This window comes from Pseudomonas zanjanensis, from assembly GCF_014268745.2.
GTDB lineage: Bacteria > Pseudomonadota > Gammaproteobacteria > Pseudomonadales > Pseudomonadaceae > Aquipseudomonas > Aquipseudomonas zanjanensis.
In genome coordinates this window covers 690,008-803,305 of sequence record NZ_JABWRB020000002.1, presented here as the reverse complement: position 1 = coordinate 803,305, position 113,298 = coordinate 690,008, and the positions used below count along the sequence as shown (strand labels likewise).

The following is a 113,298-nucleotide window of genomic DNA, read 5'->3' as shown; positions in this document are numbered from 1 at the left end:
GATCCAATAACACACGGCCATGAACACCACCCACACCGGAATCGCATAGACCGAGATCTGGATGCCGGGGATCAGCAACATCACGCCCAGGATGAACACCACGAACGCCAGGCAGATGTAGTTGCCGTACGGGTACCACAACGCCTTGAACAGCGGCGTCTGGCGGGTCTGGTTCATGTGCTGGCGGAACTTGAAGTGCGAGTAGCTGATCATCGCCCAGTTGATCACCAGGGTCGCGACCACCAACGACATCAACAACTCCAGCGCATGCTGCGGGACCAGGTAGTTCAACAGTACCGCCACCAGCGTGACCGCCGCCGACGCGAGGATCGAACGCACCGGCACGCCCCGCTTGTCGATCTTCGACAAGGCCTTGGGCGCATCGCCCTGCTCGGCCATGCCCAGCAACATGCGGCTGTTGCAGTAGGTGCCGCTGTTGTACACCGACAGCGCGGCGGTCAGCACCACGAAGTTGAGGATATGCGCAGCGGTGTTGCTGCCCAGCATCGAGAACACCTGCACGAACGGGCTGCCGCTGTAGGCATCGCCGGACGCGTTGAGGGTGCTCAGCAGGCTGTCCCAAGGGGTCAGGGACAACAGCACCACGAGCGCGCCGATGTAGAAAATCAGGATCCGGTAGATCACCTGGTTGATGGCCTTGGGGATCACGGTTTTCGGTTTGTCGGCCTCAGCGGCGGTGAAACCGAGCATTTCCAGGCCACCGAAGGAGAACATGATGATCGCCATGGCCATCACCAGCCCGCTCACGCCGTTGGGGAAGAACCCACCGTGGGACCACAGGTTGGTCACCGACGCCTGCGGGCCGCCATGGCCGCTGACCAGCAGATAGCTGCCCAGGGCAATCATGCCGACAATCGCCACGACCTTGATGATCGCAAACCAGAACTCGGCCTCGCCAAAGACTTTGACGTTGGCCAGGTTGATCGCATTGATCAGGACGAAAAACGCCGCCGCCGACACCCAGGTCGGAATCTCGGGCGCCCAGTAATGGATGTACTTGCCGACCGCGGTCAGCTCCGACATGCCCACCAGGATGTAGAGGATCCAGCAGTTCCAACCCGACAGGAACCCGGCGAAACCGCCCCAGTACTTGTGGGCGAAGTGGCTGAAGGAACCGGCCACCGGCTCTTCGACGATCATTTCGCCCAACTGGCGCATGATCATGAAGGCGATGAAGCCGCAGATGGCGTAGCCGAGGATCATCGACGGGCCGGCGGATTTCAGCACCCCCGCCGAGCCGAGGAACAGGCCGGTGCCGATCGCGCCACCGAGGGCGATCAGTTGAATATGGCGATTTTTCAGGCCGCGTTTCAGCTCGCCCGAATGCGTATTTTCTACAACGGTCATGCGTCACCTATTTGTTTTTATCTGTGACGAAATCGAACCCGACACGCTTATGGCGTGGCGGAGTGAACAAGGCGGATAACCTTGAAAGTGCGTGGGTACGCGAAGGGTCACAGTAAAACGCGGCGCATTGTACACTGCAGTCCCCCTGCTGCCAGACACCACCGGATCAGCGTCTACCCCCACACTTGAGGTCTGGCGCGCATCTGACCTTTCCCGCTGGCTTGAAACAAGCGCTGCGAAGTCTCAAAAAACCCGCCAAGCCGGCCCACTCGGCAGCTTTTTCTTACAGCCCTTCCGAACGCCGATACCGGTCAGTTCGAACGGCCAAAATCGTCAGCATTCCTTTACAGCGCGTAACGCAGGCTTTCCACGTAGGAATATTCTGTAGGCTGACTGCAAATTGACGGTAGGTAGCTACCTATTAAATAAATCACCCAGGCAGCTGTTTTTGAATGAGTAATTTCAACGCCAAAAATGGAACAAAAAGTTCAAAAGAAAAAAATAAAATTATTTTTTGCAATCCAAAAAACCCTCGACTAGGTTTTCAGCGACTTGCCAAGGCATCGTGCCGACAAGTTCTGCGGTGCCGGTTCTGTCGGGTATGACTCGCCGAATCGGCCCGCGTTTTCCGCAAAAGTCATCTAGGAGATTCACTATGCAAGCACTGGACAAAGACTTGGAAACCGAACTGCAACTGGACGAATGGTTTGAAGCGCCGACCCATGAGGCCGCCGTTGAAATGATGCAAGCCGACGCCGTGGTTCCGTTCGGCACGGCGATGTGGCCTCTGTAGGCACTGCCCGGCGGAGGCGATCCGGCCGGTCGACTCCGCCACTCTTGCCGGTTGTCAGGGACATTAAATGAACGTGTCAGGGAAGAATAAGCATGGACACACAACGAGCCATCTCACATTTCCTTTACTACCTCGAACACCATCCCGCCCTGGCTGGCATCCAGCCCGCCAAGGTGTTGCTCGGCCATACCGCTGACTACGAAGCACTGACCGGCGCCATTGCCGAACAGGTGGGCAGCGGCTCGCCGTTCCGGTTCAGCGCCATGCGCCTGGACCTCGAATCCACGGAGCGCCTGTCCAAGGCCATTGCCGACAGCGACCTGTATATTTTCTTCTACGACTCTTCCACCCTGCCCAATCCACGCCCCGACGGCCCGGACTTTGTTCGGGCATTGCAAGGCGTGATGGCCGACAACTGGAAGAAATCGCTGCTGTTCAAGGATTACGGCGATTATTTCTACGACACCTTCAGCGTGATTCCCCAACGTATCGCCGGGCTCAACAGTCACCTGATCCGGCGCATGTCCCAGGCGACAACCCTGAGCTTCCAGGATGACCACGGTTCGTATTTCGACACCGCCCTGGGCAGCGTGAAGAAGTGGACCGACATCAACGGCCTCGGCAACTACGACCTGGCCCCCGGCGAAATCGCCACCCACAGCGACACCATCAACGGCCAGGTGAAATTCGTCGGCACGTTCCTGAGCACCATCCCGTTCGCACGCAAGTACGGCGTGCTGCAATCGCCCCTGGAGTTGTGGATCGAAGACTCCACCATCCAGAAAATCGCCACCGACGTGCCGGGCCTGGAACACGACTTCAACAAATACCTGGACGCCAACCCGTCCAACCGCCGCATCGAAGAACTGGGGATCGGCACCAACGAAGGGGTCAAGAGCCTGTACGCCCGCAACGCCGGTTTCGAAGAGCGCCACTGCGGCCTGCATCTGGGACTGGGTGGCGGGGCCAAGGGCAGCCACCATTTGGATCTGATTTTCGAAAGCGGTGTGCTGGCGCTGGACAAAGAGCCGATGTTTGATGGGCGGTTTGTGCTTTAGGGGCAGCTTCAAGCTGCGAGCTTCAAGCGGCAAGAAAAGAGGGGGATAACCTTTCGACAGCGGTGGGATTGCAGGCCTCTTCGCGAGCAAGCCCGCTCCCACAGTTGATCTGCAGTGAATGAGAGAGGTGCGTTCGCCGCTATGCCACTGTGGGAGCGGGCTTGCTCGCGAAGACGGTTTCGAAGGCACTGCATCACTAAAGCCAGACAAAAAAAAACGCCAACCCAACGGTTGGCGTTTTTTCTTGCAGCTTGCAGCTAGAAACTCACCGCTGCCTCACTCCGGCTTACGACGCCCGAAACCCGGACGCTGTCCCGAACCTGCCGGGGCACCACGGCGCTTGCCCGATGGCGTGTCGCGGTCGGCCAGGATGATGCCCGGGCGCTTTTTCGGTGCCGGCTTGGCGGGACGCTTGGTGTCGGCCGGGCGATCGGCGACGGGCGTACCGCGACCCGCCGGTGCACCGCGACCTTCGCCGCGCTCAGTGCGACCATTGGCCGGACGCGGCGTGCGTGGGCCACGCTCGCCGTCCTGACGCGGTGCAGGCTTGCGGGCCGGGCGTTCGCCTTCGATCTGCGGCTCGCGCGAAGGACGCGGGCCGGTCGCCACGCCATCAGCAGCCGGGCGCAGCGTACGCACGCGCTCGGTCTTGCCCATCGGACGGGAGGATTTACGCTGCATCCGCTCCAGCTTGTCCTTGCTCTTGGCGGTCATCTGCGGCATTGCCACCGGCTTGAGGCCCACTTCGGCGGCCAGGATGTCGACTTCGTACTGGCTCATTTCGCGCCAGCGGCCCATCGGCAGGTCGGAATTGAGGAACACCGGACCGAAACGCACGCGCTTGAGGCGGCTGACCACCAACCCCTGGGATTCCCACAAACGCCGCACTTCACGGTTACGGCCTTCCATCACCACGCAGTGGTACCAATGGTTGAAGCCTTCACCGCCGGGCGCCTGCTTGATGTCGGTGAATCGCGCCGGGCCGTCTTCCAGCACAACGCCGGCCTTGAGGCGCTCGATCATCTCGTCGTCGACTTCACCCCGCACACGCACGGCGTATTCGCGGTCCATCTCGTAGGACGGGTGCATCAAGCGGTTGGCCAGTTCACCATCGGTGGTGAACATCAGCAAACCGGTGGTGTTGATGTCCAGGCGGCCGATGTTGATCCAGCGGCCTTCTTTCGGACGCGGCATCTTGTCGAACACGGTCGGGCGACCTTCCGGGTCGTCACGGGTGCAGATCTCGCCGTCGGGCTTGTTGTACATGATCACGCGGCGCACCGTTTCGGCGGCCTCTTCGCGCTTGATCACCTTGCCATCGATGGTGATGGCATCGTGCATATCAACCCGCAGGCCCAAGGTGGCATCTTTGCCGTTGACCTTGATCCGGCCTTGGGTGATCCAGGCTTCCACGTCACGGCGCGAACCGACGCCGATACGGGCGAGGACTTTTTGCAGCTTCTCGCCTGCTGGGCCGATTTCCTGGCTGTCGTTCTGGTCTTGGTCTTTCATTCTGGGCACCTCCCGGTGTGGTCGGGTCAGGCTTGGCCTGACGCTTTGAATACGGGTCTTTGGCGAAGGGATCGCCAAGGGGTCGCGAATCATACGCGCGTTGAAGCGATTGCGCATCAGAGACTAGCTGATCAACCAGCGCCCGGCGCTTTTTCCGCCGACCGGTGATGCCCGGCTTGGCGCTCATGATGCATTGCATCATCCATGTGGGAGCGGGCTTGCTCGCGAAGAGGGCGTGTCAGGTTAATCAGTGCCGACTGACCCGCCGCCTTCGCGAGCAAGCCCGCTCCCACAGGAGTTGTGGTGTGCCAGCAATGTCGGCGACACAAATCGGATCAATCGTCGAACTCGCGCCGTTCGTTCTCGATCGCTTCGGCCAACGCCCGGGCTTCGGCTTCTTCGTCGCTCAGTTCGGGTTCCGGCGGCTGGAGGGCGGCGACGGCGGCCAGGAGTTTTTCCCGGGCTTGGGCAACGCCGAGGGTATCTTCTTCCGCTTCCGCTTCTGCTTCTGGCTCCGGCGCCGCCGCGCTATCGGGCTCCGCCAGCTCATCCGAGTCGCCCTCAGGACCAGGACCTTCCCGCAGCAAGTCGTCGAAATCAGTCTTCAAGCCCTCCTCCATGGTGTCCAGCTCCAGCAACAACGAGTGGAAACTGGTCTCCTCCTTCGGCTCTTCGGGCTCGGCACTGGCGTCCGCCAGTTCCTGCAAGCCCTGGGGCACCGGGGCGTCGTCGAACTCCAGCATCGGTTCGGGTTCCAGTTCCCGCAATTCGGCCAGCGGCGGCAGGTCGTCCAGGTTCTTCAGGTTGAAGTGATCGAGGAAGGCCTTGGTGGTCGCAAACATCGCCGGTTTGCCAGGCACATCGCGATAACCGACGACGCGGATCCACTCGCGCTCCAGCAGCGTCTTGACGATGTTGCTATTGACTGCCACGCCCCGCACATCTTCGATCTCGCCCCGGGTGATCGGCTGGCGATAGGCGATGAGCGCCATGGTTTCGAGCAGCGCCCGGGAATAGCGCTGCGGCCGTTCCTCCCACAAGCGCCCCACCCACGGCGCGAACTTCTCGCGGATTTGCAGGCGGTACCCCGACGCCACTTCCTTGAGTTCGAAAGCCCGCCCCTCGCAGGACTTGCCCAACAGTGTCAGGGCTTTCTTGAACACGGCCGGCTCGGGCCGCTCGCCCTCTTCGAAGAGTTCGAACAGGCGTTCCATCGATTGCGGCTTTCCCGAGGCCAACAGGAAAGCTTCAAGCAAGGGGGCCAGCTCGCGGGGTTCAGTCAGATTCATTGATTTGCTCGTTATTCGGCTCGTGCCCGCACGTGGATCGCTGCGAACGGCTCATTCTGCACCAGCTCGACCAAGGATTCCTTGACCAATTCCAGGACCGCCATAAACGTCACCACCACCCCCAACCGCCCTTCCTCGGCGGTGAACAGCTCGACGAACGGCACGAAGCCGCCGCCCTTGAGTCGCTCCAGCACATCACTCATGCGCTCGCGGGTGGACAGCGCTTCGCGGCTGACCTGATGACTTTCAAACATATCGCCCCGGCGCAGGACCTCGGCCATGGACATCAGCAACTCTTCCAGGCTCACGTCCGGCAGCAACTTGCGCGCCCGCGCTTCGGGCGCATCGAGCTTGGGCACCACCACATCGCGCCCCACCCGGCTCAAACCGTCGATGCCTTCGGCGGCGGCCTTGAAGCGTTCGTATTCCTGCAAGCGGCGGATCAGCTCGGCTCGCGGGTCGTCTTCTTCCTCTTCTACCTCTGCCGAGCGCGGCAGCAGCATCCGCGACTTGATCTCGGCGAGCATGGCCGCCATCACCAGGTACTCGGCCGCCAGCTCCAGGCGCACCGACTGCATCAACTCGACGTAGCCCATGTACTGGCGGGTGATTTCCGCCACGGGGATGTCGAGGATGTTGATGTTCTGTTTGCGGATCAGGTACAGCAGCAGGTCGAGCGGGCCCTCGAAGGCTTCGAGGAACACCTCCAGCGCATCCGGCGGAATGTACAGGTCCAGGGGCATTTCCATGACCGCCTGGCCATAGACCATGGCGAACGGCAACTCCTGCTGCGCGCCGGCCTGGCTGTCGACATTGTCCACGGCGGTTTCCACGACGGACATTCAGGCCTCGACCATGAACGGCGTCGGATCGCCGCAACCGACGCGCACCACCTGGGGCTCGCCATCGGCCAGGTTGATCACCGTGGACGCCGACATGCCGCCGAAACCACCGTCGATGATCAGGTCCACCTGATGCTCGAGTATCTGGCGCATCTCATAGGGATCGTTCAACGGCTCGGTCTCGCCAGGCATGATCAGCGTTACGCTCATCAGCGGCTCACCCAGTTCCGCCAGCAGCGCCAGGGCGATGGGATGGCTCGGCACCCGCAGGCCGATGGTGCGCTTTTTCGGATGCAGCAACAGCCGCGGGACTTCCCGCGTGGCATTGAGGATGAAGGTGTACGGCCCCGGCAAATGCGCCTTGAGCAGGCGGAAGGTGCCGGTATCGATCTTGGCGAACAGGCCCAACTGCGACAGGTCGCTGCAGATGAGCGCGAAATTGTGCTTGTCGTCCAGTTGACGCAGGCGTCTGACACGCTCCACGGCATTCTTGTCGCCGATCTGGCAACCGATGGCGTAGGACGAGTCGGTGGGATAGACCACCACGCCACCGCCACGAATGATTTCCACGGCCTGTTTGATCAGGCGCGCTTGCGGGTTTTCCGGATGAATCTGGAAAAATTGACTCACGTGTTCTACCTGTTCAGACGGCGGCGATAACGGGATCATGTTTGAATCTACACCAGAGTGGTGGCAGATCTTCCGGCAACGGGCGGTATTCGCCGATCTCGGACCAGCCCCCAGGGCCATGGAAATCACTGCCGGCGGTGACCAGCAGGCCGAACTCACGGGCCAGGATCGCCAGGCTGCCGACCTGTTCGGCAGGCTGATGGCCGTTGACCACCTCGATGGCATGGCCCCCCGCTTGAATATAGTCGGCAACCAGGCGTCGGCGCTTGCTGCGGGTGAAATCATAGTGCCATGGATGCGCCAGGCTGACCCAGGCACCCGCTGCCCGCAGGGTCTGGACGGTGTCTTCCAGGGTCGGCCAATGCTGCTTGACGTCCCCCAGCTTGCCGGCCCCCAACCATTTGCGGAACGCTTCGGCGCGGTCCTTGACGAACCCTTCGCGCACCATCCAGTCGGCAAAGTGTGGCCGGGCCGGTGCGTTGCCGCTGTCGCCCAGTTCCTGCTGGATCTGCCGGGCGCCGTCTAGCGCCCCAGGCATGCCCTTGAGGGCCAGCTTGCGGCTGATCTCTTCGGACCGCAGCCAGCGCCCGTCGTGCAGTTGTGCGATGGCCTGGACCAGCGCCGGCGCATTCACATCGAAACCGTAGCCCAGTACATGGATGGTCGCCCCGCCCCAGGTACAGGACAACTCCACCCCGTTGACCAGCTGCATGCCCAGCGCCGTGGCGGCGCCACGGGCCTCGTCGAGGCCTTCGAGGGTGTCGTGATCGGTCAGGGCCAGGACTCGCACGCCGTGCTCGAACGCCCGCGCCACCAGAACCGCAGGCGCCAGGGCACCATCGGAGGCCGTGCTATGGCAGTGCAAATCAACATTCACGAGAGTTTGTTACCTCAAATCAGCTGGCCCTATCGCGGCCAAGGATGTTTGTTATTATGCCGCCACATCCTGCTTCTGGCTGCCACTGTGAAACAATTCATCGATTTCATCCCGCTCCTGCTGTTCTTCATCGTCTACAAACTCGATCCCCGCACCGTCGACTTCGCCGGTCACTCCTTGACTGTAGGTGGTATCTACAGCGCCACCGCAGTCCTGATCATCAGTTCCCTGGTGGTCTACGGCGCGCTGTTCGTGTCCCAGCGCAAGCTGGAGAAGAGCCAGTGGCTGACCCTGATCGCCTGCCTGGTATTCGGCAGCCTGACCCTGGCGTTTCACAGCGAAACCTTCCTCAAATGGAAGGCTCCGGTGGTCAACTGGCTGTTCGCCCTCGCGTTCATTGGCAGCCATTTCATCGGTGACCGCCTGCTGATCAAGCGCATCATGGGCCATGCCATCAACCTGCCGGACCTGATCTGGACCCGGTTGAACATCGCCTGGATCGCGTTTTTCCTGTTCTGCGGCGCCGCCAACCTGTTCGTTGCGTTCACGTTCCAGGAGTACTGGGTCGACTTCAAGGTCTTCGGCAGCCTGGGCATGACGCTGCTGTTCCTGATTGGCCAGGGCATCTACCTGTCCCGTCACCTGCACGAAGCCGACCCCACCACGCCCAAAACCGAGGACTGACATGCTCTACGCAATCATTGCCACCGACGTCGCCGACTCCCTGGAAAAACGCCTGGCCGTGCGCCCGGCCCACCTGGAGCGCCTGCAACAGCTCAAGGCCGAAGGTCGCATCGTGCTGGCCGGCCCGCACCCGGCGGTGGACAGCAATGACCCGGGCGCCGCGGGTTTCACCGGCAGCCTGATCGTGGCCGAATTCGACTCCCTGGCCGCCGCGCAAGCCTGGGCCAAGGCCGATCCGTTCGTGACGGCCGGCGTCTATGCCGAGGTCGTGGTCAAGCCGTTCAAGCAAGTCCTGCCGTAAATCCCCAGGGCGATGAGCCTGCGCGGCTCATTGCCCTGTTGCTCATCTTTCTCGTTCGCCTGCCGACAACCTGTCTAGGCTTTGTACGAAAAGTGCCTGCGCGACGATCATGCTGCGTTGAAAACAGACTCGGAATGCTCATTTACTAAAGTAAACTCCGCTTCCTCGCCTGTTTTCGCCTTGCCTGATCGCCGCTCGGCGACTTTTCGTACAAACCCTATCTCGATTGGAATTCAGGAGTTGCAATGCGCAAAGGTCCGTTGTGCCTGTTGTTGGTCTCGTTGGCGATCGGGGCGCCCGCCCATGGCGAGGAAAGCACCGAGGGCAGTCATTCGGCGCCCTTGTCCCTGAGCGCTGGCGGCCAGATCGCCGAATTGCAGCAACGCTTGAAAGACAGCGAGCGCATGCGTGAAGCACTCACCCAGCAACTCCAAAACACCAACGGCGAACGCGAAAGCGCGCTGGTGGGGCGGCTGCGCCAGGAGAACCAGCGCCTGAAACTGCAACTCAAGGAAGCCCAGGCCAGCCCCCTGCCGCGCCTGTTGACCGATCAACAGCAATGGTTCGTCATTGGTGCCGGGGTAGCGCTATTGGCCTTGCTCTGCGGTATCTTTGCCAGCGGTGGACGTAGACAACGTCGGCAATGGCTAAATTGAGTGAGTCATGAGCGAGCTGTTACTGATAGATGATGACCAGGAGCTGTGTGAGCTCCTCGTAAGCTGGCTGAGCCAGGAAGGGTTTCAGGTCCGCGCCTGTCACGATGGCCAGAGTGCCCGCAAGGCCTTGGCCGAAACCGCCCCGGCTGCCGTGGTCCTGGACGTGATGCTGCCCGATGGCAGTGGCCTGGAACTGCTCAAGCAATTGCGCAACGATCACGCGGAGCTGCCGGTGCTGATGCTGTCGGCCCGGGGTGAACCGCTGGACCGTATCCTGGGCCTGGAACTGGGGGCCGACGACTATCTGGCCAAGCCCTGCGACCCACGGGAACTGACCGCCCGCCTGCGCGCCGTGCTGCGCCGCAGCCATCCGACGGCCGTGTCCAGCCAGATCGAACTGGGTGACCTGACCTTCAGCCCGGTGCGTGGCGTGGTCAGCATCGACGAACAGGAACAGACCCTCACCGTGTCCGAAAGCCGCCTGCTCGAAGCGCTGCTCAAGCAGCCGGGCGAGCCGCTGGACAAGCAGGAACTGGCGCAGATCGCCCTGGGCCGCAAGCTGACCCTGTACGACCGCAGCCTCGACATGCACGTGAGCAACCTGCGCAAGAAAATCGGCCCCCACCCCGACGGCCGCCCGCGCATCGTGGCGCTGCGTAGCCGGGGTTACTACTACAGCCTCTAGATGTTGTCGCTGCGATTACAGCCAGAGGTTGTGGCGGCTATCACAGCCTCTGGAGACTTTTGTGGCGAGGGAGCTTGCTCCCGCTGGGCTACGAAGTAGCCCCAAGATTCTGCGGTTGCTGCGCAACCGAGCGGGAGCAAGCTCCCTCGCCACAAAAGCCCCCTCACCACAGCAAGTACCCCCCATCACAGGGCTTTGTGTTCGGGCCTGCAGATTTGTCAGGTTCGCACCAAACCGTCTTTACCCAAGCTTTACCCACCCCTGACCGCCGCTGACCTTGATCTCCGTAATCTGCACACATCCGGAACTGACCGGGAATGAGACAAGGAGACACACCATGCGCAAGACCCTTATCGCTCTGATGTTCGCCGCCGCCCTGCCGACCGTGGCCATGGCCATGCCCGAAGGCCCAGGCCCGACGGGGCCGATGGACGGCCCGCGTCACGGCGGCCAGATGCACGACAAAGGCCCGTACAGCCAACTGGACCTGAGCCGCGAGCAACGCCAGCAGATTCGCCAGATCATGGGCGAACAGCGCCACGAACAACGGGAACTGGTCGACAAGTACCTGGCCAAGCTGTCCCCAGCCGACCAGAAAGCCATGCAGGACGAAATGCAAGCCCGGCACCAGAAGGTCGACGCCCAGATTCGTGGATTGTTGAAGCCTGAGCAGCAAAAAGAATTCGACGCGATCCAGAAGAAACAGGCCGAGCGTCGCGCCGAGTGGGCCGAATTCAAGGCCTGGAAAGCGCAACAGCCGCAAAAAGCGCAATAATGCGCTGAAATTCCCCCAGCCCAACGGTCAACCGCCGTTGGGCTTTCTTTGTTTTCGAGGATTTATCGTGCGTTCATTGTTCTGGCGCATCCTGGCCAGTTTCTGGCTGGCCATCACTCTGGTTGCAGGACTTTCGATCCTGATGGGCCACATGCTGAACCAGGACGCCTGGATCCTCAGCCGCCACCCGGGGCTCAATACCCTGCCCGAAGAGTGGACGCAGACCTACGAAACCCAAGGCGAGGACGCCGCCCAGGAAATTCTGAAACAGCGCAAGCGCCAGTATCACATTGACGTCCAGGTGTTCAACGAAAGCGGCGACCCGGTGGTGCGTGGCACTTTTCCCCATCGCGCCGCCGCCTTCGAGGCTCGGCAGAACAACGACGACCGCCGCCTGCCCTGGCGCCGGCTCACCGACGAGTTCACCAGCGCCAAAAGCGGCGACACCTACCTATTCATCTACCGCATCCCCCATCCCGAACTGGACGCCTGGCACCGCGGCAGTCTGCTCTGGCCCCTCAGTGCCCTGGGGATCGCGTTGGTGGTGCTAACCTTGTTCAGCCTGTTGGTGACGCTCTCCATCACTCGTCCGCTGAGTCGACTGCGCGGTGCGGTGCATGACCTGGGCCAAGCCACCTACCAGCAGAACAGCCTCGCCAAACTGGCCAACCGGCGGGACGAGTTCGGCGTATTGGCCACCGACTTCAACCGCATGGGCGCGCGTTTGCAAAGCCTGATCGCCAGCCAGCGACAACTGCTAAGGGACGTGTCCCACGAACTGCGCTCGCCCCTGGCCCGGCTGCGCATTGCCCTGGCATTGGCGGAACGGGCCAGCCCCGAGGAGCGTGAAAAGCTCTGGCCGCGCCTGACCCGTGAATGCGATCGCCTGGAGGCGCTGATCAGCGAAATCCTGGTCCTGGCCCGGGTCGATGCCGACAACGCCAGCGCCGAAGAAGTCGACCTCAACGCACTGCTGGTCACCCTGCAAAAAGATGCGCAACTGGCTTCACCGGAGCAAACCGTACAGCTTGAAGCCGAGGCGGACCTGACCCTCAAGGGTTGGCCGACCATGATCGAGCGAGCAGTGGACAACCTGCTGCGCAACGCCCAGCGCTTCAATCCGGCCGGGCAATCGATCGAGATGCACGCGCGGCGCCAAGGCGAACGGATCCTGGTCAGCGTACGTGACCACGGGCCCGGGGTTGAGGCCGAACACCTCGGGCAATTGGCCGAGCCGTTCTACCGCGCCCCCGGCCAGACCGCCGCCGGCCATGGCCTGGGCCTGGCCATCGCACGCCGTGCAGCTGAACGCCATGGCGGTGCGCTGGTGCTGGGCAATCATCCCGAAGGTGGTTTCATTGCGACACTGGAACTGCCGTTGGTGCCGGGAGCTGTCGTCCAGCCGTAACACCGAAAATGCATCCAACACTAACCTGTGGCGAGGGGATTTATCCCCGCTGGGCTGCGCAGCAGCCCCAAATTGCCAACAGGCATCAGACAGAAAGCAGGGGGCCGCTTCGCGACCCAACGGGGATAAATCCCCTCGCCACAATGAATAGAACCAAACGATAATTCCTCTTATTCAAACTGCCCCGCCCTGTTAGACTTTGCGCCCTCGTTTTCACTCATCCCCCGGGACGCCCGATGCCGTCGTTGCCTCTTCGTTTATGTGCACTGTTCATGGCCCTGGGCCTGAGTGCCTGCGATGATGCCCCGCGTTTTACCCAGGCCGAACCGGGTGAAGCCCGTTCCGGTGGCACCGCGACAGTCCGCAAGAGTGACCAGAACGCCTTTTCCCTGCCCTCGGCCAACCTGCCACCCTCGCGGCGCGTGGATTTCAGTGTCGGCAACAGTTTCTTCCGCAGCCCCTGGGTGATCGCCCCCTCGACCACCACCGCCCGGGACGGCCTCGGGCCCTTGTTCAATACCAACGCCTGCCAGAACTGTCACGTCAAGGACGGTCGCGGCCATCCGCCGGCGCCGGATGCGACCAGCGCGGTGTCGATGCTGGTGCGCCTGTCGATTCCCGACGCACCGGCCTACGCCAAGGTCATCGAGCAACTGGGCGTAGTGCCCGAGCCGGTCTATGGTGGGCAGTTGCAGGACATGTCGGTGCCCGGCGTCGCCCCCGAAGGCAAGGTACGGGTCGATTACACCCCGGTCCCGGTGCGCTTCAAGGACGGCACCGTCGTCGAGTTACGCAAGCCAATCCTGCAGATCACCCAGTTGGGGTATGGCCCGATGCACCCCGACACGCGTTTTTCGGCCCGCGTGGCACCGCCGATGATCGGCCTGGGCCTGCTGGAAGCCATCCCCGACGAGGCGCTGCTGGCGAACGCCGAAGCCCAGGCGCGGGAGAACGACGGCATCGCCGGTCGGCCCAACCAGGTCTGGGACGATGAGCAGCAGAAAACCGTGCTGGGACGTTTCGGCTGGAAAGCCGGACAGCCCAACCTCAACCAACAGAACGTCCATGCGTTTTCCGGCGACATGGGCCTGACGACCAGCCTGCGGCCGCTCGACGACTGCACCGAGACCCAAGTCGACTGCAAGCGTGCGCCCAGCGGCAATGGCCCGGACGGCGAACCGGAAGTCAGCGACAACATCCTGCGCCTGGTGCTGTTCTACAGCCGCAACCTCGCGGTGCCGGCCCGTCGCGACGTGAATTCGTCCCAAGTGCTGGCAGGCAAGAATCTATTTTTCCAGGCCGGTTGCCAGTCCTGCCACACACCGAAATACACCACCGCCGCCAACGCCGCCGAGCCGGAACTGGCGAACCAGGTCATCCGCCCCTACACCGACTTGCTGCTGCACGACATGGGCGAAGGCCTGGCCGACAACCGCAGCGAATTCAAGGCCAGTGGCCGCGACTGGCGAACCCCGCCGCTGTGGGGCATCGGCCTGACCGAAACCGTCAACGGCCACACCCAGTTCCTGCACGACGGTCGTGCCCGCAACCTGCTCGAAGCCGTGCTTTGGCATGGCGGCGAAGCACAAGCGGCGCAACGCCAGGTTTTAGCGTTCAATGCCGAGCAGCGCGCTGCGTTGCTGGCCTTCCTGAATTCCCTTTAAATGCCTTTTCCAGAAATGGGAGCCTGACATGTTCCGTCCCAAATTGTTGTTCACCAGCCTCGCCGCCCTCGCCCTCGGCGCCTGCTCGCCCCAGGATCCGCAAGCCGTCACTTCGGCCGCCATCGCCAAGCAAGTGATCCTGCCGACCTACAGCCGCTGGGTCGAGGCCGACCGGCAACTGGCGACCAGCGCCCTGGCGTTCTGCCAAGGTAAAGAAAACCTGGAGACCGCCCGCGCCGACTTCCTCAAGGCGCAAAAAGCCTGGGCCGAGTTGCAACCGCTGCTGATCGGGCCGCTGGCCGAGGGCAACCGCGCCTGGCAGGTGCAGTTCTGGCCGGACAAGAAAAACCTGGTGGGTCGTCAGGTCGAGCAATTGGTCAACAGCCAGCCACAGATCGACGCCGCCGGCCTGGCCAAGTCCAGCGTGGTCGTGCAAGGGCTGTCGGCCTACGAATACCTGCTGTTCGACGCGAAAATCGACATGGCCGACAGCGCACAGAAAGCCAAGTACTGCCCGCTGCTCATCGCCATCGGCGAACGCCAGAAACAGCTGGCCGAAGAGATCCTGTCGGGCTGGAACAGCAACGACGGCATGCTCGCCCAGATGAGCAAGTTTCCCAACCAGCGCTACGCCGATTCCCACGAGGCCATCGCCGACCTGCTCCGTGTGCAGGTCACTGCCCTGGATACTTTGAAGAAAAAACTCGGCACGCCGATGGGCCGCCAGAGCAAAGGCGTACCTCAGCCATTCCAGGCCGATGCCTGGCGCAGCCAGTCGTCGTTGCAAGGGTTGGAAGCCAGCCTGAGCGCGGCCAGGACCGTCTGGGTCGGCGTGGACAACAAGGGCCTGCGCGGCCTGCTGCCGAGCGACCAGAAGCCATTGGCGGACAAGATCGACGCCGCCTACGATGCCTCGTTGAAACTGTTCGCCAGCAGCCAGCGCTCGCTGACCGAAATGCTCGGCGACGATGCCGGGCGCCAGCAACTCAACGATTTGTACGACAGCCTCAACGTTGTCCATCGCCTGCATGAAGGCGAACTGGCCAAGGCGCTGGGCATTCAACTGGGCTTCAATGCCAACGACGGTGACTGATCATGTTTCGACGTCAGGTCCTGGCACTGGGCAGCTTGCTACTCGGCGCCGTCACCCTGGGCGGCTGGACGCTGTTCAAGCAAAAGGACAAACCGCCACTCTTGCTTTCGGCACGGGACGATGGCGACGGCAAGCACTATGCCGTCGGCTATCGACTGGACGGCACGCGGGTGTTTGCCACCCAGGTCGGCCAGCGCTGCCATGACATCATCAACCATCCGACGCAGCCGATTGCGCTGTTCGTCGCCCGTCGCCCGGGCACCGAAAGCTACCTGATCGACCTGCGCGACGGGACGCTGCTGCAAACCATCGCCTCGTTGCCGAACCGGCACTTCTACGGCCACGCGGTCATCCATAAAAGCGGCGAATGGCTGTATGCCACCGAGAACGACACCACCGATCCGGGACGCGGCCTGTTGGGCGTGTACCGTTTCGAAGGCGAGCGGCTGGTGCACAGCGGCGAAATCTCTACCCATGGCATCGGTCCTCACCAGGTGTCGTGGATGCCCGATGGCGAGACGCTGGTGGTCGCCAACGGCGGCATTCGCACCGAGGCCGAAAGCCGGGTCGAAATGAACCTCGACGCCATGGAGCCGAGCCTGGTGCTGATGCAACGCGATGGCACCCTGCTGAGCAAGGAAACCCTCGCCCAATCGATGAACAGCGTGCGCCACCTGGGCATCGCCAGCGACGGCACCATCGTCTCCGGCCAGCAGTTCATGGGCGCAGCCCACGAACCGTCGGAACTGGTGGCGATCAAACGGCCAGGACAGCCGTTCCAGGCATTCCCGGTGCCCGCAGAGCAATTGCAGGCCATGGGGCACTACACCGCCAGCGTTGCCGTACACAGCGACTTGCGCCTGGTGGCCCTGACCGCCCCCCGCGGCAACCGCTTTTTCATCTGGGACCTGGACAGCGGCGAAGTGCGCCTGGACGCGCCCCTGCCGGACTGCGCTGGCGTGGGCGCGGTGGCCGACGGTTTTGTCGTGACGTCGGGCCAAGGCCGTTGTCGCTATTACGATTGTCGGCAGACACAACTGGTTGCAAAACCACTGGATCTGCCGGCAGGGCTCTGGGACAACCATTTGCATCTGGTCTGACGCCGGGGAGCGAAGCCGATCGGCGCCGGGCGCCCCTGTTTTTCGGAAAAGCCCCACGCACTACCGTCCCGCCAGCATCTGGAATAGCCCGCACACTCAGAGTAATGTGCCCGCCTATCCGTATTTTCTCTCGGCTCTTTCCAAGGAAGTGGAACATGCTGCGACGCCGCATGCTGATCATGTTGGGTGTTGTGCTGCTGGTGGTGCTGTTGCTCGCCGGCTACAAGGCCTTCTCCGTTTACCAGCAGATCCAGACGTTTTCTGCCCCCAAACCACCGGTCAGCGTCGCCGTGGCCACAGCGGCCCAGCAACCCTGGCAGGCCCGCCTACCCACCGTTGGCAGTCTCAAGGCGCTGCAAGGCGTGGACCTGAGCCTGGAAATCGCCGGGACCGTGCAGAAGGTGCAATTCCAGTCTGGACAGAAGATCAAGGCCGGCCAGCCGCTCCTGCAACTGGACAGCGAAGTCGAAAACGCCCTGCTGGAAACCGCCGAGGCCGATCTTGGCCTGTCGCAACTGGATTTTGGACGTGGCCGACAACTGGTGGGCAGCCAGGCGATCTCCAAGGGCGAATTCGACCGGCTCTCGGCGCAACTGAAGAAAAACCAGGCCACGGTCAACCAGCTCAAGGCTTCGCTGGCCAAGAAACACATCCTGGCGCCGTTCAGCGGCACCATCGGCATTCGCCAGGTGGACGTCGGCGACTACCTGGCCAGTGGCACGGTGATCGCCACCCTGCAGGACCTCAGCAGCCTGTACGTGGACTTCTACGTCCCTGAGCAAAGCGTGCCCCGGCTCGCCGTGGCACAGCCGGTCAATGTCAGCGTCTCGGCCTATCCCGGGCAGACCTTCGTCGGCACCATCAGCGCGATCAACCCCAAGGTCGAGGACAGCACCCGCAACGTCCTGGTGCGCGCCACCCTGGCCAACCCCGACGGCAAACTGCTGCCCGGCATGTTCACCAACCTGCAGGTGATCCTGCCGGACGTCGCCGCCGGGATCGTCGTCCCGGAAAGCGCCGTGACCTACACCCTCTACGGCAATTCCATGTACGTGGTGACGCAAAAGAAAGCCGCCGACGGCACTGTCGAGAAAGACGACAAGGGCCAGCCGGTCCTGATCGCCGAACGGCGTTTCGTTGCAACCGGTGAGCGACGCGACGGGCAGGTACTGGTGTCCAAAGGCGTGCAGAGCGGCGAACAAGTTGTGATCGCCGGCCAACTCAAGCTCGATAACGGTACGCCGATCGCCATCAGCGACGACAAGACCCTGACCGAACAGAACAGCCCGCCGCGCGCGGACTGATCAAGGAACCCCCATGGCTTTTACCGATCCGTTCATCCGCCGCCCGGTGCTTGCCACCGTGGTCAGCCTGTTGATCGTGCTGCTGGGCTTCCAGGCCTGGAGCAAGCTGCCCCTGCGTCAGTATCCACAAATGGAAAACGCCCTGATCACGGTAACCACCGCCTACCCCGGGGCCAACGCCGAGACCATCCAGGGCTACATCACCCAACCGATGCAACAGAGCCTGGCCAGTGCCGAGGGCATCGACTACATGACCTCGGTCAGTCGCCAGAATTTCTCGGTGATCTCGGTCTATGCCCGCATCGGCTCCAACAGCGACCGGCTCTTTACCGAACTGCTGGCCAAGGCCAACGAGGTCAAGAACCAACTGCCCCAGGACGCCGAGGACCCGGTCCTCAGCCGCGAGGCCGCCGATGCCTCGGCACTGATGTACATCAGCTTCTTCAGCAAGGAACTGAACAACCCGCAGATCACCGACTACCTGTCCCGGGTGATCCAGCCCAAGCTGGCGACACTGCCCGGCATGGCCGAGGCGGAGATCCTCGGCAACCAGGTCTTCGCCATGCGCCTGTGGCTGGACCCGATCAAGCTCGCAGGCTTCGGCCTGACCGCCGCCGACGTGACCAATGCCGTGCGCCAGCACAACTTCCTCTCCGCCGCCGGTGAAGTGAAAGGCGAATACGTCGTCACCAGCATCAACGCCAACACCGAGCTCAAGTCCGCCGAGGACTTCGCCGCGATCCCGCTCAAGACCGAGGGCGACAGCCGTGTATTGTTGCGGGACGTCGCCCGTGTGGAAATGGGCGCAGAGAACTACGACAGCATCAGTTCCTTTGGCGGTACGCCCTCGGTGTACATCGGGATCAAGGCCACGCCGGGTGCGAACCCGCTGGATGTGATCAAGGAAGTGCGCAAGATCATGCCGGAGATGGAGGCCCAGCTCCCGACCAACCTCAAGGCCGAGATCGCCTACGACGCCACCCTGTTCATCCAGGCGTCCATCGACGAGGTGGTGAAAACCCTGTTCGAGGCAGTGCTGATCGTCATCGTCGTGGTGTTCCTGTTCCTCGGCGCCTTGCGCTCGGTGGTCATCCCGGTGGTGACCATCCCCTTGTCGATGATCGGCGTGATGTTCTTCATGCAGTTGATGGGCTATTCGATGAACCTCCTGACGCTGCTGGCCATGGTGCTCGCCATCGGCCTGGTGGTGGACGATGCCATTGTGGTGGTGGAAAACATTCACCGGCACATCGAGGAGGGCAAGACGCCGTTCGACGCCTCGATCGAAGGTGCCCGGGAAATCGCCATGCCGGTGATCTCGATGACCATCACCCTGGCGGCGGTGTATGCACCGATCGGCCTGCTCGAGGGCCTGACGGGGGCCTTGTTCAAGGAGTTCGCCTTGACCCTGGCCGGGGCGGTGGTGATCTCCGGGATCGTCGCCCTGACCCTGTCGCCGATGATGTGCGCCCTGCTCCTGCGTCACGACGAGAATCCCTCGGGCCTGGCCCATCGGCTGGACATGATCTTCGAACGCTTGAAGAGCCGTTACCAGCGCATGCTCCATGGCACGCTCAACACCCGGCCGGTGGTGCTGGTGTTCGCGGCGATCGTGCTGCTGCTGATCCCGGTGCTGGTCATGTTCAGCAAGTCGGAACTGGCCCCCGACGAAGACCAGGGCATCATCTTCATGATGGCCAACGCCCCGCAGCCCACCAACCTCGACTACCTGAACACGTATACCGATCACTTCATCACCATTTTCAAGGAGTTCCCGGAGTACTACTCCTCGTTCCAGATCAATGGTTATGACGGTGTGCAGTCGGGCATCGGCGGCTTCCTGCTCAAGCCTTGGAACGAACGCAGCCGCACCCAGATGGAAATCCTGCCAGAGGTCCAGGCCAGGCTGGAAAGCGTGCCTGGCCTGCAGATCTTCGGTTTCAACCTGCCCTCGCTGCCGGGCACTGGCGAAGGCTTGCCGTTCGCGTTCGTCATTAACTCCCCGAAAGACTATGCAACGTTGCTGGAGGTTGCCGACCGGGTCAAAAAGCGTGCATTGGAATCCGGCAAGTTCGCTTTCATGGACATTGACCTGGCGTTCGACAAGCCAGAAGTCGTGGTGGATATCGATCGCGCCAAGGCCGCCCAGATGGGCGTATCCATGGAGGACTTGGGGGGCACCTTGGCGACACTGCTGGGCGAATCCGAGATCAACCGCTTCACCCTCGAGGGCCGCAGCTACAAAGTCATTGCCCAAGTCGAACGGCCGTTCCGGGACAACCCGGACTGGTTGAACAGCTATTACGTGAAAAATGCCCAGGGTGAATCGCTACCGCTGTCGACCCTGATCAAGGTCAGCGACCGGGCGCGACCGCGACAGCTAAACCAGTTCCAGCAGCTCAATGCGGTGACGATTTCAGGCTTCCCCATCGTGAGCATGGGCGAGGCCATCGAGACCATCCGCCAGATCGCCCGGGAAGAAGCGCCGGTGGGGTTCGCCTTCGATTACGCAGGGGCTTCGCGCCAATTCGTACAGGAAGGCAGCGCGTTGTGGGTAACCTTTGCCCTGGCCCTGGCGATTATTTTCCTGGTGCTGGCCGCGCAGTTCGAAAGCTTCCGCGACCCACTGGTGATCCTGGTGACTGTACCGTTGTCCATTTGCGGTGCCCTGATTCCGCTGTTCCTCGGTTGGTCGAGCATGAACATCTACACCCAGGTGGGCCTGGTGACGCTGATCGGGCTGATCAGCAAGCACGGGATCCTGATCGTCGAGTTCGCCAACCAACTGCGCAGGGAACAACATCTGACGCCGCGAGAAGCAATAGAACAAGCCGCGTCGATCCGCCTGCGGCCGGTGTTAATGACGACTGCGGCGATGGTGTTCGGCATGGTACCGCTCATTTTCGCCACAGGCGCCGGGGCAGTAAGCCGCTTCGACATCGGCATGGTGATCGCCACCGGCATGTCGATTGGGACCCTGTTCACGCTGTTCGTCTTGCCTTGCATCTACACGCTGCTGGCCAAGCCGGACAAAGCCTGAGGACTGTTCAAGCAAACTCACGCGGATACGGGATGTTTTTGTGGCGAGGGAGCTTGCTCCCGCTCGGCTGCGAAGCAGTCGTCATTGAATGACCGCTGCCAGACCCTGAACCGATGGGGACCGCTTCGCGGTCCAGCGGGAGCAAGCTCCCTCGCCACGGGTTGTGTGTTTGGCTGAAGGTTTGTGGTGGCATTGGAAAAACCAAAAAATAAGGCCTCACACAAGGGAGGCCTTTATCTTGGTTTCGGGGCTTTCAACTTTGCGGCCTCATCCCTTGGGACAGGCTGAACATGAACAGCAGCAGGTCATTGTCCGGTTGGATCGCCTCGCTAGCCTTTGCCACCCGTGGCAAAGGACAATGTGTACCAGCATTCGAAACGCTGAGGACCTGCGAGCGTGGCTGTTCCCATACCGCCACCGCCATCGATGCAACTCCCAAGGCTCCTACTAAAAACAAACCTCTAGCAATTTCGAGTTTCATTGCCATAAACCTTTGATAGCGCTGCCAAACGCCGCCTCATAAAAATAGACGACTTTTTTCCAGTCAGCCTCGCTGAACGACGAATGGCGCCGCAGTTGCCTCAGGTCATGGAAGGCCGCCTGCCGGGCAGTCAGGCGCTGGCGAGATTTTTCCAGATCCAGCAGGGCGACTTCAGCCTTGGCCGCTTCGCCCTCGCCTGTCACACGTACAAAGACATGCTTGATGTAGAGGCAGCCATGTTGCCAGCGGCCCTTGTGCATGCGGGCCAGGTTCTCAGCCAGGCCCTGGAGGATCTGGTCATGCACCGCTTCGCCATGGCGCTCACGTCCGCCTCCGGCGTACCAGTGCTTGATCTGCTCGAAACCTTCCAAGGCATGGGTCACCAGCAGCGCCCGCCACTTGCAGGCCGGGTCGCGCTGGGCGCCGCAAAAAATCAGCTCGGGCACACGGACATCCAGGCGGCTCAAGGCCAGCAACGCGTCCTGCTCTCGCAGCACGGTCGGACGACCGAGCGGGTACAACCAACTGCGATAAATATGTCCGGTTTGACGCTTGGCATACAACAACTCACCATTGTTGCTGCTGATCCGCTGCACGCCGCTTTCACCACCACGCCGCACATTGGGCTCTTCCACCCACTCGCCTTGCTGGTTCCAGAAGTGTTCGAAGCTGCTGCGGGAAATGCCAGGTGTCTCTACGGCCTGCACAACCATGCTGTTACCCCTTGCGTAATACATAGACTCGCCACATGGCATAAAGCGGTAGGAAATCCAGCCGTTCTTGAATGCGAAACCCAGCCTGCCGAAACTCCTTCTCTGCTGTATCCGTCGGTAACACAAATCGATTCTGGTAGTCTTTCTGCCCACGGGTGCGTTCCAGGCGCTTGCGTTTCCAGGCCTTGAAATTGCCATCGACCCACAATGAAACGATCACGCTGTCACGGCTGACACGCTCGAATTCCTTCAGGATTGCCACTCGATGCGCGGGTTCACCGATGTGGTGCAGCAGGCGCATGCAAAAAATGCTATCGACGGCGTTATCAGGCAAGGCAATGTCGAACGCAGAAGTGTGCAAAGGCCGTACCCGTTTTACGACGTCGCTCGGTTGAGCTTCCAATGCGGTATTGATCATGGCCTCGGAATTGTCCGCGCCGATGATCACCCGGTTCGGTTTTTCGGCCAATAGGGGCCAGAAACGCCCGGCACCGCACGGCAAGTCCAGGACCAGGCCGGGGTCACCGACGAGTGCCAATGCGCGCCGGGCCAATTGCTGGTCTCGCTGATTGGAAAGACGACGACTCAAACCAGTGCGATGTTTATGAAAATATTCCCTGGCGTGCTGCTCGTTGTACTTTTCGGAAAAAGCCAACTTGATGGGCTTGGACATTGGCGGGGCCTCGATGACTGATCGGCCCCACCTTATGAATCGGGATGTCATGTCCTTGTGAAAATAAAGTCAGGTAAACCTTCCAATGTTTACAAGACTTTTCAACACAGTCGCTCAGCCCTTTGGATTCAATTCCACTTCGAAATGGCAACCGTTGGGTTCCATCGTGCTGAGGCTGACTGTCCAGCCTCGGTTCTCGCAAATGCGCTGCACCAGGGATAACCCCAGCCCCAGGCCCTCGCCGCGCTTTTCGTTACCACGCACGAAGGGCTCGAACATCGCCTCGCGTTTTTCCTCGGGAATGCCCACACCGCTGTCCTCGACCATGAATCCGGTGCTGGTCAGCGAAAGACGGATGAACCCCTGGTCGGTGTAGTGCAGGGCATTGCGCAGCAGGTTGCCCATCACCGCCGTCAGGAACGTGGCGTTATACAGGGTGTCGACGGTTTGCCCAGGTTCGAAGATCAGCGTCAGGCCCTTGGATTCGATGGGCGCGCGCCATACGCCGAGGAGGTTCTCGGCCACCTGCCCCAGGGTCAGACGAGGCGACATGCCGTTGTCTTCGCGTTCGGACCTGGCGAGCATCAGGAAAGTTTGCACCAGTTCGCGCATCTCTTCGCTGGCCCGGCTGATGCGCTCGACCTGGGTACGACCGCGCGGATCCAGCGCCGGGTTTTCCAGCAGCAGTTCACAGGAGGTCGCCAGAACCATCAGCGGCGTACGCAATTCGTGGCTGACGTCGCTGGTAAACAAGCGCTCGCGGGTCAGGGCCTGGCGCAAGCGCCCCAGTGTGGCATCGAACGCCACGGCCAACTCACCCACCTCATCGGCGGCATAGTCCGGGGCCAGCGGCGGAGCGAGACCGAGGAGTTGGTCGCGATGGCGCACTTGCCGGGCCAGGCGAACCACAGGCGCCATCACCCGGCGTGCCAGGACCCAACCCAAAAATACCGCCAGCGCCAGGCTGAGCACGAAACCCACCAGGACCACGGCAAACAGCACCCGCTCGCGCTCCTCGAAATCGCTCTGGTCTTGCAGCAACACGTAGTGCCGACCATCCACGATCTCGACCATGGCGTGATAGGACAATTGCTCGCGAAACACTTCGTGGAAACCACGCTCCAGATGGCGCAGGTCCCTGGGTAATTCGAAGTCCCCCGGACCGCCGCTGAAATAGAACAGTTGGTCGGGTTCCGGCCGATGGTTCCAGTCCGAGACGCTGTCCATCAGCAACAGGCGTTGCAGGTCGCCACCCAGCCCGGCGGAAATCAGCTTTTCTTCGACCAAATGAACCGTCGCCACGATGCCCATGGCGAACGCGCCGGCCACCAATGCGCTCATCAGCGCAAACGCGATGATGATCCGTTGGGCAAGGCTCTGCTTAAACTCCATCGCGGCCCTCGGCCAGGCGATAGCCGACGCCGTGCACGGTATGCAGCAGCGGTTTTTCGAACGGTTTGTCGATCACTTGGCGCAGTTGATGGACGTGGCTGCGCAAGCTGTCGCTGTCTGGGCAATCGTCGCCCCACAACGCTTCTTCGAGGATTTCGCGGCGCAATACGTGGGGGCTTTTTTGCATCAGCACTGCCAGGAGTTTCAGGCCCACGGGGTTGAGCTTGAGTAGCTTGCCTTCGCGCGTCACTTCAAGGGTATCGAGGTCGTAGCTCAGGTCGCCGACCTGCAAGGCCCGCCGGCCACCACCCTGGGCGCGACGCATGACGGCTTCGATCCGCGCCGCCAGTTCCGACAAGGCGAACGGTTTGATCAGGTAGTCATCGGCGCCGGACTTGAAGCCCTGCAGGCGATCGTCCAACTGATCCCGGGCAGTGAGCATGATCACCGGCGTATCCCGCCGGGCGTCCTCGCGCAGGCGCTTGCACAAGGTGTAGCCATCGATGCCCGGCAGCATGATGTCGAGCACGATCAGGTCGTAGTGTTCGGTCGCCGCCAGGTGCAACCCCGACAAACCGTCCTGGGCACAATCGACGGTGTAGCCCTTGAGCCCCAGGTAATCGGCCAGGTTGGCCAGGATGTCGCGGTTGTCTTCGACCAATAGAATTCGCATGGGCACCTCTGCGTGCACGGTTAACGGCTGGCTTGGCCCGCGCAGCTTACGGCCAAGCGTGGCTCACGGCTAGGGTTGTGTCCGCCATAGCAGCGCATGCCCCCCCTGTGGGAGCGGGCTTGCTCCGGGCGGCGATCCGACGAATGCGATGGGTCAGCCTCCTTCAATGTTGGATGTGCCTACGCATTCACGATCAAGCCCGCTCCCACAGGGGCCGCGCCGACAGTCATTGACGAGTTTTTCACCCAACCTTCACACCGCCCGAACGCAACACGGACCAGACTGCGCGACACCGCCTTACGAAAACGCCCATCAAAGGTATCGCCAATGGTCTCCACCGCCATCCGCCCCGCGTCCAGGCCGCTGAATTTATGGGTCGCCCTGGGCCTGCCTGCCGTCGTCGCAGCCATCCTGGTGTTGCTGGAACTGACCACCCTGGACATGGACCTCGCCAAGTTGTTTTACGATCCGACAGCGGGTGGGTTTATCGGTCGGCACAGCTTTTTCCTCGAGGATATCCTGCACGATCGAGCCAAGGAGGTAGTGATCGCGTTTTCCCTGCTGGCGGTCCTGGGGTTTATCGGTACGTTTTTCATCACCCGGCTCAAACCCTTCAAGCGGGAACTGGGCTGTCTGGTGCTGTCCCTGGCACTGGCGACGTCCTTCGTCACGCCGATGAAAGCGGTGACGGCGGTGCAATGCCCCTGGAGCCTGAAAGAGTTCGGCGGCAAGGAGACCTACAGTGAGCTGCTCAGCCCACGCCCGGCCACGGACAAACCCGGTCGATGCTGGCCCGGCGGTCACGCCGCCACCGGGTTCACGTTGTTCGCGCTGTTCTTCGTCCTGCGCGATCGCCGCCCGCGCCTGGCCCGCCAGGCCTTGGTGCTCACCTTCACCCTGGGCACGGTGTTCTCCCTAGGGCGGATGATGCAAGGGGCGCATTTCTTTTCCCACAACGTGTGGACGGCGGTGTTCTGTTGGTTGATTTGCCTGGGGTGTTACTACTACATCCTGTACCGACCGGCCTCCATGGATGATCGCGTAGCGCTGAGCCAACCCGCCAACGCCTGAATACGCCCCGGACAAACCCTGTGGGAGCAAAGCTTGCTCGCGATCGCAATGGCAGTTTCAGCATCCTGGCAAGCTGACCCACCGCCATCGCGAGCAAGTTTTGCCCCCACAGAGACAGCTGGGCCCAGTCCAATGCGGGATTGAATCCAAGGACAATAAAAAACCCCGCCGGCTTTCGCAGGCGGGGTTTTTCGCTACAGGGGTAAGGCTGGCTTACATCATGCCGCCCATGCCACCCATGCCGCCCATGTCTGGCATACCGCCGCCAGCTGGAGCGTCTTCCTTGATTTCAGCGATCATCGCCTCGGTGGTGATCATCAGGCTGGCAATCGACGAAGCCGCTTGCAGAGCCGAACGAGTTACTTTGGCTGGGTCCAGGATACCCATTTCGATCATGTCGCCGTATTCGCCGGTGGCAGCGTTGTAACCGTAGTTACCCGAACCCTGCTTGACCTTGTCGACCACAACGCTTGGCTCGTCGCCGGAGTTGGCAACGATCTGGCGCAGCGGCGCTTCTACAGCGCGACGCAGCAACTGGATGCCCACGTTCTGGTCATCGTTGTCGCCTTTGAGCTCGGAGATAGCCTGCAGAGCGCGAACCAGTGCCACGCCACCGCCAGGTACCACGCCTTCTTCGACGGCTGCGCGGGTCGCGTGCAGGGCGTCTTCAACGCGGGCTTTCTTCTCTTTCATTTCAACTTCGGAACCAGCGCCAACCTTGATCACCGCAACGCCGCCGGACAGCTTGGCCAGACGCTCTTGCAGTTTTTCACGGTCGTAGTCGGACGAAGTCTCGGCCACTTGGGCGCGGATCTGGGTCACGCGAGCCTGGATGTCAGCCTCGACGCCGGCACCGTCGATCACGGTGGTGTTTTCCTTGGACAGGATCACGCGCTTGGCGTTACCCAGGTGCTCCAGGGTGGTGCTTTCCAGGCTCAGGCCGATCTCTTCGGAGATAACGGTACCGCCGGTCAGTACGGCGATGTCCTGCAGCATGGCCTTGCGACGATCGCCGAAGCCTGGCGCCTTGACGGCTGCGACTTTAACGATACCGCGCATGTTGTTCACGACCAGGGTCGCCAGGGCTTCGCCTTCGACGTCTTCAGCCACGATCAGCAGTGGGCGGCCGGCTTTGGCAACGGCTTCCAGCACTGGCAGCATTTCGCGGATGTTGGAGATCTTCTTGTCCACCAGCAGGATCAGCGGGCCGTCGAGCTCGGCGGTCATGGTGTCCGGCTTGTTGACGAAGTACGGGGACAGGTAGCCACGGTCGAACTGCATGCCTTCTACGACCGACAGTTCGTTTTCCAGGCCCGAGCCTTCTTCAACGGTGATCACGCCTTCCTTGCCGACTTTTTCCATGGCTTCGGCAATGATGTCGCCGATGGAGTTGTCGGAGTTGGCGGAGATGGTGCCGACCTGAGCGATCGCCTTGGTGTCAGCGCATGGCTTGGACAGGGCTTTGAGCTCTTTGACAATGGCGATGGTCGCCTTGTCGATGCCGCGCTTGAGGTCCATCGGGTTCATGCCGGCAGCGACGGCTTTCAGGCCTTCGTTGACAATCGACTGAGCCAGTACGGTCGCGGTGGTGGTGCCGTCACCGGCGTCGTCGTTGGCACGGGAGGCAACGTCTTTGACCAGTTGCGCGCCCATGTTTTCGAAACGGTCTTTCAGTTCGATTTCTTTGGCTACGGAAACGCCGTCCTTGGTGATGGTCGGAGCGCCGAAGCTCTTCTCGATGATCACGTTACGGCCTTTCGGGCCCAGGGTCGCTTTTACTGCGTCAGCCAGGACGTTGACACCGGCGAGCATTTTCTTGCGGGCGGAATCGCCGAATTTAACTTCTTTAGCAGCCATGATCGATATTCCTTAAATACTTTGTAGTAACGGGAAAATGGGCGGGGGAATCAGCCTTCGAGAACAGCGAGGATTTCGTTCTCGCTCATTACCAGCAGGTCTTCGCCGTCGACTTTCACTGTGTTGCTGCCGGAGTAAGGGCCGAACACAACCTTGTCACCCACTTTCACGGCCAGCGCACGTACTTCACCGTTTTCCAGTGCCTTGCCTGGACCTACAGCGAGAACTTCACCGTGGTTGGCTTTTTCAGCAGCCGAACCTGGCAGGACGATACCGCCAGCGGTTTTCTTCTCTTCTTCGCTGCGACGGATGACGACGCGGTCATGCAGAGGACGAAGCTTCATTGTCGATCTCTCCTAATTTTTGGTTTTCATCGGCCGGTGTAGTCCCGGCGGGTTTAACAAAGCCGGCAGAGCCGGTTGCGGTTCGTCAGTCGAACCGCGGAAGTCTGTCCGGTGTCGCCACCGGAAACCTTGCGGTGACCGTTACATAAGGGCGTACAAGTGGATTACAAGGGCGCAAGCAGAAAATTTTTTACTTCACGCAACCAAAACGAACACGGCGCCCGAAGGCGCCGTGGAGAAAGTTTTACTTGGAATCCCGGTGTTCGAATTCACCTTCGATCACGTTGGGCTCACGACCCACGGGCTCGCGCGGAGCCGGCCCGCCGCGGGGCTGGAGGTCATCGGCGAAGGCCCGTTGGCGCATCGCCTGCTCCTCGGCGCGCTGGCGCATTTTATTGGCCAGCAACCGACGGGTGAACGGCAAAAGCATGACCAGGCCCAGCACGTCGCTGATGAAGCCTGGCAGGATCAACAGGCCGCCACCCAAGGCCAGCATCAGGCCTTCGAGCATGGTCTGGGCGGGCAGCTCGCCACGGCTCAGGCTTTCACGGGCACGCAGCGCCGTGGCGAGACCGGCAATTCGCAGCACGAACACGCCGAGCATCGAGCCGAGAATGACCAGCAGCAGCGCCGGGAAAAAACCGATCGCACCGCTGACCTTGACGAATACGAACAGCTCCAACACCGGGAACAGCAGAAAGAGCAACAAAAAAGGGCGCATCAAAGGGTTCCTCTACGCAAGAATGCCTTGCTATGAAAACCTAAATGACGTCGACCTTTCGTGAATTCAAGCGTCGGCCTCGGCATTTTTTGGCCATTGCTCGGCGTGAGCCAGGTAAACCAAGGCTTCGCGTACTTGTGTCGGCGTGTTGCAAGGCGTTGGAAACGCCAGCCAGTGCAAGCCCTGCCCGATACGCAGGTGCATGCCTTCGCTGTCGATGCCCACCAGTTGCGCCGGTTCGCTTTTCGGCAGGCCGGCGAGCGTCACGTAATGGGCAATGGCCTTGGCGTGATCGGCGTTCATGTGCTCGATCATGCTGGCTTCGGCCTTGCCGGCGAAGGGATTGGCCAGGGTGAGCGAGTCGATCCAGTGAATGGCGCCGAAGCCGCCGATGTAGCGATGGCGCACCGGGTCGAGCACCCAGAAATCGAAATCGTGGGCCTTGTGGTAGTTCTGCGAGTCAGGGAAATAGCGGTAATAACGCTCGGCGGCCGCCTCGATGGCGGCGCTGTCTTCGAGTTTCCGGGCCTCGGCCAGGTAAGTCAGGCGCCCGACGGCCTGCACATCCTCGGCACCGCGCTCGCCCACCAGCATCGAACACTTGGGGTCTTTTTGCAGATTGTGCGTGTGCTGGGCAATGCGGCTGATCAGGATCAGCGGCCGGCCTTCTGCGTCCAGGCAATAGGGCACGACGGAACCGAACGGAAAACCGGGCATCGATTTGGAATGCGTGGAGAGCATTCCACGGTATTCCTTGAGCAGCAGTTCCCGGGCATGCTTGGCAGCTTCAACGCTCAATTTATGACTCCTTTTATAAAAACCGTCTAGAAAACGGTCAGGCGAGTGGAGTAATGTTCCGGTACACCTAGGGGACGATTCTCGTATGCAGTCGGGCTACACCGTCGCGAATCGAGAGGCCGCCCAAAGGGTCCCCTCCACCGCTGCGCCATCTGGACATGAGAATGCAACTCACTGACAAAGTAATCATTATCACCGGCGGTTGCCAGGGCTTGGGTCGCTCCATGGCCGAGTATTTCGCGGGTAAAGGCGCGAAGCTGGCCCTGGTGGACCTCAACCAGGAAAAACTCGACCAGGCGGTGGCCGCCTGCGCGGCCAAGGGCGTCGAGGCCCGTGCCTACCTGTGCAACGTCGCCAATGAAGATCAGGTGATCGACATGGTCGCCCGGGTGGCCGAGGACTTCGGCGCGATCCACGGCTTGATCAACAACGCCGGGATCCTGCGCGACGGCCTGCTGCTCAAGGTCAAGGATGGCGAAATGACCAAGATGAGCCTGGCCCAGTGGCAGGCGGTGATCGATGTCAACCTCACCGGTGTGTTCCTGTGCACCCGTGAAGTGGCGGCGAAAATGGTCGAGCTGAAGAACAGCGGCGCCATCATCAATATCTCGTCGATCTCCCGCGCCGGCAATGTCGGCCAGACCAACTACTCGGCTGCCAAGGCCGGCGTGGCCGCAGCGACCGTGACCTGGGCCAAGGAGCTGGCGCGCTACGGCATCCGTGTCGCCGGCATCGCACCGGGTTTCATCGAAACCGAGATGACCCTGGGCATGAAGCCCGAGGCCTTGGAAAGAATGACCTCCGCGATCCCGCTCAAGCGCATGGGGAAACCCGAGGAAATTGCCCATTCGGCGGCGTATATCTTCGAGAACGATTACTACACCGGTCGGATCCTGGAGATGGATGGCGGGATGCGGATCTAAACCCACTGCATAACCCAATGTGGGAGCGGGCTTGCTCGCGAATGCGCTGGATCAGTCAACTTATTCGTTGAATGACACACTGCATTCGCGAGCAAGCCCGCTCCCACAGGGGATTGTGTTTCAAAGCATCAATCGTCGCTGACAGTGATGTTCGGCATCGCCGGCATGGCCGCTTCCTGCAACACGATCCGCGCGCCCACGTGGCGGGCCAGTTCCTGATAGACCATGGCGATCTGGCTGTCCGGCTCGGCGATGACCGTCGGTTTGCCGCCGTCGGCCTGTTCGCGGATCACCATCGACAGCGGCAGCGAAGCCAGCAATTCGACGCCGTACTGGGTCGCCAGTTTTTCCCCGCCACCTTCGCCGAACAGGTGCTCGGCATGGCCGCAATTGGAGCAGATGTGCACGGCCATGTTCTCTACCACGCCCAGCACCGGGATGTTCACCTTGCGGAACATCTCCACGCCCTTGCGCGCGTCCAGCAGGGCCAGGTCCTGGGGGGTGGTGACGATCACCGCACCGGCCACCGGGACTTTCTGCGCCAGGGTCAGTTGGATATCGCCAGTGCCCGGCGGCATGTCGATCACCAGGTAATCCAGGTCGCCCCACGCGGTTTGCGTAACCAGTTGCAGCAAGGCACCGGACACCATCGGCCCGCGCCAGACCATCGGCGTGTTGTCGTCGGTCAGGAAGGCCATGGACATGACTTCCACGCCATGGGACTGCAGCGGCACGAACCACTTCTGATCCTTGACCTGGGGCCGGGTGCCCTCGGCGATCCCGAACATGATGCCCTGGCTCGGACCGTAGATGTCCGCATCGAGAATCCCGACCTTCGCCCCTTCACGGGCCAGGGCCAGGGCCAGGTTGGCGGCGGTGGTGGACTTGCCCACGCCGCCCTTGCCCGAGGCCACGGCGATCACGTTCTTGACGTTCGCCAGCCCCGGCACCTGGGCCTGGGCCTTGTGCGCGGCGATGACGCTGGTGACTTGGACGCTCGCGACAGTCACGCCGTCCAGGCCTTCGATCGCCATTTGCAGCATCTGCGCCCAGCCGCTCTTGAACAGGTCGGCGGCGTAGCCGATTTCCAGCTGGACGCTGACGCGATCGCCCTGGATGTCGATGGCGCGCACGCATCCGGCGCTGACCGGGTCCTGGTTCAGGTAGGGGTCGGTGTACTGGCGAAGGACGGTTTCCACCGCTGCGCGGTTGACGGCGCTCATGGGCAACTCCGATAGCAAGACTTGAAAAACAGGCCGCTATCCTACGCCGCGCGTGCTTTTGTGGCGACCCGATTAAGGGCGACGAACGCTCTTGTGGCGAGGGAGCTTGCTCCCGCTCGGCTGCGCAGCAGTCGCAACGAGGCTGACGCTGCCGATACGCCAGGGCGTAGAACCATTTTGGGGCGGCTTCGCCCCCCAGCGGGAGCAAGCTCCCTCGCCACAAACAGGCCAGTGGGGTGAAATATATTTCCCGGCGCTTTATAGTGGCCGACCTCCGTTTCATCAAGTAGCCGAGCCCCATGTCCGAGCCACGCAAGATCCTCGTCACCAGCGCCCTGCCCTATGCCAATGGTTCGATTCACCTCGGCCATATGCTGGAATACATCCAGACCGATATGTGGACGCGCTTCCAGAAACATCGCGGCAACCAGTGCATCTATGTCTGCGCCGACGACGCCCACGGTTCGGCCATCATGCTGCGTGCGGAAAAGGAAGGCATCACCCCGGAACAGCTGATCGCCAACGTCCAGGCTGAACACAGCGCCGACTTTGCCGAGTTCCTGGTGGACTTCGACAACTTCCACTCCACTCACGCCGAAGAAAACCGTGAGCTGTCGAGCCAGATCTATCTGAAGCTGCGTGACGCCGGGCATATCGCCACCCGTTCTGTCACCCAATATTTCGATCCGGAAAAGAACATGTTCCTGGCCGACCGCTTCATCAAGGGCACCTGCCCGAAATGCGGCACCGAAGACCAGTACGGCGACAATTGCGAGAAATGCGGCGCCACCTACGCACCGACCGACCTGAAAGACCCGAAGTCGGCGATTTCCGGCGCCACCCCGGTGCTCCGGGATTCCCAGCATTTCTTCTTCAAGCTGCCGGATTTCCAGGCGATGCTGCAAACCTGGACCCGCAGTGGCACCTTGCACGACGCGGTGGCCAACAAGCTCGCCGAATGGCTCGACTCCGGCCTGCAAGAGTGGGACATTTCCCGCGATGCACCGTACTTCGGCTTTGAAATCCCCGGCGAGCCTGGCAAGTATTTCTACGTGTGGCTGGATGCGCCCATCGGCTACATGGCGAGCTTCAAGAACCTGTGCGACCGCACGCCGGAGCTGGACTTCGACGCGTTCTGGGGCAAGGACTCCACCGCCGAGGTGTATCACTTCATCGGCAAGGACATCGTCAATTTCCATGCGCTGTTCTGGCCAGCGATGCTCGAAGGTGCCGGTTTCCGCAAGCCGACCGCCATCAACGTCCACGGTTACCTGACCGTCAACGGGCAGAAAATGTCCAAGTCCCGCGGTACCTTCATCAAGGCCCGGACCTACCTGGACCACCTGTCGCCGGAATACCTGCGCTACTACTACGCCGCCAAGCTCGGCCGTGGCGTCGATGACCTCGACCTGAACCTCGAAGACTTCGTGCAAAAGGTCAACTCCGACCTGGTGGGCAAGGTCGTCAACATTGCCAGCCGTTGCGCCGGCTTCATCCACAAGGGCAACGCCGGCGCCCTGGTCGCCGGTAACGCCGCGCCGGAACTGACCGACGCCTTCCTGGCGGCCGCGCCCAGCATCGCCGAAGCCTACGAGAGCCGCGATTTTGCCCGCGCCATGCGCGAAATCATGGCCCTGGCCGACCGCGCCAACGCCTGGATCGCCGACAAGGCCCCTTGGTCGCTGGCCAAGCAGGAAGGCAAGCAGGACGAAGTCCAGGCCATCTGCGCCCTGGGCATCAATCTGTTCCGCCAGTTGGTGATCTTCCTCAAGCCGGTGCTGCCGCTGCTGGCCGCCGATGCCGAAGCGTTCCTGAACGTTGCGCCGCTGACCTGGAACGACCACCAGACCCTGCTGAGCAACCATCAGTTGAACGAGTTCAAGCCGTTGATGACCCGTATCGATTCCGCCAAGGTCCAAGCCATGATCGACGCCTCCAAGGAAGACCTGGCCGCCAGCCAGACCGACACTGGCGCCCCTGCCGGCAACGGCGAACTGGCCAAGGACCCGCTGTCGCCGGAAATCGATTTCGATGCCTTCGCCGCCGTTGACCTGCGCGTGGCGCTGATCGTCAAGGCCGAAGCCGTCGAAGGGGCCGACAAGCTGTTGCGCCTGACCCTGGACATCGGCGACGAGCAACGCAACGTGTTCTCCGGCATCAAGAGCGCCTACCCGGACCCGGCCAAGCTTGAAGGTCGGTTGACGATGATGATCGCCAACCTCAAGCCGCGCAAAATGCGCTTCGGCATCTCCGAAGGCATGGTGATGGCGGCGGGCCCCGGCGGTGAGGAAATCTACCTGTTGAGCCCTGACAGCGGCGCCAAGCCGGGCCAGCGGATCAAGTAATACGACTCCCGCTGCACCGATCCCACAGTCGCCTCGCAGGTGGCTGTGGGATTTTCATATCTGGCCCACGCGCCCGGCGTGCCGGATAATGCCTAATCTTGTAACAGGCCCCTCGTCACCAACACGCCCATGACCGAAATCCTCCTCACGCTGTTTAGCGCTGCCCTGATCAACAACCTGGTGTTGCACTGGCCGCTGGGCGTCGATCCACTGCTGGCGGCCAGCGGCAGAAAGCAGGTGCACGCCTTGGGCCTGGCGACGACGTGCTTGATGCTGGTCGTCGGCACCCTGGGCTACCTGATCGAACATGGGCTGTTGACGCCGACAAACCTGGTGTCGCTGCGCCTGTTGGCGTGGCTGTCCTTGAGCATCTTGCTGATCGCCCCCTTGCTGCGCCTGCTGGCGCGCTGGCTGCCGACCCTGCCATTCGATGGGCTGTGGCCGCTGTTGCTGGGCAATGCCGGCGTACTGGGCGTGACGCTGCTCAACAGCCAGGATGATCGAGGCCTGGGCCACGCCATGGCCCTGAGCCTGGGTGCCGGGCTGGGTTTCTGGCTGGTGCTGAGCCTGTTCGACGATTTGCGCCAGCGCACCTCCAATAACGCTATTGCCCTGCCCTTTCGGGGCCTGCCGATTCAGTTGATCAGCGCCGGACTGATGGCGGTGGTCTTTCTCGGATTGCGCGGGCTGGTCAAGACATGAGCCTGATTCAACGTATCGATGCCCTGCTGCCGCAAACCCAATGCGGCAAATGCGGCCACCCAGGGTGCAAGCCCTACGCCGAAGGCATCGCCCAAGGCGAGCCGATCAACAAATGCCCGCCCGGTGGGCGCGAAACCATCGCGGCCCTGGCCGAGCTGATGAAAATACCCGTGCTGGAACTGGACACCAGCCGCGGCGCGGCCCCGGCGCAAATCGCCTTTATCCGCGAAGCCGAATGCATCGGCTGTACCAAGTGCATCCAGGCCTGTCCGGTGGACGCGATTGTTGGCGCGGCCAAGCTGATGCACACCGTTCTCATCGATGAATGCACAGGTTGCGACCTTTGCGTAGCGCCCTGCCCGGTCGATTGCATCGAGATGCACCCCCTGCCAATGGCGACCGTGCTGCCGATTGTCGGTGGCCTGGCCTTCAGTACCGATGAGCTACAGGCGCGAACCGCCAAGCGCAACCACGCCAGACGTCGCTTCGAACAACGCAATGCGCGCCTGCGCCGCGAAGAAGAACAGCGCCAGGCGGAGCGCTTGGCCCGTACCCACAGGGCGGCGCAGGCCAAGGAGCAGTCGCTCGACCCCGTACAAGCCGCATTGGAACGCGTACGCGCGCAAAAAGCCGCCACCGCCGATGCCGCCTTGAAAAAAGCCAAGATTGACCTGGCCATGAGCCGGGCGCAATTGAACAAATCCTTGAAAGCGTTCGGCCATCCGCCGACCTTCGAGCAGCAGTCGCAACTGATCGTGCTGCAACGCCAGTTCGAAGCCGCCGAGCAGGCCCTGAGCCAACTGGAAAACGCCGCACCTGCGGTCACCGCGCCCCCGGCACCGGCGCAAAACGCCGAGCTGAAGCGGGCCAAGATCCAACTGGCGATGCGCCGCGCCGAACTCAGCAAAGCCCGGACGGCCGCGGTGTCGGATGAACAGTTGCAGGCGCTGGAGCAAGCGGTGAAGGATGCCGAACGCCAGGTGGACGCCCATGCCGCTTCCTGAGCCGGTGGACGAACGGCTGCGACCAGCGATGATGCAAGTGTTGCTGGCGACGCTGCCCGGCGTGCTGGCGCTGCTGTGGTTCCAAGGCTGGGGCGTGGCGCTCAACCTGCTATTGTCCGGCCTCACCGCGCTGGCGGTCGAAGCGTTCGTGTTGCGTGTGCGGCAGCGACCACTCAAACCCGAACTGAACGATGGCAGCGCGCTGGTCAGTGCCACGCTGCTGGCCCTGGCCTTGCCGGCGTATTGCCCCTGGTGGCTGACCGTCACGGCGGCCGCCTGCGCCTTGCTGTTCGGCAAGCACCTGTGGGGCGGCGTCGGCAGCAACCCGTTCAACCCGGCGATGCTCGGATACGCCTTGGTGCTGGTGGCGTTTCCCGCCCAGATGAGTCAATGGCCCGCGCCCCACGGCATGGGCCTGCTGGAAGGTTTGCAACAAGTGTTCGGCACTCATCCGGCGCCCGATGCCTGGGCCGGGGCGACCGCCTTGGACAGCCTGCGGACCAACACGAACCTGACCATCGATGAACTGTTCGGCACCGATCCGGCGTTCGGGCGTTTCGGTGGTCGAGGCGCCGAATGGGTCAATCTGGCCTTCCTGGCAGGCGGCCTGTTCCTGTTGCAGCAACGGGTGTTCAGTTGGCATGCGCCGGTGGGCCTGCTGGCGAGCCTGTTCATCATCAGCCTGTTGTGCTGGAACGGGTCGGGTTCCGATTCCCATGGTTCACCGCTGTTTCATCTGTTCAGCGGCGCGACCATGCTCGGCGCCTTTTTTATCGCGACCGAACCTGTCTCGGGGCCCAAGACCCCGCTTGCCCGGCTGCTGTTTGGTGCGGGCATGGGACTGCTGATCTACCTGATCCGAACCTGGGGCGGCTACCCGGACGGCGTGGCGTTCGCCGTGTTGCTGATGAACCTCGGCGTGCCGGCACTGGACCGATTCGCCGAGGCGCGACAACGGCGGCCGCTAACATGAAGAATCCCGGCGGCGTGGCAATCCTGGTCCTGTTGATTGGCCTCGGTAGCGGTGCCACTTACCTCACGCAGCTCGGCACGACCGGGCGCATCGAGGCCCAGCGACAGATGCTGGCGAACAAGACCTTGCTCGAGGTACTGCCCACTGCCCGCTATGACAATCAGCCGTTGGCGCACCCCGTTTTCACAACCTCGGTAACCTTGGCCCATAGCACGCTGCTGGGCGGTTACCTGGCGACCCGCAACGGCCAGCCCAGCGCCGTGCTGCTGCGTAGCCAGGCGCTGGGTTATGAAGGCAGCATCGAATTGCTGGTCGCCATCGATCCACATGGCCGGTTGCTGGGGGTCAAGACCCTGCGCCAAGCCGAGACGCCCGGGTTGGGCGCGGCGATTGCCGGCTGGCCGAACGCCTGGTTGCAGACCTTCACCGGCAAATCACGCCAGGCGCCTGACGACAGCGGCTGGGCCTTGAAAAAGGACCAGGGTCAGTTCGATCAATTGACCGGCGCAACGGTGACGTCCCGGGCGGTGCTCCAGGCGGTTCATGACGCGTTGCGTTATTTCGACGAGCACAAGGCCCAGTTAACGGGAGTGTCTGCGGATGAATAAGCCATGGGGCCTGACACGCGGCCTGCTGCTCGTCCCGTTGGTTGGCGCTAGTCATTCATTAGTCGGCGCACTGGCGCTATGGCTGGCCTGGACGCTGATTCTCTCCTGCCAAGGCTTGGCAATGGGGCTTGTCCGGCAGCGCCTGACGTCCGGGCAAAGGCTGCTCGCAGCCATTGTGCTGGCCACCACCCTGGCCACCTGTACAGGCTTGCTCATTCAGGCCTGGGCGCTGGAACTGTATCAACCGCTGAGCCTGTACATGGGCTGGATCGCCCTGAGCTGCGTGGCGCTGGAGCATGGTGGGTTCTTCGTTGAGTCTCGCCTGCTTGTGCGCCTGCGGCTGGTTGGGGTGTTCGGCCTCTTGATGATCAGCCTGGGCGCCATCCGTGAACTGATCGGCAGCGGCCTGCCCCTGGCCTTGCTCGCTCCTGGCGGGTTCATTCTGCTCGGGCTGCTGCTGGCGGCCCGACAGGCTTGGACGGCTGCCAAATCCCCTTCAACCCTCGAGGAAACGCCGCGCCCATGAACGCCGCAAAACGCCTGGAAATATTCCGTCGCTTTCACGAAGACAACCCGGAGCCGAAAACCGAACTGGCCTATTCCTCTCCGTTCGAGTTGCTGATCGCGGTCATCCTGTCGGCGCAGTCCACCGACGTCGGCGTCAACAAGGCCACGGCCAAACTGTTCCCGGTCGCCAATACCCCAGAGGCGATCCATGCCCTGGGCGTCGAAGGGTTGTCCGAGTACATCAAGACCATCGGCCTGTTCAACAGCAAGGCTAAAAACGTGATTGAAACCTGCCGCCTGCTGATCGAGCGCCACGGCAGTGAAATCCCCCAGACCCGTGAAGCGCTGGAGGCCCTTCCAGGCGTCGGTCGCAAAACCGCCAACGTCGTGCTCAACACCGCGTTTCGGCAGTTGACCATGGCCGTCGACACCCACATTTTCCGCGTCAGCAACCGTACCGGGCTGGCCCCCGGCAAAAACGTGGTGGAAGTGGAGAAGAAGCTGATGAAATTTGTCCCCAAGGAATACCTGCTGGACTCCCATCACTGGCTCATCCTCCACGGACGCTACGTCTGCCTGGCCCGCAAGCCCCGCTGCGGCAGTTGCCGGATCGAAGATTTATGCGAATACAAGCACAAGACGTCGGACGATTGAGGCGCTATTGCTTTTCTCGATCCATCGATTGAAAAAATCTTTTTTACCCGCTCGTGGTTTATCGATATAAGGAGCGCCAATGGCAGTCTTAGCCTGGAGTCGAACCCATGAGTGCTGGCAAAGAACAACTGGATGTAGAAGACGAATTCACCGCCGCTGAAGCCGACGACGTCGAACCTGTGGCCGTGCCGGAAGTGGCGAAAACCAACCTGAGCAAGCGGCGCACCATCGATAACCTGTTGGAAGAGCGTCGTTTACAGAAGCAACTGGCCGAATACGACTTTGATCTCTGACACGTAAAAGCCTCCCCGATGGAGGCTTTTTACTGAGTACGCGTGACCTGAAGCCTCACACCAACCCATTGCGCTGCGCCAGTTCGATCAGGTCGACCAGCGAACGGGCATTGAGTTTCAATAACAGGCGCGTCTTGTAAGTACTGACGGTCTTGTTGCTCAAGAACATGCCATCGGCGATTTCCTTGTTGGTCTTGCCGCGCGCCAGTTGCTGCAAGACCATCATTTCCCGCCCCGATAACCGATCAACCATATCGGACTCACTGGCATTACCCAGGCTCGATCGCACCGTGTGCAGTGCCTGGTTGGGAAAGTAACTATAACCGGACAGGACTGCCTTTATTGCACTTAATAACTCAGTAAGGTCCTGTTGCTTGCAAACATACCCGGCCGCCCCCGTTTGCATGCAGCGCATCGAAAAATGTCCAGGCGCCTGGGAAGTCAGCACCAGCACTTTCATTGGTGAAGGAATGGCCGCCAAACGGGCAATAACCTCGAGCCCGTCCAGCTTCGGAATGCCGATATCGAGAATGACGATGTCGGGCATAAGTTCACGAGCAAGTTGTAGCGCATCGACGCCGTTGTCGGTTTCGGCAACGACCTCATATCCATGACGCTCCATCAGCAAACGTACAGCAAGACGAATGACGGGATGATCATCCACGATCAGCACTTTATTCATGGGCAAATCCAACTTCGCTGTTCGAATTTTTAGAGCACGCACAATAGCCTAGTCATTTCTACCTTGGCATACTGCCCCCCCCTGACCGCTCGCACCGAGAGACAGAACCTACAAGCTATACAGAAATTTCCAACAAATCCTGGCAGGAAAAATGTGTCCTGAATTTTTTTCAGAGAAAGATCGACCTCACCAACACTCCGGTATTCCCCACGAATAATGCGCTCTTTCACCGCCCCGCCCGTCGCGGACTGACCGTCGGAACGCTCTTTATTCATAAAGAGTAACTGAATTGTTTGCTGTTAAAACTTACTCACCTCACTTCAGCAACAGAAATTCATATATAAAAGACGCTCAGGTGCCTGACATTAAATGCCAGCATCCCTGACAGTTATCGCGACACCTTATTATCACAAAACACTCTTTTTCACTTTACTCACCGAGCATGAATATCCCATGAGCATTAACCATGAACAAACCTTTGAAAACCATCACCAACCCCATGACCCTTATCGCCATATTCGCAACGTTATCCGAAACTTCCGCGGCGATTTCCCTGCCGTTCCTGGATGATCAGGATCGCGAGTATTACCTCTGGTTCCTGATCAGCTTTCCGTTTTACCTGTTGCTGCTTTTTTTCATCACACTCAACTTCAATTATCGCTCCTTGTATTCACCTTCGGATTTTCGCAAGAGCAAACACTTTATAAAGACCATGGATGACACGACCGGTCGGCGTAAACGAATGCTGCGCCAGACGGGCAAGGAGCTACGACTGCTGCTGATAGGCCTGCATCGACACAGCCGTGAATCGCCGGACACCCTGTGTACCTTATGCAGCCAATCCCAGCGCTTGATCGAGACCTGTCGAACGGAGCATTCAAGGCACGCCGGCATCGTCGTGTACATCATCTACAACCAGACAGATCTTGCAGCCCACGGGCAGGATAAATGAGCCATCGGGTACGAACCTGCGGCATGCACAAAAAAAGAGGACAAAAAAACGGCCTGCTCAAGGCAGGCCGTTTTTTTGGGTAGCCAAGGTCAGAACAGCTTGCGACCCTTGTTCGCGGCGATGCGCATGCGCAGTGCGTTGAGCTTGATGAAGCCGGCGGCGTCGGCCTGGTTGTAGGCACCACCGTCCTCTTCGAAGGTCGCGATGTTGGCATCGAACAGCGAGTCGTCGGACTTGCGCCCGGTCACGATCACGTTGCCCTTGTACAGCTTCAGGCGTACCACGCCGTTCACGTTGGTCTGGGAAGCATCGATCATCTGTTGCAGCATCAGGCGCTCAGGGCTCCACCAGTAGCCGGTGTAGATCAGGCTGGCGTACTTGGGCATCAACTCATCCTTGAGGTGGGCCACTTCGCGGTCCAGGGTGATCGATTCGATCGCCCGGTGGGCGCGCAGCATGATGGTGCCGCCCGGGGTTTCGTAGCAGCCGCGGGACTTCATGCCGACATAACGGTTCTCGACGATGTCCAGGCGACCGATGCCGTGTTCGCCGCCGATGCGGTTCAGGGTCGCCAGCACGGTGGCCGGGCTCATTTCCACGCCGTCCAGTGCGACGATATCGCCGTTGCGATAGGTCAGTTCCAGGTACTGCGGGGTATCTGGGGCCTTCTCCGGGGAGACGGTCCAACGCCACATGTCTTCTTCGTGCTCGGTCCAGGTGTCTTCCAGCACGCCGCCTTCATAGGAGATGTGCAGCAGGTTGGCGTCCATCGAGTACGGAGACTTTTTCTTACCGTGGCGCTCGATCGGGATCGCGTGCTTCTCGGCGTAGTCCATCAGTTTTTCGCGAGACAGCAGGTCCCATTCACGCCACGGGGCAATGACCTTCACGCCCGGCTTGAGGGCATAGGCGCCCAGTTCGAAACGTACCTGGTCGTTGCCTTTGCCGGTGGCGCCGTGGGAAATGGCGTCGGCGCCGGTTTCGTTGGCGATTTCGATCAGGCGCTTGGCGATCAACGGACGGGCGATGGACGTACCCAGCAGGTACTCGCCTTCGTAAACGGTGTTGGCGCGGAACATCGGGAACACGAAGTCGCGGACGAATTCTTCGCGCAGGTCATCGATGTAGATCTCTTTGACGCCCATGGCCTGGGCCTTGGCGCGTGCAGGCTCGACTTCTTCGCCCTGCCCCAGGTCAGCGGTGAAGGTCACCACTTCGCAGTTATATGTGTCCTGCAGCCACTTGAGGATCACCGAAGTGTCCAGGCCGCCGGAATACGCCAGAACGACCTTGTTTACGTCCGCCATGCCATCACTCCACGGGTTGTACGGAAAGCCGGGAAGTCTAACGTCCAGCGCGGATAATTTACAGAGGCGCGACAGCTTATGACGACGAAGCGACAGATTATGTCGACTGCGCGACGATGCGCGCAGGATCAGGAAGTGCGCGCAGCCGTCGCAGCAGGCGCAACCGCCTTGGCCGGGACAACCGGCGCCGCCGTCTTGCCCGGCGCAGCAGCGGGTGCCACAGCAGGTGATGCAGGCGTTGCCGCTGGTGTTGGCGGTTGTGGCGCCGGGGCCTGGGTGGCCGCCACTCGCTCCAGTTTTACGACGACACGACGGTTCTTGGCCCGATTGGCGGCGTTGGTATTGGCGACCAGCGGATAACGCTCGCCGTGGAAGCGCACGGTGAACTGGGACTCCTGGAAGCCGTTGGCCTTGAAGAAGTCCTGAACCGCCAGGGCCCGACGGCGTGAAAGCTCACGGTTGGTCAGGCGGTTGCCACTGTTGTCGGAATGGCCATCAAGCTCGACATGATTGACGCTCGGGTCTGCCTTGATAAAGTCGAGCATGACCTGCAACTGAGCCTTGGCCCGAGCATCCAGCTCAATCCCCTCTCCGGGGAAGCCGATCTGGGTTTGCTTGATCTGTTCGAAGTTTTTCGGCAACAGTTTCGCCACGCAGCCCTGGTAATCGTTGAACGCCTTGTTGAAGCGCACGGGCAGCAGCCGAACTTCGGAAACGCGCCCATCCTCGGTGTTGCGTCGAACCACGGGGCTGCGGCCTTCCATCAACCCGCTGATCAGTCGGCCTGCCTGTACCTGGGAACTGTCGAACAGCACATCGCCGCTGCCGATCCTGACCGAGCCCAGGTTGATATCGCCCCGTCCTGGCTGCCAGGGCGCCGCGGCCGCGAGCAACGTTGCGGAGCCACCACCGAGCATCGGGTTATAAGCCTTCAGGCGGAACGTGGCCTGCTCCCCCGCCTTGCGCACGAATTCGCCGCTGCCAAAATCGGTGATCGGCTGGCTCAGCCGGCACTCGAACTTGTCGCCTTCGACCGTCCACTCGATGCTCTCCAGACGGGTCTGGAAAGTGAGCGCCATGGCGGGAAGGCTGGCAAACACACTGAGCAAGGCTAGATAACGCTGGCGCACGGGAGGCTCCACTGACTTTTATACAAAGATCGACGCCTGCTTGAGGGCATGACGCCTGTCCGGGGTACTGCACGGATTCGTGGCACACCTGTAGGAGCTATCGGTAAGTTGTCGCAGAACTTGATAGCGGGTGCCTGAATCGGTCTTTTCCGGTAGCATTCCCAGAGTTTGACCCGCCTGGAAGCCCCCCAATGTCCGACCGCCTGACCCTGCTGCGTCCCGACGACTGGCATATTCATCTTCGCGATGGTGCTGTGTTGACCCATACCGTCGCCGATGTCGCGCGCACCTTCGGGCGCGCAATCATCATGCCTAACCTGGTTCCGCCCGTGCGCAACGCCGCCGAGGCCGATGGCTATCGCCAGCGTATCCTCGCCGCGCGCCCGGCTGGCAGCCGCTTCGAACCGCTGATGGTGCTTTACCTCACCGACCGCACCCAGCCCGAAGAGATTCGCGACGCCAAGGCCAGCGGTTTTGTCCACGCCGCCAAGCTGTACCCCGCCGGCGCGACCACCAACTCCGACTCCGGCGTCACCAGCATCGACAAGATCTTCCCGGCGCTGGAGGCCATGGCCGAAGTCGGCATGCCGTTGTTGATCCATGGTGAAGTCACCCGGGGCGACGTCGACGTGTTCGACCGCGAGAAGATTTTCATCGACGAGCACATGCGCCGCGTCGTGGAGCGCTTCCCGACCCTCAAGGTGGTGTTCGAACACATCACCACCGGCGATGCCGTGCAGTTCGTCAACGAAGCACCGGCCAACGTCGGCGCGACCATTACTGCCCATCACCTGCTGTACAACCGCAACCACATGCTGGTGGGCGGGATCCGGCCGCACTTCTATTGCCTGCCGATCCTCAAGCGCAATACCCACCAGGAAGCCTTGCTGGACGCCGCCACCAGCGGCAGCGCCAAGTTTTTCCTCGGCACCGACTCGGCCCCCCACGCCCAGCACGCCAAGGAAGCGGCCTGCGGTTGCGCCGGCTGCTACACCGCCTACGCCGCCATCGAGATGTACGCCGAGGCGTTCGAACAGCGCAACGCGCTGGACAAGCTCGAAGGCTTTGCCAGCCTGCACGGCCCGCGTTTCTATGGCCTGCCGGTGAACACCGATCGTATTACCCTGGTCCGTGACGAATGGACCGCCCCTGTCAGCCTGCCCTTCGGCGAGCAGACCGTCATCCCGCTGCGCGCCGGTGAAAAACTGCGCTGGCGCCTGCTGGAGGAAAACGCGTGAGTGAAGATCATTTCGACGACGAACTGGACGGCAACGGTGGTTCGGGCGGCGCCCGTCACCCCATGGCCGCGCGGTTCCGTGGTTATCTGCCGGTCGTCGTCGATGTCGAAACCGGTGGTTTCAATTCCGCCACCGACGCCCTGCTGGAAATCGCCGCGACCACCATCGGCATGGACGAAAAAGGCTTTGTGTTCCCTGATCACACCTACTTCTTCCGCGTCGAACCGTTCGAAGGCGCCAACGTCGAAGCGGCGGCCCTGGAGTTCACCGGGATCAAGCTCGATCACCCGCTGCGCATGGCGGTCAGCGAAGAAACAGCCCTGACCGACATCTTCCGTGGCGTACGCAAGGCGCTGAAAGCCAACGGTTGCAAGCGAGCGATCCTGGTCGGCCACAACAGCAGCTTCGACCTGGGCTTCCTCAACGCCGCCGTCGCGCGCCTGGACATGAAGCGCAACCCGTTCCATCCGTTCTCCAGCTTCGACACCGCGACCTTGGCGGGCCTGGCGTACGGCCAGACTGTCTTGGCCAAGGCCTGCCAGGCAGCCGACATCGACTTCGATGGCCGCGAGGCCCACTCGGCCCGCTACGACACCGAGAAGACCGCCGAGCTGTTCTGCGGCATCGTCAACCGGTGGAAAGAGATGGGTGGCTGGCAGGATTTCGACGACTGACATTGGCCAAGCCTGGCTCTTGTGGCTCTTGTGGCTCTTGTGGCTCTTGTGGCGAGGGAGCTTGCTCCCGCTTGAGCGCGAAGCGCTCACAAAATATTTGGGGCGGCTACGCCACCCAGCGGGAGCAAGCTCCCTCGCCACAGGGTTCAGTGCAAAGGGCTCTGCGTCTCTGCCAACCATTCGGCTTGCACTGCCCATAAAAAAACCGGCCCATCGAGGGCCGGTTTTTTTTATGCCTGGGTGCGCTTACAGCTTGTCGCTGTGCTCGCCCAGGTAAGCGGCAACGCCTTCAGGCGATGCGGTCATGCCCTTGTCGCCTTTTTTCCAGTTGGCCGGGCAGACTTCGCCGTGCTCTTCGTGGAATTGCAGCGCGTCGACCAGACGGATCAGCTCTTCCATGTTACGGCCCAGCGGCAGGTCGTTGATGATCTGCGAACGGACGACACCCTTGTCGTCGATCAGGAACGCGCCACGGAAAGCCACGCCGCCTTCGGACTCAACGTCATAGGCCTTGGCGATTTCGTGCTTCATGTCGGCAGCCATGGTGTATTTCACCTGGCCGATACCGCCATTGTTGATCGGGGTGTTGCGCCAGGCGTTGTGGGTGAAGTGCGAGTCGATCGAAACAGCGACCACTTCAACGTTGCGCGCCTTGAAATCGTCCATGCGGTGATCCAGTGCGATCAGCTCGGATGGGCAGACGAAGGTGAAGTCCAGAGGATAGAAGAACACCAGGCCGTATTTGCCTTTGATGGCCGAGGACAGGGTGAAGCTGTCGACGATTTCGCCGTTGCCGAGGACGGCTGGAACGGTAAAGTCTGGGGCTTGTTTGCCTACGAGTACGCTCATGGGATATCTCCTGATGTAATAGCGTGAAAACAAGGTCCGGGCCAGCCTGCCACCCTCAGGCGACAGCCCTGTGACACGAACCCGCTTACAAGGGCCGACCATCATACACCGCGCATTTGGACTGTCTTCAACGGTTTTTCGTGGTATCGAAAAATCGCCGCCCCGCTGCGGGCCGCTTTCGTCGCGCTGGATAAAACCGTTCGTCAGCCTGTCGTCATCTGGGTGAAAGTCCTTGAGAAACCACTTTGACAATCATTCTCGTTAACATTAAGATCCGTCTCAATTGAGTCACAACCAGCGACGGTTCTCACTTATGTATGTATGCCTCTGCACTGGCGTCACCGACGGACAAATCCGCGAAGCGATCTATGAAGGTTGCTGCAGCTATCGCGAAGTCCGCCAGGCCACCGGCGTAGCCAGCCAATGCGGCAAATGTGCCTGCCTGGCCAAGGAAGTGGTGCGTGAAACCCTCGCCAAGGTGCAAACGGCACAGGCCTCGATCCCTTACCCGGTAGAATTTACTGCCGCGTAAACACAGCTTTTCAAGGAACCGGACTTAATGTCCGGTTTTTTTATGCCTGCAAATCAAATAGTTAGCGTCCAGACGCGGAACACAAACATTCTTATTCCGATTAATTTTCATTTATTATTCAATAACTTAGGTTTGACACTGGTAAATACGCGGCTCAAACTCCGCCCTATACACAGCTATTACAGGGCAGGCCTCATCATGAAAGGCGACATTACAGTCATCCAGCATCTCAACAAGATCCTTGCCAATGAGCTGGTCGCGATCAACCAATACTTCCTGCATGCGCGCATGTACGAGGACTGGGGCCTGAACAAGCTGGGCAAGCACGAGTACCACGAGTCCATCGACGAGATGAAGCACGCGGACAAGCTGATCAAGCGCATCCTGTTCCTCGAGGGCCTGCCGAACGTCCAGGACCTGGGCAAGCTGCACATCGGCGAACACACCCGGGAAATGCTCGAGTGCGACCTGCGCATCGAGCGCACCGGCCATGCCGACCTGAAGGCCGCCATCGTCCATTGCGAAAGCGTTGGCGACTTCGGTAGCCGTGAACTGCTGGAAGACATCCTCGAATCCGAGGAAGAGCATATCGACTGGCTGGAAACCCAACTGGGCCTGATCGACAAGATCGGTCTGGAGAACTACCTGCAATCGCAGATGGGTGAAGAGTAAGTTTCCCAGTAGCAAGCCACTAAAAAGCCCCGCCCTCTTTCGAGAGGCGGGGCTTTTTATTGCCTGGGTTCCCAGGCTCACTTAAATCCCCTGTGGGAGCGGGCTTGCTCGCGAAAGCGTTGTACCAGAAACATCAACAGAGACTGACACACCGCTTTCGCGAGCAAGCCCGCTCCCACAGTGTCCGCATTCAGCCACAAACTGTGTGCTGAATACGGATATGTGGATCAGGCTTCGGTCTTATTCGCCGCCGCTGCTTCCACAGCTGCCTTGATCGTGGCCTGCAGAGAGCCGTCAGCGGCCATCTCGGTCATGATGTCGCTACCGCCGATCAGCTCACCACCCACCCACAATTGCGGGAAGGTTGGCCAGTTGGCGTACTTGGGCAGGTTCGCGCGGATTTCCGGGTTCTGCAGGATGTCCACGTAGGCAAACTTCTCGCCACACGCCATCACCGCCTGGGCAGCCTTGGCCGAAAAACCGCACTGTGGCGCGTTCGGCGAGCCTTTCATGTAAAGCAGGATGGTGTTGTTGGCAATCTGGTCTTTAATCGTTTCGATGATATCCACGGAGCACCTCGGCTTAAACTTTGCGACTTCAGATGTCGACACGGTGGCGCATTGTAACGGAAAGCAGAACGTGCTGCTCAGGGACAATTTTACGCAGCCGCCACCTTCACCGGCACGCCGTTGAGCGCCGCGTTGCCGGATAACTCATCGAGCTGACAGTGATCGGTCAAGTCGTTGGCGCTGGAGCCTGGCTGTGCGCTGGCAATGGTCATCTGCACGCCCGGCCGGGCATGGCCCCAGCCGTGGGGCAGGCTGACCACGCCTTTCATCATGTCCAGGCTGCCCAGCACCTCGACTTCGATGACCCCCACCCGCGAACTGACGGTCACGCGCTGCCCATCGGCAAGGCCACGCGCGGCGAGGTCATCCGGGTGCATCAGCAACTGATGACGCGGCTTGCCCTTCACCAGTCGATGGAAGTTATGCATCCAGGAATTGTTGCTGCGCACATGACGGCGGCCAATCATCAGTAACTCATCCGGCTCAGGCGCCTGCAACGCGGCAAAGCGCGCCAGGTCAGCGAGAATCACCGGCGGCGCGGCCTGCACCCGCTGGTTTTCGGTTTTCAGGCGCGCCGCCAGGTTGGGCTTGAGTGCGCCGAGGTCGATGCCATGGGGATGGTCGAACAGGGTCGCCAGGGACAGCTTGTGCGGCGAGGCATCGCCATACGCCCCGTTGCGCAGGCCAAAATCGATCATCTGTGCCGGCGGCATGGTCGGCTTGAGCGCCTTGCCGGTCCGGGCGGCGAAGGCCTTGGCCAGGCCGACGAAGATTTCCCAGTCATGCAGCGCCCCCTCGGGCTTGGGCAGGATCGCCCGGTTGAAACGGGTCACGTTGCGCACGGCGAACAGGTTGAACGTGGTGTCGTAGTGATCGTTTTCCAAGGCCGAGGTCGAGGGTAGGATCAGGTCGGCGTAACGGGTGGTTTCGTTGATGTACAAATCGACGCTGACCATGAACTCCAGCCCATCCAGGGCCTGCTCCAGTTGCCGCCCGTTGGGCGTCGACAGCACCGGATTGCCGGCCACGGTCACCAACGCGCGAATCTGGCCTTCGCCCTCGGTCAGCATCTCCTCGGCCAGGGCTGACACCGGCAGCTCCCCGGCGTACTCGGGACGCCCGGACACCCGGCTCTGCCAACGGTTGAAATGCCCGCCCGAGGTGGTGGCCACCAGGTCCACCGCCGGCTCGGTGCACAACGCACCGCCCACCCGGTCAAGATTGCCGGTGACCAGGTTGATTACCTGGATCAGCCAGTGGCACAGCGTGCCGAACGCCTGGGTCGACACGCCCATCCGTCCATAACACACCGCTGACGGCGCGGCGGCGAAGTCCCGGGCCAATTGCCGGATCTGCGCGGCCGGCACCGCACAGAGCGGACTCATCGCTTCAGCCGTGAAGGAAGCGACGGCCGCGCGCACCTCGTCCAAGCCGTCCACCGGCAGATGACTGTCACGGGTCAGGCCTTCACTGAACAAAGTATTGAGCAAGCCAAACAGCAGTGCCGCATCACCACCCGGGCGGACGAAGACGTGCTGGTCAGCTATGGCCGCCGTTTCGCTGCGACGTGGATCGACCACCACCACTTTGCCGCCACGGGCCTGGATCGCCTTGAGGCGCTTTTCCACGTCTGGCACGGTCATGATGCTGCCGTTGGAAGCCAGTGGGTTGCCGCCCAGGATCAACATGAAATCGGTGTGGTCGATGTCCGGAATCGGCAGGAGCAGGCCGTGACCGTACATCAGGTGACTGGTCAAATGATGAGGCAGTTGGTCCACCGAGGTCGCCGAGAAACGGCTGCGGGTCTTCAACAACCCCAGGAAATAGTTGCTGTGGGTCATCAGCCCATAGTTATGCACGCTGGGGTTGCCCTGGTAGACGGCCACCGCGTTCTGGCCGTGACGCGCCTGGATAGCCGCCAGGCGCTCGGCCACCAGCGTAAAGGCATCGTCCCAGGCGATGGGTTGCCATTCGCTGCCGACGCGTTGCATGGGTTGGCGCAGGCGGTCTGGATCGTTCTGGATGTCTTGCAGGGCCACGGCCTTGGGGCAGATGTGACCACGGCTGAACGTGTCCAGCGCATCGCCCTTGATCGAGGTGATCGCCAGGCCCTGGCCGTCGGTTTCGGTGGTTTCGAGGGTCAAGCCACAGATGGCTTCACACAGATGGCACGCACGGTGGTGGAGAGTCTTGGTCATGGCCAGTCTCTGTTTTATTCGTGGCGGGCACTTTCGGCCGCGGGAACAAAACTATGGCGCGTGATTCCCGGCAGCGCCAGCGACGTTCGTCCTGTGAATTGCCGGGCATCAGGCCCGCCGATGAGGTGCGTTCAAGGACCTTCGGGAGGTGGCGCCAGGAGTTGGATTTCCTCGATGGTTTCCACTTGTTCCTGGGCGATGGGTACACCGGTCAGCTCGCCAATCAAGCGCCAATGCTCGTCGAGGCCGCTGCTGATCGTGGCCATGCGATCGATCATCCGCCGGCCGGCGGCCTTGGTCACTTCGTCATCGCTGCGCAGCAATTCGAATGACATGGACGTCACCGAAGCCGTCAGGTGCGTCAGCGAGCGTGCGGTCAGCCCCAGCAATTCCATCAGTTGTTGCTCTTTCGAATCCATTTCGGGCTCCTGTGCCGCTGAGGCTCATTTATAACCCAGGCCTTTGCATTAGGAAATGTTTCACAAGCACCAGCAGACAGGCGAAAGGATGGAATGACATGGCATAAACGGGCCATCGACCACCGCGCGCGCGCCGGGCTTGATTGCCAAGCCGAGCAACGCCAGTGTACAAATGGACCGCTGCTGTCAGGAAACCGGCCTCAACTACGCCATCGCATTCGCGTGATGGCCTCGCTGAACTCCCCAAAAACCGTAGCCCTATTGGTAAGACGCGACATTTAATTATAAGATCGCGCCTTCCCCTATTTCGTCGCCCCGTGCGGCTTTTGCCGCAGGTCTCGCCCGTTTTTTCATTAGACAAGGCTTTGAGCATCTGCGGTCAGTTACAAAAAGGTAGTCAATCATGAGCGCAAGGCACTTTCTCTCCCTGATGGATTTCACGCCCGATGAGTTGCTCGGCGTGATCCGTCGAGGCGTGGAGCTCAAGGACCTGCGTAACCGCGGCGTACTGTTCGAGCCCTTGAAAAACCGCGTGCTGGGGATGATCTTCGAGAAGTCATCGACCCGCACCCGCATCTCTTTCGAAGCCGGCATGATCCAGCTGGGCGGCCAGGCGATCTTCCTGTCGCCCCGTGACACCCAACTGGGCCGTGGCGAACCCATCAGCGACTGCGCCATCGTCATGTCGAGCATGTTGGACGCGATGATGATCCGTACCTTTGCCCACAGCACCCTGACCGAGTTCGCGGCCCATTCCCGCGTACCGGTGATCAACGGCCTGTCCGACGACCTGCACCCTTGCCAGTTGCTGGCCGACATGCAGACCTTCCTCGAGCACCGTGGCTCGATCCAAGGCAAGACCGTGGCCTGGATCGGCGATGGCAACAACATGTGCAACAGCTATATAGAAGCGGCGATGCAATTCGACTTCCAGCTGCGCATTGCCTGCCCTGAAGGCTTTGACCCCAATGCCGAGCTGCTGGCCAAGGCCGGGGACCGAGTGTCCATCGTCCGCGATCCGAAACAGGCCGTGGCCGGTGCGCACCTGGTGAGCACCGACGTCTGGACCTCCATGGGCCAGGAAGAAGAGACCGCCAGGCGCCTGGAGCTGTTCGCGCCACTGCAGGTCAACCGGGCCCTGCTCGACCTGGCAGATGCCGACGTGCTGTTCATGCACTGCCTGCCGGCCCACCGTGGCGAGGAAATCAGCATGGACCTGCTGGATGATCCGCGTTCGGTAGCCTGGGACCAGGCCGAAAATCGCCTGCACGCGCAAAAGGCCCTGCTCGAGTTCCTGGTCGAGCCGGCGTATCACCACGCATGAGCCACGCCCTGCTGCTGAACTTGCACAACCTGGCCTGCGGCTACCAGGACCAGCGGGTCGTCCAGAACCTCAACCTGCACCTCAATGCCGGTGACATCGGTTGCCTGCTCGGTTCGTCCGGCTGCGGCAAGACCACGACGTTGCGCGCCATTGCCGGCTTCGAACCGGTGCATGAGGGTGAAATCCAACTGGCTGGGGAAACCATCTCCCGCGCCGGTTTCACCCTCGCCCCGGAAAAGCGTCGCATCGGCATGGTGTTCCAGGATTACGCCCTATTCCCCCACCTGAGCGTGGCACAGAACATTGCCTTTGGCATTCGCAAGCATCCGGACAAGGACCGCATCGTCGAAGAGCTGCTGGAACTGGTCAACCTGAAACACTTGGGCAAGCGTTTTCCCCATGAACTGTCCGGCGGCCAGCAACAACGCGTGGCCCTGGCCCGTGCGCTGGCGCCGGAACCGCAGTTGCTGTTGCTCGACGAGCCGTTTTCCAACCTCGATGGCGAGCTGCGCCGCAAGCTCAGCCATGAAGTACGGGACATTCTCAAGGCCCGTGGCACCAGCGCGATCCTGGTCACCCATGACCAGGAAGAAGCCTTCGCCGTGAGTGACCACGTCGGTGTTTTCAAGGAAGGTCGACTGGAACAGTGGGACACGCCCTACAACCTGTACCACGAACCGCTGACGCCATTCGTCGCCAGTTTCATTGGCCAGGGCTATTTCATTCGTGGCCAGCTCGACAGCCCGGAATCGGTGCAGACCGAACTGGGCATCCTGCGTGGCAACCGCGCCTACACTTGGCCCATCGGCGGTGCGGTGGACGTGCTGCTGCGCCCGGACGATATCGTCTATGCGCCGGACAGCCCGCTCACCGGTAGAATTATCGGCAAGACCTTCCTGGGCGCCTCAACCTTGTATCGCCTGCAGTTGCCCACCGGCGCGCAATTGGAATCGATCTTCCCCAGCCATGCCGACCATCAGGTGGGCGCCGACGTCGGCATCCGCGTGGCGGCTGAGCACCTGGTGCTGTTCCAGGCCTCGGGCAGCACGGCAGCGCAGATCCCGCCGGTGGACAGCGGTGTACGGCGCCATAGCACGGCCAACTGATAACGCACCTCCAGTGTGGGAGCGGGCTTGCTCGCGAAGAGGGCAGCACATTCAACATCAATGTCGCTGACACACCGCCTTCGCGAGCAAGCCCGCTCCCACAAAAGTCAGTGCGCCCCCAACATCAACGTCCCACTCGCCACCAACGTCGCATGCCCGCCAATCTTCACCCGCTCACCTTCCAACCGGCAAAACAACGCCCCGCCCCTGGCCGAGCATTGATAAGCCGTCAGCCCGTGTTTACCCAGGCGTTTGGACCAGTAGGGAATCAGGCTGCAATGGGTCGAGCCAGTCACCGGGTCTTCGTTGATGCCGATCGCCGGGGCAAAATAGCGCGAGACAAAATCATGCTTGCTCCCCGGTGCGGTGACGATAGCGCCGGGCCAAGGCAGTTTCGCCAGGGCCGCCATGTCCGGCTTGCAATCGAGCACCGCTTGCTCCGATTCCAGTACCACGAACAGTTCGTTGGAACTCAACACATCCACCGCTTCGACGCCCAAGGCACTCTGCACCGCCAGGGAGGCGCCCAATTCGGCAGGCACGACGGCCGGAAAATCCAGCCACAGCCGATCCCCCTCGCGCGTCACGCTCAGCGAACCGGACCGGCAAATGAAATCCAGGCGCTCGACGGGTTCGTGATAGACCTCGAACAGCACATAAGCGCTGGCCAACGTGGCGTGCCCACACAGCGGGACTTCGGTGGTGGGGGTGAACCAGCGGATATGCCAATGCTGGCCTTCGCGCACCAGAAACGCGGTTTCAGCCAGGTTATGTTCGGCGGCAATCTTCTGCATCAAGTCATCGGCAAGCCAGCCGTCGAGCCGATAGACCATCGCCGGGTTACCGCCGAATGGCCGGTCACTGAACGCATCGACCTGATGAAACGCAAGCTGCATGGCACTTCTCCTTATTTTTCTGATGCGCCAGCATGGGTGCAACGGCACGGCTTATCCAGAGACAGATCAGCAGAATTTTCACCCTACAGCGCCGGATAAACACACCGACCAGGCCTTACTCCCCTGTGGCGAGGGAGCTTGCTCCCGCTTGGCTGCGCAGCAGCCACCCGGCTATCAAGTCCGCCCAATATCGGCAAACGCCGCCCCGGTGTGCTCCTTCAATACCGAAGGCGCCAGCTCGACTTCCAACCCACGCCGCCCCGCACTGACGAACATGCTGGCGAGCGGCTGTGCGGAACTGTCGATAAACGTGCGCAGACGCTTCTTCTGCCCCAGCGGGCTGATCCCGCCGAGCAAATAACCGGTCGAACGCTGCGCGGCGGCCGGGTCGGCCATCTCGACCTTCTTCACGCCGGCGGCATGGGCCAGGCCTTTCAAATCCAAACTCCCGGCCACAGGCACTACCGCCACCAACAGCTCACCTTTTTCGCTGGCCGCCAACAGCGTCTTGAACACTTGCGCCGGATCCAGCCCGAGCTTTTCCGCCGCCTCCAAGCCATAGGAAGCAGCCTTGGGATCGTGTTCATAGCTGTGGATGCGATGTTCGGCGCGCACTTTCTTAAGCAGATCCAACGCGGGTGTCATGACCGCTCCTGACAAAGGAAATCCAAAACGAGTCAGCCGATTCTAAGCCATCGCCTGTGAAAAGGCTCCGGTACTGCACTGCAACGACCGGCGACGCCGCGCCAACAGGCGAGTCATTCACAGCGCGAATAGTTGAAATATGACCGACGGTTCACTTTCGACCTTTGACACCAGCGTTTCTTGTCTATATTTTTTCGAAACTGAAAGTCACATTGCATGTCTCAAGCTGCAACCCGAGATCAGGATGGGGATCCTGCCTCGGTGGAAATCGCGCAATCGTGCTGTATCGAACGCGCTGCAAAACAACAAAAAACCGAGGTTTGAATGACAACTGCTTTACAACAGCCGCCCCTGTCCAGCCAATGCCTGGCCGAATTCCTGGGAACGGGCCTGCTGATCTTTTTCGGCACCGGTTGCGTCGCGGCGCTCAAGGTCGCGGGTGCGAGTTTCGGCTTGTGGGAAATCAGCCTCATTTGGGGCGTCGGCGTCAGCATGGCCATCTATCTGAGCGCGGGCATTTCCGGCGCCCATCTCAACCCTGCCGTCAGCATCGCCCTGTGCCTGTTCACCGACTTTGAAAAACGCAAGCTGCCCTTCTACATCATTTCCCAAGTGACCGGCGCTTTCTGCGGCGCCCTTCTGGTCTACACGCTGTACAGCAATCTATTCTTCGATTTCGAACAATCCCGGCACATGGTTCGCGGCACCGAAGCGAGCCTCGAACTGGCCTCGGTGTTCTCCACCTACCCGCACGCAGCACTGTCCACTGGCCAGGCCTTTCTCGTGGAAGCGATCATCACCGCCATTCTGATGGGGGTCATCATGTCCCTGACAGATGACAACAACGGCTTGCCCCGTGGCCCACTGGCGCCGCTGCTGATCGGCCTGCTGATTGCCGTGATTGGCAGCTCCATGGGACCGCTGACGGGCTTTGCGATGAACCCGGCGCGGGATTTCGGTCCTAAACTGATGACTTTCTTCGCAGGCTGGGGTGAAATTTCCCTCACGGGTGGACGCGATATCCCGTACTTCCTGGTTCCGGTTTTTGCGCCGATCGTCGGTGCGTGCCTCGGTGCCGCGGCTTATCGCGGGTTGATTGCCCGCCACCTGCCCAGCGCCATAACTGCTACAAAGGATGCAACACCGGCCATTGACGGCAAGCCCAGAACATCCTGAAACAGTCGACGCAGGCTCTTGCCCATCGAACCTGCGCCGTGGCTTCTTCCTTTTACGTCCCAAGGCAATCGACATGACCGATATCCAGAACAAGAATTACATCATTGCCCTCGACCAGGGTACGACCAGCTCGCGGGCGATCATCTTCGACCGTGACGCCAACGTGGTCTGCACCGCCCAGCGCGAATTCGCCCAGCATTACCCACAAGCCGGTTGGGTCGAACACGACCCGATGGAAATCTTCGCCACCCAGAGCGCGGTCATGGTCGAGGCCCTGGCCCAGGCCGGCCTGCACCATGACCAAGTGGCGGCCATCGGCATCACCAACCAGCGGGAAACCACCGTGGTCTGGGACAAGACCACCGGTCGGCCAATCTACAACGCCATCGTCTGGCAGTGCCGGCGCAGTACCGAGATCTGCCAACAGCTCAAGCGCGACGGCCACGAGCAATACATCAGCCAGACCACCGGCCTGGTCACCGACCCGTACTTCTCCGGCACCAAGCTCAAGTGGATCCTGGACAACGTCGAAGGCAGCCGCGAGCGCGCGCGCAACGGTGAGCTGCTGTTCGGCACCGTCGATAGCTGGCTGATCTGGAAATTCACCGGCGGCAAGGTCCACGTCACCGACTACACCAACGCCTCGCGCACGATGCTCTTCAATATCCACTCGCTGGAATGGGACGCGAAGATGCTCGAGATCCTCGACATCCCTCGCGAAATGCTCCCTGAAGTAAAGTCGTCCTCGGAAATCTACGGGCGCACCAAGAGCGGCATCGCCATCGGCGGCATCGCTGGCGATCAGCAGGCCGCCCTGTTCGGGCAGATGTGCGTGGAGCCGGGCCAGGCGAAAAACACCTACGGCACCGGCTGCTTCCTGCTGATGAACACGGGCAAGAAGGCCGTGAAATCCAATCACGGCATGCTCACCACCATCGCCTGCGGCCCACGTGGCGAAGTGGCCTACGCCCTGGAAGGCGCGGTATTCAATGGCGGCTCCACGGTCCAATGGCTGCGCGATGAACTGAAGATCATCAACGACGCCCTGGACACCGAATACTTCGCCAACAAGGTCAAGGACAGCAACGGTGTGTACCTGGTGCCCGCCTTCACCGGCCTCGGCGCGCCGTATTGGGACCCCTATGCCCGTGGCGCGCTGTTCGGCCTGACCCGCGGCGTACGGGTCGATCACATTATTCGCGCAGCGCTGGAGTCGATTGCCTACCAGACCCGCGACGTACTCGACGCCATGCAGCAGGATTCGGGCGAACGCCTCCGGGCCCTGCGCGTCGACGGTGGCGCGGTGGCAAACAATTTCCTGATGCAGTTCCAGGCCGACATCCTCGGCACCCGGGTCGAGCGGCCGAAGATGCGTGAAACCACGGCCTTGGGCGCCGCCTACCTGGCCGGCCTGGCGTGCGGCTTCTGGGGCAGCCTGGAAGAACTGCGGGGCAAAGCGGTGATCGAGCGCGAATTCGAACCGCAACTGGAGGAGCCGGCGAAAGAGAAACTCTACGCCGGCTGGCAGAAAGCCGTCAGCCGCACCCGCGATTGGGAGCCCCACGAAGACGCGGAATAAAGGCCGACAAGATTCCGAAACTGGTCGGGAGTGGATTCCTGCGGCATCATGGGCAAATTTTGTACGGCAGCCCAAAGGAAGCCCCATGAATCTGCCTCCACGCCAGCAACAAATCCTCGAACTGGTCCGCGAGCGCGGCTATGTCAGCATCGAGGAAATGGCGCAGCTATTCGTCGTCACCCCGCAAACCATCCGCCGCGACATCAATCAACTGGCGGAAGTGAACCTGCTGCGCCGCTACCACGGCGGCGCCGCCTACGATTCAAGCGTGGAAAACACTGCCTACGCCATGCGCGCGGACCAGATGCGCGACGAGAAGCAACGCATCGCCGAAGCCATCGCCGCCCAGATCCCCGATCACGCCTCGCTGTTCATCAACATCGGCACCACCACCGAATCCATCGCCCGGGCGCTGCTCAATCACAACCATCTGAAGGTCATCACCAACAACCTGCACGTGGCTTCGATCCTCAGTGCCAAGGACGATTTCGAAGTCCTGGTCGCTGGCGGTAACGTACGGCGTGATGGCGGCGTGGTGGGCCAGGCCAGCGTCGACTTCATCAATCAGTTCAAGGTCGACTTCGCCCTGGTGGGCATCAGCGGGATCGATGAAGATGGCAGCCTGCTGGACTTCGACTACCAGGAAGTGCGGGTTTCCCAAGCCATCATCGCCAACGCCCGGCAAGTGCTGTTGGCGGCGGACTCCAGCAAATTCGGGCGCAACGCCATGGTCCGCCTGGGGCCTATCAGCCTGATCGACTGCCTGGTGACCGACCAGCAGCCCGTGCCGGCCCTGGCGCAACTATTGACCCAGCACAAGATTCGGCTGGAGGTGGTCTGACTTCACCCCGATCCCCTGTGGCGAGGGAGCTTGCTCCCGCTCGGCGGCGTAGCCGTCGTAAAATCGGCCTGGTGCGGTTAGCCTGAAGAAAAACGCCAGCCTGCTTGGGATGGCTTCGCCATCCAGCGGGAGCAAGCTCCCTCGCCACAGAAGCATTCCACAATTCTCTTTTTGTTCGTAAATTTTCCTTTCAGCCGCATTCGATCAGTAATTTCAATCGAATTCGACTGGTCGTGGCTGTGCTTATGGGCTAGTATTTTCGCAAATGAACATTTATGTTCGAATTCAAATATTGTGAAAAAGAGCCCGAGGCCAGCCGATGCCCACTTCTACCTTGCCTACGCCCCCTCTCGCCGAGATCTATGACGTCGCCGTCATTGGTGGCGGTATCAATGGCGTGGGGATTGCCACGGACGCTGCCGGTCGCGGTCTTTCGGTGTTCCTTTGCGAAAAGGACGATCTGGCCAGCCATACCTCGTCGGCGAGCAGCAAGCTGATCCACGGCGGCCTGCGCTACCTTGAACATTATGAATTCCGCCTCGTACGCGAAGCCTTGGCCGAGCGTGAAGTGCTGCTGACCAAGGCCCCGCACATCGTCAAGCAAATGCGCTTCGTGCTGCCCCACCGCCCGCACCTGCGCCCGGCCTGGATGATTCGCGCCGGCCTGTTCCTCTACGATCACCTGGGCAAACGCGAGCAACTCGCCGGCTCCAGAAGCCTGAAGTTCGGGGCCGACAGCGCACTGAAAAGCGAGATCACCAAAGGCTTCGAATACTCCGACTGTTGGGTCGACGACGCGCGGCTGGTGGTGCTCAATGCCATGGCCGCCCGGGAGAAAGGCGCGCATGTCCACACCCGCACCCGTTGCGTGAATGCCCGTCGAAGCAAAGGTCTGTGGCACTTGCACCTGGAACGTGCCGACGGCAGCCTGTTTTCGATCCACGCCAAGGCGCTGGTCAACGCTGCGGGCCCGTGGGTGGCCAAGTTCATTCGCGATGACCTGAAGCTGGAATCGCCCTATGGCATCCGCCTGATCCAGGGCAGTCACCTGATCGTGCCGAAACTCTACGAAGGCGAGCATGCGCACATTCTGCAAAACGAAGATCAGCGCATCGTGTTCACCATTCCGTACCTGAATCAGTTCACCTTGATCGGTACGACGGATCGCGAATACACCGGCGATCCGGCCAAAGTGGCGATTACCGAAGGCGAAACCGATTATCTGTTGAAAGTGGTCAATGCTCACTTCAAGAAGCAGATCAGCCGCGACGATATCCTGCACAGCTACTCCGGTGTACGTCCGCTGTGCAATGACGAATCCGACAACCCATCGGCCGTGACACGGGACTACACCCTGGCGCTGTCGGGCGGCGGTCAAGAGGCCCCATTGCTGTCGGTGTTTGGCGGCAAGCTGACCACCTATCGCAAACTGGCCGAATCAGCCATGGCGCAACTGGCCCCCTACTTCACACAGATGCGCGGAAGCTGGACCGCCGTGGAAGCCCTCCCCGGCGGGGAAAACATGACCACCCCGCAAGCACTGTGCTCGGCGCTGCGGGACAAATTCGACTGGCTGCCAACCGACATCGCCCGGCGCTGGGCCACCACCTATGGCAGCCGTACCTGGCGCATGCTCGAAGGCGTGCACGACCTCGGCGATCTGGGCGAGCACATCGGTGCCGGCCTCTACACCCGCGAAATCGATTATCTGTGCAGCGACGAGTGGGCCGTCGATGCCCAGGATATCCTCTGGCGCCGCAGCAAGCTGGGTTTGTTCACCACCCCCGCCGAGCAACAGAAGCTGCAGCAGTACTTGGATAAGGTCGAGCACAATCGCCGCAAGATCGAAGCGGCCTGAGCGATACCCGGCTAAACCGAAGAGCCCCTGAATCCCGCGATTCAGGGGCTTTTCGCTATCTGGAGCCCACCACAGAACCCTGTGGGAGCGGGCTTGCTCGCGAAGACGGCGGCACTTTCAACATCATCGGTTCAGGTAGACCGTCTTCGCGAGCAAGCCCGCTCCCACAGGGATTGTGTGAAGGCGCAAGGCATTCGGTTTTCCGAACAAGACCTATCGATCGGTTCGGCTAACCGGATAAACCAGGCCGCACAAAACCTGAAACAAAACATTAATTATCTTAAAAAACAAGTAGTTATCCAGAAACGACTGGCCTGGCACGACTCATGCTCTACACTCCTCGAGACGAATGCCTGTACGCCAACACACCAGGAGCTGCCAGGCATTTCGAAGTACTCAGGGCCGACGAACCGGCCGAAATAAAAAAAACAATGTCGAGGAAACATCGATGCGTATCGTTCCCCATCTCCTGGGCGCAGCCATTGCTGCCGCTCTGATCAGCACGCCGGTTTTCGCAGCCGAACTGACCGGCACACTGAAAAAGATCAAAGAGTCCGGCGTCGTTACGCTTGGGCATCGCGACGCTTCCATTCCGTTCTCCTACATCGCAGACGCTTCCGGCAAGCCGGTCGGCTACTCCCATGACATCCAGCTGAAAGTTGTCGAAGCCCTGAAGAAAGAGCTCGACGTACCGAACCTGCAGGTCAAGTACAACCTGGTCACCTCGCAAACTCGTATCCCGCTGGTGCAGAACGGCACCGTGGACCTGGAGTGCGGCTCCACCACCAACAACGTCGAGCGCCAGCAACAAGTCGCCTTCTCCGTTGGCATCTTCGAGATCGGCACCAAGCTGCTGTCCAAGAAAGACTCCAAGTACAAGGATTTCGACGACCTCAAGGGCAAGAACGTCGTGACCACCGCCGGCACCACGTCCGAGCGCATCCTCAAGGCCATGAACGCCGACAAGCAGATGGGCATGAACGTCATCTCCGCCAAGGACCACGGCGAATCCTTCCAGATGCTGGAATCGGGTCGTGCCGTCGCGTTCATGATGGACGACGCCCTGCTGGCTGGCGAAGCCGCCAAGGCCAAGAAGGCCGATGACTGGGCCGTCACCGGCACCCCACAGTCCTACGAAATCTACGGCTGCATGATGCGCAAGGGCGACGAGCCGTTCAAAAAGGTTGTCGATGACGCCATCAAGGCCACCTACGCTTCGGGCGAGATCAACAAGATCTACGAAAAATGGTTCATGCAACCGATCCCGCCAAAAGGCCTGAATCTCAACTTCCCGATGAGCGACGAACTCAAGGCACTGATCGCCACGCCGACCGATAAAGCGGCTGACGACAAGAAATCCTGATTTCTGACTAACCTTATCTCCTGAAGGGGCCCCGCTCCTTCAGGGGATGGTCACTCCCTGCTGGCAAATCTGGAAACACTCGAACCGGTGGCTGTCGAGCCGATCGCGTGTGCCTGGCCTCCAAGCCGGGCGGGAACGGAGCTTCCCCAGGCGGGCATTTGTATATCGAACGATCTGAGGGGAGACCCTAATGAATTACAACTGGGACTGGGGCGTGTTCTTCAAGTCCACCGGCGTGGGCAGCGAGATTTATCTCGACTGGTACGTGGCCGGCCTGGGCTGGACCATCGCCATCGCCGTCGTCGCCTGGATCATCGCCCTGCTGCTGGGCTCGATCCTGGGTGTGATGCGCACCGTGCCGAACCGGCTGGTGTCGGGCATCGCCACGTGCTACGTAGAGCTTTTCCGTAACGTGCCCCTGCTGGTTCAGCTGTTCATCTGGTACTTCCTGGTGCCGGACCTGCTGCCCGCCGATATGCAGGAGTGGTACAAGCAGGACCTGAACCCGACCACCTCGGCCTACCTGAGCGTCGTCGTGTGCCTGGGCCTGTTCACCGCCGCGCGGGTCTGCGAACAGGTACGCACCGGCATCCAGGCGCTGCCGCGCGGCCAGGAATCCGCCGCCCGCGCCATGGGCTTCAAGCTGCCGCAGATCTACTGGAACGTGCTGCTGCCCCAGGCCTACCGGATCATCATTCCGCCGCTGACCTCGGAATTCCTCAACGTCTTCAAGAACTCCTCCGTGGCCTCGCTGATCGGCTTGATGGAACTGCTCGCGCAGACCAAGCAGACCGCCGAGTTCTCGGCCAACCTGTTCGAAGCCTTTACCCTGGCGACGCTGATCTACTTCACCCTGAACATGAGCCTGATGCTGCTCATGCGCATGGTCGAGAAGAAAGTCGCGGTGCCCGGCCTGATCTCCGTGGGGGGTAAATAATGGAATTCGACTTCACTGGCATCATCCCGGCCATTCCCGGCTTGTGGAACGGCATGGTGATGACCCTCAAGCTGATGGCCCTGGGTGTCGTCGGCGGGATCATCCTGGGGACGATCCTTGCGCTGATGCGCCTGTCCCACAACAAGCTGGTCTCCAATATCGCTGGCGCCTACGTCAACTATTTCCGCTCGATCCCGCTGCTGCTGGTCATCACCTGGTTCTACCTGGCGGTGCCGTTCGTGCTGCGCTGGATCACCGGCGAAGACACGCCGATCGGTGCGTTCGGCTCCTGCGTCGTGGCGTTCATGATGTTCGAGGCGGCGTACTTCTGCGAAATCGTGCGGGCCGGCGTGCAGTCGATCCCCAAGGGCCAGATGGGCGCGGCACAGGCACTGGGCATGAACTATGGCCAGGTCATGCGCCTGATCATCCTGCCCCAGGCGTTTCGCAAGATGACCCCGCTGTTGCTGCAACAGAGCATCATCCTGTTTCAGGACACCTCGCTGGTCTACACGGTCGGCCTGGTGGACTTCCTCAATGCTTCGCGGGCCAATGGCGACATCATCGGCCGCTCCAATGAGTTCCTGATCATCGCAGGTCTCGTGTACTTCACAATCAGCTTTGCCGCCTCGCTGCTGGTCAAGCGTCTGCAAAAAAGGTTCGCCGTATGATCTCTATCAAGAACATCAACAAGTGGTATGGGGACTTCCAGGTACTGACCAATTGCAGCACCGAGGTCAGCAAGGGTGAGGTTGTGGTGGTGTGCGGGCCGTCGGGTTCGGGCAAGTCCACGCTGATCAAGTGCGTGAACGCCCTGGAGCCGTTCCAGAAGGGCGACATCGTGGTCGATGGCACGTCCATCGCCGACCCGAAGACCAACCTGCCGAAACTGCGTTCGCGGGTGGGCATGGTGTTCCAGCATTTCGAACTGTTCCCGCACCTGACCATCACCGAGAACCTGACCATCGCGCAGATCAAGGTGCTGGGCCGCAGCAAGGAAGAAGCCACCAAGAAAGGCCTGCAATTGCTTGAGCGCGTGGGTCTCTCGGCCCACGCCCACAAGCACCCGGGCCAGCTCTCCGGCGGCCAGCAGCAGCGCGTGGCGATTGCCCGTGCGCTGGCGATGGACCCGGTGGTGATGCTGTTCGACGAACCGACCTCGGCCCTTGACCCGGAAATGGTCAACGAAGTGCTCGACGTGATGGTGCAACTGGCCCACGAAGGCATGACCATGATGTGCGTGACCCACGAAATGGGCTTCGCCCGCAAAGTGGCGAACCGGGTGATCTTCATGGACCAGGGCCAGATCATCGAAGACTGCCCGAAAGAAGAGTTCTTCGGCGACATCAGCGCCCGCTCCGAACGTGCGCAGCATTTCCTTGAGAAAATCCTGCAGCACTAAGCGTCGCCTCCTTTAGGCGCGCTTGTCCTTGTGGCGAGGGAGCTTGCTCCCGCTGGGTCGCACAGCGACCCCAAACCGGCAAATGCAATGTTTCTGGCATACCGCATGAACCGTTTTGCGACTGCTTCGCAGCCGAGCGGGAGCAAGCTCCCTCGCCACAGGACCGCGTTCGAAGGACGACCGCCGCCACACTGGTTGACCCAAGGCTTCTGTGATGAAATGCGACCCCACCCTTTATCGCGCCGCGCCGCCATCACTCGCCGTGAAACCCCGCCTGATCCGCCATCTGTTCCTGCCGCCGCTGGTCATTGCGTTGATGATCGGCCTGGGTTACCTCGGCTTCTGGATCAGTGAGCACTACGGCGTACGCGGCCTCGCCGAGAATGGTGAGCGCCAGTTGGAACTGCACGCCCGTGCGGTCGAGAGCGAGATCAGCAAGTACACCTACCTGCCCAGCCTGTTGGAGCTTGAGTCGAGCGTCTCGCAACTGCTGGACGACCCGACGCCCGAGCATCGCAAGACCGTCAACGAATACCTCGAAGGCCTGAACCGCCGCAGTCGCAGCCGGGCCATCTACGTGATGGACACCACCGGCCGGGTGATGGCCACCAGCAACTGGCGTGATGTCGACAGTTACCTGGGCGAAGACCTGTCCTTCCGCGCCTACTTCCAGAACGCCGTGCGCGGCCAGCCGGGACGGTTCTATGGCATCGGCAGCACCAATGGCGAGCCCGGTTACTATCTCGCCCATGGCCTGGAACAACAGGGCAAGATCATCGGCGTCGCCGTGGTCAAGGTGCGCCTCGAAGCCATGGAGGAGCGCTGGCAGCGGGCGCGGCTGGAGGCGTTCGTCAGTGATGAAAACGGCATCATCATCCTGTCCAGCGACTCGGCGCGACGGCTCAAGTCGGTGCGCCCCCTGAGCGACGAGACCAAGGAACGCCTGGCCCGCAGCCTGCAATATTATTGGTTCCCTTTGAACGAGCTGGTGCCCCTGGCCCGGGAGCGCCTGGCCGAAGGCATGGAGAAGCTGACCTTCCCGGCCAACACCCAACTGGTGTCCGACGAGCGCGCCATCAGCTATTTGTCGCAAACCCGGCCCTTGAGCGATACCCCGTGGAATTTCACCCTGCTGACGCCCCTTGAAGACCTGCGTCGCCAGGCGATCAACCAAGGCATCCTGGTGGCCGTGGCCTTCGCCCTGGTGGCGTTCCTGCTGATCGCCTGGAACGAACGGCGCAAGGTCATTGCCACCCGTCTCGCGGCCCGGGAAGCGTTGCAGGAAGCCAACAACCAGCTCGAGCGTCGGATTACCGAACGCACCACCGACCTGCGTGCCAGCAACGAACGACTCAAGGGCCAGATCCGCGAGCGACGCCAGGCCGAAGAGACCTTGCGCCGGGCCCAGGACGAACTGGTCCAGGCCGGAAAACTGGCGGCCATCGGCCAGATGTCCACCAGTATTGCCCATGAACTCAACCAGCCGCTGGCGGCGTTGCGCACCTTGTCCGGCAACACCGTACGCTTCCTTGAGCGCGGCCAACTGGACATCGCCAGCACCAACCTCAATACCATCAACGAATTGATCGACCGCATGGGCCGGATCACCGCCAGCCTGCGCGCCTTTGCCCGCCGCGGCGATGACCAGGGCCGAGCGAGCCTGGGCAAAGCCGTCGAAGCCGCCTTGCAACTGCTGGGCGGACGCCTGGAAAACCTCGACATCCAGATCCACAGCGGTTTCGATGACGTCCAATTGCAAATCGACCAGACCCGCCTGGAACAGATCCTGGTGAACCTGATCGGCAATGCCCTGGACGCCATGCAGACGCAACCCGAGCCGAAACTGTGGCTCGAAGGCCAGGCCGCCGACGGTAAATATCGCTTGCGGGTGCGCGACAATGGCCACGGCATCGATCCTGAGGCCCGCAAGCATTTGTTCGAACCGTTCTTCACCACCAAGCCTGGCGAACAAGGCCTGGGCCTGGGCCTGACGCTCTCGGCGAGCCTGGCCGCCGCCGCGGGTGGGCACCTGGGCGTCGAGTACCCGCTCGAGCGTGGCACCACGTTTGTCCTCAACCTACCGTTGGTGAACCCTTCACCTGCCGAGCCGCTATGAACCACGACCTGAGCGTACTGATCGTCGAAGACGACCCCCACGTCCTGCTGGGCTGCCAGCAGGCCTTGAGCCTGGAAGACATTCCCTGCGTCGGCGTGGGCAGCGCCGAAGAGGCGCTGGAGCGGGTCGACGATAACTTTGCCGGCATCGTCATCAGCGACATTCGCCTGCCGGGCATCGACGGCCTGGAACTGCTGACCCGTCTCAAGGCGCGGGACCGCAGCCTGCCGGTGGTGTTGATCACCGGCCATGGCGACATTTCCATGGCCGTGGGCGCCATGCAAAAAGGCGCCTATGACTTCATGGAGAAGCCCTTCTCTCCTGAACGCTTGGTGGACGTCGCCCGCCGCGCCCTGGAGCAGCGCAGCCTGGCCCGGGAAGTGTCATCGCTGCGGCGGCAACTGGCCGAACGCGATTCCCTGGAAGGCCGGATCATTGGTCGCTCGCCGGCCATGCAGCACCTGCGCGCGCTGATCGCCAACGTCGCCGACACCTCGGCCAACGTGCTGATCGAAGGCGAAACCGGCACCGGCAAGGAATTGGTCGCCCGCTGCCTGCATGATTTCAGTCGGCGCCATGACAAGCAGTTCGTCGCGCTGAACTGCGGCGGCTTGCCGGAAAACCTGTTCGAAAGCGAGATTTTCGGCCACGAGGCCAATGCCTTCACCGGTGCCGGCAAGCGCCGGATCGGCAAGATCGAGCACGCCGACGGCGGCACGCTGTTCCTCGATGAAGTGGAGAGCATGCCCCTGCCCTTGCAGATCAAGTTGCTGCGCGTGTTGCAGGAACGCACCCTCGAACGCCTGGGTTCGAACCAGAGCGTGGCCGTGGATTGCCGGGTGATCGCCGCCACCAAGTCCGACCTGGACGAAATGGGCCGCTCCGGGCAGTTCCGCAGCGACCTGTATTACCGCCTCAACGTGGTGACCCTGGAGCTGCCGCCCCTGCGCGAGCGGCGCGAAGACATCCTGCAACTGTTCGAGCATTTCCTCCAGCAGTCGTCCCTGCGCTTCGACCGCACGGTGCCGGAGCTGGACAACCAGACCCTGTCGAACCTGATGAGCCATGACTGGCCGGGCAACGTGCGCGAGCTGCGCAACGTCGCCGAGCGCTATGCCTTGGGCCTGCCGGCCTTCAAGCGCTCCGGCGCCAGCGGTGGCAGCCAGGGCCTGGCCTTCGCCGAAGCGGTGGAAGCCTTCGAACGCAACCTGCTGGTGGACGCCCTGCAACGCAGCGGTGGCAACCTGACCCAGGCCAGCCAGGAACTGGGCATGGCCAAGACCACGCTGTTCGACAAAGTCAAAAAATATGGCCTGAGCCACTGACCTGGGATGTGAAGCTGTGGATCTGATTTTCAAGGCGGCGCTGGGTGCCGCCGTGGTGGTCATCCTGGCGATGCTCGCCAAGACCAAGAATTACTACATCGCCGGGTTGGTGCCGCTGTTCCCCACCTTCGCCCTGATCGCCCACTACATCGTCGGCAAGGGCCGCTCGGTGGACGACCTGAAGACCACCATCGTGTTTGGCATGTGGTCGATCATTCCGTACTTCGTCTATCTCGCAACGCTGTACGTGATGGTCGACCGCATGCGCCTCGAAGCCTCATTGGCCGTGGCAGCCGTCGCCTGGCTGATGGCGGCGACGGTGCTGGTCAGCGTCTGGGTGCGGCTTCACGGCTGATTCTGTGATCAATAGCCGACGGTAAACCGCTTTTGCGAAAACTGCGGCGTTTCCACTTCATCGATCATCGCGATGGCGTAATCGGCAAAGCTGATCCAACTGCGCCCGGTGTCATCAAACAGCAGGTGGTCCTTGCCCACTCGGAACTGCCCGGTGCGCTCGGTTTCAACGAACTCCGCCGAAGGCGAGAGGAAGGTCCAGTCCAAGTCCTGTTCCTTGCGCAGCACATCCAGGAACACGGCACCGGCGCTGGCTTCGGCCAGGTATTCCTCAGGAAAACCATCACTGTCGATCACCCGGCTGTTATCCGGCAGCAGCAACGAACCGGCCCCGCCGACCACCAGCAAGCGCTTGACCCCGGCGGCCTTCAGCGGTGCGATGATTTTGTCGGCCGGCACGGTGGCAAAGTGCGCGGCACTGATCACCACGTCGTGGCCGGCGATGGCCGCAGTCAACGCCTCGCTGTCCAATACATCCAGCTGTTTGCTGACCACCCCGGTCCTTTCGCCGATTTTCGCGGTGTTGCGGGCAATGGCCGTTACGCTGTGACCACGGCGCAAGGCCTCTTCCAACAGCTGGCTACCCGCACGCCCGGTGGCGCCGATGATTGCGATTTTGCTCATGGTATTCTCCGTTGATTACACAAGATGCTACTGAAGCAGTTGCTTGAATATTTCCAAGTGACATGAGCCTTTGTGGCTTGAAATGAAGCCCTTGTGGCGAGGGAGCTTGCTCCCGCTCGGCTGCGCAGCAGTCGCAAAAATGCTCATGCGGAGCGCCAGGTACGACTCACTGTCTGGTATTGGGGCCGCTGCGCAGCCCAGCGGGAGCAAGCTCCCTCGCCACAAAAGCGCATCAGACCAGCCTCATCGCTGTCTCAATACCTCACCACTTCATCTCGCCTTTCGCCACCTTGGCACTGAGTTCCAGGGAACTGTCTTCACCCAAGTTCGGATAGCGTAGTTTCATGGCGGCGATCAGCGCGGCGGAATCCTTGGCCTTGGCGGTTTCTTCGTCGAACGCCTTGATGTAACCGGCGGTGAAGCGCACCGGAGCCAGGGAACGGACGCTGTCGCCCAAGTAGTGACCCGGAATCACCGTGCTCGGTTGCAGTTTTTCAATGGTGGCGAGGGTCGCCAGCCAATCCTTGTGAGACTTCGGCGTCTGGGTGTCGGCCATCCACACATGAATGTTCTCGGCCACCACGACACCGCCAACCACCGCCTTGATCGATGGAATCCAGACGAAACTGCGGTCCGGTTGCGGGCCATCGAGGCCGACGATCTGCAGGCGCCGGCCTTCCAGGGTCAGGCTGTCGCCCTTCAACACCTGGGGCACGATGGCCTTGGTGGGTGCATCGGTCTTCAGGATCGGCCCCCAATATTTCAGCTTGCCGTCCAGGGTGTGCTTGATGTGTTCGACGGTCGGCGCCGACGCCAGCACCTTGGCCTCAGGGAACGCGGCGGTGAGGGTTTCCAAGCCAAAATAGTAGTCAGGATCGCCATGGCTGATGTAGATCGTGGTCAGCCGTTTGCCACTGGCGCGGATTTTCTCCACCACCTGCTCGGCCTGGGTCTTGCCGAACTGGGCGTCCACCAAAATCGCCTCCTTCTCACCGCTGACCAACACCGACGTCACTGGAAAAACCGCCGCCGCACCGGGGTTGTAGACGTCGAGCGTCAAATCGGCGGCCCAGCCCTGGGCGGTGAAGGCCAGGGCGGCGGTGGCCAGCAGCAGGCGCTTGAGTGGGATAAGTCCGGTCATGGTGTGCTCCGTTGTCCAAAAACCCGTCAGGGGATGTGACTGAGCTTAGTTGCCTGACTCGTTACAAAAAATGCGATGCTGGGACATAGTTTGTTTCTGAAAGCGGGCAAATCATGGATCGTCTACAAGCAATGCGGGTGTTCGTCACGGTGGTCGACCTCGGTAGCCAGTCAGCGGCGGCCGAGCACCTGGACCTGTCGCGGCCGGTGGTGTCACGCTACCTGGCGGAGCTGGAAGACTGGGTCGGTGCCCGGCTGATGCACCGCACCACGCGCAAACTGAGCCTGACCGCCGCCGGCACGGAGATCCTGCCGCGCTGCCGGCAAATGCTGGAGTTGTCCGGCGACATGCAAGCCGCCGTCGGCACCCCGGACGACGCGCCACGGGGCATGTTGCGCATCAGTGCCAGCACCTCGTTCGGCCAGGCCCAACTGGCGAGCGCCATGGCCGAATACGTCAAGCGCTACCCAGGGGTGAGCGTCGACCTGCAGATGCTCGACCGCACCGTCAACCTGGTGGATGAACGCATCGACCTGGCGATCCGCATGAGCAACGACCTGGACCCGAACCTGATCGCCCGCCGCCTTACCGTCTGCCGCTCGGTGATCTGCGCGTCGCCGCGGTATCTGCGTGAGCACTCGACACCGCTGCGCGTGGAAGACCTGAGCCGGCACAACTGCCTGACCCATTCCTACGTTGGCAAGAGCCTGTGGCATTTCGAGCAAGACGGCGAGCCGGTCGCGGTGCCGGTGCAAGGCAATATCAGCGCCAACGAAGCCAGCACCTTGCTCCAGGCCACGATAGCCGGCGCGGGCGTGGCGATGCTGCCCAGCTACCAGGCTGGCCCGCATATCCAGAGCGGTGAACTGGTGCGCCTGCTGGGCCACGCCGAACCGCGCCGGATGAACATGTACGCGGTGTACGCCTCACGCAAGCACATGCCGTCGGCGTTGCGCAGCCTGCTGGATTTTCTGGTGTTGAAGTTTCCTGAGACGCCTGAGTGGGATGTGGGGTTGTAAACGATACCCGTCTCACCTCCGATCTCCTGTGGGAGCGGGCTTGCTCGCGAAGGCGTAGTGTCAGCCAATTAGATGTCGACTGGTACACCGCCTTCGCGAGCAAGCCCGCTCCCACAGGGGGGGGCACCGTTGCTCTCAAGGCTGCGTCGGGATTTCACCAACAGCCCGCCCCAAGGCATACTGGCCACCCTCCGCACTCCAGAACCCTAAACCGCCCCATGCGTATCCACGTCAGTTTCATCGACCGCGTCGGCATCACCCAGGAAGTCCTGGCCTTGCTCGGTGGGCGCAATCTCAACCTGGATGCCGTGGAGATGGTGCCGCCCAACGTCTACATCGACGCCCCGACCCTCAGCCCGCAAGTGCTCGACGAGTTGCGCGAGGCGTTGTTCAGCGTGCGCGGCGTGCAGGCCGTTACCGTGGTGGACATCCTGCCGGGCCAGCGCCGGCACTTGCAGCTCGATGCCTTGCTGGCCGCCATGACCGACCCGGTGCTGGCCCTGGACAGCGCCGGCAAGGTGTTGCTGGCCAACCCGGCGCTGATTGCCCTGTACGGGCGTGAACCGGCCGGGGAAAGCGTGGCCGAGCTGTTCGGTGACGAGGCATTGCTCGGCGCCCTGCTGGAGAACGGTTTCCGCTTGCCGCTTCGAGAAATCACCCTCAACGGCCAGACCTTGCTCCTGGATGCCACGCCCATCACCGATGCCGGCGCGCTGCTGACGCTTTATCAGCCCAACCGCATCGGCGAGCGCCTGTCGGCCCTGCATCACGATCACGCCGAAGGTTTCGACGCGCTGCTGGGCGAATCCCCGGCGATCCGCACCCTCAAGGCCCGGGCCCAGCGCGTCGCGGCCCTGGATGCACCGTTGCTGATCCAGGGCGAAACCGGCACCGGCAAGGAACTGGTGGCCCGGGCTTGCCACGCCATCAGCGCCCGTCACAGCGCGCCGTTCCTGGCCCTGAACTGCGCCGCGCTGCCGGAGAACCTGGCCGAAAGCGAACTGTTCGGCTACGCCCCCGGCGCCTTCACCGGCGCACAACGGGGCGGCAAGCCAGGGCTGATGGAGCTGGCGAACCAAGGCACGGTGTTCCTCGATGAAATTGGCGAGATGTCGCCGTACCTGCAAGCCAAGTTGCTGCGTTTCCTGAATGATGGCAGCTTCCGCCGGGTGGGCGGCGACCGGGAAATCAAGGTCAACGTACGGATCCTCAGCGCCACCCACCGCAACCTGGAGAAAATGGTCAGCGAAGGCTCGTTCCGCGAAGACCTGTTTTATCGCCTGAACGTGCTCAACGTCGAAGTGCCGCCGCTGCGTGAGCGCGGCCAGGACATCCTGCTGCTGGCGCGTTATTTCATGCAGCAGGCCTGCGCGCAGATCCAGCGCCCGGTCTGCCGCCTCGCTCCCGGCACGTATCCGGCACTGTTGGGCAATCGCTGGCCGGGCAACGTGCGGCAATTGCAGAACGTGATCTTCCGCGCCGCCGCCATCTGCGAAAGCAGCCTGGTGGACATCGGCGACCTCGACATCGCCGGCACCTCGGTGGCGCGCCAAGGTGATGTGGAAGTCGAGAGCCTGGAACAGGCTGTGGAAAGCTTCGAGAAGCACCTGCTTGAAAGTTTGTATGCCAACTACCCGTCCACCCGCCAGTTGGCCAGCCGCCTGCAGACCTCACATACCGCGATTGCCCATCGGTTGCGCAAGTACGGTATTTCCGGGAAGCCATAGCTTTACTCGGCGACCTGTGGGAGCGGGCTTGCTCGCGAAGACGGTGTGTCAGTCAACATCAACTTGGCTGGCACACCGTCTTCGCGAGCAAGCCCGCTCCCACAGAGGTTCTGAGCTGTGGTCGAAATCGCGTCAAAAACGACCTCCACTGTACTGAAAGCGCTACAGCGGAACGATATCGCTACACGCCGCGCTAACCTGCATGGTGCAAGGCTTTGATCCCACAACGATTTTTTCCAGGCCTGCAGCTGTAGCGATTTCGCTACAGCCAAGCCAATCCACATCTCGACATCTCCACTCAACCCATTGATATATAAGCCATTAATAACATTGGCCGCATTCTTGCTATGGGTATAACCATTCGGCCGGGCCAAGCCCCGCGCCTTTCTTCGCGTCCACCAGACGAATCTGGCCCCAGGAGTTTCCATGAGCGAGTTGCGTTTCACTGAAGATCACGAATGGCTGCGCGCCGAAGCCGACGGCAGCGTTACTGTCGGTATTACTGCGTTTGCCCAGAACGCCTTGGGCGATGTGGTCTATGTTCAGTTACCGGAACTGCAAAGCTACGACAAGGGTGCCGAAGCCTCCACCGTGGAATCGGTGAAAGCCGCCAGCGGTGTCTACATGCCATTGGACGGTGAAGTGCTCGAAGTGAACCCGGCCCTGGAAAGCAATCCGGAACTGGTCAACGAAGATCCTATGGGCGAAGGCTGGTTTTTCCGTTTCAACCCGGCCAACGCCGCCGAAGTGGACCAACTGCTGGACCAAGACGCCTACGATCGCCTGATCAAAGCCAACGCCGAAGCCTGAGGAGCGCCCCATGACCGTTAATCTCGGCACCGCCAACGAATTCATCGCCCGCCACATCGGCCCGCGTGCAGGCGACGAGCAAGCCATGCTCGAACGCCTGGGCTACGACTCCCTGGAAGCCCTGAGCGCCAGCGTCATCCCGGAAAGCATCAAGGGCACCAGCGTGCTGGACATGGGCGACGGCCAGAGCGAAGCCGATGCACTGGCCTCGATCAAGGCCATCGCCGGCAAGAACCAACTGTTCAAGACTTACATCGGCCAGGGCTACTACAACTGCCATACGCCAGCACCGATCCTGCGCAACCTGCTGGAAAACCCGGCCTGGTACACCGCCTACACTCCGTACCAGCCAGAAATTTCCCAAGGCCGTCTCGAAGCACTGCTGAACTTCCAGACCCTGATCAGCGACCTCACCGGCCTGCCGATCGCCAACGCCTCCTTATTGGACGAAGCCACCGCCGCCGCCGAAGCCATGACCTTCTGCAAGCGGCTGAGCAAGAACAAGGGCAGCAACGCCTTTTTCGCCTCCGTCCACAGCCACCCGCAAACCCTCGACGTGCTGCGCACCCGTGCCGAGCCCCTGGGCATCGACGTGGTGGTGGGCGATGAGCGCGAACTGAGCGACGTCAGCGGTTTCTTCGGCGCCCTGCTGCAATACCCGGCCAGCAATGGCGACCTGTTCGACTACCGCGAACTGACTGAACGCTTCCACGCCGCCAACGCCCTGGTGGCCGTCGCCGCTGACCTGCTGGCCCTGACCCTGCTGACGCCTCCGGGCGAATTCGGCGCCGACGTCGCCATCGGCAGCGCCCAGCGCTTCGGCGTGCCGCTGGGCTTCGGCGGCCCGCACGCGGCCTATTTCTCCACCAAGGATGCGTTCAAGCGCGACATGCCGGGCCGTCTGGTCGGCGTTTCCGTGGACCGTTTCGGCAAGCCGGCCCTGCGCCTGGCGATGCAGACCCGCGAACAACACATCCGCCGCGAGAAAGCCACCAGCAACATCTGCACCGCCCAAGTGCTGCTGGCCAACATCGCCAGCATGTACGCCGTGTATCACGGCCCCAAGGGCCTGGTGCAAATTGCCAACCGCATCCATCACCTGACTGCAATCCTTGCCAAGGGCCTGGGCGCGTTGGGCCTGACCGTCGAGCAAGAGAGCTTTTTCGACACCCTGACCCTGCACACCGGCGCGCAAACCACCGTCCTACACGACAAGGCCCGCGCCCAACGCATCAACCTGCGCGTGGTGGACACTGAACGCCTGGGACTGTCCCTGGACGAGACCACCAACCAGGCTGACATTGAAGCACTGTGGAACCTATTGGCCGACGGCAAGGCACTGCCAGACTTCGCCGCACTGGCCGCCAACGTGCAAAGCCGCATCCCGGCCGAGCTGGTGCGCCAAACGGCAATCCTCAGCCACCCGGTGTTCAACCGCTACCACTCCGAAACCGAGCTGATGCGTTACCTGCGCAAGCTCGCCGACAAGGACCTGGCCCTGGATCGCACCATGATCCCGCTGGGTTCCTGCACCATGAAACTCAACGCCGCCAGCGAAATGATCCCGGTGACCTGGGCCGAGTTTGGCGCCCTGCACCCGTTCGCCCCGGCCGAGCAAAGCGCTGGTTACCAGCAACTGACCGACGAGCTGGAAGCCATGCTCTGCGCCGCCACCGGCTATGACGCGGTGTCGCTGCAACCCAACGCCGGTTCCCAGGGTGAATACGCCGGCCTGCTGGCGATCCGCGCCTATCACCAGAGCCGTGGCGAAGACCGCCGCGACATCTGCCTGATCCCCTCCTCGGCCCACGGCACCAACCCGGCCACCGCCAACATGGCCGGCATGCGCGTGGTCGTGACCGCCTGCGATGCCCGTGGCAACGTCGACATCGAAGACCTGCGCGCCAAGGCCGTCGAGCACCGCGAACACCTCGCCGCGCTGATGATCACCTATCCGTCCACCCACGGTGTGTTTGAAGAAGGTATCCGCGAAATCTGCGGCATCATTCATGACAACGGCGGCCAGGTGTACATCGACGGCGCCAACATGAACGCCATGGTCGGCCTCTGCGCCCCGGGCAAGTTCGGCGGCGACGTGTCGCACCTGAACCTGCACAAGACCTTCTGCATCCCTCACGGCGGTGGCGGCCCGGGCGTCGGCCCGATTGGCGTCAAGTCCCACCTGGCGCCGTTCCTGCCGGGCCACGCCAACATGGAACGCAAGGAAGGCGCGGTGTGCGCGGCGCCGTTCGGCAGCGCGAGCATCCTGCCAATCACCTGGATGTACATCCGCATGATGGGCGGCGCCGGCCTCAAGCGCGCCTCGCAACTGGCGATCCTCAATGCCAACTACATCGCCCGTCGCCTGGAAGAGCACTACCCGGTGCTCTACTCCGGCAGCAACGGCCTGGTGGCCCACGAATGCATCCTCGACCTGCGTCCGCTCAAGGACAGCAGCGGCATCAGCGTCGATGACGTGGCCAAGCGCCTGATCGACTTCGGTTTCCACGCCCCGACCATGTCGTTCCCGGTGGCCGGCACGTTGATGATCGAGCCGACCGAAAGCGAATCCAAGGAAGAGCTGGACCGTTTCTGCGACGCCATGATCTGCATCCGCGAAGAAATCCGCGCGGTGGAAAATGGCAGCCTGGACAAAGACGACAACCCGCTCAAGAACGCCCCGCACACCGCGGCGGAACTGGTCGGCGACTGGACTCACCCGTACAGCCGCGAACAGGCGGTGTACCCGGTGGCGTCGTTGGTCGAAGGCAAGTACTGGCCGCCCGTGGGCCGGGTCGACAACGTGTTCGGCGACCGCAACCTGGTCTGCGCCTGCCCGTCGATCGAAAGCTACGCTTGATCTGTGAGGGGGGGTCCGCTCGCCCTCTCAACAAACACCGCCTATCCCCTTGTGGGAGCGGGCTTGCTCGCGAAGGCGGCGTATCAGTCGACACTTACTTGGCTGACACCCCGTCTTCGCGAGCAAGCCCGCTCCCACATTGGATCTACGCGAATCTCATAAAAACCGTCGATCTCATAAAAAGAAACCGGAGAAACACCATGTCGTTAAGCGTGTTCGACCTGTTCAAGATCGGTATCGGTCCTTCCAGCTCCCATACCGTCGGCCCGATGCGTGCCGCTGCCCGTTTTGTCGAGGGGCTGCGCCGTGACGATCTGCTTGAAAGCACTACCAGCGTCAAGGTCGAGCTCTATGGCTCGCTCGGAGCCACCGGCAAGGGCCACGGCAGTGACAAGGCCGTGTTGCTGGGCCTGGAGGGCGAGCACCCCGACACCGTGGACACCGAGACGGTGAACGCCCGGCTCCAGGAGATCCGCAGCAACGGTCGCCTGAACCTGCTCGGCGAACGCTCCATCGAATTCAATGAAAAGCTGCACTTGGCGATGATCCGCAAGCCGCTGGCCTTTCACCCCAACGGCATGATCTTCCGCGCCTTCGATGCCGCCGGGCTGCAAGTGCGCAGCCGCGAGTACTACTCGGTCGGTGGCGGCTTTGTCGTCGATGAAGACGCCGCCGGTGCCGACCGCATTGTCGAAGACGCCACGCCCCTGACCTTCCCGTTCAAAAGTGCCAAGGACCTGCTGGGCCATTGCAGCACCTATGGCCTGTCCATCAGCCAGGTGATGCTGACCAACGAAAGCGCCTGGCGCCCCGAAGCCGAGACCCGCGCCGGCCTGCTGAAGATCTGGCAGGTGATGCAGGACTGCGTGGCGGCGGGCTGTCGCAACGAAGGGATTCTGCCGGGCGGGCTGAAGGTCAAGCGCCGGGCCGCGGCGTTGCACCGCCAGTTATGCAAGAACCCCGAAGCCGCCCTGCGCGATCCGCTGTCGGTGTTGGACTGGGTCAACCTGTATGCCTTGGCCGTCAACGAAGAGAACGCCTACGGCGGGCGCGTAGTCACCGCCCCGACCAACGGAGCGGCGGGCATCATCCCGGCCGTGCTGCACTACTACATGCGCTTCATCCCCGGGGCTAGCGAGGACGGCGTGGTGCGCTTCCTGCTGACCGCCGCCGCCATCGGCATCCTCTACAAGGAAAACGCCTCCATCTCCGGCGCCGAAGTCGGTTGCCAGGGTGAAGTGGGCGTGGCCTGTTCCATGGCCGCCGGTGCCTTGTGCGAAGTGCTCGGCGGCACCGTGCAGCAAGTGGAAAACGCCGCCGAGATCGGCATGGAGCACAACCTCGGCCTGACCTGCGACCCGATCGGCGGCCTGGTGCAGGTGCCGTGCATCGAACGCAACGCCATGGGTTCGGTGAAGGCCATCAACGCGGTGCGCATGGCCATGCGCGGCGACGGGCATCACTTCGTCTCCCTCGACAAAGTCATCCGCACCATGCGCCAGACCGGCGCCGACATGAAAAGCAAATACAAGGAGACCGCCCGCGGCGGTCTGGCGGTCAACATCATCGAATGCTGACGCGCGTCATTTTCATTTTCCAGGAGTTGATATGTCCACCGAACAACTGTTGAAAACCCCGCTGCACGCCCTGCACCTCGAACTCGGCGCCCGCATGGTGCCGTTCGCCGGCTACGACATGCCGGTGCAGTACCCATTGGGCGTGATGAAGGAACACCAGCACACCCGCGATCAGGCCGGGTTGTTCGACGTGTCCCACATGGGCCAGATCCACCTGACCGGCGCAGGTGCTGCCAAGGCCCTGGAAACCCTGGTGCCGGTGGACATCATCGACCTGCCGGTGGGCATGCAGCGCTACGCCATGTTCACCAACGACAACGGCGGCATCCTCGACGACCTGATGGTCGCCAACCTGGGCAATGACGAACTCTTCCTGGTGGTCAACGCCGCCTGCAAGGATCAGGACCTGGCTCACCTGCAAGGGAAAATCGGCGACCAGTGCAGCATCGAGCCGCTGTTCGAAACCCGTGCCCTGCTCGCCCTGCAAGGCCCGGCCGCCGTCAACGTGCTCGCCCGCCTGGCACCGGACGTGGCGAAAATGACTTTCATGCAGTTCCAGCGCGTCACGCTGTTGGGCGTGGACTGCTTTGTCAGCCGTTCGGGCTACACCGGTGAAGACGGTTTCGAAATCTCCGTGCCCGCCGCCGATGCGGAAAAACTCGCCCGCGCCCTGCTGGCCGAGCCGGAAGTCGCGGCCATCGGCCTTGGCGCCCGTGATTCCCTGCGCCTGGAAGCTGGCTTGTGCCTCTACGGCCACGACATGAACACCGAGACCACGCCAATCGAAGCCAGCCTGCTGTGGGCGATTTCCAAAGTGCGCCGTGCCGACGGCGCCCGCGCCGGTGGTTTCCCCGGCGCCGAGACCGTATTCGCCCAACAACAGGGCGGCGTAAGCCGCAAACGCGTCGGCCTGCTGCCCCAGGAACGCACACCGGTGCGTGAAGGTGCGGAGATCGTCAACGAAGCCGGCGAGATCATCGGCGCTGTGTGCAGCGGCGGTTTCGGCCCGACCTTGGGCGCTCCGTTGGCGATGGGTTACCTGGACAGCGCCTATGCAGCGCTGGATACGCCGGTCTGGGCCATCGTGCGTGGGAAAAAGGTGCCTTTGCTTGTAAGCAAAATGCCATTCGTTCCACAGCGCTACTACCGCGGCTGATTGGTTGTTTCTATAAGTAACGCGATTGCGTTATACGTGCACTAATGTGTAACGCAATCGCCATAAAAAGGTGCATATCTTTAGAGGTGATCGTTCTTTATAACGTGGGCAAACAATTGAACTAGCCTATCGAATAACCCCCGCTCCGCAAGCGGCGTAAATGCTGGCAAGCTGAGCAAATACAGGGCCTTCCGGGGGGTTGTTTTTTCATTCGAAGTTGGCGTAGAGTTTGGTCACTGTGTTTGCATGGGTCGCTTGGAATCGTGACCTGGGCAGTAGCTTATGAAGTTCGCTACATCCCGTTCGACGTCTCTTACTTTCCTGCAACCCAGCCCCAGTACTCTTTCATGTGAAAGAGGCTGTCATCAATTTTAGCGTCAAAGGAAATAAGAAAATGTCTCAACGTCAGAGCGGTACCGTCAAGTGGTTCAATGACGAGAAGGGTTTTGGTTTTATCACACCTGAAAGCGGTCCGGATCTGTTCGTGCATTTCCGTGCCATCCAGGGCAACGGCTTCAAGAGCCTGAAAGAAGGCCAGAAAGTCACTTTCGTTGCCGTGCAAGGCCAGAAAGGCATGCAGGCTGACGAGGTTCAAGCCGAAGCCTAAGGCTTTCGCGAACTAAAAAGCCCCTGATTGATATCAGGGGCTTTTTTATGGGCGTAAATCCGTAAAATGGCTTCTTTTTTGTTCGAGGCCGTCATGTCGAAACACTTGCTCACCCCTCAAGGTGACTTTCCTCCCGCCGGCCTGGGCCGTCGCCTGGCTGCGATGTTTTATGACTTCTTGCTGTGCACGGCGCTGCTGATCGTGACCAGCGGTGCCTACAAGATGATCCAGATGGCGATTATCGGCGAAGAAAAAATGCGTGCCCTGACCGAAGCCGGTGCCCTGGACGGCGATCCGCTGCTGTCCACCGTGCTGCTGTTCGTGCTGTTCGGCTTCTTCGCCAAGTTCTGGACCCACAACGGCCAGACCCTGGGCATGCAGGTGTGGTGCATCCGTGTGCAGAACGCCGATGGCACCGCCATCAGCCTGTGGCAGGCGCTGTTGCGGTTCGTGGTGTCGATTGCGTCATTGCTGCTGGTGGGGCTGGGCTTTATCTGGGCGCTGTTCGACAAGCGCCAGCGCAGCTGGCATGACATCTACTCGGATACGCAGCTGGTGCGGATTCCCAAGAAGACCAAGTAGGAACGCACTACATCCCCGTGGCGAGGGAGCTTGCTCCCGCTCGGCTGCGCAGCAGTCGTAATCCAGCCAATGCGGTATGACAGAATAACCGCGCGGTGGCTCGTTTGGGGCTGCTACGCAGCCCAGCGGGAGCAAGCTCCCTCGCCACAAAATCTCGCAGCCCCGCAATCTTCTTCAGCTTCAGGCATTGCCCGCCAGCTTCATCCGCGCCGCCTGGGTGAAGTCCAGCATGCGCTTGAGCGGGCGAATCGCCTGGGGGATCAGCGCCGGGTCAACGAAGATCTCGTTGGCGCCTTCCTGCAAGCTCTTGAGCGTCCGCTCCAGGGTATTCATCGCCATCCATGGGCAGTGTGCGCAACTGCGGCATGCCGCGCCGTTACCGGCAGTAGGGGCCTCGATGAAGACCTTGTCCGGGCACAACTGCTGCATCTTGTAGAAAATGCCGCGGTCGGTGGCGACGATCAGCGTTTTGTTCGGCAGGGTCTGGGCTGCGGCGATCAACTGGCTGGTGGAACCCACCGCATCCGCCAGCTCGATCACCGAGGTCGGCGACTCCGGGTGCACCAGGATCGCGGCGTCCGGGTACAACGCCTTCATGTCCTCCAGCTGCTTGGACTTGAACTCTTCGTGGACGATACAGGCGCCGTCCCAGAGCAGCATGTCGGCGCCGGTCTTGCGCTGGATGTAGGTGCCCAGGTGCTTGTCCGGGCCCCAGATGATCGTCTCGCCGTTGTCCATCAGGCTTTCGACGATTTCCAGCGCGCAACTGGACGTCACCACCCAGTCGGCACGGGCCTTGACCGCCGCCGAGGTGTTGGCATAAACCACCACGGTGCGCTCCGGATGCTGGTCGCAGAACGCCGAGAATTCGTCCACCGGGCAACCCAGGTCCAGGGAGCAGGTGGCCTCCAGGGTCGGCATCAAAACGCGCTTTTCGGGGTTGAGGATCTTGGCGGTCTCGCCCATGAACTTGACCCCGGCCACCACCACGGTCTTGGCCGGATGGGCATTGCCGAAGCGGGCCATTTCCAGGGAATCGGAGACACAGCCCCCGGTCTCCTCGGCCAGGGCCTGGATGATCGGGTCACAGTAGAAGTGCGCGACCAGCACCGCGTCCTGAGCCTTGAGCTCAGCGGCGATGGCGGCGCGGTACCAGGCCTCTTGCTCGGCGGTCAGCGGCTTCGGCTGCTTGGCGTCGAGGTGGGCCTGGACCAGAAGGCGTTCGGAAATTTGCGTCATGTTCGCAAGACCTGCAAGCGCGTTTAGCGCGAAAGTCGAGTATACACCCGGCTCCGGACCACTCGGGTACCGCCGGGAAAGTGGGTATCAATCAGGCACGGGACAGCGTGAAGCCGGCAAGGCTACAGAATATCCCGTCGATGCAAAAGATCATTCTGACCTGTGCCCGACCACAAGCCAGGACGCAGCCCCCCGTGGCGAGGGAGCTTGCTCCCGCTGGGCTGCGAAGCGGCCCCAAAAAGGGCCGGGAACAACAGACTGGCAGATAGGATGGCAGATCTCGGGGCCGCTTCGCGGCCCAGCGGGAGCAAGCTCCCTCGCCACAAAAGCGCCCCGGTGCTCGCCTCGGGCAAGCTGACTGAAATGTAATCACCCGCTCCGCCGGCTTATGTCATCTTCTTTTCAACGCGACACTGGGGAACCGGTGTTCGCAGCGAATCGACGGACGGACTTTCATCCCATGCAAACAAAAACTTCCCGGCGAACCTTCGTAAAGGGCCTGACTGCCGGCGGCATCCTCGGCGGCCTGGGCTTGTGGCGTGCGCCGGTCTGGGCAGTCACCGGCTCGGGCCTGCCCAGCGTACTGACAGGCACCGAGTTCGACCTGTTCATCGGCGAAAGCCCGGTCAATTTCACCGGCAGCCCCCGCACCGCCCAGACCATCAACGGCGGCATCCCCGGCCCGCTGTTGCGCTGGCGTGAAGGCGACACCGTGACCCTGCGGGTGCGCAATCGCTTGAAGGACACCACCTCCATCCACTGGCACGGCATCCTGCTGCCGGCCAACATGGACGGCGTTCCGGGGCTGAGTTTCAAGGGCATCGAGCCCGGCGGCATGTACGTGTATCAGTTCAAGGTCCGGCAGAACGGCACCTACTGGTACCACAGCCATTCCGGTTTCCAGGAACAGTCGGGGGTCTACGGCCCGCTGGTGATTGATGCCAGGGAACCCGAACCCTTCCAGTACGAACGGGACTACGTGGTGATGCTCACCGACTGGACCGACGAAGACCCTGGCGCCCTCCTGCGCAAGCTCAAGAAACAGTCGGACTACTACAACTACAACAAACGCACCGTTGGCGACTTCATCGACGATGTGGGCAAGAACGGCTGGGCCAGCACCGTGGCCGATCGCAAGATGTGGGCCGAGATGAAGATGAACCCCACTGACCTGGCCGATGTCAGCGGCGCCACCTACACCTACCTCATGAACGGCCAGGCGCCGGACATGAACTGGACCGGCCTGTTCAAGCCTGGCGAACGTCTGCGCCTGCGCTTTATCAACGGCTCGTCCATGAGCTATTTCGACGTGCGCATTCCCGGCCTGAAGATGACGGTGGTGGCGTCCGACGGCCAATACGTCAAGCCGGTGAGCGTCGATGAGTTGCGGATCGCCGTGGCGGAAACCTATGACGTCATCGTCGAACCGACCCAAGAGGCTTACACCCTGTTCGCCCAGTCCATGGACCGCACGGGGTATGCCCGCGGCACCCTCGCGGCCAGGGCCGGGTTGTCGGCGCCGGTGCCGCCCCTGGACCCACGCCCCTTGGTGACCATGGACGACATGGGCATGGCGGGCATGGACCACAGCGGCATGGGCGAAATGAAAGGCATGGACCATGGCTCGATGCAGGGCATGGCGGGGATGGACGACAGCGCGATGCAAGGCATGGATCACAGCCAGATGCAGGGCATGGGTGACATGGCCGGCATGGATCACGGTGCCATGCAGGGCATGGACAGCATGCTCGCGCACCCCGACACCGAGAAAGACAATCCCCTCGTGGACATGCAGGCCATGGACGCCAAGCCCAAGCTCGATGACCCAGGCATGGGACTGCGCGATAACGGACGCAAAGTGCTGACCTACGCCGACCTGCGCAGCACCTTTCCCGACCCCGACGGCCGCGAGCCGGGCCGAACGATCGAGTTACACCTGACCGGGCACATGGAGAAATTCGCCTGGTCGTTCAACGGCGTGAAATTCTCCGACGCCGCACCGCTGCTGCTCAAGTACGGCGAGCGACTGCGTATCGTGCTGATCAACGACACCATGATGACCCACCCTATCCACCTGCATGGCATGTGGAGCGACCTGGAGGATGAGAACGGCCAGTTCATGGTCCGCAAGCACACCATCGACGTGCCACCGGGCGCCCGGCGCAGTTACCGGGTCACCGCCGATGCCCTCGGGCGCTGGGCGTATCACTGCCATCTGCTGTATCACATGGAGATGGGCATGTTCCGTGAAGTTCGGGTGCAGGAATGAGGAAGCGACCATGACCCCTATCGTGAAATACCCCGCCCTGCCCCTGGCCATTCTTGCTTTTGGCAGCAGCCTCTCGGCCTGGGCGGCGAACAATGACATGCCCGGCATGGACCACAGCCAGATGCAGGGTATGGACCACAGCCAGATGCAAGGCATGGACTCGATGCAGGGCATGGAATCCATGCAACCGGCGCCGACCAGCAGCCGCACGCCGATCCCGGCACTGACCGCCACCGACCGCGCCGCCGTCTACGAGGATCATGGCGGACACGCGGTGCACGACAGCGCCATCCATTCGTTTTTCCTCATCGACCAACTGGAGTGGCAAGACGCCGATGACGGCAGCGCCCTGAGCTGGGACGCCTCCGGCTGGATCGGTGGCGACATCGACCGTTTGTGGCTGCGCTCCGAAGGTGAACGCCTCAATGGCAAGACCGAAGAAGCCGAATTGCAGGCGTTGTGGGGCCACGCCATCAGTCCTTGGTGGGACGTGGTGGCCGGCGTGCGCCAGGACTTCAAGCCGGGCGATTCGCAAACCTGGGCCGCCTTCGGCGTGCAAGGCATGGCCCTGTACAACTTCGAGGCCGAGGCCACCGCGTTCATCGGCGAAGGTGGCCAGAGCGCGGCGCGCCTGGAAGGCGACTACGACATCTTGTTGACCAATCGGTTGATCCTGCAGCCCACCGCAGAAGCCAACTTCTATGGCAAGAACGATCCCGCCCGTGGCGTCGGCTCGGGCTTGTCGGACACCGAACTCGGCGTGCGGCTGCGCTACGAAATACGCCGGGAATTCGCGCCCTACATTGGCGTCACCTGGAATCGGGTCTACGGCAACACCGCCGACTACGTCCGAGAAGAGGGCGAAGACCGCAGCGAAGCCCGCCTGGTGCTGGGCCTGCGCCTGTGGTTCTGATTTGTTTCACTAAAAACTAAAAACCAAGTTGTAGGAGTCCTTGCATGTCAGTCATCAAAACCGCTGTTGTATTGTCCGTTGGCCTGTTGCTCAGTGGCCTGGCCCAGGCTCATCCAAAACTGCTGTCCTCCACCCCGGCCGAAGGTGCCGAAGGGGCGGCACCGGCAAAGATCGAGCTGCACTTTTCCGAAAACCTGCTGACCAAGTTTTCCGGCGCCAAGCTGATGATGACCGCGATGCCGGGCATGGCAGCGCATTCGCCCATGCCGATGCCGGCCAAGGTGTCCGGCAGCGATGATCCGAAAACCATGGTCATCACGCCGAATGCCCCTCTCACCGCGGGCACCTATCAGGTCCAGTGGCGCGCGGTTTCGTCCGACACGCACCCGATCACCGGCAACGTCACATTCAAGGTGAAGTGAGTTGATGAGTGACTCGATCAACATCGCGCTGCGCTTTGCCCTGTACCTGGATTTGATGTTGCTGTTCGGCCTGGCCGCGTTTGGCCTGTATAGCCTGCGAGGCCAGGAGCGGATGTCGGGTGCGCAGTTGCCTTTCGCGCCACTGCTGCTGGCCACGGCAGTGCTGGGTGGGTTGCTCTCCCTGGCCGCCATGGCGTGCATGGCCTGGGCCATGAGCGGTGTTACGGCGTGGGCCGAGCTGTGGCCGCACATTGAAATGATGGTCGTGGAGACCGACCTCGGCATGGCCTGGACCCTACGCATGGCGGCGTTGCTGCTGGCCGGTGTCGCCGTGACGCTCAATCAGCGTTGGCCGACCACCAGCCTCGGCCTGGTCGCGCTGGGCGGAGCCGTGGCACTGGCGACGCTGGCCTGGGCAGGCCACGGCGCGATGGATGAAGGGACACGCCGCAACTGGCATTTCATCACCGACTTTATGCACCTGTGGGCGGCGGGTGGCTGGGTCGGTGCCCTGGCTGCGTTTGCCCTGCTACTGCGCCAGGCCGAACCACAACTGGCGGTGCTGGCCCGGACATTGATCGGGTTTGAAACCGCCGGGGCGGTGATCGTGGTGGTTATCAGCGTGACGGGGGTGGTCAACTACCTGTTCATCGTTGGCCCAAGCATCGTCGGGGTGCTCGACAGCCATTACGGTCAATTGCTGGCGCTCAAACTTATTTTGTTCACGGCCATGCTGGTGTTCGCCGCGTTGAACCGATTTCACCTGAGCCCACTCCTGGAAAATGCCCGGCGAAGCGGCGAACACCGGGTCGCGGTGAATGCCCTGCGGCGCAGCATGGTCCTGGAGTTCTCCGTGGCGGTGGTCATCCTGGGGTTGGTGGCTTGGTTGGGGACGTTGAGCCCGGGGATGGAATGACCGGCACTCAATCCGTGGCGAGGGTGCTTGCTCCCGCTGGGGTGCGAAGCGCCCCCAAAACCTGAGCACTCGGTGTTTGGTCGCTCCCACGCTGGGCCTGTGGTGAACACAAGCCTCATGAACACCGCAGGAGCGTGGGAATGATCGATATCCTTAGGTCTGCTATCGCAGCCCAGCGGGAGCAAGCTCCCTCGCCACAAAAACCGGGTGGGCGGCATTTAATTATTCGATAAGCCCTGCCAGTTTTCAGTTTGCCCATCGCTAGGTGCCCTGGCCTAAATGAAGCTTTATCCAGCCAAGGCCCTGTCATGGAAAACGTTCGAACCTCAAGCACCCATGCCGTCTGGCTAATGGTCAGCATCGTGTGGGTGGCGCTGAACCTGCGGCCTTCGATGGCCGCCGTCGGGCCGCTGTTATCCGCCATTCGCGGGGAGGTCCCGCTGAGCTTCAGCACCGCTTCGCTGTTGACCATGTTGCCGGTCATGGCGATGGGCCTGGCGATGTTCCTGGGCATGCGCATCGCCCTGCGCATCGGCGAGCACCGCACCATCGTGCTGTCGCTGTTGATCATCGGTATCGCCACCGCATCGCGCTTGTACCTGGACAGCGCCGCCGAACTGATCGTCAGCGCGGTGTTGGCCGGGCTCGGCATCGCGTTGATCCAGGCGGTGATGCCGGCCCTGATCAAGTCGCGCTACGCCGACAACGTCTCGCTGTTCATGGGTTTGTATGTCACGTCGATCATGGGCGGGGCGGCGCTTGCCGCATCGTTTTCGCCGTTTGTCCTGTCGCAAACTGGCAGCTGGCGCATCGGCCTGGCGATCTGGGCACTGTTGGCATTGATCGCACTGGGTTGCTGGTACGCCCAGCGTGCAGCCGTGACCCCGTTGCCCGGAGCGCCTGTCCGGCAGCAAGCGTCATTCTTCAGCAATTCCCGAGCTTGGCTGCTGGCGATTTTCTTCGGCCTGGGCACCGCCTCCTACACCTGTGTACTGGCCTGGCTGGCCCCGTACTATGTGGAGAAGGGCTGGAGCGAACAACATGCGGGCCTGCTGTTGGGGTTCCTCACGGCCATGGAAGTGCTGTCCGGCCTCGTCACTCCGGCGATTGCCAACCGCAGCCGGGATAAACGCTGGGTCCTCACCGGCCTGCTGGCCCTGATCATCGGCGGCTTCTGCGGCCTGATCCTCAGCCCGGAACGTTTCAGCCTGTTGTGGCCCTGCCTGTTGGGCCTGGGCATCGGCGGCCTGTTCCCAATGAGCTTGATCGTCTCCCTCGACCACTTGGATAACCCGCGACGGGCCGGTGGCCTGACCGCGTTCGTGCAAGGCATTGGCTACCTGACCGCCGGGCTCTCGCCATTGATTGCCGGGGTGATTCGCGATCAGTCGGGCAGCTTCGAATGGGCCTGGTGGTCACTCACTGCCGTCATGGCGTTGATGCTCCTGATGGTCCTGCGCTTCGATCCCAAGCAATACGCGCGGCATATAGACTAGGCCCTGCACCTGACTGAAAGATAAAAGCCCCAGGCTCCTGTATAAATGGGGACTTTCGCCAGGACAAAGAGAGACGCAGGGATGACGCCGAGAATAGCTGATGCTGGTCAGTAACCTGCTCAGAAAGCTGGACATGCAAGACCTGATGGTTTTTGTAGCGGTGTACGAACAAGGCAGCGTCACCCAGGTCGCCGAGGCCCTATGCGTCAGCCAGTCAACCGTGAGCTACTGCCTGAGGAAACTGCGCACCAGTTTCCAAGAGGAGCTGTTCATCAATACCCGCTCCGGCATGCGCCCCACTCATAAAGCCACCGCCATGTACGGCCAGATACTGGGGGTTCTAGAGGCAATCAATCAATGCCATTCCGGTTTCCGGACATTCGATCCGAATCAGGAAGAAATCACCTTCAACCTCTGTGCGCCGGAATACTTCGAACTGCTGATCCTGCCCAAATTGGTCAAACGCTTCATCGGCAAGCGCTTTGCGGTGGTCATCAACACGACGAAATTTCATCGGGATATTCCGGTTGATGCACTGCGGGACGATCGCTTCGATCTTGTCGTCTGTTTCGGGCCGCACTTCCATGGCGACGTCAAGGGCCTGCGCTCGCAGGTGCTGCTCGAAGACGAGTTGGTGTGCGTGCTCGATAAAAGTTTCCCAGGGCCGCAAGAAAACTTCAGCCTGGAAGCGTTTGCCGCCCGCCAGCACGTATTTCCAACACCGTGGACGTCTGACACCAACATGATCGATGGCTGGCTCGCCCGACAGGGTTATAGCCGCAAGATAGTCGCAAGAGCCAACAGCTACGTAGCAGCGTTGAACCTGATCGCTGGAACCGACTTCGTCCTGACATTGCCTCGGCGTATCCAGGCATTGATTTGCGATCAAGCACGATTCGGCGAACACCCGCCACCCGCGGGCTTACCGAACTTTACCCTGGAGATGGTATGGAGCGAGAAAGCGAGCCAGGACAGCGCCAACATCTGGCTTCGCGAGCAGATCATGCAAGTATGCGCCGAGGAGGGCCTGCTCTGAGCCCCACTTCGGTGGGTGCAATGCCGTTCACTTAAGAACAATGATGACCCTGTGGCGAGGGAGCTTGCTCCCGCTCGGCTGCGAAGCAGTCGTAAACCGGCGGGTGCGGTGTCTGATACGCCGCACTTGGCAGGTTTTGGGGCCGCTTCGCGGCCCAGCGGGAGCAAGCTCCCTCGCCACGGGTTTGCCGATTGCCTTAAGTGAACAGCATTGACTTCGGAGAGTGGGCTTTTTCATGGGCAAAAAAAAATCCGGAAATCCTCACTTTCGTGGGCCTTCCAGACTTTTAAAACAGCAAAAAATGGTGGGTCGTGTGGGATTCGAACCTACGACCAATTGGTTAAAAGCCAACTGCTCTACCAACTGAGCTAACGACCCGCTGTGTGGTGGCGCGTATAATACTGATTTCTAAGGACTATTCAACACTTAATTTGAAATAAATCAAAAATAACGGGTTGGATCGCTCACACCCGCCGCCGCAAAGCCTTCTGCACGCAGGCGGCAGCTGTCGCATTTGCCACAAGCGCGGCCCTGATCGTCGGCCTGATAGCAGGAAACGGTGAGTCCGTAGTCCACGCCAAGCTTCACGCCCGCCTTGACGATGTCGGCCTTGCTGAGATTCTGCAACGGCGCCTGGATGCGGAAACCCTGCCCTTCCACGCCGGCCTTGGTGGCCAGGTTGGCCATGCGTTCGAACGCTTCGACGAACTCCGGGCGGCAGTCCGGGTAGCCGGAGTAATCCACGGCATTGACGCCAATGAAAATGTCGCGGGCGCCCAGCACTTCCGCCCAGCCCAGCGCCAATGACAGGAACACCGTGTTACGCGCCGGCACATAGGTCACCGGAATGCCTTCACTTGGTGCCTCGGGCACGTCGATGGAGCTGTCGGTCAGGGCCGAACCGCCGATACCGTTGAGGTTCAGGCCGATGACTTTGTGTTCCACTGCGCCCAAGTCCCGGGCCACCCGCTCGGCGGCGTGCAGCTCGGCGCGGTGGCGCTGGCCATAGTCGAAACTCATGGTGTAGCAGCGATAACCCTCGGCACGGGCCATGGCCACGACCGTGGCCGAATCCAGGCCACCGGACAACAGGATGACCGCACGTTTTTCAGCCATGTTCGTATGTTCAGTCATCTCAGCGCCCCGGCTCGTCGTTCCAAAGATATTTATGCAGCTGCAATTGCAGGCGCACCGGCAAGTTATCCGCCACCACCCAATCCGCCAGATCCCGGGCGCTCAAATCGTGATGACTCGGCGATAGCAACACTTCGCCAGCCCGCTGATCGAGCCCGTACTGGATCAACTTGGACACGGCCCAGTCGTAATCCTCTCGCGAACAGATCACGAACTTGACCTGGTCGTTGGGCGTCAGCAGTTCGATATTTTCGTAACGGTTGCGATGCGCTTCCTTGGAGCCTGGGGTTTTCAGGTCCACGACGCGACTGACGCGCGGGTCGACGGCCGAGATATCCAGGGCGCCGCTGGTTTCCAGCGAAACCTCGTAACCGGCATCGCACAATTGCTTGAGCAAGGGGATGGCGTTGGGTTGCGCCAAGGGCTCGCCGCCCGTGACACAGACATAACGCGGACGATAACTGGCCACTTGCTCCAGGATATCGTCGAGGGATCGCACGGTGCCGCCGCTGAAGGCGTAGGCGCTGTCACAGTATTGGCAACGCAACGGACAACCGGTGAGGCGCACGAATACCGTGGGCAGCCCAGCCGTTCGCGTTTCACCCTGCAACGAGTAAAAAACTTCGGTGATTCTCAATGTGTCTTGCATAGTCGCCACGGGCGTAACAGCTAAACAGGCTGTCCGCCTCCGTCAGGCACTTCAAGGAACCCCGCCAACGCGCAGATCCCAAAAAGCGTGTTTCAGAAAAAGGGCGTGAATTCTAACGAAAAAACCCGCGACAGGCGCGGGTTTCTTCAAAACAGCTCAAGCCGGCTTACATGCGTTGCAGGTCACGCTGGGCCAACTGGGCGGCGGATGTCCCCGGGTACTGGGCCACCACCTGCTGCAGAATGCCTTTCACCTTGTCGGTGTGACCGAGGCGGCGCTCTACGTCAGCCAGCTTGTACAGCGAATCCGGCACCTTGGCGTGCTTGGGATACAGTTGCGACACCTTGGCGAACGCCTGGCCGGCACCTTGCAGGTCGCCCTTGGCCAGGTTCACTTCGCCCAGCCAGTATTGGGCATTGCCCGCGTACTGGCTGTTTGGGTATTTGCGCAGGAAAGCGGCAAAGGCCTGGCTGGCCTTGTCGAAATCCTTGGCCTTGATCAGGTCGAAGGCAGCATCGTAATAGAGCTTTTCCTTCGCCGGATCAGCCGGTTCGCCACCGGCGGCAGGTGCTGCCGGAGCGGCTGCCCCCGCGCCTGCGGCTGCACCGGGGGCGTTCAAGTCGCCACCGGCAGGAGAATTCTCAGGAGTCGCGGCAGGTGCAACGCCGGTTCCTATGCGCCGATCAAGATCCTGGTATCGCTCCAGGCTTTCCTGCTTCATGCGCGAGATATCATTTTGCAGTTCTTCGATCACACCTTGTTGGCGCGAGATCTGATCCTGCATTTGCTGCAGTTGGTTGAACAGCTGGCCCTGTGCCGAGACAGGGGTCGAAACCCCTCCCCCGGCATAGGCGCCGTTCGTACCGTAACCCGCAGGCGGATAGCTGCTCCCGCTATTGTTATAGCCGGCATCGTTATCGACCACAGGAACCGCAGCCCACGCCGCAAGCGGCGCGAGGCTGAGAGCCAGAACAGTTACAGCACGACGGCACGTTCGCATGACGAATTACTTACGCAGTTCGACGCGACGGTTTTGAGCCCAGGACTGCTCGTCGTTGCCGGTAGCAACTGGACGCTCTTCGCCGTAGGAAACCAGTTCCAGCTGAGCTGGGGAAACACCTTGCAGTACCAGGTAGCGTTGAACGGCTTTCGCACGACGCTCGCCCAGTGCCATGTTGTACTCACGAGTACCACGTTCGTCGGTGTTGCCTTCCAGAACAACGCGAGCGCCGTTCGACTTCAGGTCTTTGGCGTGAACGTCCAGAGCGCGCATGGCTTCTGGCTTCAGGTCCGAGCTGTCGTATTCGAAGTAGAAGGTGGTGATTGCGCGCAGAGCAGCTTCTTCGCTCAGGGAGCCGTCAACTGCACCGGTGTTAGCGCCGTAACCAGCGTTTGGATCAACAGCGCCTTCACCGGCATTGTCGCCGCCTTTGGACGAGCAACCTACAGCTACAGCCATGGCCAGAGCCAGCGCAGCAAATTTACCAAACTTCAGCATTTCCATCGTGAAACTCCTAATGAACCCCAGTGTGTTAAGTAAAACGTATTGCGCCGCGTCAGTTCAGGTAAGGGGACCAGGACGGTTCTCTGACTTCGCCTTGAGCGGTAGGAAGCGGGAGCCTCACGCGTCCATTAATGGACACGAGCATCAAGACTCCCCGGCCCTGCTGGCGGGTGGCGTAGATTACCATGGTGCCGTTGGGCGCAACAGTAGGTGACTCGTCCAGAGTGCTATCAGTGAGGATTTTTACGCTACCGCGCTGCAAATCCTGGGCCGCCACCTTGAAATTGGTGAAACCATCCTGGCGATGGATCATCACCAGGGTCTTTTCGTCCGCCGACAGTTTAGGGTTGGCGTTGTAGTTACCGACGAAGGTTACGCGTTCGGCACCGCCGCCACCGGCACTGGTCTTGTAGATCTGTGGCTTGCCGCCGCGGTCGGAGGTGAAATAGATGGTCGAGCCATCCTTGCCCCAGAACGGTTCGGTGTTGATGCCCGGGCCGTTGGTGACGCGGGAGATCGAACGCGAAGCCAGGTTCATCACGTAGACGTCCGGGTTACCGTCCTTGGACAGCACGAACGCCAGGCGCGAACCGTCCGGCGACCAGGCTGGCGCGCCGTTCAGGCCTTCGAAGTTGGTGATCTGCTCACGACGACCGGTGTCGATGTGCTGCACGAAAATGCGCGGACGCTTCTGTTCGAACGAGACATAGGCGATGCGCTTGCCATCGGGGGCGAAGCGCGGCGACAGGATCGGCTCGCGCGATTGCAACAGGGTCACCGCACGCGCGCCGTCGTAGTCGGAACGCTGCAGGGTGTAGCGGGTGTTGTTCTCGGAGAAGCGCTCGGCCGTCACATAGAGCATGCGCGTGGAGAACGCGCCCTTGATGCCGGTGAGTTTTTCGAACGACTGGTCGGCGATGTAGTGCGACATGTCGCGCAACTGGTCGACGCTGCCCGACACGCTGCCGGTCAGCACTTGCTGCTCGGTGGCGACGTTGAACAGGGCGTACTGCACCTGCAGGCGACCGCCGGCCGGAACGATGCTGCCGACCATGATGTACTGGGCGCCCAGGGCCTTCCAGTCACGGTAGATGACTTCGCTGGCCTGGGTTGGCAGGCTGATCATGTTCTGCTTCGGAATCGGCGCGTAGTAACCCGAGTTGCGCAGGTCGTTGCCGATGATTTCCGCCATGTCGTCCGGCAGCACGTTACCGCCCTGCCAGCCGAACGGTACGACGGCGATCGGGGTGGCCCGGTCGCTGCCGCTGGTGACCAGGATGTTCTTTTCCTCTGCTACCGCTATCCCTGCCAGGCAGCAGATAACGACCAGCATTGATCGAAGAAGGTTTCTCACAAGGCTAGATCCTCAGGTGTGAATGTCATCTTGAATGAACGATAGGGAGCAAAGTCGCTCGGCTTCATTCCTTGCATTTCCGTCAAACGCCCAATGTTCTTGACCGCCGCGACCGCCGAAGCGTCGAACGGACCGTCACCACTGGACTTGGCGACGCTGACCGACGTAACCGTACCGTCGGGCAACATGCCGATTTGCAATACTACCGTCATGCCTTTGCGCGCCGAAGGTGGACGAGCCCAGCCTTCCGCCGCTCGGGCGCGAATCAGATCATCGTAGCTGCCGGCGACTTCATCGCCCTGCTCATCGGCCAAGGCCTGCTGGCGCTCCGGCGTGTCGGAAAGCAAATCTGCCAAGGCCTGGGCCTTTTTGTCTTCGGCGGATTTACGCGCTGCGTCCTGGGCCTTTTTCTTGGCGGCGTCGGCGGCGGCTTTCTTCTTCGCGTCTTCGGCGACTTTCTTTTTCGCCTCTTCAGCTTCAGCTTTCTTCTTGGCGTCTTCGGCCGCTTTTTTCTTGGCGTCCTCGACGATCTTTTTCTTCGCTTCTTCAGCGGCCGCTTTCTTGGCCTCTTCTTCAGCGGCTTTCTTGGCTTCTTCTTCGGCTTTCTTCTTGGCTATATCAGCCAATTGTTTCTCTTCTGCCTTTTTGGCCTCGGCGGTTTTCTTCGCTTCGTCGGCTTTCTTGGCTTCGTCAGCCTTTTTCGCCTCGTCCGCTTTCTTCGCCTCATCGGCCTTCTTGGCTTCCTCGGCCTTTTGAGCCGCTTCCTCTTTCTTTTGTTCCGCGGCCTTTATCGCTTCCTGCTCGACCTTCTTCTGCTCCATTTGCTCGACTTCGGTCTGGCGCGCGGCGGATTTCTTCGCCTCACCGGCAAGCTTCTGGTTGGTCTGCGTAGTGGCCTGGCTTTTCGACTTGAGCTGGTACAACGTCGCCTGCACGATCGGCTTGGCCGGCGGTAGCTCCGGGGTCATGGCAAAACTGACGAACAGCATGCCGAACACCAGCACATGCAGGCCGATGGCCAGGACACTGGGCCAGAAGTAGCTTTCCGAGGCGGACGGCTCTCGCTGTTGCTGCATCAGGGGGCCTCGGTGATCAAGCCAACATTACCGACCCCGGCTTTCTGCAGCCCGCCCATGGCGCCCATCACGGCACCGTAGTCGACAGTCTTGTCGCCGCGAATGAAGACCTGGGTACGCTTGCCGTTGCCGTTACCGGCGTTGATGATCTTGGTCACCGCGTCGGTCATCTGCGGCAAGGTCATGGCCCGGTCCTGCTGCTTCTCGGTATCCACTTCGCTGCCAAGGTTCCAGTAATAGGTCTTGTCAGCCTTGATCGAAATGGTCAGTACCTGGGTGTTGTTGTCCTGCGGCAAGGCTTCGCTGGAAACCTTGGGCAGATCGACCTTCACGCCCTGATTGAGCATGGGCGCGGTCACCATGAAGATGACCAGCAGCACCAACATCACGTCGATGTAGGGCACCACGTTCATCTCGGCAACCGGCTTGCGCTTTTTTCGGGCTCGAGCGATTAAAGCCATTGGGAAATACCTGCTTATTCTTCGCTGGTGTGCACTTTGCGGTGCAGGATCGCCTGGAATTCATCGGCGAAGGTGTAGTAACGGCTGGTCAGCGTTTCGCTGCGGGCAGCGAAGCGGTTGTAGGCGATAACGGCCGGGATCGCCGCGAACAGGCCGATGGCGGTGGCGATCAGTGCCTCGGCAATACCTGGGGCCACGGTGGCCAGGGTCGCTTGCTGGGCCGATGCCAGGCCACGGAAGGAGTTCATGATCCCCCACACGGTACCGAACAGGCCGATGTACGGGCTGACCGAACCCACGGTCGCCAGGAACGGCAGGCCCTGTTCGAGTTTCTCTTCTTCGCGGGAGATGGCGACGCGCATGGCACGGGCCACGCCTTCCATGACCGCTTCAGGATCCACACCGGGCTGCTGGCGCAGGCGGGAGAATTCCTTGAAGCCGGCGCGGAAGATCTGCTCGACGCCTGAATCCGGGTCCGGGTTGCTGCCGGCCTGGCGGTACAGCTTGGACAGGTCGATGCCGGACCAGAAGCGCTCTTCGAAGCTCTCCAGGGCACGGCGACCGGCGCGCAGCATGTTGCTGCGCTGAAAGATCATGATCCATGAGGTCACCGATGCGGCTACCAGGGTCAGCATTACCAGTTGCACCACGACGCTGGCATTGCTGACCAGGCTCCACATGGAGGAATGGTCGACGACGTTAGCTTCCACGCTTTATCTCCTGCTCTGAGTGTGTACCCGCGCCGCTCACGCCGGCAAAGGCCGCGCGTAGAGCTTCGGGAATGGCCCGGGGTTTCAAACTATGGGTGCGCACACAGGCCACCAAAAACTGCCCTTCGCAGAGCAGCACGTTATCCGTAGCCCGCCTGACCTGCTGCTTGAAGCGCAGGCTGACACGGTTCAATTCGATGACATCGGCACTTACCATCAGCTCGTCGTCCAGTCGCGCCGGCGCGTGGTAGCGCGCTTCGCTGGAATGCACGACGAATAACAGGTCCTCCCCTGCCAGCGCGGATTGGGCAAAACCCAGTTCCCGCAGCCGTTCGGTTCGAGCCCGTTCCATAAACTTGAGGTAATTGACGTAGTAGACGATGCCGCCAGCATCGGTGTCCTCGTAATAAACGCGACAGCGATGTGCGAACGACTCCAGCCCGTTTTGCGCGCGCATACTCTAGTGCTTACTCCTCAGGTTGCCAATCGGCCAGGCAACTGTTTTTTCATTCTCGAACGCATTGACGCTCCAGGCGTCGTCTGGGACAGCACGAACTGGAAAAAAGTCGGCATTCGGAGCTCGTTCAATCGTCCACGGCATCGAGGAATTCGTCTACCACCGGCATCTCGCCCATTCGTGTCGGGATGTTTAAGCCAAAATGCAGGTAGGCATGGCGGGTCACCACGCGCCCGCGTGGGGTGCGCATGATGTAGCCCTGCTGGATCAGGTAAGGCTCCAACACATCCTCAATGGTGTGGCGTTCTTCGCTGATGGCCGCCGCCAGGCTGTCCACGCCCACTGGGCCACCGTCAAACTTCTCGATCATGGTCAGCAGCAGGCGCCGGTCCTGGTGGTCGAAACCCCGCTCGTCGATGTCCAGCAGGTTCAACGCCAGGTCGGCAATCGGCTTGGTGATGTGGCCCTTGGCCCGGACTTCGGCAAAATCCCGCACCCGACGCAGCAGGCGGTTGGCGATCCGCGGCGTACCCCGGGCACGCCGGGCAATTTCATAGGCCCCGTCGGGGTCCAGTGGTAACCCGAGGATGCCCGCCGAGCGGCTGACGATCGTCGCCAGGTCGGCGTTGTTATAGAACTCCAGGCGCTGGACGATACCGAAACGGTCCCGCAGCGGGTTGGTCAGCATGCCGGCGCGGGTGGTGGCGCCGACCAGGGTGAACGGCGGCAGGTCGAGCTTGATGGAGCGCGCCGCCGGCCCTTCGCCGATCATGATGTCGAGCTGGAAGTCTTCCATGGCCGGGTACAGCACTTCTTCGACGATCGGCGACAACCGATGGATTTCGTCGATGAACAACACGTCATGAGGCTCAAGGTTGGTCAACAGCGCCGCCAGGTCGCCCGGCCGCTCGAGCACCGGCCCCGATGTGCTCTTGATCGAGACGCCCATTTCCTGGGCAATGATATTGGCCAGGGTGGTCTTGCCCAGGCCCGGCGGGCCGAAGATCAAGGTGTGGTCCAGCGATTCGCTGCGCCCACGGGCGGCCTGGATGAACAGCTCCATCTGCTCGCGCACGGTCGGCTGGCCGATGTAGTCGGCCAGGCTGACAGGACGAATCGCGCGATCCTGGATTTCCTCGCGGTCACGGGGCGCGCCCGTGGCGGCAATCAGACGGTCAGCTTCAATCACTTAAATCATTCCCTTCAGGGCACGGCGAATCATGTCTTCAGTGCTCAGGCCTTTTTCCTTGATGGCGGAAATCGCCTTGCTGGCTTCCTGAGGCTTGTAGCCCAGGGAGATCAGCGCGGTGACCGCATCGTTTTCGGCGCTGACCGCCGGCACCGGCGCATCCGGCTGGTTGGGCACCAGGGCGAACATGGCCGGCACCGCCTCCCAGGCCTTGAAGCGGTCCTTGAGCTCGACCAGCAGGCGCTCGGCGGTTTTCTTGCCCACCCCCGGCACCTTGGTCAGGGCCGAGGTATCCTGGGACTGCACGCAACGCACCAGTTCGTCGACTTCCAGGCTCGACATCAAGGCCAGGGCCAGTTTCGGACCGACGCCATTGAGACGGATCAGCTCGCGGAAAAAATCCCGCTCACGCTTGCCGACGAAACCATAGAGTAACTGCGCATCCTCGCGCACGACCAAATGGGTGTGCAGGGTCAGCGGCTCGCCGACCGACGGCAAGCGATACAGCGTGGTCATGGGCACTTCCAGCTCATAGCCCAGGCCGTTCACATCGAGAATCAGGTGCGGCGGCTGTTTTTCAGCCAGGGTGCCGCGCAAGCGTCCAATCACGTTTCAGATCCTTGGGCGTTGGCCAGCCCCCAGGCTGGCGAGTAACAACACGAGCATTCAGGCCGACGATACAGGCGCAACGGGCTCGGGTTCATGAATGAAGCGCTGATGCTATCAGAGACGCAGGCGCCCGCCACGACTGCGTGCGGTTCCCAGGCCATGGGGCAACAGACTGGAACGGGTGTGGGCATGGCAAATGGCGATGGCCAGGGCGTCGGAAGCATCGATCTGTGGCTTACTGACCAGCTTCAACAGGTGCATCACCATCATTTGCACCTGTTCCTTGTTCGCCGCCCCAGTGCCGACGACCGCCTGCTTGACCTGGGTCGCGGTGTACTCGGCGATCTCCAGGTTTTCCTCGGCGCCCGCCACGATGGCCGCCCCCCGGGCCTGCCCCAGCTTCAGGGCCGAATCGGCGTTGCGCGCCATGAAGACCCGCTCGATGCCCATGGTCACCGGGCCGTAGGTCTGGATGACTTCGCGCACGCCGCGATAAACGATCTGCAAGCGCTCGTGCAGCTCACCCGCCCCGGTGCGGATGCAACCAGAGGCGACGTACACGCAGCCGCGCCCGGTATCGCGAACCACACCGTAGCCGGTGATGCGCGAACCAGGATCGATACCAAGGATTAAAGTCATAGCGCCTGCGAAAGGTAATGCGGATTACAAGAGGATACAGCTCATCAAAGACTTGCAGTGAATCCGTGGCGAGGGAGCTTGCTCCCGCTGGGCTGCGCAGCAGACCCTTCTTTGTGAGTGCTTCGCACTCAAGCGGGAGCAAGCTCCCTCGCCACGATGATTTCAAGCAAACCTTAAGTGAGCGGCATTACGCCTGTCAGCCCAGCTGTTCAGCCACCGACTCCGGAATATCAGCGTTGGAATAAACGTTCTGCACGTCATCCAGGTCTTCCAGCATGTCGATCAGCTTGAGTACCTTTTCGGCCCCTTCCAGGTCCAGTTCGGCGCTGGTGGTCGGCTGCATGACGATTTCCGCGTCGGCAGGCGCAAAGCCGGCGGCTTCCAAGGCGTTGCGCACGGCATAGAAGCTGGCGAACGAAGTGAACACGTCGAACGAGCCGTCTTCATGGCTGACCACGTCATCGGCGTCGGCCTCCAGGGCCGCCTCCGTCAGGGCATCCTCATCGAGGCCCGGGGCGAAGCTGATCTGCCCCTTGCGTTCGAACAGATAGGCCACCGAGCCATCGGTGCCGAGGTTGCCACCGCATTTGCTGAATGCATGACGCACGGCGGCGGCGGTACGGTTGCGGTTGTCGGTCATGCATTCGACCATCACCGCCACGCCGCCCGGGCCGTAACCTTCGTAGGTCAGCTCTTCAACGTTATCCGCCTCGGTTGCACCGGCGCCACGGGCAATGGCCCGGTCGATGATGTCGCGGCTCATGTTGGCACCCAAGGCCTTGTCCAGGGCCAGGCGCAGGCGCGGGTTGGAACCCGGGTCGCCGCCACCCTGGCGGGCCGCGACCGTCAGCTCACGGATCCACTTGGTGAAGATCTTGCCTCTCTTGGCATCCTGACGTTCTTTGCGGTGCTTGATGTTCGCCCACTTGGAATGACCTGCCATAACTCGCTCCGTTTCTTTTTGGAACATTGCCCGCCCTGCGCGTGCGCAGTGGCCGACAATCAGAAATATCGACGCCAATGAAAAGGCGCATCCGAAGATGCGCCCTCTCAGGTGCCAGCCTTACTCAGCCTTTGGCTGTTCACGCAGGCGGATGTGCAACTCGCGCAACGCCTTGGCGTCCACCACGCCCGGCGCCTGGGTCATGACATCGGCCGCGCTCTGGGTTTTCGGGAACGCGATCACTTCACGGATCGACTGGGCGCCGGTCATCAGCATCACCAGGCGATCCAGGCCGAAGGCCAGGCCACCGTGGGGCGGTGCACCAAACTTCAGGGCGTCCAGCAGGAAGCCGAACTTCTCTTCCTGTTCAGCTTCATCGATACCCAACAGACGGAACACCGCCTGTTGCATTTCCTTGCGATGGATACGGATCGAACCGCCACCCAGCTCGGTGCCGTTCAGGACCATGTCGTAGGCGCGCGACAACGCGGTGGCCGGGTTGGCCTCCAGCTCTTGCGGCGAGCACTTCGGCGCAGTGAACGGGTGGTGCAGCGCGGAGAAGCTGCCATCGTCGTTTTCTTCGAACATCGGGAAATCAACGACCCACATAGGGGCCCACTCGCAAGTCAGCAGCTTCAGGTCGTGGCCCAGCTTGATGCGCAGCGCACCCAGGGCTTCGCTGACGATCTTGGCCTTGTCGGCGCCGAAGAAGACGATGTCACCGTCAACCGCACCGACGCGATCGAGGATCACGTTGAGATTGTCTTGCGGGATGTTTTTCACGATCGGCGATTGCAGGCCATCAACACCCGCGGCGCGCTCGTTGACCTTGATGTAGGCCAGGCCCTTGGCACCGTAGATGCCGACAAACTTGGTGTAGTCGTCGATCTGCTTGCGCGGCATGCTGGCGCCGCCTGGAACCCGCAGGGCCGCGATACGGCATTTCGGGTCGTTGGCCGGGCCGCTGAACACCTTGAATTCGACGTCCTTGAGCTGATCGGCCACATCCACCAGTTCCAGCGGGTTACGCAGGTCCGGCTTGTCGGAACCGTAGCGACGCATGGCCTCTTCGAAGGTCATGTGCGGGAACTCGCCGAACTCCAGGCCCAGCACTTCCTTGAACAGGTTGCGGATCATGCCCTCGGTCAGGCCCATGATGTCCTTTTCGTCGAGGAAGCTGGTCTCGATGTCGATCTGAGTGAACTCAGGCTGACGGTCGGCACGCAGGTCTTCGTCGCGGAAGCACTTGGCGATCTGGTAGTAGCGATCGAACCCAGCCACCATCAGCAGTTGCTTGAACAGCTGTGGCGATTGCGGCAAGGCGAAGAAGCTGCCGGGGTGGGTACGGCTCGGCACCAGGTAGTCGCGGGCGCCTTCCGGCGTGGCGCGGGTCAGGATCGGCGTCTCGACGTCGAGGAAGCCGTTCTCGTCCAGGTAACGACGGATGCTGGTGGTCATGCGCGAACGCAGGCGCAGCTTCTCGGCCATTTCCGGGCGACGCAGGTCGATGAAGCGGTAGCGCAGGCGGGTTTCCTCGCCCACGTCGGAGTATTCGTTGAGCGGGAACGGCGGGGTTTCCGCTTCGTTGAGCACTTCCAGCTCGTAGCCCAGCACTTCGATCATGCCCGACGCCATGTTGGCGTTGCCGGCGCCGGCCGGGCGCAGGCGCACCTTGCCGGTGATCTTGACGACGTATTCGCTGCGCACGCGGTCGGCGGTGGCGAAGGTTTCAGCGCGGTCCGGATCGAACACCACCTGGGCCAGGCCTTCACGATCACGGATATCGAGGAAAATCACCCCGCCATGGTCACGGCGACGATGGACCCATCCGCAAAGAGTAACTTCCTGACCTTCCAGGCTTTCGTTCAGTTGGCCGCAATAATGGCTGCGCATCATGGTAGTGGTTTCACTTCTCGTAATTCGACATTCGGTTGGAGGCCCTGCCCGTGCAAGAACTCGCGCGTATTCAACTCAATCAGCTTTGTCGCCACCGGCCAGGTTCTTCTTGGCGCCGGTCTTGAAGTCGGTTTCATACCAGCCGGTGCCACCGAGGCGAAAACCGGGCATGGAGAGCATCTTTTTCAGTTCCGGCGCCTGGCAGGCAGGGCAGTCGACCAGCGGTGCAGCGCTGATCTTTTGAATGGCTTCCATCTGATGACCACAGGAAGCACATTGGTAGTCGTACATCGGCATGGGGTTGTCTCGGCGATCAGGTTACACGCGCAAAGGCAGGCTTTGCGGCAAAGAGCGGGATTATATCCATTAAATGCGGCCTGTGCAGCCGTAAGACCGCACAGTCATTGCCGATCCTTTTGTTCATTAAAGGCTTGCGCGACTCATCGTGGCCAGAGCTTGCTCCCGCTTGAGTGCGAAGCGCTCACAAAGAGGGCTGCTGCGCAGCCCAGCGGGAGCAAGCTCCCTCGCCACGAATGAACTCATTCCCCTGGGGGACACCGCGCTCGCAACCATTGACGGGGCTAGACCACACGATGATCCATTCCCGCCTCTTTCAAGCTGTGCACCACACAGACCACGCGCACCAACCCGCTGAAATTGCGCACCCCACCGTGACGCAGGTGCACTTCCCTGTCCACATGGGACAGCAACGTGCTGATGGAGCAGCGGTTGAGCTCGGCCATGTCGCCGAGAATATCCCAATAGACCTGCTCCAGCCGCAGACAGGTGGCGAACCCGTTCAAGCGAATGGATCGGGCCAGTGGCCGGGCCAGTTGCATATCGAACCCCCGGACGAACGGGTCGACGCTGATGGGCTGGAAACGCCCCCGCCCCCCTTCTCCGGGTACTTTTCCTTGAATCATACCGTTGACACTCCTTTGCCATACGAGCCTCTGGGTTGGAACAACCCATCCGTGGCTCTATGGAAGCTCAACGGCACCGCCAGTTCCAGATGACTTTATGACCATGGGCGTAGGACAAGCCAACAGCAGGCCAGCGACGAATTACGTCGTCCTACACGGCACGTGCAGGCAACAAGCCCCACCCCACGTCATCCCCGGCCTAGACTTACTAGCCCTCGAGCAGCGCGCGCAGCATCCAAGCGGTTTTTTCGTGGACCTGCATGCGCTGGGTCAGCAGGTCAGCGGTGGGCTCGTCGCTGACCTTGTCCAATAAAGGAAAGATGCCACGGGCCGTACGCGTCACTGCCTCCTGACCCTCGACCAGTTGTCGGATCATGTCTTCGGCGGCAGGCACGCCTTCCTCTTCCTTAATAGAAGACAGGCGCGCATACACCGAGTAGGCGCCCGGGGCCGGGAAGCCAAGGGCACGAATTCGCTCGGCAATCAGGTCCACCGCCAAAGCCAACTCGTTGTATTGCTCCTCGAACATCAGGTGCAGGGTCCGAAACATCGGCCCTGTGACGTTCCAGTGGAAATTGTGGGTCTTGAGGTACAGCACGTAGGTGTCCGACAGCAGGCGCGAAAGCCCGTCGACGATGGACTTGCGATCTTCTTCACTGATACCGATATCAATTGCCATTGGGTTGATCTCCTGAGGATGATGAATTCAACGACGCCCTAAACTCTAGTGGTTTTGGCGGCCGATGGCCTGCGACAGATCGCCAGCCCTCCAGAACCGACAAGCCAGGACAGCCGACGGTTCCGACACCCCGGGCAATTCAACGCCGCTTGCCTGACACCTCCAGACATCGGCGCAGCTTTTCTGGCCGACGAACAGCGCGGTGCGCGCCCGTAACGGGTTTGAGAAGGCCCCAGCTTTGCTGTTAAATAGGCAGTGTGTCGCTACGCTTATTTTCCCGGGCGTAGCGCATAGGCTGATTCGGGTACGTGTCCAACGCCTCTCATTGTTTCGAAGCGAACCGTCCCCGACCCGCTCTTCCTTGTGACCTGTCTTAACCGTGAGCCAATCAAAATGTTGAAAATCGTCCACTTGCTAATGGGCGCAGCTGCCCTGCTGCTGTCCTTCATCCCTAGCCTGGGTTCCGAAGCCACACCTTACCTGCAACATCCCGATGCACTGTACCTGGCCTTTTTCGGCCTGCTCAACCTGACCCTTGCACCTGTCATCCCTTACTGGAACAAAGGTCCACGTCACCAACTGCAAAACCTGGTCAGCGCCCTGCTGGTGCTGGCCGTTGCCTTGCAAACCCTGGCCCTGCTGGCACCGATGCCGGAAATCGGCGGTCAACCGGCCATTCTGTTCAGCCTGGGCGCGGCCCTGTTCGCCGTGGCACTGCACCTGGCCGTCAGCTTCTACAAGAAGTCGTCGCCAGCCGCCGCTGCGCAGAACTACGACATGTCCAACCGCGATACCGGCACGGTGAAGTGGTTCAACACGTCCAAGGGCTTCGGCTTCATCTCCCGCGACTCCGGCGATGACATTTTCGTGCATTTCCGGGCCATTCGTGGCGAAGGCCATCGCGTCCTGGTGGAAGGCCAGCGCGTGGAATTCTCCGTGATGAACCGCGACAAGGGCCTGCAAGCCGAAGATGTGATCGCTGCGCTACCACGCCGCTGATCCAAACGAAAAAAAACCGCGATGCAGCCTGGCTGCTCGCGGTTTTTTATTGCCTGGCAATCGGAGCCCATCAGTAGTGAGGCGGCGGCGCTTCTTCCTCGAACGACTCGAATTGCCCGGCCATTTCTTCCTGGCGCTTGAGCAACGCCGCCATCTGCAGCTGCAGACGCTCGACAACGCGTTGTTGCGCCACCAGCACATCATTCAATGCCTGGATGGTGTCATCCTGAAATGCCAGACGGCTTTCCAGATCGGTTACACGCTCTTCAAGGTTCATGGTTCAGCCCTCCAGAAACTTGAAATCATCGGCCAGAGCCACTCGCAACCGTTCGCGAATGGCCGCGACCTGCCCCGCATTATACGGCTGGGCCGGATGCTTGCCCCAGACCGGCGCAGGCCAGGCGGCATCATCGCGCTTGCGCACAATGACATGCATGTGCAATTGACTGACCACGTTACCCAAGGTTGCAACGTTCATCTTGTCGGCATCGAACGAATCCTTGAGGGTTTCGGCCAGCGCCGTGGTTTCTTTCCACAGCTGCAATTGATCGATGTCATCCAACTGAAACAATTCGCTGATATTTTCTCGCCGCGGCACGAGGATGAACCACGGGTAGTTGGCGTCGTTGGACAAGAGCAAACGGCACAACGGGAAATCACCGATAGGCAATGTGTCTTGTTGCAGTCGTGGATCTAAGGCAAACACCGCGCGTACTCCTCGTTATCGATTCTGCCCGGCTCAGCGGCCCGCAGGCCTGCGTCGGACACAGAGGTGCAGCATACCCGCGAATGCCGGATCGATCACTGCGTAGCGCGCCCGACGCCGTTTCTTCGAGTTTTTTTCAACATACGGCATCAACCTGTGCAGCTGACGCACCAACACAGCGCAAGCGGCACGGCAATCCCCTGGAAGGACCATGCCAGGGCCCAGGCAAAGCCTCGACGCTGTAAGATTTTCGTACAACATGAAATTTTTTTGCACCAAAACAGCACAGTACGTCTACGCTCAGTGCACAAAGCATCCGTGATTTACTCACTGGGTAGGGTGAACCGGTAACGTTTTTGGTTGTCTTGCCGCATTTGCCGATGCCAAACACGGGAGCTCACACGAGTCAACCCTATTTAAAACAAGGCCTTTGGAGCCCGGTTTCATGAGGTTTCACCGCGTCAACCGGTGAAATGTGAAAAAAATGTAAACGAAATCCGGGTTTGAGCATGCTTGTTGCATTCATACTCGCACTGTCCAAGGGGCTCGCCGGAAGCGAGAACCTGCCGACACACAAATTAAAGTGGCAAGGCTGCCCACAGGAGCTTCAAACGCGGTAATGACGGACTCTTTACACCGACGCCGAAAAAAGAAAACAACATAAAAGTTGTGAATACGGTTGCGTCGGAACAGCTGAAATGCGACATGGATCGAGCCATTGGCGACAGGGTCGTAAAGAAGCTGAAAGGTTGAATGGGCAAGTATCGCCAAAGAATGTCGACGTGATATAAGTTTGCGCCGACACAAAAAGAAAGAGCCGCCCAGATAAAAAAACAGGTGGGACGGCAGTACTCTTCTAAAAACCAAAGGAGCAAATCACGATGCGCGTGATGAAGTGGAGCATGATCGCACTGGCTGTATCGGCCAGTACCTCGCAGTTCGCAATGGCGTCCTCCCAAGAGGAATCCAAGGGTTTTATTGAAGATCAGAGCTTGACCGTTCTGACCCGTGCGCTGTACATGAACCGTGATTTCAAGAACAACCCAAGCACTTCGCAAAGTTATCGTGAAGAGTCGGGTGTTGCCGCTCGTGCCATTTACGAGTCGGGCTTCACTCAAGGCACCGTTGGTGTAGGCGTTGACGGCTTCGCATTTGGCACCGTTCGCATCGATGGCGGTAGCGGTCGTGCCGGTAACGGTCTGTTCGCTCGCGACAGCGACGGCAACCTGGAAGACACACAATCGAAAGTGGGTGGCGCGGTTAAATTCCGTCTGTCCGACACCGTCCTGAAATACGGTAACCAGTTCACTACCAGCCCGGTTTTCTCCACTGACGACAGCCGTCTGCTGCCGGAAGTTGCCACTGGTACCCTGATCACCAGTAAAGAAATCAAAGGCCTGGAGCTGACCGCAGGTCGTTTCAACGCCATCAGCTCGCAAACTGGCATGGGTGATGACGGCCTTGGCCTGAAATCCGCTGACATCGTTGGCGCAACCTACCAGTTCACCGACAACTTCGTCGGTGGCGTAGCGGCTTCCGATGTTGAAGACCACTACAAAAAGAAATACCTGAACCTGAACTACACCTTGCCGATCAACGAAGATCAGTCCCTGAACTTCGACTTCAACGGTTATGACAGCCAGGACCAAGGCCAGAAGCTCAGCGGCGACGTTGACAACCGCATCTGGTCCCTCGCAGCAGCCTATGCCATCGGTGCCCACAAGTTCACCCTGGCTCACCAGCGCTCCACCGGTGATACCGGCTACGTGTACGGCGTTGACGGCGGCGGTACCATTTTCCTCGCCAACTCCATCCAGTACTCCGACTTCAACGGTCAGGACGAGCGTTCCTGGCAGGCTCGCTACGACCTGAACATGAAGACCTACGGCATTCCTGGCCTGAGCTTCATGACTCGTTACGTTACCGGTGACAACATCGAAACTGGCGGCGAAGAAGGCAAAGAGCACGAGTGGGACATCGAAACCAAGTATGTTCTGCAAAGCGGTCCAGCCAAGGACCTGTCTTTCCGTGTACGTAGCGCGTTCTACCGTGCCAACACTGCCTATAACGGCATCAACGGCAACGACAACAATGATTTCCGCGTAATCGTCGAATACCCACTGAGCATCTTGTAATTCAGTGCTAGTTCGATAGCTTCACCCGCTACAAACAAAAACCGCTCACCTGATTCCAGGTGAGCGGTTTTTTTATGCCCATTGCAATGTCAGCTTTAACGCAACTTATTAAATAGCAAGCTAACTAAACATAACCTGACTCCAGTGCCAAGTTATATTCAAGTCGTTATTGCGCCGGCCCTTCCTGAACCACCCGAATCACTCGTTGTGGAAACGGAATATCAATGCCCGCGTCCTTCAAGCGATCCCGCGCCAGCTCATTGAGCATGAACATGACGTTCCAGTAGTCCGCGGTCTTGACCCAAATACGCAACGACACCGTAATCGCACTGTCGCCCAAGGTGGAAATCACTGCTTCAGGCGCCGGATCCGCCAGCACGCGTTCATCCTTGGCCAACTCAAGCAACACTTCCCGGGCCTTTTGCAGGTCGGCCTGGTAATCCACGCCGACATCGAACACGACCTTGCGGGTCGGCTGGCGGTTGGTGTTGGTGATGATGCCGTTGGAGAGATTACCGTTGGGCACGATGACGGTCTTGTTGTCACCGGTGCGCAACACCGTGTGGAAAATCTGGATGCTGTCGACCGTACCAGCCACACCCTGGGCTTCAATCCAGTCACCGATGCGGAACGGACGGAACAGCAGGATCAGCACGCCACCGGCGAAGTTCGCCAGGCTGCCTTGCAAGGCCAGGCCAATCGCCAGGCCGGCGGCACCGATGGCGGCGACGAACGAAGTGGTTTCCACACCGATCATCGAAGCGACGCTAACGATCAGCAATATCTTCAGGATGATGTTGGCCAGGGTACTGATAAACCCTTGCAGGGCCAGGTCGGCGTTACGCAGGGCCAGCAGCGCACCCAGTTTCTGCGTCACTTTGTTGATCAGCCACCAGCCGATGGCCAGGGTGATGACGGCCAGCAGCACGCGGCTGCCGTATTCCATGATCATGGGAATCCAAGTCTGGGAAGCCTTGACCAGGTTGTCCACTTCAGCGTTCAAGTCCATCTAATTCTCCTTATTCCTGTTGCACGCGGCATTGTGTGGCGAGGGAGCTTGCTCCCGCTGGGCTGCGTAGCGGCCCTATTGATGGGTGCTGCGCACCCAAGCGGGAGCAAGCTCCCTCGCCACGGTAACCGCGAAAATCCGAAATCAGTCGCGGAAATTATTGAATTGCAGGGGCATGTCGAATGCCTTGGCGCGCAGTGCCGCAATGGCTTCTTGCAAGTCGTCACGTTTCTTGCCGGTGACCCGCACCTGCTCGCCCTGGATGGCGGCTTGTACCTTGAGCTTGGCATCCTTGATGTGAGCGACGATCTTCTTGGCCAGCTCCTTGTCGATGCCTTCCTTGAGCACGGCTTCCTGCTTCATCAACTTGCCCGAGGCATAGGCGTCCTTGACTTCAAGGCACTGCACATCGATCTTGCGCTTGACCAGCGCCAGCTTGAGGATCTCGATCATCGCCTCGAGCTGGAAGTCGGCCTCGGCGGTCAGGTTCACGGTCAGGTCTTTTTCCTTGAACTCGAAACTGCCCTTGCCCTTGAGGTCATAACGACGGTCGAGTTCCTTGACGGCGTTTTCAACCGCGTTGGTGACTTCGTGCTTGTCCAGTTCGGATACCACGTCGAATGACGGCATGTAGTGTTCTCCAAATAAAAAGGCGCGCCAGTATCAACGGCGCGCGCTTGGCTTGTGGTTAAAATCGGGCTCATTATAACGGCTCTTTTCCTGCCGACACTGCGAGCCCTCCGATGCCTGCATCAATCCGAGCAAAAAACTGATGTCGACCACTTGGCATGTCCTCGGGGCCGGCAGTCTCGGCACGTTGTGGGCCGCGCGCCTGGCCCGGGCCGGGTTGCCGGTGCGGTTGGTGCTGCGCAGCGAAGCGCGCTTGCAGGCCTACCGCAACGCCGGTGGCCTGACCCTGGTGGAACAAGGCCAGGCGCAGTGCTACCCGGTGCCGGGCGAAACGGCGGACAGCCCGGCGCCCATCAAGCGCCTGCTTCTAGCCTGCAAAGCCTACGACGCAGAAGCAGCCGTGAATTCGGTGGCCCATCGCCTGGGCGCCGAATCGGAACTGATCCTGCTACAAAACGGCCTCGGCAGCCAGGACGCGGTGGCCAACTGTGTGCCCCAGGCCCGTTGCATCAGCGCCTCCAGCACCGAAGGCGCGTTCCGCGACGGTGACTGGCGCGTGGTATTCGCCGGCCACGGCTATACCTGGCTGGGCGACCCGGCGCACCCGGTCGCGCCGTTCTGGCTGGACGACCTGACCGCCGCCGGCATTCCCCACGAATGGAGCGCCGACATCCTCACCCGACTCTGGCGCAAGTTGGCGCTCAATTGTGCGATCAATCCACTGACCGTGCTGCATCAATGCAAGAACGGTGGCTTGCAGGAACACCGCTGCGAAGTCGCGACCTTGTGCGCGGAGCTCACTGACCTGCTCGAACGTTGCGGCCAGCCCGCGGCGGCCGAGGATTTGCAGCCGGAAGTCGAACGGGTGATCCAGGCCACGGCCGCCAATTACTCCTCGATGTACCAGGACGTCGCCAATCGGCGGCGCACCGAAATCAGCTATTTGCTCGGTTACGCCTGCAAGGTCGCCCAACGCCATGAGCTGAGCGTGCCGCATCTGGAACAGCTGCGCCAGCGACTGATTGTCCACTTGGACAACCTCGGATTGCCCAGCGACTGAGCAGCGGCTACGCTGGCCTCGTGTTCCTTCTTAGCGACGAGTCTGATGCCATTGCGCCAGCGCCTTGAAAACCTCCCGGTCGGCCAGAAACTGCTGGCCGCCCTGTTGGTGTTGTTGACCACTGTCCTGCTGGTGGCCAACCTGACCTTTATCAGCGCCGCCTACTATATTTCCCAGGAAAGCATGGCGCCCCAGGCCCTGCAGACCATTGGCCGGCTGATCGCCAATCCGAGCCTGATCTCCGAGGCCCTGCAATCGCCCCAAAGTGCCCAACGCCTGCTCGACGAACTCAACAGTTATGCACCGCTGCGGGCGGCGGCGCTGTACGACGGCCAGGGCGAGCGCCTGGCACAGCTGCAACAGGGCGAAAAGCTCAAGCTGCCGGACCATTACCGCAACATACAAGCCTGGCAAGCGGGTGAGTTTCGCAGCAACAAGGTCATTACCCTGCCCCGTCCGGGCACCGAGCCCGGCCACCTGTTGCTGGTGGCCAGCAGCGAATTGCCCACGGCGTTCTACACCGGCACCCTGACCGCCAGCCTTGGCATCCTGATTTTCAGCGTGTTGCTGTGGCTGGTCATTGCCCAACAGATCAAACGCCTGATCACCCAGCCGATCCATCAGCTCGAAGAGCTGTCACGCCAGGTTACCCGCGAGGAAAACTATGCCCTGCGCGCCGCCCGGGGCAACCACGATGAAATCGGTAGCCTGGCCGAGGCGTTCAATACCATGCTGTCGCGGATCGAAGCCCGGGAACAGCAACTCAAGCGCGCGCGGGACGACTCCCAGGCCGCCTACGACCAGGCCCAGGGCCTGGCGGAAGAAACCCGCCATACCAATCGCAAGCTGGAGCTGGAAGTCCAGGTGCGCAGCAAGATCGAGAAAAAACTCACGGGCTTCCAGAATTATCTCAACAGCATTATCGACTCCATGCCGTCGGCGCTGATCGCCCTCGACGAACAACTCTACGTGACCCAATGGAACCAGGAAGCCAGCGCCCTCTCCGGCACGCGCCTGGACGAGGCCTTGAACCAGCCGATCTTCCTCGCCTTCGAACCGCTCAAGCCGTACCTGCCCCAACTCAAGCAGACCGTCGAGCAACACACGGTGGCCAAGATCGAACGCGTCACCTGGACCAAGGACGACGAAGCCCGGCATTACGCCCTGACCTTCTACCCGTTGATGGGCGGCGCCGGGCGTGGCGTGGTGATCCGCATCGATGACATCACCCAGCGCCTGTCGCTGGAAGAAATGATGGTGCAATCGGAAAAAATGCTCTCGGTCGGTGGCCTCGCGGCAGGCATGGCCCATGAAATCAACAACCCCTTGGGCGCCATCCTGCACAACGTGCAGAACATCCGTCGGCGGCTGTCACCGGAATTGCCAAAGAACCTCGAACAGGCCGAGCAGTTGGGCATCGAACTGCCGGTGGTCAACCGCTACCTGGAAAGCCGCGAGATTCCGCAGTTGCTTGACGGCATCCAGCAAGCCGGCGCCCGGGCGGCGAAAATCGTCACCCACATGCTCAGTTTCAGCCGGCGCAGCACCCGGCAAATGGCGCCTTGCGACCTGCCCGCACTGATCGACCAGGCGGTGGAGATCGCCGGTAACGACTTCGACCTGGCGATCGGCTTCGACTTCAAGGGCCAGGCGATCATCCGTCAGTTCGACCCGAACCTGGGGCCGGTGCCCGGCACGGCCAACGAACTGGAACAGGTGCTGCTCAACCTGCTGAAAAACGCCGCCCAGGCGATTCATCAGCGCCAGGACGACAGCGAGCCCGGGCGCATTATCCTGCGCACACGGTTGAATCCGCCGTGGGCGGAAATCCAGGTCGAGGACAACGGCATCGGCATGAGCGAGAACGTGCGCAAGCGCACCTTCGAACCCTTCTTCACCACCAAGGAGATCGGCCAGGGCACCGGCCTTGGGCTGTCGGTCTCGTATTTCATCATCACCAACAACCACAAGGGCCAGATGGAAGTGCAGTCGGCGCCGGGCCAAGGCACCTGCTTCACGCTGCGCCTGCCCTTGGCGGGCACGTCGATGGTGGCCCAGGAAAACAAACAACTGGAGCGCTGAGCATGGGCTTTCGCCTGTCGAAGATTTACACCCGCACCGGCGACAAAGGTGAAACCGGGTTGGGCGATGGTCGCCGCGTGGCAAAGGATCATCCACGAGTCGAGGCCATCGGCGAAGTGGACACACTGAACAGCCAGTTGGGCTTGTTGCTCGCCGGGCTGGCCGAGGAGTCCGTCCGGCATCCGGCGCTGGAGGAAGTCATCGCAGTGTTGGCGCCGTGTCAGCACCGGTTGTTCGACTTGGGTGGTGAGCTCGCGATGCCGGCGTACCAAGCCTTGAACGTGGCGGAAATCGAGCGGCTGGAAGCGGCGATTGACCTGTGGAATGAAGAACTGGGGCCGCTGGAAAACTTCATCCTGCCCGGCGGATCTTCCTTGATCGCGCAAGCTCACGTCTGCCGAGCCCTGGCCCGCGGCGCCGAGCGTCGTTGCCAGCAATTGAACGCGGTGGAGCCGCTGGCCGGGCCGGGGCTGGCCTATATCAATCGGTTGTCGGATCTGCTGTTCGTGACCGCGCGGGTCATTGCCCGGCGGCAGGGGGTGGCGGAGGTGCTTTGGGTGGCGGCGGCCAAGCCTGAAGGCTGATCAGAGGTGTATCGCCTGTCAGTCCGCCTTCGCGAGCAAGCCCGCTCCCACAGGGGATCTGCGGCAGGCACACATTCTGTACCTGGCAGAAATCTACTGTGGGAGCGGGCTTGCTCGCGAAGAGGCCGGCAGTCACACCACACCATCAAGCCTCAGGCCAAAACGCCCGAATCCCCGCCACACCCTGCGCCCCGGCCTCCCAGGCTTTTTGCTGCTCGCCAGGCCCTACCCCGCCCAACAGATAGACCGGCCGGTTGAAGCCCTCGATCAACCGCGCCGCCTCCGCCCAGCCCAACGGCTGTGCATCGGGATGGGTCTGGGTCGGCTGCACCGGCGAAAGGGTGACAAAGTCCACATCCATCTGCTGCGCCAGGGACAGCTCCTCGGCGTTATGGCAAGAAGCCGCCAGCCAGCGATCCTTACCGAACGGTCGGCCGGCCGCCGCATGCTTGCGCAGTTGCGCAGCGGTAATGTGCCAGCCCGCGGAAGGAAAATCCCCCAGCCACTCGAACGGTCCCTTGAGCATCAGTTGGGCCTTGCCGGCACACAACCCCACCGCATCCACCGCCAGATCGCGGTATTGCGGGTCGTAGCCATTAGGCGCACGCAACTGGACCAACTTGATCCCGCCGGCAATCGCCTTCTGCATGCCGCGCAGCAAGGCTGGCGTCTCAAGGCCTTCCGGGGTGATCAGGTATTCACCCGGCAAACGGGCCGCCGCGACGATCGGCTGGTTGGCCGCTGGAAATTCATGATTCGTCAGGTCGCGGGCCGTCACCCAGGCCAACGGTTGACCTTCGGCGCCATGGGGTTCGCCACTGAACGCCGAAACTTCCCAGACGTCCAGCAACACCTGTTTGTCCGGGTAATCGTGACGCACCTTGATCAACGGCCGGGCAACGTCGACGACGATGCCCAGTTCCTCATGAAGCTCGCGGGCCAGGGCCGTCTCAACGGACTCATCGGCCTCGACCTTGCCACCAGGAAATTCCCACAGGCCACCCTGGTGTTGGGTGTCGGCCCGTCGGGCAATGAGGATTTTGCCGGCAGCGTCGCGGATCACCGCCGCCGCCACATGGACTCGTTTCACCGCGTAGTTTCCTCCAGGCCAGCTTGTTGCCACGCCTTGAACGCTGACCATTGATATAGGGTTTGGACGTAGGCCTCATCGACCTCCGGCAGTGCCACTTGATAAGTGCGCAAGCGTACGGCAACCGGGGCAAAAAAAGCATCGGCCAGGCTTACGCGGCCAAACAGGTAGGGACCGGTTTCGGTCGCCGCCGCACGGCATTCGGCCCACAACGCCAGCATCCGCTGGATGTCCGCCTGCACGTCGGATGGCATCGGTGACAGCGGCGCATCGTGCAGCAGATCCATGGGCATATGGTTGCGCAGGGCGAAAAAGCCGCTGTGCATCTGCGCACAGGCCGAGCGCGCCTGGGCCCGGGCAGCCACGTCCTTGGGCCAGAGATTGGCCTCGGGAAATTGTTCGGCCAGGTATTCGGCAATCGCCAGGGAATCGGAGATCACGCCGAATTCGGTCTTGAGCAATGGGACCTTGGCCGTGGCTGAATACTTGAGCAGCTTTTCACGGGTATCCGGCTGGCCGAGCCTGACCAACTCTTCGGTGTACTTCGCACCGGTCAGCGCCAGGGCGAGCGCGCCGCGCATGGACCAGGAAGAGAGATCTTTGTCGCCGATGATCAGGTGCAGGCTCATGGGGATTCCTTTCTTGTGGATCAATCAGAAAAAACTGTGGAGTCTGTCGGGCCGCCTTCGCGAGCAAGCCCGCTCCCACAATGGAATTTGTTGTGTAAACACTTTCTATGTCACCCCGCGAATCTCTTGTGGGAGCGGGCTTGCTCGCGAATGGGACAACTCGGTTTACGTCCGATACTCGGCGTTGATCTTCACATACTCGTGCGACAGATCAGTCGTCCAGATCGTTTCGCTGCAATCACCCCGTCCCAACTCGATACGGATGGTAATTTCTTCCTGCTGCATCACCGCCGCGCCCTGGGCTTCGGTGTATGTGGCAGCGCGCGCGCCTTGGCTGGCGATGCAGACCTCACCGAGGAACACGTCGATCTTGCTCACGTCCAGCTCAGGCACGCCGGCCCGGCCGACGGCGGCAAGGATCCGGCCCCAGTTCGGGTCGGAGGCGAACAGCGCGGTCTTGATCAGCGGCGAGTGCGCCACGGTGTAGCCGACATCCAGGCATTCCTGGTGGTTGCCACCGCCGTTGACCTGCACGGTCACGAACTTGGTCGCGCCTTCGCCGTCACGGACGATGGCCTG

General features: G+C 61.1%; 112 protein-coding genes and 1 tRNA gene (2 of these 113 only partly in view). 60 read left to right on the top strand and 53 right to left on the bottom strand.

Annotation, left to right across the window (positions count from 1 at the left end; genetic code table 11):
- Positions 1-1,368: the 5' portion of an amino acid permease gene (locus HU715_RS19365; protein ID WP_186706287.1), read on the bottom strand. Its footprint begins 51 nt before the window's first position; only the first 1,368 of its 1,419 coding nucleotides appear in the window; its start codon is at positions 1,366-1,368; its stop codon lies off the left edge, out of view.
- A gap of 655 nt (positions 1,369-2,023) precedes the next feature.
- Here HU715_RS19365 and HU715_RS19360 point away from each other — a divergent pair.
- Positions 2,024-2,161: a hypothetical protein gene (locus tag HU715_RS19360; protein WP_003178782.1), complete on the top strand. Its 138-nt coding sequence runs from the start codon at positions 2,024-2,026 to the stop codon at positions 2,159-2,161.
- A 92-nt stretch (positions 2,162-2,253) separates the two neighbouring features.
- Complete coding sequence (locus HU715_RS19355; RefSeq protein ID WP_186706288.1) at positions 2,254-3,219, top strand: M29 family metallopeptidase; 966 nt, start codon at positions 2,254-2,256, stop codon at positions 3,217-3,219.
- A gap of 276 nt (positions 3,220-3,495) precedes the next feature.
- On the opposite strand, the gene rluB is transcribed toward HU715_RS19355, so the two are convergent.
- The 5 genes from rluB to HU715_RS19330 all read right to left on the bottom strand — a co-directional run bounded on the left by rluB (position 3,496) and on the right by HU715_RS19330 (position 8,369).
- On the bottom strand, positions 3,496-4,731 hold the full coding sequence (gene rluB / locus HU715_RS19350; protein WP_186706289.1) for a 23S rRNA pseudouridine(2605) synthase RluB: 1,236 nt from the start codon (positions 4,729-4,731) through the stop codon (positions 3,496-3,498).
- A gap of 335 nt (positions 4,732-5,066) precedes the next feature.
- Complete coding sequence (gene scpB, locus HU715_RS19345) at positions 5,067-6,020, bottom strand: SMC-Scp complex subunit ScpB (RefSeq protein WP_186706290.1); 954 nt, start codon at positions 6,018-6,020, stop codon at positions 5,067-5,069.
- 11 nt (positions 6,021-6,031) lie between these two features.
- On the bottom strand, positions 6,032-6,862 hold the full coding sequence (locus HU715_RS19340) for a segregation and condensation protein A (protein WP_496198644.1): 831 nt from the start codon (positions 6,860-6,862) through the stop codon (positions 6,032-6,034).
- The gene (locus HU715_RS19335) at positions 6,863-7,492 is read right to left on the bottom strand and encodes an L-threonylcarbamoyladenylate synthase (protein ID WP_186706291.1); all 630 of its coding nucleotides are present in this window, start codon (positions 7,490-7,492) and stop codon (positions 6,863-6,865) included.
- A 13-nt stretch (positions 7,493-7,505) separates the two neighbouring features.
- A complete protein-coding gene (locus tag HU715_RS19330; protein ID WP_186706292.1) occupies positions 7,506-8,369 on the bottom strand; it encodes a PHP domain-containing protein in 864 nt (287 codons plus the stop codon).
- A gap of 87 nt (positions 8,370-8,456) precedes the next feature.
- Here HU715_RS19330 and HU715_RS19325 point away from each other — a divergent pair, with 87 nt between their 5' ends.
- The 11 genes from HU715_RS19325 to HU715_RS19275 all read left to right on the top strand — a co-directional run bounded on the left by HU715_RS19325 (position 8,457) and on the right by HU715_RS19275 (position 21,079).
- Positions 8,457-9,053 carry a septation protein A gene (locus tag HU715_RS19325; RefSeq protein WP_186706293.1) on the top strand — a complete coding sequence of 199 codons (597 nt, stop codon included), beginning with the start codon at positions 8,457-8,459 and terminating at the stop codon, positions 9,051-9,053.
- 1 nt (position 9,054) lies between these two features.
- A complete protein-coding gene (locus HU715_RS19320; protein ID WP_186706294.1) occupies positions 9,055-9,354 on the top strand; it encodes a YciI family protein in 300 nt (99 codons plus the stop codon).
- A gap of 245 nt (positions 9,355-9,599) precedes the next feature.
- Positions 9,600-10,010, top strand: a complete 411-nt coding sequence (locus HU715_RS19315) for an SH3 domain-containing protein (RefSeq protein ID WP_186706295.1) — start codon at positions 9,600-9,602, stop codon at positions 10,008-10,010.
- 7 nt (positions 10,011-10,017) lie between these two features.
- On the top strand, positions 10,018-10,695 hold the full coding sequence (locus HU715_RS19310) for a response regulator transcription factor (protein ID WP_186706296.1): 678 nt from the start codon (positions 10,018-10,020) through the stop codon (positions 10,693-10,695).
- Positions 10,696-11,032: 337 nt separating this feature from the next.
- Positions 11,033-11,470, top strand: coding sequence for a Spy/CpxP family protein refolding chaperone (locus HU715_RS19305; RefSeq protein WP_186706297.1), 438 nt, complete (start codon positions 11,033-11,035; stop codon positions 11,468-11,470).
- 67 nt (positions 11,471-11,537) lie between these two features.
- Positions 11,538-12,878, top strand: a complete 1,341-nt coding sequence (locus tag HU715_RS19300; RefSeq protein WP_186706298.1) for a sensor histidine kinase — start codon at positions 11,538-11,540, stop codon at positions 12,876-12,878.
- Between the two features lie 236 nt (positions 12,879-13,114).
- On the top strand, positions 13,115-14,542 hold the full coding sequence (locus HU715_RS19295) for a di-heme oxidoreductase family protein (RefSeq protein ID WP_186706299.1): 1,428 nt from the start codon (positions 13,115-13,117) through the stop codon (positions 14,540-14,542).
- A 28-nt stretch (positions 14,543-14,570) separates the two neighbouring features.
- The gene (locus tag HU715_RS19290; protein WP_186706300.1) at positions 14,571-15,635 is read left to right on the top strand and encodes an imelysin family protein; all 1,065 of its coding nucleotides are present in this window, start codon (positions 14,571-14,573) and stop codon (positions 15,633-15,635) included.
- A gap of 2 nt (positions 15,636-15,637) precedes the next feature.
- Positions 15,638-16,735, top strand: coding sequence for a DUF1513 domain-containing protein (locus HU715_RS19285; protein WP_186706301.1), 1,098 nt, complete (start codon positions 15,638-15,640; stop codon positions 16,733-16,735).
- A gap of 155 nt (positions 16,736-16,890) precedes the next feature.
- Positions 16,891-18,039, top strand: coding sequence for an efflux RND transporter periplasmic adaptor subunit (locus HU715_RS19280; RefSeq protein WP_186706302.1), 1,149 nt, complete (start codon positions 16,891-16,893; stop codon positions 18,037-18,039).
- 13 nt (positions 18,040-18,052) lie between these two features.
- Positions 18,053-21,079: a multidrug efflux RND transporter permease subunit gene (locus HU715_RS19275; RefSeq protein WP_186706303.1), complete on the top strand. Its 3,027-nt coding sequence runs from the start codon at positions 18,053-18,055 to the stop codon at positions 21,077-21,079.
- A gap of 253 nt (positions 21,080-21,332) precedes the next feature.
- Here HU715_RS19275 and HU715_RS19270 read toward each other — a convergent pair whose 3' ends face one another.
- From HU715_RS19270 to colR, 5 genes are all read right to left on the bottom strand, one after another.
- A complete protein-coding gene (locus tag HU715_RS19270) occupies positions 21,333-21,560 on the bottom strand; it encodes a hypothetical protein (protein ID WP_186706304.1) in 228 nt (75 codons plus the stop codon).
- The gene (locus HU715_RS19265; RefSeq protein ID WP_186706305.1) at positions 21,557-22,273 is read right to left on the bottom strand and encodes a lipopolysaccharide kinase InaA family protein; all 717 of its coding nucleotides are present in this window, start codon (positions 22,271-22,273) and stop codon (positions 21,557-21,559) included. The genes HU715_RS19270 and HU715_RS19265 overlap by 4 nt, the downstream gene beginning before the upstream one ends.
- Before the next feature lie 4 nt (positions 22,274-22,277).
- Positions 22,278-22,946 (bottom strand): class I SAM-dependent methyltransferase, encoded by a 669-nt coding sequence (locus HU715_RS19260; RefSeq protein ID WP_186706306.1) that lies wholly within the window; start codon positions 22,944-22,946, stop codon positions 22,278-22,280.
- A gap of 114 nt (positions 22,947-23,060) precedes the next feature.
- Entirely contained in the window at positions 23,061-24,338 is a 1,278-nt protein-coding gene (locus HU715_RS19255; protein WP_186706307.1) for a sensor histidine kinase, read from the bottom strand.
- Positions 24,328-25,011 (bottom strand): two-component system response regulator ColR, encoded by a 684-nt coding sequence (gene colR / locus HU715_RS19250; protein ID WP_024779529.1) that lies wholly within the window; start codon positions 25,009-25,011, stop codon positions 24,328-24,330. Before colR ends, HU715_RS19255 begins: the two co-directional genes overlap by 11 nt.
- Positions 25,012-25,338: 327 nt before the next feature.
- Here colR and HU715_RS19245 point away from each other — a divergent pair, with 327 nt between their 5' ends.
- Positions 25,339-26,082 carry a phosphatase PAP2 family protein gene (locus HU715_RS19245; RefSeq protein ID WP_186706308.1) on the top strand — a complete coding sequence of 248 codons (744 nt, stop codon included), beginning with the start codon at positions 25,339-25,341 and terminating at the stop codon, positions 26,080-26,082.
- Between the two features lie 213 nt (positions 26,083-26,295).
- On the opposite strand, the gene groL is transcribed toward HU715_RS19245, so the two are convergent.
- The 4 genes from groL to HU715_RS19225 all read right to left on the bottom strand — a co-directional run bounded on the left by groL (position 26,296) and on the right by HU715_RS19225 (position 29,802).
- Entirely contained in the window at positions 26,296-27,939 is a 1,644-nt protein-coding gene (gene groL / locus HU715_RS19240; protein ID WP_053124505.1) for a chaperonin GroEL, read from the bottom strand.
- Positions 27,940-27,989: 50 nt separating this feature from the next.
- On the bottom strand, positions 27,990-28,283 hold the full coding sequence (locus HU715_RS19235) for a co-chaperone GroES (protein ID WP_003204913.1): 294 nt from the start codon (positions 28,281-28,283) through the stop codon (positions 27,990-27,992).
- A gap of 244 nt (positions 28,284-28,527) precedes the next feature.
- Positions 28,528-29,004, bottom strand: a complete 477-nt coding sequence (locus tag HU715_RS19230) for an FxsA family protein (RefSeq protein WP_039591771.1) — start codon at positions 29,002-29,004, stop codon at positions 28,528-28,530.
- Positions 29,005-29,070: 66 nt separating this feature from the next.
- Positions 29,071-29,802, bottom strand: a complete 732-nt coding sequence (locus HU715_RS19225; protein ID WP_186706309.1) for a HugZ family pyridoxamine 5'-phosphate oxidase — start codon at positions 29,800-29,802, stop codon at positions 29,071-29,073.
- A 164-nt stretch (positions 29,803-29,966) separates the two neighbouring features.
- Here HU715_RS19225 and HU715_RS19220 point away from each other — a divergent pair, with 164 nt between their 5' ends.
- Positions 29,967-30,725, top strand: a complete 759-nt coding sequence (locus HU715_RS19220) for an SDR family oxidoreductase (RefSeq protein WP_186706310.1) — start codon at positions 29,967-29,969, stop codon at positions 30,723-30,725.
- A 128-nt stretch (positions 30,726-30,853) separates the two neighbouring features.
- On the opposite strand, the gene apbC is transcribed toward HU715_RS19220, so the two are convergent.
- Positions 30,854-31,948, bottom strand: a complete 1,095-nt coding sequence (gene apbC / locus HU715_RS19215) for an iron-sulfur cluster carrier protein ApbC (RefSeq protein WP_186706311.1) — start codon at positions 31,946-31,948, stop codon at positions 30,854-30,856.
- Positions 31,949-32,247: 299 nt separating this feature from the next.
- On the opposite strand from apbC, the gene metG reads away from it, so the two are divergent.
- The 8 genes from metG (at position 32,248) to HU715_RS19175 (ending at position 39,034) form a co-directional block, all read left to right on the top strand.
- Complete coding sequence (metG, locus tag HU715_RS19210; protein ID WP_186706312.1) at positions 32,248-34,293, top strand: methionine--tRNA ligase; 2,046 nt, start codon at positions 32,248-32,250, stop codon at positions 34,291-34,293.
- A 129-nt stretch (positions 34,294-34,422) separates the two neighbouring features.
- Positions 34,423-34,995: an Rnf-Nqr domain containing protein gene (locus HU715_RS19205; RefSeq protein ID WP_186706313.1), complete on the top strand. Its 573-nt coding sequence runs from the start codon at positions 34,423-34,425 to the stop codon at positions 34,993-34,995.
- Positions 34,992-35,999 (top strand): electron transport complex subunit RsxB, encoded by a 1,008-nt coding sequence (rsxB, locus tag HU715_RS19200; RefSeq protein ID WP_186706314.1) that lies wholly within the window; start codon positions 34,992-34,994, stop codon positions 35,997-35,999. The genes HU715_RS19205 and rsxB overlap by 4 nt, the downstream gene beginning before the upstream one ends.
- Positions 35,986-36,972, top strand: a complete 987-nt coding sequence (locus HU715_RS19195) for an RnfABCDGE type electron transport complex subunit D (RefSeq protein ID WP_186706315.1) — start codon at positions 35,986-35,988, stop codon at positions 36,970-36,972. Before rsxB ends, HU715_RS19195 begins: the two co-directional genes overlap by 14 nt.
- Positions 36,969-37,580 (top strand): RnfABCDGE type electron transport complex subunit G, encoded by a 612-nt coding sequence (locus HU715_RS19190; protein WP_186706316.1) that lies wholly within the window; start codon positions 36,969-36,971, stop codon positions 37,578-37,580. Before HU715_RS19195 ends, HU715_RS19190 begins: the two co-directional genes overlap by 4 nt.
- Entirely contained in the window at positions 37,573-38,106 is a 534-nt protein-coding gene (locus tag HU715_RS19185; RefSeq protein ID WP_186706317.1) for an Rnf-Nqr domain containing protein, read from the top strand. The genes HU715_RS19190 and HU715_RS19185 overlap by 8 nt, the downstream gene beginning before the upstream one ends.
- Entirely contained in the window at positions 38,103-38,741 is a 639-nt protein-coding gene (gene nth / locus HU715_RS19180; protein ID WP_186706318.1) for an endonuclease III, read from the top strand. Before HU715_RS19185 ends, nth begins: the two co-directional genes overlap by 4 nt.
- 107 nt (positions 38,742-38,848) lie before the next feature.
- A complete protein-coding gene (locus HU715_RS19175; protein ID WP_186706319.1) occupies positions 38,849-39,034 on the top strand; it encodes a PA3496 family putative envelope integrity protein in 186 nt (61 codons plus the stop codon).
- Between the two features lie 55 nt (positions 39,035-39,089).
- Here the strand turns inward: HU715_RS19175 and HU715_RS19170 are convergent, their stop codons facing one another.
- Positions 39,090-39,716 carry a response regulator transcription factor gene (locus HU715_RS19170; protein WP_186706320.1) on the bottom strand — a complete coding sequence of 209 codons (627 nt, stop codon included), beginning with the start codon at positions 39,714-39,716 and terminating at the stop codon, positions 39,090-39,092.
- Positions 39,717-40,182: 466 nt separating this feature from the next.
- Here HU715_RS19170 and HU715_RS27540 point away from each other — a divergent pair, with 466 nt between their 5' ends.
- Complete coding sequence (locus HU715_RS27540) at positions 40,183-40,668, top strand: hypothetical protein (protein ID WP_346343468.1); 486 nt, start codon at positions 40,183-40,185, stop codon at positions 40,666-40,668.
- An 89-nt stretch (positions 40,669-40,757) separates the two neighbouring features.
- On the opposite strand, the gene HU715_RS19160 is transcribed toward HU715_RS27540, so the two are convergent.
- Positions 40,758-41,975 (bottom strand): argininosuccinate synthase, encoded by a 1,218-nt coding sequence (locus HU715_RS19160; RefSeq protein ID WP_053124536.1) that lies wholly within the window; start codon positions 41,973-41,975, stop codon positions 40,758-40,760.
- A 128-nt stretch (positions 41,976-42,103) separates the two neighbouring features.
- The gene (locus tag HU715_RS19155) at positions 42,104-43,105 is read right to left on the bottom strand and encodes an OmpA family protein (protein ID WP_186706321.1); all 1,002 of its coding nucleotides are present in this window, start codon (positions 43,103-43,105) and stop codon (positions 42,104-42,106) included.
- A gap of 191 nt (positions 43,106-43,296) precedes the next feature.
- On the opposite strand from HU715_RS19155, the gene pyrC reads away from it, so the two are divergent.
- Together pyrC and rnt are read left to right on the top strand one after the other, a co-directional pair.
- Positions 43,297-44,343 carry a dihydroorotase gene (pyrC, locus tag HU715_RS19150; RefSeq protein ID WP_186706322.1) on the top strand — a complete coding sequence of 349 codons (1,047 nt, stop codon included), beginning with the start codon at positions 43,297-43,299 and terminating at the stop codon, positions 44,341-44,343.
- A complete protein-coding gene (gene rnt / locus HU715_RS19145) occupies positions 44,340-45,017 on the top strand; it encodes a ribonuclease T (RefSeq protein ID WP_003204947.1) in 678 nt (225 codons plus the stop codon). The genes pyrC and rnt overlap by 4 nt, the downstream gene beginning before the upstream one ends.
- Positions 45,018-45,263: 246 nt before the next feature.
- Here rnt and HU715_RS19140 read toward each other — a convergent pair whose 3' ends face one another.
- Positions 45,264-45,866, bottom strand: coding sequence for a peroxiredoxin (locus HU715_RS19140; RefSeq protein ID WP_003204949.1), 603 nt, complete (start codon positions 45,864-45,866; stop codon positions 45,264-45,266).
- A gap of 313 nt (positions 45,867-46,179) precedes the next feature.
- Here HU715_RS19140 and HU715_RS19135 point away from each other — a divergent pair, with 313 nt between their 5' ends.
- Together HU715_RS19135 and bfr are read left to right on the top strand one after the other, a co-directional pair.
- Positions 46,180-46,398, top strand: a complete 219-nt coding sequence (locus HU715_RS19135; RefSeq protein WP_003178704.1) for a bacterioferritin-associated ferredoxin — start codon at positions 46,180-46,182, stop codon at positions 46,396-46,398.
- A 198-nt stretch (positions 46,399-46,596) separates the two neighbouring features.
- Positions 46,597-47,070: a bacterioferritin gene (gene bfr / locus HU715_RS19130; RefSeq protein ID WP_186706323.1), complete on the top strand. Its 474-nt coding sequence runs from the start codon at positions 46,597-46,599 to the stop codon at positions 47,068-47,070.
- A gap of 227 nt (positions 47,071-47,297) precedes the next feature.
- On the opposite strand, the gene grxD is transcribed toward bfr, so the two are convergent.
- The 3 genes from grxD to plzR form a co-directional block, all read right to left on the bottom strand.
- On the bottom strand, positions 47,298-47,639 hold the full coding sequence (gene grxD, locus HU715_RS19125; protein WP_018614171.1) for a Grx4 family monothiol glutaredoxin: 342 nt from the start codon (positions 47,637-47,639) through the stop codon (positions 47,298-47,300).
- 89 nt (positions 47,640-47,728) lie between these two features.
- A complete protein-coding gene (locus tag HU715_RS19120) occupies positions 47,729-49,837 on the bottom strand; it encodes a molybdopterin oxidoreductase family protein (RefSeq protein ID WP_186706324.1) in 2,109 nt (702 codons plus the stop codon).
- 131 nt (positions 49,838-49,968) lie between these two features.
- On the bottom strand, positions 49,969-50,256 hold the full coding sequence (plzR, locus tag HU715_RS19115) for a PlzR type 4 pili assembly inhibitor (protein WP_053124551.1): 288 nt from the start codon (positions 50,254-50,256) through the stop codon (positions 49,969-49,971).
- Positions 50,257-50,659: 403 nt separating this feature from the next.
- On the opposite strand from plzR, the gene argF reads away from it, so the two are divergent.
- Both argF and HU715_RS19105 read left to right on the top strand, forming a co-directional pair.
- On the top strand, positions 50,660-51,580 hold the full coding sequence (gene argF, locus HU715_RS19110; protein WP_186706325.1) for an ornithine carbamoyltransferase: 921 nt from the start codon (positions 50,660-50,662) through the stop codon (positions 51,578-51,580).
- Positions 51,577-52,686 carry an ABC transporter ATP-binding protein gene (locus HU715_RS19105; RefSeq protein WP_186706326.1) on the top strand — a complete coding sequence of 370 codons (1,110 nt, stop codon included), beginning with the start codon at positions 51,577-51,579 and terminating at the stop codon, positions 52,684-52,686. Before argF ends, HU715_RS19105 begins: the two co-directional genes overlap by 4 nt.
- Before the next feature lie 107 nt (positions 52,687-52,793).
- Here the strand turns inward: HU715_RS19105 and HU715_RS19100 are convergent, their stop codons facing one another.
- Positions 52,794-53,582 (bottom strand): PhzF family phenazine biosynthesis protein, encoded by a 789-nt coding sequence (locus HU715_RS19100; RefSeq protein WP_186706327.1) that lies wholly within the window; start codon positions 53,580-53,582, stop codon positions 52,794-52,796.
- Positions 53,583-53,756: 174 nt separating this feature from the next.
- Entirely contained in the window at positions 53,757-54,227 is a 471-nt protein-coding gene (gene ybaK, locus HU715_RS19095) for a Cys-tRNA(Pro) deacylase (protein WP_186706328.1), read from the bottom strand.
- A 324-nt stretch (positions 54,228-54,551) separates the two neighbouring features.
- Between ybaK and HU715_RS19090 the strand changes: the two genes are divergently transcribed.
- The 11 genes from HU715_RS19090 (at position 54,552) to HU715_RS19040 (ending at position 67,179) form a co-directional block, all read left to right on the top strand.
- Positions 54,552-55,403 carry an MIP/aquaporin family protein gene (locus HU715_RS19090; RefSeq protein ID WP_186706329.1) on the top strand — a complete coding sequence of 284 codons (852 nt, stop codon included), beginning with the start codon at positions 54,552-54,554 and terminating at the stop codon, positions 55,401-55,403.
- 73 nt (positions 55,404-55,476) lie between these two features.
- Positions 55,477-56,982 (top strand): glycerol kinase GlpK, encoded by a 1,506-nt coding sequence (gene glpK / locus HU715_RS19085; protein ID WP_186706330.1) that lies wholly within the window; start codon positions 55,477-55,479, stop codon positions 56,980-56,982.
- An 85-nt stretch (positions 56,983-57,067) separates the two neighbouring features.
- Positions 57,068-57,823 (top strand): DeoR/GlpR family transcriptional regulator, encoded by a 756-nt coding sequence (locus HU715_RS19080; protein WP_186706331.1) that lies wholly within the window; start codon positions 57,068-57,070, stop codon positions 57,821-57,823.
- Positions 57,824-58,142: 319 nt separating this feature from the next.
- The gene (gene glpD / locus HU715_RS19075) at positions 58,143-59,681 is read left to right on the top strand and encodes a glycerol-3-phosphate dehydrogenase (protein ID WP_186706332.1); all 1,539 of its coding nucleotides are present in this window, start codon (positions 58,143-58,145) and stop codon (positions 59,679-59,681) included.
- A 448-nt stretch (positions 59,682-60,129) separates the two neighbouring features.
- A complete protein-coding gene (locus HU715_RS19070; protein ID WP_186706333.1) occupies positions 60,130-61,044 on the top strand; it encodes a glutamate/aspartate ABC transporter substrate-binding protein in 915 nt (304 codons plus the stop codon).
- A gap of 190 nt (positions 61,045-61,234) precedes the next feature.
- Complete coding sequence (locus HU715_RS19065; protein ID WP_053124568.1) at positions 61,235-61,981, top strand: amino acid ABC transporter permease; 747 nt, start codon at positions 61,235-61,237, stop codon at positions 61,979-61,981.
- The gene (locus tag HU715_RS19060; protein ID WP_014339892.1) at positions 61,981-62,652 is read left to right on the top strand and encodes an amino acid ABC transporter permease; all 672 of its coding nucleotides are present in this window, start codon (positions 61,981-61,983) and stop codon (positions 62,650-62,652) included. Before HU715_RS19065 ends, HU715_RS19060 begins: the two co-directional genes overlap by 1 nt.
- A complete protein-coding gene (locus HU715_RS19055; protein ID WP_018614195.1) occupies positions 62,649-63,383 on the top strand; it encodes an amino acid ABC transporter ATP-binding protein in 735 nt (244 codons plus the stop codon). The genes HU715_RS19060 and HU715_RS19055 overlap by 4 nt, the downstream gene beginning before the upstream one ends.
- A gap of 214 nt (positions 63,384-63,597) precedes the next feature.
- A complete protein-coding gene (gene aauS / locus HU715_RS19050; RefSeq protein ID WP_186706334.1) occupies positions 63,598-65,499 on the top strand; it encodes a two-component sensor histidine kinase AauS in 1,902 nt (633 codons plus the stop codon).
- Positions 65,496-66,824, top strand: a complete 1,329-nt coding sequence (gene aauR, locus HU715_RS19045) for a two-component response regulator AauR (RefSeq protein WP_186706335.1) — start codon at positions 65,496-65,498, stop codon at positions 66,822-66,824. Before aauS ends, aauR begins: the two co-directional genes overlap by 4 nt.
- A 25-nt stretch (positions 66,825-66,849) precedes the next feature.
- Positions 66,850-67,179 carry a GlpM family protein gene (locus HU715_RS19040; protein ID WP_167352841.1) on the top strand — a complete coding sequence of 110 codons (330 nt, stop codon included), beginning with the start codon at positions 66,850-66,852 and terminating at the stop codon, positions 67,177-67,179.
- Positions 67,180-67,187: 8 nt separating this feature from the next.
- On the opposite strand, the gene HU715_RS19035 is transcribed toward HU715_RS19040, so the two are convergent.
- Complete coding sequence (locus HU715_RS19035; RefSeq protein ID WP_186706336.1) at positions 67,188-67,802, bottom strand: NAD(P)-dependent oxidoreductase; 615 nt, start codon at positions 67,800-67,802, stop codon at positions 67,188-67,190.
- Between the two features lie 262 nt (positions 67,803-68,064).
- The gene (locus HU715_RS19030) at positions 68,065-68,943 is read right to left on the bottom strand and encodes an MBL fold metallo-hydrolase (protein ID WP_186706337.1); all 879 of its coding nucleotides are present in this window, start codon (positions 68,941-68,943) and stop codon (positions 68,065-68,067) included.
- A 113-nt stretch (positions 68,944-69,056) separates the two neighbouring features.
- Here HU715_RS19030 and HU715_RS19025 point away from each other — a divergent pair, with 113 nt between their 5' ends.
- From HU715_RS19025 to HU715_RS18990, 8 genes are all read left to right on the top strand, one after another.
- A complete protein-coding gene (locus tag HU715_RS19025) occupies positions 69,057-69,962 on the top strand; it encodes a LysR family transcriptional regulator (RefSeq protein ID WP_186706338.1) in 906 nt (301 codons plus the stop codon).
- 218 nt (positions 69,963-70,180) lie between these two features.
- Positions 70,181-71,689 carry a transcriptional regulator GcsR gene (gcsR, locus tag HU715_RS19020; RefSeq protein WP_186706339.1) on the top strand — a complete coding sequence of 503 codons (1,509 nt, stop codon included), beginning with the start codon at positions 70,181-70,183 and terminating at the stop codon, positions 71,687-71,689.
- Between the two features lie 426 nt (positions 71,690-72,115).
- A complete protein-coding gene (gene gcvH / locus HU715_RS19015) occupies positions 72,116-72,499 on the top strand; it encodes a glycine cleavage system protein GcvH (protein ID WP_186706340.1) in 384 nt (127 codons plus the stop codon).
- Positions 72,500-72,509: 10 nt separating this feature from the next.
- Entirely contained in the window at positions 72,510-75,359 is a 2,850-nt protein-coding gene (gene gcvP / locus HU715_RS19010; RefSeq protein WP_186706341.1) for an aminomethyl-transferring glycine dehydrogenase, read from the top strand.
- 200 nt (positions 75,360-75,559) lie between these two features.
- The gene (locus HU715_RS19005) at positions 75,560-76,936 is read left to right on the top strand and encodes an L-serine ammonia-lyase (RefSeq protein WP_186706342.1); all 1,377 of its coding nucleotides are present in this window, start codon (positions 75,560-75,562) and stop codon (positions 76,934-76,936) included.
- Between the two features lie 31 nt (positions 76,937-76,967).
- The gene (gcvT, locus tag HU715_RS19000; RefSeq protein WP_186706343.1) at positions 76,968-78,092 is read left to right on the top strand and encodes a glycine cleavage system aminomethyltransferase GcvT; all 1,125 of its coding nucleotides are present in this window, start codon (positions 76,968-76,970) and stop codon (positions 78,090-78,092) included.
- Between the two features lie 394 nt (positions 78,093-78,486).
- Positions 78,487-78,699: a cold-shock protein gene (locus HU715_RS18995; RefSeq protein ID WP_003175786.1), complete on the top strand. Its 213-nt coding sequence runs from the start codon at positions 78,487-78,489 to the stop codon at positions 78,697-78,699.
- 93 nt (positions 78,700-78,792) lie between these two features.
- Positions 78,793-79,281 (top strand): RDD family protein, encoded by a 489-nt coding sequence (locus HU715_RS18990; RefSeq protein WP_186706344.1) that lies wholly within the window; start codon positions 78,793-78,795, stop codon positions 79,279-79,281.
- A 180-nt stretch (positions 79,282-79,461) separates the two neighbouring features.
- Here the strand turns inward: HU715_RS18990 and nadA are convergent, their stop codons facing one another.
- Positions 79,462-80,520 carry a quinolinate synthase NadA gene (gene nadA / locus HU715_RS18985; protein ID WP_003205010.1) on the bottom strand — a complete coding sequence of 353 codons (1,059 nt, stop codon included), beginning with the start codon at positions 80,518-80,520 and terminating at the stop codon, positions 79,462-79,464.
- Positions 80,521-80,980: 460 nt separating this feature from the next.
- On the opposite strand from nadA, the gene HU715_RS18980 reads away from it, so the two are divergent.
- The 6 genes from HU715_RS18980 (at position 80,981) to HU715_RS18955 (ending at position 87,572) form a co-directional block, all read left to right on the top strand.
- Positions 80,981-82,789, top strand: a complete 1,809-nt coding sequence (locus HU715_RS18980) for a copper resistance system multicopper oxidase (RefSeq protein WP_186706345.1) — start codon at positions 80,981-80,983, stop codon at positions 82,787-82,789.
- A 10-nt stretch (positions 82,790-82,799) separates the two neighbouring features.
- Positions 82,800-83,702, top strand: a complete 903-nt coding sequence (locus HU715_RS18975) for a copper resistance protein B (RefSeq protein WP_186706346.1) — start codon at positions 82,800-82,802, stop codon at positions 83,700-83,702.
- A 44-nt stretch (positions 83,703-83,746) separates the two neighbouring features.
- Positions 83,747-84,124 carry a copper homeostasis periplasmic binding protein CopC gene (gene copC, locus HU715_RS18970; protein WP_186706347.1) on the top strand — a complete coding sequence of 126 codons (378 nt, stop codon included), beginning with the start codon at positions 83,747-83,749 and terminating at the stop codon, positions 84,122-84,124.
- Between the two features lie 4 nt (positions 84,125-84,128).
- A complete protein-coding gene (copD, locus tag HU715_RS18965) occupies positions 84,129-85,040 on the top strand; it encodes a copper homeostasis membrane protein CopD (RefSeq protein ID WP_186706348.1) in 912 nt (303 codons plus the stop codon).
- Positions 85,041-85,348: 308 nt separating this feature from the next.
- Entirely contained in the window at positions 85,349-86,536 is a 1,188-nt protein-coding gene (locus HU715_RS18960; RefSeq protein ID WP_186706349.1) for a cyanate transporter, read from the top strand.
- 100 nt (positions 86,537-86,636) lie between these two features.
- Positions 86,637-87,572, top strand: a complete 936-nt coding sequence (locus HU715_RS18955) for a LysR family transcriptional regulator (RefSeq protein ID WP_186706350.1) — start codon at positions 86,637-86,639, stop codon at positions 87,570-87,572.
- A 302-nt stretch (positions 87,573-87,874) separates the two neighbouring features.
- Here HU715_RS18955 and HU715_RS18950 read toward each other — a convergent pair.
- The 18 genes from HU715_RS18950 to HU715_RS18865 form a co-directional block, all read right to left on the bottom strand.
- Positions 87,875-87,950: transfer RNA gene (locus HU715_RS18950), tRNA-Lys, on the bottom strand.
- Positions 87,951-88,013: 63 nt separating this feature from the next.
- Positions 88,014-88,688 (bottom strand): 7-cyano-7-deazaguanine synthase QueC, encoded by a 675-nt coding sequence (gene queC, locus HU715_RS18945; RefSeq protein ID WP_163006903.1) that lies wholly within the window; start codon positions 88,686-88,688, stop codon positions 88,014-88,016.
- Positions 88,689-88,707: 19 nt separating this feature from the next.
- Positions 88,708-89,355, bottom strand: coding sequence for a 7-carboxy-7-deazaguanine synthase QueE (queE, locus tag HU715_RS18940; RefSeq protein ID WP_186706351.1), 648 nt, complete (start codon positions 89,353-89,355; stop codon positions 88,708-88,710).
- Between the two features lie 166 nt (positions 89,356-89,521).
- A complete protein-coding gene (gene ybgF / locus HU715_RS18935) occupies positions 89,522-90,355 on the bottom strand; it encodes a tol-pal system protein YbgF (RefSeq protein ID WP_186706352.1) in 834 nt (277 codons plus the stop codon).
- A 6-nt stretch (positions 90,356-90,361) separates the two neighbouring features.
- Positions 90,362-90,859 (bottom strand): peptidoglycan-associated lipoprotein Pal, encoded by a 498-nt coding sequence (gene pal / locus HU715_RS18930; protein WP_003205029.1) that lies wholly within the window; start codon positions 90,857-90,859, stop codon positions 90,362-90,364.
- 52 nt (positions 90,860-90,911) lie between these two features.
- Entirely contained in the window at positions 90,912-92,213 is a 1,302-nt protein-coding gene (gene tolB, locus HU715_RS18925; protein WP_434574514.1) for a Tol-Pal system beta propeller repeat protein TolB, read from the bottom strand.
- The gene (gene tolA, locus HU715_RS18920) at positions 92,210-93,289 is read right to left on the bottom strand and encodes a cell envelope integrity protein TolA (protein WP_003205033.1); all 1,080 of its coding nucleotides are present in this window, start codon (positions 93,287-93,289) and stop codon (positions 92,210-92,212) included. The genes tolB and tolA overlap by 4 nt, the downstream gene beginning before the upstream one ends.
- The gene (gene tolR, locus HU715_RS18915; RefSeq protein ID WP_172681749.1) at positions 93,289-93,741 is read right to left on the bottom strand and encodes a protein TolR; all 453 of its coding nucleotides are present in this window, start codon (positions 93,739-93,741) and stop codon (positions 93,289-93,291) included. The genes tolA and tolR overlap by 1 nt, the downstream gene beginning before the upstream one ends.
- 23 nt (positions 93,742-93,764) lie before the next feature.
- Entirely contained in the window at positions 93,765-94,460 is a 696-nt protein-coding gene (tolQ, locus tag HU715_RS18910; RefSeq protein ID WP_030140798.1) for a protein TolQ, read from the bottom strand.
- Complete coding sequence (gene ybgC / locus HU715_RS18905; RefSeq protein ID WP_186706354.1) at positions 94,450-94,917, bottom strand: tol-pal system-associated acyl-CoA thioesterase; 468 nt, start codon at positions 94,915-94,917, stop codon at positions 94,450-94,452. The genes tolQ and ybgC overlap by 11 nt, the downstream gene beginning before the upstream one ends.
- A 127-nt stretch (positions 94,918-95,044) precedes the next feature.
- Positions 95,045-96,106, bottom strand: coding sequence for a Holliday junction branch migration DNA helicase RuvB (gene ruvB / locus HU715_RS18900; RefSeq protein WP_003178599.1), 1,062 nt, complete (start codon positions 96,104-96,106; stop codon positions 95,045-95,047).
- Positions 96,107-96,715 carry a Holliday junction branch migration protein RuvA gene (ruvA, locus tag HU715_RS18895; RefSeq protein WP_053124616.1) on the bottom strand — a complete coding sequence of 203 codons (609 nt, stop codon included), beginning with the start codon at positions 96,713-96,715 and terminating at the stop codon, positions 96,107-96,109.
- A gap of 114 nt (positions 96,716-96,829) precedes the next feature.
- Complete coding sequence (gene ruvC / locus HU715_RS18890; RefSeq protein WP_014339919.1) at positions 96,830-97,354, bottom strand: crossover junction endodeoxyribonuclease RuvC; 525 nt, start codon at positions 97,352-97,354, stop codon at positions 96,830-96,832.
- 196 nt (positions 97,355-97,550) lie between these two features.
- Complete coding sequence (locus tag HU715_RS18885; RefSeq protein WP_186706355.1) at positions 97,551-98,297, bottom strand: YebC/PmpR family DNA-binding transcriptional regulator; 747 nt, start codon at positions 98,295-98,297, stop codon at positions 97,551-97,553.
- A gap of 120 nt (positions 98,298-98,417) precedes the next feature.
- Positions 98,418-100,193: an aspartate--tRNA ligase gene (aspS, locus tag HU715_RS18880; RefSeq protein WP_186706356.1), complete on the bottom strand. Its 1,776-nt coding sequence runs from the start codon at positions 100,191-100,193 to the stop codon at positions 98,418-98,420.
- Between the two features lie 75 nt (positions 100,194-100,268).
- Positions 100,269-100,490, bottom strand: coding sequence for an FmdB family zinc ribbon protein (locus HU715_RS18875; protein WP_003178589.1), 222 nt, complete (start codon positions 100,488-100,490; stop codon positions 100,269-100,271).
- Positions 100,491-100,774: 284 nt separating this feature from the next.
- Positions 100,775-101,116 (bottom strand): ribbon-helix-helix domain-containing protein, encoded by a 342-nt coding sequence (locus tag HU715_RS18870; RefSeq protein WP_186706357.1) that lies wholly within the window; start codon positions 101,114-101,116, stop codon positions 100,775-100,777.
- 208 nt (positions 101,117-101,324) lie between these two features.
- Positions 101,325-101,795, bottom strand: a complete 471-nt coding sequence (locus HU715_RS18865; protein WP_122569388.1) for a Dps family protein — start codon at positions 101,793-101,795, stop codon at positions 101,325-101,327.
- Between the two features lie 393 nt (positions 101,796-102,188).
- Here HU715_RS18865 and HU715_RS27505 point away from each other — a divergent pair, with 393 nt between their 5' ends.
- On the top strand, positions 102,189-102,794 hold the full coding sequence (locus tag HU715_RS27505; protein WP_186706358.1) for a cold-shock protein: 606 nt from the start codon (positions 102,189-102,191) through the stop codon (positions 102,792-102,794).
- Positions 102,795-102,864: 70 nt separating this feature from the next.
- Here the strand turns inward: HU715_RS27505 and HU715_RS18855 are convergent, their stop codons facing one another.
- Entirely contained in the window at positions 102,865-103,071 is a 207-nt protein-coding gene (locus tag HU715_RS18855; RefSeq protein WP_060740896.1) for a SlyX family protein, read from the bottom strand.
- A gap of 3 nt (positions 103,072-103,074) precedes the next feature.
- Positions 103,075-103,500 carry an HIT domain-containing protein gene (locus HU715_RS18850; RefSeq protein ID WP_186706359.1) on the bottom strand — a complete coding sequence of 142 codons (426 nt, stop codon included), beginning with the start codon at positions 103,498-103,500 and terminating at the stop codon, positions 103,075-103,077.
- 881 nt (positions 103,501-104,381) lie between these two features.
- Between HU715_RS18850 and HU715_RS18845 the strand changes: the two genes are divergently transcribed.
- Complete coding sequence (locus tag HU715_RS18845; protein WP_186706360.1) at positions 104,382-105,635, top strand: OprD family porin; 1,254 nt, start codon at positions 104,382-104,384, stop codon at positions 105,633-105,635.
- Positions 105,636-105,801: 166 nt separating this feature from the next.
- On the opposite strand, the gene HU715_RS18840 is transcribed toward HU715_RS18845, so the two are convergent.
- Together HU715_RS18840 and HU715_RS18835 are read right to left on the bottom strand one after the other, a co-directional pair.
- Positions 105,802-106,644, bottom strand: coding sequence for a mechanosensitive ion channel family protein (locus HU715_RS18840; RefSeq protein WP_186706361.1), 843 nt, complete (start codon positions 106,642-106,644; stop codon positions 105,802-105,804).
- Positions 106,645-106,788: 144 nt separating this feature from the next.
- Positions 106,789-107,274 (bottom strand): YajQ family cyclic di-GMP-binding protein, encoded by a 486-nt coding sequence (locus tag HU715_RS18835; RefSeq protein WP_186706362.1) that lies wholly within the window; start codon positions 107,272-107,274, stop codon positions 106,789-106,791.
- 142 nt (positions 107,275-107,416) lie between these two features.
- Here HU715_RS18835 and HU715_RS18830 point away from each other — a divergent pair, with 142 nt between their 5' ends.
- Genes HU715_RS18830 through HU715_RS18820 form a run of 3 tightly spaced genes read left to right on the top strand, consistent with a single transcriptional unit; the run spans position 107,417 to position 111,000 of the window.
- Complete coding sequence (locus tag HU715_RS18830) at positions 107,417-108,334, top strand: putative 2-dehydropantoate 2-reductase (RefSeq protein ID WP_186706363.1); 918 nt, start codon at positions 107,417-107,419, stop codon at positions 108,332-108,334.
- A gap of 45 nt (positions 108,335-108,379) precedes the next feature.
- The gene (locus HU715_RS18825; RefSeq protein ID WP_186706364.1) at positions 108,380-110,416 is read left to right on the top strand and encodes a sensor histidine kinase; all 2,037 of its coding nucleotides are present in this window, start codon (positions 108,380-108,382) and stop codon (positions 110,414-110,416) included.
- Between the two features lie 2 nt (positions 110,417-110,418).
- Positions 110,419-111,000, top strand: coding sequence for a cob(I)yrinic acid a,c-diamide adenosyltransferase (locus tag HU715_RS18820; protein ID WP_186706365.1), 582 nt, complete (start codon positions 110,419-110,421; stop codon positions 110,998-111,000).
- A 145-nt stretch (positions 111,001-111,145) separates the two neighbouring features.
- Here the strand turns inward: HU715_RS18820 and HU715_RS18815 are convergent, their stop codons facing one another.
- The 3 genes from HU715_RS18815 to argJ all read right to left on the bottom strand — a co-directional run.
- Positions 111,146-112,090 (bottom strand): Nudix family hydrolase, encoded by a 945-nt coding sequence (locus HU715_RS18815; RefSeq protein ID WP_186706366.1) that lies wholly within the window; start codon positions 112,088-112,090, stop codon positions 111,146-111,148.
- On the bottom strand, positions 112,087-112,719 hold the full coding sequence (locus tag HU715_RS18810) for a glutathione S-transferase family protein (protein WP_186706367.1): 633 nt from the start codon (positions 112,717-112,719) through the stop codon (positions 112,087-112,089). Before HU715_RS18810 ends, HU715_RS18815 begins: the two co-directional genes overlap by 4 nt.
- Positions 112,720-112,884: 165 nt before the next feature.
- Positions 112,885-113,298: the 3' end of a bifunctional glutamate N-acetyltransferase/amino-acid acetyltransferase ArgJ gene (argJ, locus tag HU715_RS18805; protein WP_186706368.1), read on the bottom strand. Its footprint extends 804 nt past the window's final position; only the last 414 of its 1,218 coding nucleotides appear in the window; its start codon lies beyond the right edge, outside the window; the stop codon is at positions 112,885-112,887.

Bases quoted from the DNA above. Each gene is read 5' to 3' on its own strand.
- tolA (WP_003205033.1), bottom strand. From the start codon at position 93,289: ATGCAGCAACAGCGAGAGCCGTCCGCCTCGGAAAGCTACTTCTGGCCC.
- HU715_RS19235 (WP_003204913.1), bottom strand. From the start codon at position 28,283: ATGAAGCTTCGTCCTCTGCATGACCGCGTCGTCATCCGTCGCAGCGAA.
- HU715_RS19295 (WP_186706299.1), top strand. From the start codon at position 13,115: ATGCCGTCGTTGCCTCTTCGTTTATGTGCACTGTTCATGGCCCTGGGC.
- bfr (WP_186706323.1), top strand. From the start codon at position 46,597: ATGAAAGGCGACATTACAGTCATCCAGCATCTCAACAAGATCCTTGCC.
- HU715_RS19280 (WP_186706302.1), top strand. From the start codon at position 16,891: ATGCTGCGACGCCGCATGCTGATCATGTTGGGTGTTGTGCTGCTGGTG.
- queE (WP_186706351.1), bottom strand. From the start codon at position 89,355: ATGCAAGACACATTGAGAATCACCGAAGTTTTTTACTCGTTGCAGGGT.
- HU715_RS18955 (WP_186706350.1), top strand. From the start codon at position 86,637: ATGCTGGTCAGTAACCTGCTCAGAAAGCTGGACATGCAAGACCTGATG.
- ybgC (WP_186706354.1), bottom strand. From the start codon at position 94,917: ATGCGCGCGCAAAACGGGCTGGAGTCGTTCGCACATCGCTGTCGCGTT.
- HU715_RS19100 (WP_186706327.1), bottom strand. From the start codon at position 53,582: ATGCAGCTTGCGTTTCATCAGGTCGATGCGTTCAGTGACCGGCCATTC.
- HU715_RS19320 (WP_186706294.1), top strand. From the start codon at position 9,055: ATGCTCTACGCAATCATTGCCACCGACGTCGCCGACTCCCTGGAAAAA.
- gcsR (WP_186706339.1), top strand. From the start codon at position 70,181: ATGCGTATCCACGTCAGTTTCATCGACCGCGTCGGCATCACCCAGGAA.
- pal (WP_003205029.1), bottom strand. From the start codon at position 90,859: ATGGAAATGCTGAAGTTTGGTAAATTTGCTGCGCTGGCTCTGGCCATG.
- groL (WP_053124505.1), bottom strand. From the start codon at position 27,939: ATGGCTGCTAAAGAAGTTAAATTCGGCGATTCCGCCCGCAAGAAAATG.
- HU715_RS18980 (WP_186706345.1), top strand. From the start codon at position 80,981: ATGCAAACAAAAACTTCCCGGCGAACCTTCGTAAAGGGCCTGACTGCC.
- HU715_RS19140 (WP_003204949.1), bottom strand. From the start codon at position 45,866: ATGAGCGTACTCGTAGGCAAACAAGCCCCAGACTTTACCGTTCCAGCC.
- HU715_RS19120 (WP_186706324.1), bottom strand. From the start codon at position 49,837: ATGACCAAGACTCTCCACCACCGTGCGTGCCATCTGTGTGAAGCCATC.
- HU715_RS19105 (WP_186706326.1), top strand. From the start codon at position 51,577: ATGAGCCACGCCCTGCTGCTGAACTTGCACAACCTGGCCTGCGGCTAC.
- HU715_RS18975 (WP_186706346.1), top strand. From the start codon at position 82,800: ATGACCCCTATCGTGAAATACCCCGCCCTGCCCCTGGCCATTCTTGCT.
- gcvH (WP_186706340.1), top strand. From the start codon at position 72,116: ATGAGCGAGTTGCGTTTCACTGAAGATCACGAATGGCTGCGCGCCGAA.
- ybgF (WP_186706352.1), bottom strand. From the start codon at position 90,355: ATGCGAACGTGCCGTCGTGCTGTAACTGTTCTGGCTCTCAGCCTCGCG.
- HU715_RS19315 (WP_186706295.1), top strand. From the start codon at position 9,600: ATGCGCAAAGGTCCGTTGTGCCTGTTGTTGGTCTCGTTGGCGATCGGG.
- apbC (WP_186706311.1), bottom strand. From the start codon at position 31,948: ATGAGCGCCGTCAACCGCGCAGCGGTGGAAACCGTCCTTCGCCAGTAC.
- HU715_RS18835 (WP_186706362.1), bottom strand. From the start codon at position 107,274: ATGCCGTCATTCGACGTGGTATCCGAACTGGACAAGCACGAAGTCACC.
- HU715_RS19255 (WP_186706307.1), bottom strand. From the start codon at position 24,338: ATGGAGTTTAAGCAGAGCCTTGCCCAACGGATCATCATCGCGTTTGCG.
- argF (WP_186706325.1), top strand. From the start codon at position 50,660: ATGAGCGCAAGGCACTTTCTCTCCCTGATGGATTTCACGCCCGATGAG.
- rluB (WP_186706289.1), bottom strand. From the start codon at position 4,731: ATGAAAGACCAAGACCAGAACGACAGCCAGGAAATCGGCCCAGCAGGC.
- HU715_RS19160 (WP_053124536.1), bottom strand. From the start codon at position 41,975: ATGGCGGACGTAAACAAGGTCGTTCTGGCGTATTCCGGCGGCCTGGAC.
- HU715_RS18830 (WP_186706363.1), top strand. From the start codon at position 107,417: ATGTCGACCACTTGGCATGTCCTCGGGGCCGGCAGTCTCGGCACGTTG.
- HU715_RS18855 (WP_060740896.1), bottom strand. From the start codon at position 103,071: ATGAACCTTGAAGAGCGTGTAACCGATCTGGAAAGCCGTCTGGCATTT.
- HU715_RS19025 (WP_186706338.1), top strand. From the start codon at position 69,057: ATGGATCGTCTACAAGCAATGCGGGTGTTCGTCACGGTGGTCGACCTC.
- HU715_RS19030 (WP_186706337.1), bottom strand. From the start codon at position 68,943: ATGACCGGACTTATCCCACTCAAGCGCCTGCTGCTGGCCACCGCCGCC.
- HU715_RS19055 (WP_018614195.1), top strand. From the start codon at position 62,649: ATGATCTCTATCAAGAACATCAACAAGTGGTATGGGGACTTCCAGGTA.
- HU715_RS19060 (WP_014339892.1), top strand. From the start codon at position 61,981: ATGGAATTCGACTTCACTGGCATCATCCCGGCCATTCCCGGCTTGTGG.
- HU715_RS19190 (WP_186706316.1), top strand. From the start codon at position 36,969: ATGAAGAATCCCGGCGGCGTGGCAATCCTGGTCCTGTTGATTGGCCTC.
- HU715_RS19260 (WP_186706306.1), bottom strand. From the start codon at position 22,946: ATGTCCAAGCCCATCAAGTTGGCTTTTTCCGAAAAGTACAACGAGCAG.
- HU715_RS19290 (WP_186706300.1), top strand. From the start codon at position 14,571: ATGTTCCGTCCCAAATTGTTGTTCACCAGCCTCGCCGCCCTCGCCCTC.
- HU715_RS19170 (WP_186706320.1), bottom strand. From the start codon at position 39,716: ATGAATAAAGTGCTGATCGTGGATGATCATCCCGTCATTCGTCTTGCT.
- HU715_RS19195 (WP_186706315.1), top strand. From the start codon at position 35,986: ATGCCGCTTCCTGAGCCGGTGGACGAACGGCTGCGACCAGCGATGATG.
- aauR (WP_186706335.1), top strand. From the start codon at position 65,496: ATGAACCACGACCTGAGCGTACTGATCGTCGAAGACGACCCCCACGTC.
- nth (WP_186706318.1), top strand. From the start codon at position 38,103: ATGAACGCCGCAAAACGCCTGGAAATATTCCGTCGCTTTCACGAAGAC.
- aauS (WP_186706334.1), top strand. From the start codon at position 63,598: ATGAAATGCGACCCCACCCTTTATCGCGCCGCGCCGCCATCACTCGCC.
- HU715_RS18870 (WP_186706357.1), bottom strand. From the start codon at position 101,116: ATGATTCAAGGAAAAGTACCCGGAGAAGGGGGGCGGGGGCGTTTCCAG.
- HU715_RS18990 (WP_186706344.1), top strand. From the start codon at position 78,793: ATGTCGAAACACTTGCTCACCCCTCAAGGTGACTTTCCTCCCGCCGGC.
- HU715_RS18820 (WP_186706365.1), top strand. From the start codon at position 110,419: ATGGGCTTTCGCCTGTCGAAGATTTACACCCGCACCGGCGACAAAGGT.
- ruvC (WP_014339919.1), bottom strand. From the start codon at position 97,354: ATGACTTTAATCCTTGGTATCGATCCTGGTTCGCGCATCACCGGCTAC.
- queC (WP_163006903.1), bottom strand. From the start codon at position 88,688: ATGGCTGAAAAACGTGCGGTCATCCTGTTGTCCGGTGGCCTGGATTCG.
- HU715_RS18840 (WP_186706361.1), bottom strand. From the start codon at position 106,644: ATGGACTTGAACGCTGAAGTGGACAACCTGGTCAAGGCTTCCCAGACT.
- HU715_RS19305 (WP_186706297.1), top strand. From the start codon at position 11,033: ATGCGCAAGACCCTTATCGCTCTGATGTTCGCCGCCGCCCTGCCGACC.
- HU715_RS19265 (WP_186706305.1), bottom strand. From the start codon at position 22,273: ATGGTTGTGCAGGCCGTAGAGACACCTGGCATTTCCCGCAGCAGCTTC.
- HU715_RS19070 (WP_186706333.1), top strand. From the start codon at position 60,130: ATGCGTATCGTTCCCCATCTCCTGGGCGCAGCCATTGCTGCCGCTCTG.
- HU715_RS18960 (WP_186706349.1), top strand. From the start codon at position 85,349: ATGGAAAACGTTCGAACCTCAAGCACCCATGCCGTCTGGCTAATGGTC.
- HU715_RS19270 (WP_186706304.1), bottom strand. From the start codon at position 21,560: ATGAAACTCGAAATTGCTAGAGGTTTGTTTTTAGTAGGAGCCTTGGGA.
- HU715_RS19135 (WP_003178704.1), top strand. From the start codon at position 46,180: ATGTATGTATGCCTCTGCACTGGCGTCACCGACGGACAAATCCGCGAA.
- HU715_RS19220 (WP_186706310.1), top strand. From the start codon at position 29,967: ATGCAACTCACTGACAAAGTAATCATTATCACCGGCGGTTGCCAGGGC.
- HU715_RS18875 (WP_003178589.1), bottom strand. From the start codon at position 100,490: ATGCCGATGTACGACTACCAATGTGCTTCCTGTGGTCATCAGATGGAA.
- HU715_RS18810 (WP_186706367.1), bottom strand. From the start codon at position 112,719: ATGAGCCTGCACCTGATCATCGGCGACAAAGATCTCTCTTCCTGGTCC.
- HU715_RS19355 (WP_186706288.1), top strand. From the start codon at position 2,254: ATGGACACACAACGAGCCATCTCACATTTCCTTTACTACCTCGAACAC.
- rsxB (WP_186706314.1), top strand. From the start codon at position 34,992: ATGAGCCTGATTCAACGTATCGATGCCCTGCTGCCGCAAACCCAATGC.
- HU715_RS19275 (WP_186706303.1), top strand. From the start codon at position 18,053: ATGGCTTTTACCGATCCGTTCATCCGCCGCCCGGTGCTTGCCACCGTG.
- HU715_RS19230 (WP_039591771.1), bottom strand. From the start codon at position 29,004: ATGCGCCCTTTTTTGTTGCTCTTTCTGCTGTTCCCGGTGTTGGAGCTG.
- glpK (WP_186706330.1), top strand. From the start codon at position 55,477: ATGACCGATATCCAGAACAAGAATTACATCATTGCCCTCGACCAGGGT.
- gcvP (WP_186706341.1), top strand. From the start codon at position 72,510: ATGACCGTTAATCTCGGCACCGCCAACGAATTCATCGCCCGCCACATC.
- HU715_RS19205 (WP_186706313.1), top strand. From the start codon at position 34,423: ATGACCGAAATCCTCCTCACGCTGTTTAGCGCTGCCCTGATCAACAAC.
- copD (WP_186706348.1), top strand. From the start codon at position 84,129: ATGAGTGACTCGATCAACATCGCGCTGCGCTTTGCCCTGTACCTGGAT.
- gcvT (WP_186706343.1), top strand. From the start codon at position 76,968: ATGTCCACCGAACAACTGTTGAAAACCCCGCTGCACGCCCTGCACCTC.
- aspS (WP_186706356.1), bottom strand. From the start codon at position 100,193: ATGATGCGCAGCCATTATTGCGGCCAACTGAACGAAAGCCTGGAAGGT.
- metG (WP_186706312.1), top strand. From the start codon at position 32,248: ATGTCCGAGCCACGCAAGATCCTCGTCACCAGCGCCCTGCCCTATGCC.
- scpB (WP_186706290.1), bottom strand. From the start codon at position 6,020: ATGAATCTGACTGAACCCCGCGAGCTGGCCCCCTTGCTTGAAGCTTTC.
- HU715_RS18845 (WP_186706360.1), top strand. From the start codon at position 104,382: ATGCGCGTGATGAAGTGGAGCATGATCGCACTGGCTGTATCGGCCAGT.
- HU715_RS19080 (WP_186706331.1), top strand. From the start codon at position 57,068: ATGAATCTGCCTCCACGCCAGCAACAAATCCTCGAACTGGTCCGCGAG.
- HU715_RS18995 (WP_003175786.1), top strand. From the start codon at position 78,487: ATGTCTCAACGTCAGAGCGGTACCGTCAAGTGGTTCAATGACGAGAAG.
- HU715_RS18825 (WP_186706364.1), top strand. From the start codon at position 108,380: ATGCCATTGCGCCAGCGCCTTGAAAACCTCCCGGTCGGCCAGAAACTG.
- HU715_RS19005 (WP_186706342.1), top strand. From the start codon at position 75,560: ATGTCGTTAAGCGTGTTCGACCTGTTCAAGATCGGTATCGGTCCTTCC.
- HU715_RS19340 (WP_496198644.1), bottom strand. From the start codon at position 6,862: ATGTCCGTCGTGGAAACCGCCGTGGACAATGTCGACAGCCAGGCCGGC.
- HU715_RS18865 (WP_122569388.1), bottom strand. From the start codon at position 101,795: ATGGCAATTGATATCGGTATCAGTGAAGAAGATCGCAAGTCCATCGTC.
- plzR (WP_053124551.1), bottom strand. From the start codon at position 50,256: ATGGATTCGAAAGAGCAACAACTGATGGAATTGCTGGGGCTGACCGCA.
- HU715_RS19175 (WP_186706319.1), top strand. From the start codon at position 38,849: ATGAGTGCTGGCAAAGAACAACTGGATGTAGAAGACGAATTCACCGCC.
- HU715_RS19245 (WP_186706308.1), top strand. From the start codon at position 25,339: ATGGTCTCCACCGCCATCCGCCCCGCGTCCAGGCCGCTGAATTTATGG.
- HU715_RS27540 (WP_346343468.1), top strand. From the start codon at position 40,183: ATGAACAAACCTTTGAAAACCATCACCAACCCCATGACCCTTATCGCC.
- HU715_RS19310 (WP_186706296.1), top strand. From the start codon at position 10,018: ATGAGCGAGCTGTTACTGATAGATGATGACCAGGAGCTGTGTGAGCTC.
- glpD (WP_186706332.1), top strand. From the start codon at position 58,143: ATGCCCACTTCTACCTTGCCTACGCCCCCTCTCGCCGAGATCTATGAC.
- copC (WP_186706347.1), top strand. From the start codon at position 83,747: ATGTCAGTCATCAAAACCGCTGTTGTATTGTCCGTTGGCCTGTTGCTC.
- HU715_RS19360 (WP_003178782.1), top strand. From the start codon at position 2,024: ATGCAAGCACTGGACAAAGACTTGGAAACCGAACTGCAACTGGACGAA.
- HU715_RS19185 (WP_186706317.1), top strand. From the start codon at position 37,573: ATGAATAAGCCATGGGGCCTGACACGCGGCCTGCTGCTCGTCCCGTTG.
- HU715_RS19035 (WP_186706336.1), bottom strand. From the start codon at position 67,802: ATGAGCAAAATCGCAATCATCGGCGCCACCGGGCGTGCGGGTAGCCAG.
- HU715_RS19285 (WP_186706301.1), top strand. From the start codon at position 15,638: ATGTTTCGACGTCAGGTCCTGGCACTGGGCAGCTTGCTACTCGGCGCC.
- nadA (WP_003205010.1), bottom strand. From the start codon at position 80,520: ATGACGCAAATTTCCGAACGCCTTCTGGTCCAGGCCCACCTCGACGCC.
- HU715_RS18885 (WP_186706355.1), bottom strand. From the start codon at position 98,297: ATGGCAGGTCATTCCAAGTGGGCGAACATCAAGCACCGCAAAGAACGT.
- HU715_RS19065 (WP_053124568.1), top strand. From the start codon at position 61,235: ATGAATTACAACTGGGACTGGGGCGTGTTCTTCAAGTCCACCGGCGTG.
- pyrC (WP_186706322.1), top strand. From the start codon at position 43,297: ATGTCCGACCGCCTGACCCTGCTGCGTCCCGACGACTGGCATATTCAT.
- HU715_RS27505 (WP_186706358.1), top strand. From the start codon at position 102,189: ATGTTGAAAATCGTCCACTTGCTAATGGGCGCAGCTGCCCTGCTGCTG.
- HU715_RS19090 (WP_186706329.1), top strand. From the start codon at position 54,552: ATGACAACTGCTTTACAACAGCCGCCCCTGTCCAGCCAATGCCTGGCC.
- ybaK (WP_186706328.1), bottom strand. From the start codon at position 54,227: ATGACACCCGCGTTGGATCTGCTTAAGAAAGTGCGCGCCGAACATCGC.
- colR (WP_024779529.1), bottom strand. From the start codon at position 25,011: ATGCGAATTCTATTGGTCGAAGACAACCGCGACATCCTGGCCAACCTG.